The 112375-nt window shown below is 69.3% G+C and carries 101 protein-coding genes and 4 pseudogenes (1 of these 105 cut by a window edge); 54 read left to right on the top strand and 51 right to left on the bottom strand.

Features of this window, described 5'->3' with window-relative positions; all coding sequences use genetic code 11:
* Together K344_RS0112845 and K344_RS0112840 are read right to left on the bottom strand one after the other, a co-directional pair.
* Positions 1–672 carry the 5' portion of a magnesium transporter CorA family protein gene (locus K344_RS0112845; protein ID WP_028081004.1) on the bottom strand. The gene continues 291 nt to the left of window position 1, outside the view, so the window shows 672 of its 963 coding nt (coding positions 1–672); it begins with the start codon at positions 670–672; its stop codon lies off the left edge, out of view.
* 65 nt (positions 673–737) lie between these two features.
* Positions 738–1922: a lipid-transfer protein gene (locus K344_RS0112840; RefSeq protein ID WP_028081003.1), complete on the bottom strand. Its 1185-nt coding sequence runs from the start codon at positions 1920–1922 to the stop codon at positions 738–740.
* Between the two features lie 200 nt (positions 1923–2122).
* Between K344_RS0112840 and K344_RS0112835 the strand changes: the two genes are divergently transcribed.
* Complete coding sequence (locus tag K344_RS0112835) at positions 2123–3553, top strand: NAD-dependent succinate-semialdehyde dehydrogenase (protein WP_028081002.1); 1431 nt, start codon at positions 2123–2125, stop codon at positions 3551–3553.
* 57 nt (positions 3554–3610) lie between these two features.
* Here K344_RS0112835 and K344_RS24095 read toward each other — a convergent pair whose 3' ends face one another.
* Positions 3611–3793, bottom strand: a complete 183-nt coding sequence (locus K344_RS24095) for a hypothetical protein (protein WP_157622923.1) — start codon at positions 3791–3793, stop codon at positions 3611–3613.
* A 246-nt stretch (positions 3794–4039) separates the two neighbouring features.
* On the opposite strand from K344_RS24095, the gene K344_RS0112830 reads away from it, so the two are divergent.
* Positions 4040–4777, top strand: coding sequence for a TetR/AcrR family transcriptional regulator (locus K344_RS0112830; RefSeq protein WP_028081001.1), 738 nt, complete (start codon positions 4040–4042; stop codon positions 4775–4777).
* Positions 4778–4786: 9 nt separating this feature from the next.
* On the opposite strand, the gene K344_RS24090 is transcribed toward K344_RS0112830, so the two are convergent.
* The 7 genes from K344_RS24090 to K344_RS24845 all read right to left on the bottom strand — a co-directional run bounded on the left by K344_RS24090 (position 4787) and on the right by K344_RS24845 (position 9904).
* Positions 4787–5290 carry a hypothetical protein gene (locus tag K344_RS24090; protein WP_157622921.1) on the bottom strand — a complete coding sequence of 168 codons (504 nt, stop codon included), beginning with the start codon at positions 5288–5290 and terminating at the stop codon, positions 4787–4789.
* A gap of 2 nt (positions 5291–5292) precedes the next feature.
* Positions 5293–5613 (bottom strand): 2Fe-2S iron-sulfur cluster-binding protein, encoded by a 321-nt coding sequence (locus K344_RS0112825; RefSeq protein ID WP_028081000.1) that lies wholly within the window; start codon positions 5611–5613, stop codon positions 5293–5295.
* A gap of 568 nt (positions 5614–6181) precedes the next feature.
* A complete protein-coding gene (locus tag K344_RS24085) occupies positions 6182–6829 on the bottom strand; it encodes a hypothetical protein (protein ID WP_157622919.1) in 648 nt (215 codons plus the stop codon).
* A 107-nt stretch (positions 6830–6936) separates the two neighbouring features.
* Positions 6937–8208: an acetyl-CoA hydrolase/transferase family protein gene (locus K344_RS0112815; RefSeq protein ID WP_028080998.1), complete on the bottom strand. Its 1272-nt coding sequence runs from the start codon at positions 8206–8208 to the stop codon at positions 6937–6939.
* The gene (locus K344_RS0112810) at positions 8205–9098 is read right to left on the bottom strand and encodes an HpcH/HpaI aldolase/citrate lyase family protein (protein ID WP_028080997.1); all 894 of its coding nucleotides are present in this window, start codon (positions 9096–9098) and stop codon (positions 8205–8207) included. Before K344_RS0112810 ends, K344_RS0112815 begins: the two co-directional genes overlap by 4 nt.
* A gap of 113 nt (positions 9099–9211) precedes the next feature.
* The gene (locus K344_RS0112805) at positions 9212–9616 is read right to left on the bottom strand and encodes a hypothetical protein (RefSeq protein ID WP_157622917.1); all 405 of its coding nucleotides are present in this window, start codon (positions 9614–9616) and stop codon (positions 9212–9214) included.
* A 21-nt stretch (positions 9617–9637) separates the two neighbouring features.
* Positions 9638–9904, bottom strand: a complete 267-nt coding sequence (locus K344_RS24845; RefSeq protein WP_366508740.1) for a hypothetical protein — start codon at positions 9902–9904, stop codon at positions 9638–9640.
* A gap of 3 nt (positions 9905–9907) precedes the next feature.
* On the opposite strand from K344_RS24845, the pseudogene K344_RS25020 reads away from it, so the two are divergent.
* The 4 genes and pseudogenes from K344_RS25020 to K344_RS25010 all read left to right on the top strand — a co-directional run.
* Positions 9908–9985 (top strand): annotated as a pseudogene (locus tag K344_RS25020) (hypothetical protein); the annotation flags it as partial.
* A 35-nt stretch (positions 9986–10020) separates the two neighbouring features.
* Positions 10021–10218 (top strand): annotated as a pseudogene (locus K344_RS25015) (acyl-CoA dehydrogenase family protein); the annotation flags it as partial.
* A 238-nt stretch (positions 10219–10456) separates the two neighbouring features.
* A complete protein-coding gene (locus K344_RS0112795) occupies positions 10457–11218 on the top strand; it encodes an SDR family NAD(P)-dependent oxidoreductase (RefSeq protein WP_028080994.1) in 762 nt (253 codons plus the stop codon).
* Positions 11215–11381 (top strand): annotated as a pseudogene (locus K344_RS25010) (nitronate monooxygenase); the annotation flags it as partial. The gene K344_RS0112795 and the pseudogene K344_RS25010, both read left to right, overlap by 4 nt.
* Here the strand turns inward: K344_RS25010 and K344_RS24840 are convergent.
* From K344_RS24840 to K344_RS0112770, 4 genes are all read right to left on the bottom strand, one after another.
* Positions 11343–11468 (bottom strand): hypothetical protein, encoded by a 126-nt coding sequence (locus K344_RS24840; RefSeq protein WP_281169457.1) that lies wholly within the window; start codon positions 11466–11468, stop codon positions 11343–11345. The pseudogene K344_RS25010 and the gene K344_RS24840 overlap by 39 nt on opposite strands.
* Before the next feature lie 88 nt (positions 11469–11556).
* Positions 11557–12534, bottom strand: coding sequence for a malate dehydrogenase (locus tag K344_RS0112780; protein ID WP_028080992.1), 978 nt, complete (start codon positions 12532–12534; stop codon positions 11557–11559).
* A gap of 118 nt (positions 12535–12652) precedes the next feature.
* On the bottom strand, positions 12653–15151 hold the full coding sequence (locus K344_RS0112775; RefSeq protein ID WP_028080991.1) for an ABC transporter permease: 2499 nt from the start codon (positions 15149–15151) through the stop codon (positions 12653–12655).
* Positions 15148–15840 (bottom strand): ABC transporter ATP-binding protein, encoded by a 693-nt coding sequence (locus tag K344_RS0112770; RefSeq protein WP_028080990.1) that lies wholly within the window; start codon positions 15838–15840, stop codon positions 15148–15150. Before K344_RS0112770 ends, K344_RS0112775 begins: the two co-directional genes overlap by 4 nt.
* Here K344_RS0112770 and K344_RS0112765 point away from each other — a divergent pair.
* Together K344_RS0112765 and K344_RS0112760 are read left to right on the top strand one after the other, a co-directional pair.
* Positions 15839–16477, top strand: a complete 639-nt coding sequence (locus K344_RS0112765; RefSeq protein WP_436278830.1) for an arylesterase — start codon at positions 15839–15841, stop codon at positions 16475–16477. The two genes, K344_RS0112770 and K344_RS0112765, sit on opposite strands and share 2 nt — an antisense overlap.
* Positions 16474–16977, top strand: a complete 504-nt coding sequence (locus K344_RS0112760; protein ID WP_028080989.1) for a DUF2062 domain-containing protein — start codon at positions 16474–16476, stop codon at positions 16975–16977. The genes K344_RS0112765 and K344_RS0112760 overlap by 4 nt, the downstream gene beginning before the upstream one ends.
* Positions 16978–16998: 21 nt before the next feature.
* On the opposite strand, the gene arsC is transcribed toward K344_RS0112760, so the two are convergent.
* A complete protein-coding gene (gene arsC / locus K344_RS0112755; RefSeq protein WP_028080988.1) occupies positions 16999–17349 on the bottom strand; it encodes an arsenate reductase (glutaredoxin) in 351 nt (116 codons plus the stop codon).
* Between the two features lie 314 nt (positions 17350–17663).
* Between arsC and K344_RS21600 the strand changes: the two genes are divergently transcribed.
* A complete protein-coding gene (locus K344_RS21600) occupies positions 17664–18371 on the top strand; it encodes an EamA family transporter (protein ID WP_245586211.1) in 708 nt (235 codons plus the stop codon).
* Between the two features lie 3 nt (positions 18372–18374).
* On the opposite strand, the gene K344_RS21595 is transcribed toward K344_RS21600, so the two are convergent.
* From K344_RS21595 to K344_RS0112735, 3 genes are all read right to left on the bottom strand, one after another.
* Entirely contained in the window at positions 18375–19112 is a 738-nt protein-coding gene (locus K344_RS21595) for a DUF2238 domain-containing protein (protein WP_043114459.1), read from the bottom strand.
* 22 nt (positions 19113–19134) lie between these two features.
* Positions 19135–20436 carry an MFS transporter gene (locus tag K344_RS0112740; protein WP_028080987.1) on the bottom strand — a complete coding sequence of 434 codons (1302 nt, stop codon included), beginning with the start codon at positions 20434–20436 and terminating at the stop codon, positions 19135–19137.
* 148 nt (positions 20437–20584) lie between these two features.
* Positions 20585–21877, bottom strand: a complete 1293-nt coding sequence (locus tag K344_RS0112735; protein WP_028080986.1) for an MFS transporter — start codon at positions 21875–21877, stop codon at positions 20585–20587.
* A gap of 145 nt (positions 21878–22022) precedes the next feature.
* Between K344_RS0112735 and K344_RS0112730 the strand changes: the two genes are divergently transcribed.
* From K344_RS0112730 to K344_RS21565, 10 genes and pseudogenes are all read left to right on the top strand, one after another.
* Positions 22023–22271, top strand: coding sequence for a hypothetical protein (locus K344_RS0112730; RefSeq protein ID WP_028080985.1), 249 nt, complete (start codon positions 22023–22025; stop codon positions 22269–22271).
* Positions 22272–22554: 283 nt separating this feature from the next.
* Positions 22555–24732, top strand: coding sequence for a TonB-dependent siderophore receptor (locus tag K344_RS21590; protein WP_051362199.1), 2178 nt, complete (start codon positions 22555–22557; stop codon positions 24730–24732).
* Between the two features lie 212 nt (positions 24733–24944).
* On the top strand, positions 24945–25481 hold the full coding sequence (locus K344_RS0112715; RefSeq protein WP_043114458.1) for an RNA polymerase sigma factor: 537 nt from the start codon (positions 24945–24947) through the stop codon (positions 25479–25481).
* On the top strand, positions 25474–26382 hold the full coding sequence (locus K344_RS21585) for a FecR family protein (protein WP_084197394.1): 909 nt from the start codon (positions 25474–25476) through the stop codon (positions 26380–26382). The genes K344_RS0112715 and K344_RS21585 overlap by 8 nt, the downstream gene beginning before the upstream one ends.
* A gap of 63 nt (positions 26383–26445) precedes the next feature.
* Positions 26446–28854 carry a TonB-dependent siderophore receptor gene (locus K344_RS21580; RefSeq protein ID WP_157622915.1) on the top strand — a complete coding sequence of 803 codons (2409 nt, stop codon included), beginning with the start codon at positions 26446–26448 and terminating at the stop codon, positions 28852–28854.
* Between the two features lie 173 nt (positions 28855–29027).
* A pseudogene (locus tag K344_RS25005) lies at positions 29028–30718 on the top strand (PepSY-associated TM helix domain-containing protein).
* 99 nt (positions 30719–30817) lie between these two features.
* Positions 30818–31024, top strand: a complete 207-nt coding sequence (locus K344_RS21570; protein ID WP_211234541.1) for a DUF3325 family protein — start codon at positions 30818–30820, stop codon at positions 31022–31024.
* Positions 31025–31092: 68 nt separating this feature from the next.
* A complete protein-coding gene (locus K344_RS0112690; protein ID WP_028080983.1) occupies positions 31093–31593 on the top strand; it encodes a sigma-70 family RNA polymerase sigma factor in 501 nt (166 codons plus the stop codon).
* Positions 31575–32552: a FecR domain-containing protein gene (locus K344_RS0112685; RefSeq protein ID WP_051362197.1), complete on the top strand. Its 978-nt coding sequence runs from the start codon at positions 31575–31577 to the stop codon at positions 32550–32552. The genes K344_RS0112690 and K344_RS0112685 overlap by 19 nt, the downstream gene beginning before the upstream one ends.
* 76 nt (positions 32553–32628) lie before the next feature.
* Entirely contained in the window at positions 32629–35109 is a 2481-nt protein-coding gene (locus K344_RS21565; RefSeq protein WP_051362196.1) for a TonB-dependent siderophore receptor, read from the top strand.
* Positions 35110–35134: 25 nt separating this feature from the next.
* Here K344_RS21565 and K344_RS0112675 read toward each other — a convergent pair whose 3' ends face one another.
* The 9 genes from K344_RS0112675 to def all read right to left on the bottom strand — a co-directional run bounded on the left by K344_RS0112675 (position 35135) and on the right by def (position 43785).
* Positions 35135–36076 carry a homoserine kinase gene (locus K344_RS0112675; RefSeq protein WP_028080981.1) on the bottom strand — a complete coding sequence of 314 codons (942 nt, stop codon included), beginning with the start codon at positions 36074–36076 and terminating at the stop codon, positions 35135–35137.
* A gap of 85 nt (positions 36077–36161) precedes the next feature.
* Positions 36162–37658, bottom strand: a complete 1497-nt coding sequence (locus tag K344_RS0112670; protein ID WP_051362195.1) for a potassium transporter TrkG — start codon at positions 37656–37658, stop codon at positions 36162–36164.
* 7 nt (positions 37659–37665) lie between these two features.
* Positions 37666–39042 (bottom strand): Trk system potassium transporter TrkA, encoded by a 1377-nt coding sequence (gene trkA / locus K344_RS0112665; protein ID WP_028080979.1) that lies wholly within the window; start codon positions 39040–39042, stop codon positions 37666–37668.
* 345 nt (positions 39043–39387) lie between these two features.
* Positions 39388–40701, bottom strand: a complete 1314-nt coding sequence (rsmB, locus tag K344_RS0112660; protein ID WP_051362194.1) for a 16S rRNA (cytosine(967)-C(5))-methyltransferase RsmB — start codon at positions 40699–40701, stop codon at positions 39388–39390.
* A 67-nt stretch (positions 40702–40768) separates the two neighbouring features.
* The gene (locus K344_RS0112655) at positions 40769–41215 is read right to left on the bottom strand and encodes a hypothetical protein (RefSeq protein WP_028080977.1); all 447 of its coding nucleotides are present in this window, start codon (positions 41213–41215) and stop codon (positions 40769–40771) included.
* A 394-nt stretch (positions 41216–41609) separates the two neighbouring features.
* The gene (locus K344_RS21560) at positions 41610–41804 is read right to left on the bottom strand and encodes an oxidoreductase-like domain-containing protein (RefSeq protein ID WP_043114457.1); all 195 of its coding nucleotides are present in this window, start codon (positions 41802–41804) and stop codon (positions 41610–41612) included.
* The gene (fmt, locus tag K344_RS0112645; protein WP_028080976.1) at positions 41801–42727 is read right to left on the bottom strand and encodes a methionyl-tRNA formyltransferase; all 927 of its coding nucleotides are present in this window, start codon (positions 42725–42727) and stop codon (positions 41801–41803) included. The genes K344_RS21560 and fmt overlap by 4 nt, the downstream gene beginning before the upstream one ends.
* A gap of 19 nt (positions 42728–42746) precedes the next feature.
* Positions 42747–43259 carry a hypothetical protein gene (locus K344_RS0112640; protein WP_157622913.1) on the bottom strand — a complete coding sequence of 171 codons (513 nt, stop codon included), beginning with the start codon at positions 43257–43259 and terminating at the stop codon, positions 42747–42749.
* 22 nt (positions 43260–43281) lie between these two features.
* Complete coding sequence (gene def, locus K344_RS0112635) at positions 43282–43785, bottom strand: peptide deformylase (protein WP_028080974.1); 504 nt, start codon at positions 43783–43785, stop codon at positions 43282–43284.
* A gap of 101 nt (positions 43786–43886) precedes the next feature.
* On the opposite strand from def, the gene K344_RS0112630 reads away from it, so the two are divergent.
* From K344_RS0112630 to K344_RS0112590, 9 genes are all read left to right on the top strand, one after another.
* A complete protein-coding gene (locus K344_RS0112630) occupies positions 43887–45044 on the top strand; it encodes a LysM peptidoglycan-binding domain-containing protein (protein ID WP_028080973.1) in 1158 nt (385 codons plus the stop codon).
* A 34-nt stretch (positions 45045–45078) separates the two neighbouring features.
* Positions 45079–46200 (top strand): DNA-processing protein DprA, encoded by a 1122-nt coding sequence (dprA, locus tag K344_RS0112625; RefSeq protein ID WP_028080972.1) that lies wholly within the window; start codon positions 45079–45081, stop codon positions 46198–46200.
* A 108-nt stretch (positions 46201–46308) separates the two neighbouring features.
* Positions 46309–46776 (top strand): Smg family protein, encoded by a 468-nt coding sequence (locus tag K344_RS0112620; protein WP_028080971.1) that lies wholly within the window; start codon positions 46309–46311, stop codon positions 46774–46776.
* Between the two features lie 357 nt (positions 46777–47133).
* Positions 47134–49611, top strand: a complete 2478-nt coding sequence (locus tag K344_RS21555) for a DNA topoisomerase I (protein ID WP_043114455.1) — start codon at positions 47134–47136, stop codon at positions 49609–49611.
* Positions 49611–50171 (top strand): L-threonylcarbamoyladenylate synthase type 1 TsaC, encoded by a 561-nt coding sequence (gene tsaC, locus K344_RS0112610; protein WP_028080970.1) that lies wholly within the window; start codon positions 49611–49613, stop codon positions 50169–50171. The genes K344_RS21555 and tsaC overlap by 1 nt, the downstream gene beginning before the upstream one ends.
* Positions 50168–51148, top strand: a complete 981-nt coding sequence (gene hemF, locus K344_RS0112605; protein ID WP_028080969.1) for an oxygen-dependent coproporphyrinogen oxidase — start codon at positions 50168–50170, stop codon at positions 51146–51148. Before tsaC ends, hemF begins: the two co-directional genes overlap by 4 nt.
* A gap of 377 nt (positions 51149–51525) precedes the next feature.
* A complete protein-coding gene (locus tag K344_RS0112600; protein WP_028080968.1) occupies positions 51526–52464 on the top strand; it encodes a hydrogen peroxide-inducible genes activator in 939 nt (312 codons plus the stop codon).
* A 72-nt stretch (positions 52465–52536) separates the two neighbouring features.
* The gene (locus K344_RS0112595; protein ID WP_084197390.1) at positions 52537–54471 is read left to right on the top strand and encodes a lytic transglycosylase domain-containing protein; all 1935 of its coding nucleotides are present in this window, start codon (positions 52537–52539) and stop codon (positions 54469–54471) included.
* 7 nt (positions 54472–54478) lie between these two features.
* Positions 54479–55738: a multifunctional CCA addition/repair protein gene (locus K344_RS0112590; RefSeq protein WP_028080966.1), complete on the top strand. Its 1260-nt coding sequence runs from the start codon at positions 54479–54481 to the stop codon at positions 55736–55738.
* On the opposite strand, the gene K344_RS21550 is transcribed toward K344_RS0112590, so the two are convergent.
* Positions 55695–55949: a hypothetical protein gene (locus K344_RS21550; protein ID WP_028080965.1), complete on the bottom strand. Its 255-nt coding sequence runs from the start codon at positions 55947–55949 to the stop codon at positions 55695–55697. The two genes, K344_RS0112590 and K344_RS21550, sit on opposite strands and share 44 nt — an antisense overlap.
* A 133-nt stretch (positions 55950–56082) precedes the next feature.
* On the opposite strand from K344_RS21550, the gene K344_RS0112580 reads away from it, so the two are divergent.
* From K344_RS0112580 to K344_RS0112565, 4 genes are read left to right on the top strand one after another with little or no spacing between them, the layout of a single operon-like run.
* Positions 56083–56559 (top strand): MarR family winged helix-turn-helix transcriptional regulator, encoded by a 477-nt coding sequence (locus K344_RS0112580; protein ID WP_245586228.1) that lies wholly within the window; start codon positions 56083–56085, stop codon positions 56557–56559.
* Complete coding sequence (locus tag K344_RS0112575; RefSeq protein WP_084197388.1) at positions 56556–58034, top strand: efflux transporter outer membrane subunit; 1479 nt, start codon at positions 56556–56558, stop codon at positions 58032–58034. Before K344_RS0112580 ends, K344_RS0112575 begins: the two co-directional genes overlap by 4 nt.
* A 2-nt stretch (positions 58035–58036) precedes the next feature.
* A complete protein-coding gene (locus K344_RS0112570; RefSeq protein ID WP_028080962.1) occupies positions 58037–59233 on the top strand; it encodes an HlyD family secretion protein in 1197 nt (398 codons plus the stop codon).
* Positions 59230–60771, top strand: coding sequence for a DHA2 family efflux MFS transporter permease subunit (locus tag K344_RS0112565; RefSeq protein WP_028080961.1), 1542 nt, complete (start codon positions 59230–59232; stop codon positions 60769–60771). The genes K344_RS0112570 and K344_RS0112565 overlap by 4 nt, the downstream gene beginning before the upstream one ends.
* Before the next feature lie 2 nt (positions 60772–60773).
* Here the strand turns inward: K344_RS0112565 and K344_RS0112560 are convergent, their stop codons facing one another.
* A complete protein-coding gene (locus tag K344_RS0112560) occupies positions 60774–61562 on the bottom strand; it encodes an undecaprenyl-diphosphate phosphatase (protein WP_028080960.1) in 789 nt (262 codons plus the stop codon).
* Between the two features lie 53 nt (positions 61563–61615).
* Between K344_RS0112560 and K344_RS0112555 the strand changes: the two genes are divergently transcribed.
* Positions 61616–62371 (top strand): SDR family oxidoreductase, encoded by a 756-nt coding sequence (locus K344_RS0112555; protein ID WP_028080959.1) that lies wholly within the window; start codon positions 61616–61618, stop codon positions 62369–62371.
* 66 nt (positions 62372–62437) lie between these two features.
* Here K344_RS0112555 and K344_RS0112550 read toward each other — a convergent pair whose 3' ends face one another.
* A complete protein-coding gene (locus tag K344_RS0112550) occupies positions 62438–63205 on the bottom strand; it encodes an NRDE family protein (protein ID WP_028080958.1) in 768 nt (255 codons plus the stop codon).
* A gap of 83 nt (positions 63206–63288) precedes the next feature.
* Here K344_RS0112550 and K344_RS23080 point away from each other — a divergent pair, with 83 nt between their 5' ends.
* Both K344_RS23080 and ppk1 read left to right on the top strand, forming a co-directional pair.
* Positions 63289–64140, top strand: coding sequence for an EcsC family protein (locus K344_RS23080; RefSeq protein WP_028080957.1), 852 nt, complete (start codon positions 63289–63291; stop codon positions 64138–64140).
* Positions 64141–64416: 276 nt separating this feature from the next.
* Entirely contained in the window at positions 64417–66492 is a 2076-nt protein-coding gene (ppk1, locus tag K344_RS0112540; RefSeq protein WP_028080956.1) for a polyphosphate kinase 1, read from the top strand.
* Positions 66493–66549: 57 nt separating this feature from the next.
* On the opposite strand, the gene K344_RS0112535 is transcribed toward ppk1, so the two are convergent.
* Positions 66550–68079, bottom strand: coding sequence for a Ppx/GppA phosphatase family protein (locus K344_RS0112535; RefSeq protein WP_051362193.1), 1530 nt, complete (start codon positions 68077–68079; stop codon positions 66550–66552).
* 272 nt (positions 68080–68351) lie between these two features.
* Between K344_RS0112535 and K344_RS0112530 the strand changes: the two genes are divergently transcribed.
* The 3 genes from K344_RS0112530 (at position 68352) to K344_RS0112520 (ending at position 69749) form a co-directional block, all read left to right on the top strand.
* A complete protein-coding gene (locus tag K344_RS0112530; RefSeq protein WP_028080954.1) occupies positions 68352–68693 on the top strand; it encodes a c-type cytochrome in 342 nt (113 codons plus the stop codon).
* Positions 68694–68703: 10 nt separating this feature from the next.
* Positions 68704–69048 (top strand): c-type cytochrome, encoded by a 345-nt coding sequence (locus K344_RS0112525; protein WP_028080953.1) that lies wholly within the window; start codon positions 68704–68706, stop codon positions 69046–69048.
* Between the two features lie 116 nt (positions 69049–69164).
* Positions 69165–69749: an outer membrane beta-barrel protein gene (locus K344_RS0112520; RefSeq protein ID WP_028080952.1), complete on the top strand. Its 585-nt coding sequence runs from the start codon at positions 69165–69167 to the stop codon at positions 69747–69749.
* A gap of 40 nt (positions 69750–69789) precedes the next feature.
* On the opposite strand, the gene K344_RS23075 is transcribed toward K344_RS0112520, so the two are convergent.
* From K344_RS23075 to rpsU, 5 genes are all read right to left on the bottom strand, one after another.
* Complete coding sequence (locus K344_RS23075; protein ID WP_051362192.1) at positions 69790–73473, bottom strand: EAL domain-containing protein; 3684 nt, start codon at positions 73471–73473, stop codon at positions 69790–69792.
* A 144-nt stretch (positions 73474–73617) separates the two neighbouring features.
* A complete protein-coding gene (gene rpoD / locus K344_RS0112510) occupies positions 73618–75510 on the bottom strand; it encodes an RNA polymerase sigma factor RpoD (protein WP_051362191.1) in 1893 nt (630 codons plus the stop codon).
* 102 nt (positions 75511–75612) lie between these two features.
* Positions 75613–77358: a DNA primase gene (gene dnaG, locus K344_RS0112505; RefSeq protein ID WP_028080950.1), complete on the bottom strand. Its 1746-nt coding sequence runs from the start codon at positions 77356–77358 to the stop codon at positions 75613–75615.
* Between the two features lie 134 nt (positions 77359–77492).
* Positions 77493–77939 (bottom strand): GatB/YqeY domain-containing protein, encoded by a 447-nt coding sequence (locus K344_RS0112500; protein ID WP_028080949.1) that lies wholly within the window; start codon positions 77937–77939, stop codon positions 77493–77495.
* A gap of 134 nt (positions 77940–78073) precedes the next feature.
* On the bottom strand, positions 78074–78289 hold the full coding sequence (rpsU, locus tag K344_RS0112495; RefSeq protein ID WP_028080948.1) for a 30S ribosomal protein S21: 216 nt from the start codon (positions 78287–78289) through the stop codon (positions 78074–78076).
* Positions 78290–78429: 140 nt separating this feature from the next.
* Here rpsU and tsaD point away from each other — a divergent pair, with 140 nt between their 5' ends.
* Both tsaD and folB read left to right on the top strand, forming a co-directional pair.
* Complete coding sequence (gene tsaD, locus K344_RS0112490; RefSeq protein ID WP_051362190.1) at positions 78430–79563, top strand: tRNA (adenosine(37)-N6)-threonylcarbamoyltransferase complex transferase subunit TsaD; 1134 nt, start codon at positions 78430–78432, stop codon at positions 79561–79563.
* Positions 79564–79658: 95 nt separating this feature from the next.
* Entirely contained in the window at positions 79659–80033 is a 375-nt protein-coding gene (gene folB, locus K344_RS0112485) for a dihydroneopterin aldolase (RefSeq protein ID WP_028080946.1), read from the top strand.
* Here folB and gmhB read toward each other — a convergent pair.
* The gene (gene gmhB / locus K344_RS21530) at positions 80012–80587 is read right to left on the bottom strand and encodes a D-glycero-beta-D-manno-heptose 1,7-bisphosphate 7-phosphatase (RefSeq protein ID WP_211234540.1); all 576 of its coding nucleotides are present in this window, start codon (positions 80585–80587) and stop codon (positions 80012–80014) included. The two genes, folB and gmhB, sit on opposite strands and share 22 nt — an antisense overlap.
* A gap of 163 nt (positions 80588–80750) precedes the next feature.
* Positions 80751–82817, bottom strand: coding sequence for a glycine--tRNA ligase subunit beta (gene glyS, locus K344_RS0112475; protein ID WP_028080945.1), 2067 nt, complete (start codon positions 82815–82817; stop codon positions 80751–80753).
* Positions 82818–83000: 183 nt separating this feature from the next.
* Between glyS and K344_RS24075 the strand changes: the two genes are divergently transcribed.
* The 3 genes from K344_RS24075 to K344_RS0112460 all read left to right on the top strand — a co-directional run bounded on the left by K344_RS24075 (position 83001) and on the right by K344_RS0112460 (position 86512).
* Complete coding sequence (locus K344_RS24075) at positions 83001–83165, top strand: hypothetical protein (protein ID WP_157622911.1); 165 nt, start codon at positions 83001–83003, stop codon at positions 83163–83165.
* A gap of 103 nt (positions 83166–83268) precedes the next feature.
* Positions 83269–85446, top strand: coding sequence for a catalase/peroxidase HPI (katG, locus tag K344_RS0112465; protein ID WP_028080944.1), 2178 nt, complete (start codon positions 83269–83271; stop codon positions 85444–85446).
* Positions 85447–85624: 178 nt separating this feature from the next.
* Positions 85625–86512, top strand: a complete 888-nt coding sequence (locus K344_RS0112460) for an aspartyl/asparaginyl beta-hydroxylase domain-containing protein (RefSeq protein ID WP_084197474.1) — start codon at positions 85625–85627, stop codon at positions 86510–86512.
* A 96-nt stretch (positions 86513–86608) separates the two neighbouring features.
* Here K344_RS0112460 and K344_RS21525 read toward each other — a convergent pair whose 3' ends face one another.
* The 4 genes from K344_RS21525 to K344_RS0112440 all read right to left on the bottom strand — a co-directional run bounded on the left by K344_RS21525 (position 86609) and on the right by K344_RS0112440 (position 91171).
* Positions 86609–87664 (bottom strand): NHL repeat-containing protein, encoded by a 1056-nt coding sequence (locus K344_RS21525; protein WP_028080942.1) that lies wholly within the window; start codon positions 87662–87664, stop codon positions 86609–86611.
* A 171-nt stretch (positions 87665–87835) separates the two neighbouring features.
* Positions 87836–88882 carry an NAD(P)H-dependent flavin oxidoreductase gene (locus K344_RS0112450; RefSeq protein ID WP_028080941.1) on the bottom strand — a complete coding sequence of 349 codons (1047 nt, stop codon included), beginning with the start codon at positions 88880–88882 and terminating at the stop codon, positions 87836–87838.
* Positions 88883–88930: 48 nt separating this feature from the next.
* Positions 88931–90361, bottom strand: coding sequence for a DNA recombination protein RmuC (locus K344_RS0112445; protein ID WP_028080940.1), 1431 nt, complete (start codon positions 90359–90361; stop codon positions 88931–88933).
* A gap of 45 nt (positions 90362–90406) precedes the next feature.
* Complete coding sequence (locus tag K344_RS0112440) at positions 90407–91171, bottom strand: M48 family metallopeptidase (RefSeq protein ID WP_028080939.1); 765 nt, start codon at positions 91169–91171, stop codon at positions 90407–90409.
* Between the two features lie 262 nt (positions 91172–91433).
* On the opposite strand from K344_RS0112440, the gene K344_RS0112435 reads away from it, so the two are divergent.
* Positions 91434–91646: a cold-shock protein gene (locus tag K344_RS0112435; RefSeq protein ID WP_028080938.1), complete on the top strand. Its 213-nt coding sequence runs from the start codon at positions 91434–91436 to the stop codon at positions 91644–91646.
* A gap of 144 nt (positions 91647–91790) precedes the next feature.
* Positions 91791–92225 carry a copper chaperone PCu(A)C gene (locus K344_RS0112430; protein ID WP_028080937.1) on the top strand — a complete coding sequence of 145 codons (435 nt, stop codon included), beginning with the start codon at positions 91791–91793 and terminating at the stop codon, positions 92223–92225.
* Between the two features lie 21 nt (positions 92226–92246).
* Here K344_RS0112430 and K344_RS0112425 read toward each other — a convergent pair whose 3' ends face one another.
* Entirely contained in the window at positions 92247–93062 is an 816-nt protein-coding gene (locus K344_RS0112425) for an SDR family oxidoreductase (protein WP_028080936.1), read from the bottom strand.
* Positions 93063–93132: 70 nt separating this feature from the next.
* Positions 93133–93765, bottom strand: a complete 633-nt coding sequence (gene pdxH, locus K344_RS0112420; protein WP_028080935.1) for a pyridoxamine 5'-phosphate oxidase — start codon at positions 93763–93765, stop codon at positions 93133–93135.
* Positions 93766–93876: 111 nt separating this feature from the next.
* Between pdxH and K344_RS0112415 the strand changes: the two genes are divergently transcribed.
* From K344_RS0112415 to K344_RS21515, 3 genes are all read left to right on the top strand, one after another.
* A complete protein-coding gene (locus tag K344_RS0112415) occupies positions 93877–94881 on the top strand; it encodes a YhdH/YhfP family quinone oxidoreductase (RefSeq protein WP_028080934.1) in 1005 nt (334 codons plus the stop codon).
* 203 nt (positions 94882–95084) lie between these two features.
* A complete protein-coding gene (locus K344_RS0112410; RefSeq protein WP_028080933.1) occupies positions 95085–95888 on the top strand; it encodes a glycosyltransferase family 25 protein in 804 nt (267 codons plus the stop codon).
* Positions 95889–95977: 89 nt separating this feature from the next.
* Positions 95978–98203, top strand: coding sequence for a TonB-dependent siderophore receptor (locus K344_RS21515; RefSeq protein WP_051362189.1), 2226 nt, complete (start codon positions 95978–95980; stop codon positions 98201–98203).
* Between the two features lie 22 nt (positions 98204–98225).
* Here the strand turns inward: K344_RS21515 and K344_RS0112400 are convergent, their stop codons facing one another.
* From K344_RS0112400 to K344_RS0112380, 5 genes are all read right to left on the bottom strand, one after another.
* On the bottom strand, positions 98226–99206 hold the full coding sequence (locus tag K344_RS0112400) for a bile acid:sodium symporter family protein (RefSeq protein ID WP_028080932.1): 981 nt from the start codon (positions 99204–99206) through the stop codon (positions 98226–98228).
* A 224-nt stretch (positions 99207–99430) separates the two neighbouring features.
* Entirely contained in the window at positions 99431–100897 is a 1467-nt protein-coding gene (locus tag K344_RS0112395; protein ID WP_084197381.1) for a phospholipase D-like domain-containing protein, read from the bottom strand.
* Positions 100898–100946: 49 nt separating this feature from the next.
* Entirely contained in the window at positions 100947–101738 is a 792-nt protein-coding gene (locus K344_RS0112390) for an endonuclease/exonuclease/phosphatase family protein (protein ID WP_028080930.1), read from the bottom strand.
* A gap of 93 nt (positions 101739–101831) precedes the next feature.
* Positions 101832–104216 carry a penicillin acylase family protein gene (locus K344_RS0112385; protein WP_028080929.1) on the bottom strand — a complete coding sequence of 795 codons (2385 nt, stop codon included), beginning with the start codon at positions 104214–104216 and terminating at the stop codon, positions 101832–101834.
* 106 nt (positions 104217–104322) lie between these two features.
* A complete protein-coding gene (locus tag K344_RS0112380) occupies positions 104323–105771 on the bottom strand; it encodes an aldehyde dehydrogenase family protein (protein WP_051362188.1) in 1449 nt (482 codons plus the stop codon).
* 239 nt (positions 105772–106010) lie between these two features.
* Between K344_RS0112380 and K344_RS21510 the strand changes: the two genes are divergently transcribed.
* Entirely contained in the window at positions 106011–107411 is a 1401-nt protein-coding gene (locus K344_RS21510; RefSeq protein WP_043114446.1) for a WS/DGAT/MGAT family O-acyltransferase, read from the top strand.
* 260 nt (positions 107412–107671) lie between these two features.
* On the opposite strand, the gene K344_RS0112370 is transcribed toward K344_RS21510, so the two are convergent.
* Together K344_RS0112370 and K344_RS0112365 are read right to left on the bottom strand one after the other, a co-directional pair.
* Positions 107672–108685 carry a ParM/StbA family protein gene (locus K344_RS0112370; protein ID WP_028080927.1) on the bottom strand — a complete coding sequence of 338 codons (1014 nt, stop codon included), beginning with the start codon at positions 108683–108685 and terminating at the stop codon, positions 107672–107674.
* Between the two features lie 82 nt (positions 108686–108767).
* Positions 108768–109160, bottom strand: coding sequence for a VOC family protein (locus K344_RS0112365; protein ID WP_028080926.1), 393 nt, complete (start codon positions 109158–109160; stop codon positions 108768–108770).
* Positions 109161–109281: 121 nt separating this feature from the next.
* On the opposite strand from K344_RS0112365, the gene dapF reads away from it, so the two are divergent.
* From dapF to K344_RS0112345, 5 genes are read left to right on the top strand one after another with little or no spacing between them, the layout of a single operon-like run.
* Entirely contained in the window at positions 109282–110136 is an 855-nt protein-coding gene (gene dapF / locus K344_RS0112360; RefSeq protein ID WP_028080925.1) for a diaminopimelate epimerase, read from the top strand.
* Entirely contained in the window at positions 110124–110825 is a 702-nt protein-coding gene (locus tag K344_RS0112355) for a DUF484 family protein (protein WP_028080924.1), read from the top strand. Before dapF ends, K344_RS0112355 begins: the two co-directional genes overlap by 13 nt.
* Positions 110822–111769 (top strand): tyrosine recombinase XerC, encoded by a 948-nt coding sequence (locus K344_RS0112350; RefSeq protein WP_028080923.1) that lies wholly within the window; start codon positions 110822–110824, stop codon positions 111767–111769. Before K344_RS0112355 ends, K344_RS0112350 begins: the two co-directional genes overlap by 4 nt.
* 18 nt (positions 111770–111787) lie before the next feature.
* Positions 111788–111979: a hypothetical protein gene (locus K344_RS24070; RefSeq protein WP_157622907.1), complete on the top strand. Its 192-nt coding sequence runs from the start codon at positions 111788–111790 to the stop codon at positions 111977–111979.
* Positions 111976–112317, top strand: a complete 342-nt coding sequence (locus K344_RS0112345) for a hypothetical protein (protein ID WP_028080922.1) — start codon at positions 111976–111978, stop codon at positions 112315–112317. The genes K344_RS24070 and K344_RS0112345 overlap by 4 nt, the downstream gene beginning before the upstream one ends.
* Positions 112318–112375 lie beyond the last annotated feature (58 nt).

Genomic DNA, 112375 nt, shown 5'->3' with positions numbered 1-112375 from the left:
GACGAGGTCGTGCACGCGCACTTCGAGCGCCTTGCTCCAGTCGAACTGGCTGCCGCGCCGCCAGGCGTCGAGCGCCTCGATCTGGCTTTCCGCCAGCGCCTCGAGCCGGCGCACTTCCTTGCGCGCCTCGAGCAGCCGGCGCCAGTCGGTCATCGGCGTCGACGGATCGAGCAGATCGTCCTGCATCTCGGTCAGGACGTTCGCCATCGGTTCCTTGATCGCCAGGAAGCGGTCGATCATCGCGTCGAGAATCTGGTGCGCGAGCAGCAGCGGCGACGGCGGCGGTTTGAGACGGCTGTCGAGCAGGCGCGAGCAGGTGTTGACCACGCTGACGCTGTCCGGCGCGCGGATCGTCACCAGCACGCGCTTGAAGATGAAGAACGCCGTGCTGCGCGATTCCAGCGGAAAGGGCTGCTGGCGCGGGCCGAGGCCCTGGAAGATCAGCATGTCGTAGTCCGGCGTGCCATCGAAGAACGACGGATGCGCGGCATTGAGGCTGTCGTCGACGTGCTGCTGGTCGATCGCCGTGCGCACGATCGGCTCGGCCCAGCAGGGCCAGGCCTGCGCGTCCTCGCGGACGAGATCGGCCCACAGGAAGCCGCCGGCCGGCGGCGCCTCGCCCTCGGCGAGCTTGCGCGGCGCGTGCCCGTTCTCGAAGTAATAGAGATTCATGGAGCGAAAATAACAGGCCGCCGCCGGCGCGCAAGCCGGCGGCGATCGGCCGCACGCGGCGTCTTCTACTGGTTGCGGTAGACCGTGACCACGCAGGCGCCGCCGAGGCCCAGGTTGTGCTGCAGGCCGACGCGCGCGCCTTCGACCTGGCGGCCGCCGGCCGTGCCGCGCAGCTGATGGACCAGCTCCGTGCACTGCGCGAGGCCGGTCGCGCCGAGCGGATGACCCTTCGACAGCAGGCCGCCGGACGGATTGGTGATGTAGCGGCCGCCGTAGGTGTTGTCGCCGTCGTTGACGAACTTCTCGGCGCCGCCGACCGGGCACAGGCCGAGCGCCTCGTACGAGATCAGTTCGTTGTGCGCGAAGCAGTCGTGCAACTCGACGACGTTGACGTCCTCCGGCCCGATGCCCGCCGCCTCGTAGGCCTGGCGCGCGGCTTCCTGCGCCATGCTGAAGCCGACCACCTCGCGCATGTCGCGCGCTTCGAACGACTTGTTGGTATCCGTGGTCATCGCCTGCGCGGCGATCCACACGTCCGTGCGCAGGCCGTGCTTCTTCGCGAAGTCCTCGCTGCACAGTACCGCGGCGGCCGCGCCGCAGGTCGGCGGGCAGGCCATCAGGCGCGTCATCACGCCCTCCCACATGACCGGCGCGGCCATCACGTCCTCGGTCGTGACCACCTTGCGGAACAGCGCCAGCGGATTGTTGGCGGCGTGGCGGCTGGCCTTGGCGCGGATGCTGGCGAAGGTCTCCAGCCGGGTGCCGTACTGCTGCATGTGCGCGAGGCCGGCGCCGCCGAAGTAGCGCAGCGCGAGCGGGATCTCGCTGTTGCCGACCAGTTCGTCGGCGGCGGTGTCGAACTTCTCGAACGGGCTCGGCCGGTCGGTGAACACGGTCTTGATCGCGCCCGGCGGCATCTGCTCGAAACCGAGCGCGAGCACGCACTCGGCCATGCCGGAAGCGATCGCCTGGCGCGCGAGGTACAGCGCCGTCGAACCGGTCGAACAGTTGTTGTTGACGTTGACGACCGGAATGCCGGTCATGCCGACCTCGTAGAGCGCGCGCTGGCCGGCGGTGGAGTCGCCGTACACGTAGCCGACGTAGGCCTGCTGGATCTTCGCGTAATCGACGCCGGCGTCGCTCAGCGCGGCGCACGTGGCGTTCGCCGCCATGAGCGGATAGGGATCGCTGGCACCCGGCTTGGTGAACGGAATCATGCCGACGCCTGTGACGAAGACTTTCCGGCTCATGACGATGCTCCTTCGCGGTGATGACGCCGCGAAGCCCGTGCTTCGCCGGCGGGGGAATGGACAGCCGCCTATTCTAGGCCGGCGGCCGCGAAAACAGAAATTGCGCAAATGAACGCCAGCGTTGACTAGACGCGCAGGGGAGCGCCTTGAATTCGGGCCGCGCGTCGCCTAGCGTAGCAGCCCCGGCGAGGAGAACGACGATGAGCGAGTTGATGCGCGAAGCGGCCCTGATCGACGGTCAGTGGCTGACGGCCGAGAAATGGATCGACGTCGACAACCCGGCCACGGGCGAACGCATCGGCCGCGTGCCACGCTGCAGCGGCGCGCAGACGCAGCAGGCGATCGACGCCGCCGAGCGCGCGATGGGCCCCTGGGCCAGGCGACCGGCCAAGGAGCGCGCCGCAGTCCTGCGCCGCTACTTCGATCTGATCATGGCGAACCAGGACGCGCTGGCCGCGCTCCTGACGCGCGAACAGGGCAAGCCGCTGGCCGAGGCGCGCGGCGAGATCGCTTACGCGGCCGGCTTCATCGAGTGGTTCGCCGAGGAGGCCAAGCGCACTTACGGCGACGTGCTGCCGAGCCACGCGGCCGACAAGCGCATCGTCGTGCTCAAGCAGCCGATCGGCGTCGTCGCGGCGATCACGCCGTGGAATTTCCCGGCGGCGATGATCACGCGCAAGATCGGCCCCGCGCTCGCCGCCGGCTGCGGCGTGGTGCTCAAGCCTGCCTCGCAGACGCCGTTCACCGCGCTCGCGCTCGGCGTGCTGGCGCAGCAGGCCGGTCTGCCGGACGGCCTGCTCAACATCGTCACCGGCAGCGCCGGCGAGATCGGCGAGGTGCTGACGCGCAGCGCGACCGTGCGCAAGCTGTCGTTCACCGGCTCGACCGCGGTCGGCGCCAAGCTCTACGAACAGTGCGCGCCGACCATCAAGAAGCTGAGCCTCGAGCTCGGCGGCAACGCGCCGTTCATCGTCTTCGACGATGCCGACCTCGACGCCGCCGTGATCGGCGCCATCCAGTCCAAGTTCCGCAACGCCGGGCAAACCTGCGTGTGCGCCAACCGCATTTACGCGCAGGCCGGCATCTACGAGGCCTTCGTCGACAAGCTGGCGGCGGCGACGGCGAAGCTGCGCGTCGCGCCCGGCGACGAGGCGGGCGCCGAGATCGGTCCGCTGATCGACGAGAAGGCGGTCGCCAAGGTGCGCGAACACATCGACGATGCGCTCGCGCACGGCGCGCGCGTCGTCACCGGCGGCAAGCCGCATGGGCGCGGCGGGCGTTTCTTCACGCCGACGGTGCTCGCCAATGTCACGCAGGCGGCGGCGATCGCGCGCGAGGAAACCTTCGGACCCGTGGCGCCGGTGTTCAGGTTCGGCACCGAGGACGAGGTCATCGCCATGGCCAACGACACGCCGTTCGGCCTGGCCTCGTACTTCTATGCCCGCGACCTCGGCCGCGTCTGGCGCGTCGCCGAGCGCATCGAGGCCGGCATGGTCGGCGTCAACACCGGCCTGATCTCGACGGAGCTGGCACCGTTCGGCGGCGTGAAGCTGTCCGGCCTCGGCCGCGAAGGCTCGAAGTACGGCATCGACGATTATCTGGAAATCAAGTACGTCTGCCTGAGCATTTGAGTGCTGCAGCGTCGCGGCGGCGGCCGGCGCGCCCCCTCGATGCGGTTCTCCGGCGCCTCAGGCGTTGACGTCGACCACCACCGACGCCGGGAAGTCCAGGCCGTCCTCGTAGTTGACCGTCGAGTACTCGACCGTCGCGGTCGCCGCGGCTTCCGGCAGCTGCGACTCGTCGATATCGTGAGAGCGACGACTGCGCGGTCTCGTTCTTCGTGATGAGCAGGGCCTTGAACATGCGGTCACTGTCGGGCGCTGTGCGATGGGCGGAAAACGCGGCGATCATGCCGCATCGCGCCAGGCGGCTGATCAACATCGGTGTCTGATGCCGCGCCGGGCATGCCGAACTGCGTCACCCGTCGTATGTGGCGGCACGGCGACCCCGATCCAGCGGATCGCGGCCGCGCGGACCTTGCAGGCCTGTCGGGATGTCGGGCGGATGTCAGTGTTGCGAATATCCGCTACGATCGCGCCCATTTATCGGGGTCGGGGATGGCATTAAAAAAGGCCAAATCAGCTGGCGCGAAGCCGCGGCGCCGCCGCGATCCGGATGGTACGCGCACGGCCATTCTGCAGGCCGCCGGCACGCTGCTCGCGAAGGACGGGCCGCAAGGACTCAGCGTCTCGCAGGTCGCTCAGCTGGCCGGCGTCAACCGCGGCACCGCCTATCAGCACTTCCAGACGCGCGAGCAGCTCGTCGAGGCGACCACCGGCTGGGTCAGCGAGCAGCTGTGCCAGGCCGCCTTCGGCAAGACCACGGGCGGCAAGAGCAGCCGCAAGCCGTCGCCGGAAGAGCAGGCCAGGCTCGTCGATCCGCGCAGCGGCGTGATCGAGCACATCGTCGAGTTCGCGATGGAGAATCCTGAGCTGGCGCGCGCCTGGCTCTTCCACGTGCTCGCCTCTCCGCAGCCGGCCCATGATCCGTTCTGGAAGATGTACCGCCAGCGCTTCGAGGAGTACGTGAAGACCGATTCGGCGCAGCCGGGGATCGACGTCGAGGTGCACACCGTGCTGATGCTGGTCGGTACCTTCCTATGGCCGGTATGGGCGCGCGCCCACGCCCGCACCGCCAAGGAGCGTCAGCAGCTGGCGCTGCGCTTCACGGAAGAAATCGCGCGCCTGAGCCTGTACGGCACCATGCGGCCGGAGAAGTATCCGAAGCTGGTTGCGCGTCTCTCCAAGAGGACGCAGCCGAAGCCGGTCGCCGCCAAGAGCGGTCGCGCCAAGTAAGCGCTTCGTTCACGCCGGACGTCGATCGTGGCGCCCGGCGCCGTCGCGGCAGCGCCGCGTGGCATTGCGGTTCTTGCCTGTCGTCGCAGCGGCTCCTGTTCGGCGCCGCATGCGCGTCGTCTCCTTCCGCTCCATTCCGCGTTTGCGCCGGCCATGCCGGCGCGGCATGTCGCGCCCGTCCTCGCCCAGCGTCATCGGCGCCATCGCGCCATCTCCGCGGGCGGTGTCGTCCGAAGGCTTTTTGCACACCGCCGTTGATGACCACCTGAGTTCCGACCCCGGACGACCTTGATCTCGCGCCGGTTGTAGATGTCGCGGCTGCTCACCGGCCAGGGCATCTTCAGCGCCGCGATGCGCGCCGTGCCATGCATCTCGTGGAGGCTCCAGCCCGGCACCTCGCGTGACCCGATGCGGATGCCGTCGGCTTCTTCTCCAGCTTCCAGCCGCCGTCGGCGCGGCCGGCAGCGCCAGGCCGAACAGCAGCAGGGCCGCGAAAGCGCGCACGCTGCGCATGATCAGATCTGGCTGGCCGGCAGGCGCACGACGAGGCCGTCGAGCGCGTCGGTGAGGATGATCTGGCAGGTCAGGCGGCTGTTGCTTTCCACGTTCAGCGCGCCGTCGAGCATCATCTCCTCGGCTTCACTCTTCGGATCGACCTTGTCGAGCCAGGCCGGGTCGACGTAGCCGTGGCAGGTGGCGCAGGAACACGCGCCGCCGCAGTCGCCGAGGATGCCCGGCACCATGTTTTCGGTGGCAATCTGCATCACGTTCTTGCCGGCTTCGGCTTGCACGCGATATTCCTTGCCGGTGTGATCGATGAAAAGAATGTTCGGCATGTGGCACTCGTAACGGGGGATGTGCAGCGATGTGTGGCGGCGCCCATCGCGAGACTCTCGCGCCGGCGTTCCGCCTTGGTGGATTTTGACATGGCGGGGCAGGATCGGGATGGCCCTGCCCCGCAGGCGGTCGTAACCAGGCCGCCCCAGAGCACCTGGCTGTGCGGCAGCCGCAGCACCAGGCCGTCGCTGGCTTCGAGCTGGCAGCTCAGCCGGCTGTCGGCTTCGGTGTGCAGTGTGCCTTCCAGCATCTGCCAATCTGGGGACGGCCGGGGGCCTTCAAGAACGAGGCGCTAGGGTCACCTCTGGCACCCTTGAGCGGCCAACGAGGTTTACTTGCACTCGTTCCGGTGCCGGGTGGTTGTTTCTTGCCGCAGGCGTCGCTTCGTCTCTTTGGTCTTCTAAGAGGCGGCAAGGATGCGGAGTTCGGAGGCCGGCAAGTCAACGCGACGTTCCTGCCGCCGCTTCGCGCCGTCAGGGCCGCGGGTTATGCTCGTTAGGCATCGCAAATGCAGTCCGGGCATTCCGTCACGCGCCAATGGATGGAGTTCAGACCATGGCAACCGAATCAAAGCAAAACCCCAAAGATGGCGACCGTTGCTTGGTCGTCGCCGGTACGCATTCGGGGAAGTCCGGCGTCGTTCGTGACATCAACACTAGCAAGACCGGCCATGTCACCCTCACCGTGGTGCAGGCCAATGGGGAGAGGTTCAAGACCCTCGCCAAAAACGTCACCGTTCAATCGCTCTCTGGCAAGTAGTCGCTCGGCCGAGTGAGTTACCCTTTTCTCCAGAATCTGAAGCAAATGCCAGGTGTCACTTGTCGCATCGGCGGCTTGCCGTTCTTGAGCTGCAACTTGAGGCCTTGCTTGGCCCAGGCGCAGCCTGATCCCTTCTACAGGGAATTCCTGCCCCCAAGCCCCGCAGGTGAAGTGAAACGCTGATCGCTGGCCCGCGAAGGTGGTTGCCGTCGTGCATTCGGCTTTGTCGAGGGCCTGCGTTGCAGGCCGAGCCTTCATGGAAATCCGCGCCGGCAAAGCCATACGTTCAAAACGAGCTTTTCGCTCATCCTGGTTATCGGCTTTTTCCCGGATGGTTCGACCGTCTACGCCATGATCCGCTGTCTTCTCGTGCGCAACCGTTGAAAAGGGCTTTGTTCTGCCCGCCGCATCCGCCTCGGCCACCTCGAAGGGGACGGCATCAGTGGCGGTGGTCATGGCTCTTGTCCCTGTGCGACAGCCCGATCAAATTTCATGCCCGCGGGAGGCGTCCAGAGCGGGAGAAGCCGGAGCGGGTTTCATCACGGGAATGACGACACAGAAAATCAAAACCCGCGCTGACGGATGGTGTGCGCGGCGCGGCCGAGTTCCTCGCGGAAGTCCGGATGCGCGATCGCGATCAGGCGGCGCGTGCGTTCGGCCAGCGTCTGGCCTTTCAGCTCGGCGGCGCCGAACTCGGTGACGATGACGTCGACGTCGCTGCGCGCGGTGGTCACCGGGCCGGCGAGCTTGACGACGATCTTGCTGATCGTGCCGCCCCTGGCCGTGGCCGGCAGGGCGATGATCGAACGGCCGCCGTGGCTGCGGCTGCCTGCGCGCACGAAGTCGACCTGGCCGCCGGTGCCGCCGAGATAGGCGCTGCCGCTCTGCTCGGCGTTGACCTGGCCGCCGAGATCGACTTCGAGCGCCGAGTTGACCGTCACCAGCCGGTCGAGCTGCGCGAGCACGGCGGCATCGTGCGTGTACGAGGTCGCGCACATGCGCATGGCCTTGTTGCGGTGCGCCCACTGGTAGAGCTTGCGCGTGCCGACCAGCGCGCCGTTGATCGACACGCCGGTGTCGATCTTCTTGCGCGCGTTGGTGATGACGCCGGCTTCCACGAGTTCGACGAGGCCGTCGCCGAGCATGCCGGAGTGCACGCCGAGATCCTTGCGGTCGCGCACGAGGCGCAGGATCGCGTCCGGCACGGCGCCGACGCCGGTTTGCAGCACGCTGCCGTCCTCGATGTACTGCGCGGCGAATTTCGCGATCGCCTCGTCGGTTTCGCCGATCTTCGCGGCGCCGACTTCCACCGGCATGCGCGACACCGGCACGGCGACGTCGATTTCCGAGGCGTGAATCGTCTCGCCGCAGGTGAATGGCACCTGCTCGTTGACCTCGGCGATGACGACGCGCGCCTTCTGCACGGCGGCGCGCACGTAGTCGCTGATCAGGCCGCAGCTGTGGTCGCCGTTCTCGTCGGCGGGCGAAACCTGCACGAAGGCGACGTCGCAACCGATGATGCCTTGCTCGATGTACGGACCGACCTGGCTGACGTGGCAGGGAATGACCTGCAGCTTGCCGGCGGCGGCGAGCGTGCGCAGCGTGCCGATCGCGCCCATGCTCGACAGCGTGAAGCCGGCGACGGCTTCCGGCGTCAGCAGCTTCGAGAAGCTGGTCGCGGTGAACGCCGACAGATCGCCGATGGCCGCGGCCTGCGCGATCAGCGCCTCGATCAGCGTCTGCGGTTCGCCGCAGGCCTGGCCCCAGACGATGCGGTCGCCGCGCTTGAGATACTTCGCCAGATCGAGCCGGACGGGTTCGACGCTGACGCTCATGACGCGCTGCGGCCCGCGAATTGCAACAGCTGCCGGGCGCGCGCCAGATGCGGCCGATCGAGCATGCGGCCCTTGTAGCCGATCGCGCCGACGCCCGGATTCGCCGCGAACAGATCGACGATCTCCTGCGCCTGCGCGATTTCATCGGCGCTCGGCATGAAGGCCTCGTTGATGACCTCGACCTGCGCCGGGTGGATCGCCAGCATGCCGCGGAAGCCGGCGCGACGGCAGGCGATGGCGCGCTTGCGCAGGCTGTCGAGATCCTTGTAGTCGCCCTGGATGGTGTCGATCGCCGCGACGCCGGCGGCGCCGGCGCCGCACAGGCACAGCGAACGCGCGAGTTCGTAGGTGAAGCCGTAGCTGCCGTCCGGGTTCCGGGTCTCGCTGGCGCCGAGCGCGGCGGCGAGATCCTCGGCGCCCCAGGTCATCGCGACCAGGCGCGGCGCGCCCTTGTAGGTGCCGGTCGTGAACATGCCCTCGGCGGTTTCAGTGATCAGCGGCAACACCTTGGTACTGCGGAGCGCGATGCCGTTCGCCGCCTCCAGTGCCGAGAGGTAGTGATCGAGCAGCACGAGATCGTGGCCGCCCCGCGTCTTCGGCACCATGATGCCGCCCGGCTTGCCGGGCATCACCGCGGCGAGGTCGTGCAGCGCGTGCTCGCTGGCTAGCGGGTTGATACGCACCCACAGGCGCGAGGTGTCGGCCTGCGCTTTCAGGAACGCCGCGGTCAGCGTGCGCGCCTTGGCCTTCTCGCCGGGCGCGACCGCGTCTTCGAGATCGATCAGCGCGATGTCCGCCTTGCTCGCGGCGGCCTTCGCCATCTTCTTCTCGCTGTCGCCGGGCGCGAACAGCCAGGAGCGGGCGCTGAACATCTCGGTTGCCTTGGTCATCGGGGGCTCGTCAGTTCTGAAAACAGCATTTTGAACCACAGATGACGCAGATGCCGATATGAAGCGACGCCGGCTGAGGCGATCCCGTCTCGCGGGCTGGCGCCCGCTCGGCTTCAGTGCTGCGCCGCCGCGGCGGCGGCGAGCGCGCGTTGCGCGCGCAGCTTGAAGGCGCGCGCGATCAGCGTCTGCTGATCCGCTTCGGAGACGTCGGCGGCGAGGAACAGCACCTCGCCGTCCGGGCGTACTTCGCTCTTGCCGTCGCGCGTCATGAAGACGATTTCGAGCGTGTCCGGACGCGCGTCGGAGCGATAGGTGTCGGGCTCGCCCGGATAATCCATCACGGTGTTTACCGTCGTCGTGCGCAGCTGCTGCTCGATCTCCTTCTGCAGGCGCGCGTCGTCCTGCGCCTTGGCCGGTTTCGCGGCCTTGGCCGGCGTCCTGGCTTGCGCCGGCCACACGGCGAGCAGCCCGATCAGGAGCAGGCATTGCAGCAAGGGCGTGGGGCGAAACAGGGACATGGGCGCCTCGGAGATTCGTCGTCAGACCGCTACGCGGACCGGCTTACGGTAACCGAGCGTGGCCGAGATCGCGACCGCTTCCTCGCGCACCAGCCTGGCGAGTTCCTCGCGCGGTCGCGGTCTTCCGCCGACAGGCGCTGCGGCCTGAGCGCGCGCAGACGGCGGCGCAGCCGCGTCCGGCAGGGCGGCGATCCGCACGCGCGCGGTGAAGGTCGACGCGGCTAGCGCCGCAGCGGCGCCAAGCGGTTCATTGCCTCGGCGAAGATCGCCGGCATCGCCGTCGTCCACGCGGTGAGCGACCCGGCCGCCGGCAAGAAGCGCATCAGCGGCTTCATCGTGCCGACCGACAGCCCGGGCTCCGGCATCGACGAGGTCGAGCACAAGCTCGGCCAGAACGCCTCCGACACCTGCGCGATCCGCTTCGACGACATCTTCGTGCCGGACGGGCGGCGCCTCGGCAAGGCGGGCGCCGGGAAGCGTCGAAGGCCAGGCACGTCGCCTCGGAAACCGCCGAGGCCGTCGTCTCCGGCGCGATCCAGACGCTCGGCGGCTGCGGCTGTCTCGAGGAGTTCGGCGTCGCCGGGATCGATCGCGACGTGCGCAACTGCCGGATCTGCGAGGGCACCCCGGACATCCGGCGCATGGTGATCGCGCGCGCTTTGAGAGAAGATTTCTCAACCACAGATTCGCGCAGATTCGCGCAGATTCAAGCGAGAGAGAAAGTGCCGCTTCAATCTGTGTTATCTGTGGAATCCGTGGTTCATGAAGCGTTTTACGAAAAGCTGTTTTTCAGTCAGCCAAGCAGAACACAGCCGGGTAGTGACCCGCGAAGGACAAGCAATGGAGATCAAGGGAGTTGCCGCGGTGGTCACCGGCGGCGCATCGGGACTGGGCGGCGCAACCGCGGCACGCCTCGCAAAGGCCGGTGCCAGGGTCACGCTGTTCGACCTCAACGCCGAGCTCGGCAAGAAAACGGCGGCGGAGGTCGGCGGCCACTTCGTCGCCGTCAACGTCTGCGACGAGGCGGCGGTCGAAGCCGGTCTCGCCGAAGCGGAGAGCCGGCACGGCGTCGCGCGCATCCTCGTCAACTGCGCCGGCATCGCGCCGCCGGGCAAGGTCGTCGGCCGCGACGGCAAGGCGCTACCGCTCGGCGATTTCAGCAAGATCGTCAACATCAACCTGATCGGCACCTTCAACGTGCTGTCGAAGTTCGCCGCGCGCCTGCACACCGCCGATCCCGTCGGTGAAGAGCGCGGCGTCATCATCAACACCGCCAGCGTCGCCGCGTTCGAAGGCCAGATCGGCCAGCCGGCCTACGCGGCCTCGAAGGCCGGCGTGGTCGGCATGACGCTGCCGATCGCCCGCGAGCTGGCGCGCTACGGCATCCGCGTCGTGACCATCGCGCCGGGCATCTTCTACACGCCGATGATGGAATCGCTGCCGAAGGAAGCGCAGGAATCGCTCGGCAAGCAGGTGCCGTTCCCGAGCCGCCTCGGCCAGCCGGCGGAATACGCGCAGCTGGTCGAGAGCATCGTCGCCAACCCGATGCTCAACGGCGAAACGATCCGTCTCGACGGCGCGATCCGCATGGGTGCCAAATGACGATCCGCAGGCGCTTCACCGGACTGCTCGGCATCGAGCACCCGATCGTGCAGGGCGGCATGATGCGGGTCGGCCGCGAACTCGCGGCGGCGGTCTCGGCATTCTCTCCGCGCTGATGCAGCCGTCACCGGATGCGCGGCGCGCCGAGATCGAGTGCTGCCGCGCGCCGCGCAGCAGAAGCGGCGAAGCCGACAACATCGGCATGCACGAAAAAGGCCGCCCGGAGGCGGCCTTTTCCCTTCTTCGTCATGCCCGCGAGGCGGCCATCCGGGGCGCGGTCCCGGTATCACGGGATCCCCGCTTCGCCGCGATGAGCTGCGGCGCCGTGGCGCCGCCGCTCACTTGAGCAGCTCTTCGATCGCCGCGCGCTCTTCACGCAGCTCGGCTTCGGTGGCGTCCATGCGCGCACGCGAGAAGGCGTCGATCGGCAGGCCCTGCACGATCTCGTACTTGCCGTTGGCGCAGGTCACCGGATAGCCGTACACCACGCCCGGCTTGATGCCGTAGGAGCCGTCGGACGGGATGCCCATGCTGACCCACTTGCCGTTGGTGCCGAGCGCCCAGTCGCGCATGTGATCGACGGCGGCCGAGGCGGCCGAGGCGGCCGACGACAGGCCGCGCGCCTTGATGATGGCGGCGCCGCGCTGCTGCACGACCGGGATGAAGTCCTTCTCGATCCAGTTCTGGTCGACGAGGCTCTTGGCCGGCTTGCCGGCGACCGTCGTGTTGCTGATGTCCGGATACTGGGTCGCCGAGTGGTTGCCCCAGATGATCATCTTCTCGATGTCGGTGGTTTTGGCGCCGGTCTTGGCGGCGAGCTGGCTCAGCGCGCGGTTGTGGTCGAGGCGGACCATCGCCGTGAACTGCTTCGGATCGAGCGACTTGGCGTTGCTCTGCGCGATCAGCGCGTTGGTGTTGGCCGGGTTGCCGACCACCAGCACCTTGACGTCGCGGCTGGCCTTGGCGTCGATCGCCTTGCCCTGCACCGAGAAGATCTTGGCGTTGGCTTCGAGCAGGTCCTTGCGCTCCATGCCCGGGCCGCGCGGACGCGCGCCGACGAGCAGCGCGTAGTCGGTGCCGTCGAAGGCTTCCATCGGGTCCGCCGTCGCCACCGTGCCCGCGACCAGCGGGAAGGCGCAGTCGTCGATTTCCATCACCGTGCCCTTGAGCTTCTCCAGCGCGTCCGGGATGTCCAGCAGCTGCAGGATGACCGGCTGGTCCGGGCCCAGCATCGAGCCGCTGGCGACGCGAAAAATGAGCGAGTAGGCGATCTGGCCGGCGGCGCCGGTGATGGCGACCTTGACGGGCTTCTTCATGTGGACAACTCCGGAAAAAGAACGGGCGGGTACCGCAATGGGGCCGCAATTCTAAACAATCGTGGCGTCTGGCGGAAAAACGCCCAGCGGGCGGCGCCGCGCCGCGCCCGGCGCCGGCTCAGCCCTGCCGCAGCACGACGCTCGGCGGCGTGCGCAGGGTCGAGCGCAGCGACAGCCAGCCGAGCGCGCAGACGATGGCCGCGCCGCCGGCCATGCCGATCAGCCACAGCAGCGGGCGCGGCCCGTAGGCAATGTGGAAGACCTGCGCCGCCAGCGTCCAGGCCAGGGTCTGCGCGGCGATCGCCGCGACCAGGCCGGCGAGTGCGCCGAGCACCAGATACTCGGCGGCGAGGCCGCGCGCGATCAGTGCGGTGCGCGCGCCGAGCGTGCGCAACAGCGCCGTCTCGCGCACGCGCTCGGCGCGCGTGCCCTCGATCGCCGCGAGCAGCACGGCGAGGCCGGCGGCGAGCGTGAACAGGAAGATGAACTCCACCGCGCGCACGATGCGGTCGATGATGCCGCGCACCTGCGACATCAGCGCGTCGACGTCGAGCACGCTGACGTTGGGGAAGGCGCCGACCAGTTCGCGCAGCAGCGCGCGCCGGTCGCGCGGCAGGTAGAAGCTGGTCAGGTACTGGCGCGGCACCTCGTCGGCGACGGTGCCGTCCGGCGCCATCAGGAAGAAGTTCGGCCTGAAGCTGTCCCAGTCGACGGTGCGGAAGTTCTTCACCGTGAAGGTCTGCTGCGTGCCGGCGAAGTCCAGCGTCATGGTGTCGCCGATCTTCAGCTGCAGGCGCTCGATCGCGTACTGGTCGGCCGACAGCCAGGGCTGGCCGCGGCCGGCTTCGCCCCACCACTCGCCCTGCGTGATGCGGTTGTCGGGGTTCAGCGTATTGCTCCACGACAGATTGAAGTCGCGGTTGATCCAGCGCTGCGTCTCCGGGTCGGGGAAGGACTCCGGCGTCACTTCGCGGCCGTTCAGCGCCACGAGGCGGCCGCGCGCCATCGGCCACAGCACGAGATCGGCATAGCCGTGCTTGGCGAAGAAGGCTTTCAGCGGCTCGCGCTGCTCGGTCTGGATGTTGATGAGGAACTGGTTCGGCGTGTCGTCCGGCAGCTTCTTGCGCCAAGTCGAGAGCAGATCCTCGCGCACCACCGACACCAGCAGCAGGGCCAGCAGCGACAGGCCGAGCGCGGTGACCTGGGCGATCGTCGCGCCGCGCCGCCGCGCGATATTGCCGAGCCCGAAGCGCCAGGCGAAGCCGCCGCCGCCGGCGCGCCGGCGCAGCGGCGTCAGGCCGCGCACCAGCAGCCAGGCCGCCAGGGCGAGCGCGGCGAGCGTCGCCGCGCTGCCGGCGAGCACCCAGGCCGCGAGCTGCACGTCGCCGGTCGCGAACCACAGCAGCGCCGCCGACGTCGCCAGCGCGAACAGGGTGACGACGCGCGTCGCCGGCATGCCGCCCTCGGCGCGCTGGAACACGCGCAGCGGCGGCGTGTTGCGCGCGGCGAGCAGCGGCGGCGCGGCGAAGCCGAGCAGCAGCAGGAGTCCCAGCGCCGCCGCCGCGACGAGCGGCAGCAGCGGCGCCGGCGGCAGCGCGAGCTGCATCAGTCCGCCGAGCACGCGCGCCAGCACCTGCTGCGCCAGATACGCCAGCAGCGCGCCGGCGGCGCCGGCGACGAGGCCGAGCAGCAGCAGTTGCAGCAGCAGCGCGCGCGTCAGGAATGCCCGGCGCGCGCCGAGGCACTTGAGCAGCGCGATCTCGTCGCGCAGCTTCTCGCCGTACTGGCGCGCGGCGAGGGCGACGGCGGCGCAGGCGAGCAGCGTCGCGGCGAGCACGGCGATATCGAGGAACTGGCCGGCGCGCGCGATCGAATTGCGCAGCTCGGGACGCGCGTCCTGCGGCGTCGTGCGCTTCACGCCGCGCGGCAGTTCGAGTTCGCGCAAGGGTGCGAGCGCGGCGCGCTCGCCGGCCACGTAGAGGCTGTACTGCGCGCGGCTGCCGGGCACCAGAAGACCGCTCGCCGGAAGATCAGCGGCATTGAGGATGAGGCGCGGCGCCAGATCGGCGAAGCCGTTGCCGCGGTCCGGCTCGTTGTCGAGCACGGCGGCGACGCGCAGCTGCAGGCGTCCGGCCTGCAGCACGGCGTCCGGCGCGAGCTGGAGATCCTGCCACAGCCGCGCGTCGACCCAGGCCGCGCCGCGCGGCGGCGCGCCGTGCGCAACATGCGTTTCGCCGAAGGGCTGCGCCGCCAGGCGCAGCTCGCCGCGCAGCGGATAACCGTCGGCGACCGCCTTGATCGACACCAGCGCCGACGCGTCGCCCGCGAACACGACGCTGGAGAACTGCGTGACGTCGAGCGTGCGCAGGCCCGGCGCCGCGGTCTGCGCGCGCAGCGCCGCCGGCAGCGGATCGCGGCCGCTGAAGACGAGGTCGGCGCCGAGCGTGTCGCCGCTCTGCTCGCCGATCGCCAGGCGCACGCGCTCCGTGAAAAGATGCACCGAGCCGCTCGCGGCCACGGCGATGCCGAGCGCGAGCAGCACGATCAGCAGCTCGCCCGAGCGCCAGCCGCGGCGCAGGCGGCGCAGGGCGAACGCCAGTGACGAACCGCCGCTCATGGCGCCTGCAGCCGTCCGCCGCTGAGCGTGACGCGCCGCGCGCAGCGTTCGGCGAGGCTGGCGTCGTGCGTGACCAGGATCAGCGTCGTGCCGCGCGCGCGGTTCATCTCGAAGAGCAGGTCGATGATGCGTGCGCCGGTCGCGGTGTCGAGATTGCCGGTCGGTTCGTCGGCGAACAGGATGGCCGGCTCGCCGCAGAAGGCGCGCGCCAGCGCGACGCGCTGCTGTTCGCCGCCGGACAGCTGCGCGGGATAGTGCTCGAGCCGCGCGCCGAGGCCGACGCGCTCGAGCGCCGCGCTGGCGCGCGTGCGCGCGTCGGCGAGGCCGGCGAGTTCGGCCGGCAGCATGACGTTCTCCAGCGCGGTGAAGCCGGCCAGCAGTTGGAACGACTGGAACACGAAGCCGACGCGGCCGGCGCGCAGCGCGGCGCGCGCGTCCTCGTCGAGCGCGGTCAGCGACGCGCCGGCGAGGCTGATCTCGCCACGCGTCGGCAGGTCGAGCCCGGCCAGCAGCGACAGCAGCGTGGTCTTGCCCGAGCCGCTGCTGCCGACGATGGCCAGCGATTCGCCGGCGGCGATGTCGAGATCGACGGCGTCGAGGATCGTCAGCGGCGTGCCGCCGCTGCTAACCTGTTTGCTCACCCCTCTTGCGCGAACGGCGAAGTCCGAAACCGCAATGTCCGAAGCCATGCTCAAACGTTTCCTGATCTCTTGTGCGCTGCTCGCGTCGGCGGGTCTGGTTCAGGCGCAGGACGCGGCCGCCGCGACCGGCGCCGTGCCGACCTGGCTGGTGCTCGGCGACAGTCTCAGCGCGGCCTACGGCATTCCGCAGTCGCGCGGCTGGGTCGCCTTGCTGCAGCAGCGGCTGAGCGAACGAGGCTATCGCGCGCGCGTCGTCAACGCCAGCGTCAGCGGCGAAACCACGGCCGGCGGACTCGCGCGCCTGCCGGCCCTGCTCGCGCAGCACAAGCCGGCGCTGGTGCTCGTCGAGCTTGGCGGCAACGACGGCCTGCGCGCCCTGCCGGTGGCGAAACTGCGCGACAACCTCGACCGCATCGCCATGCTCGCCAGCAAGGCCGGCGCGCGGCCGGTGATCTTCGAGATGCTGCTGCCGCCGAACTACGGCGCCGACTACGCGCAGCAGTTCGCGGCGAGCTTCGCGCTCGTCGCGCGCCACCACGGCGCGCCGCTGGTGCCGTTCCTGCTCGCGCCGATCGCCACCGATCCGGCGGCGTTCCAGGACGACGGCATCCATCCGCTGGCCACGTCGGAGCCGAAGATCCTCGATGCGGTGTGGCCGCATCTCGAACCGCTGGCCAGGCCTTGAGCGCCGGCGGCCCGCAGGATTTCTGGCGGCGACGCGTCGTCGAGCCGATCGTCGCCCAGCTGCGCCAGGGCATTTCGGCGGACAGCATCGCGCTGACACTGGCGCTGGCCGCCGTGCTCGGCGTGTTCCCGGTGTTCGGCGCGACGACCTTTCTCTGCGTGATCGCCGCGATCTGGCTGCGCCTCAACCAGCCGCTGATGCAGCTGGCGAACTATCTGCTGACGCCGCTGCATCTGGCGCTGCTGCTGCCGTTCTACCGCGCCGGCGAGACGCTGTTCCGCCAGGAGCACGTGCCGATTCTCTCGGTCGGCGATCTGGCCGCGCGCTTCGAGGCCGGCCCGCGCCAGTTCCTCGTCGACTACGGCTGCGTGGTGCTGTACGGGATCGGTGTCTGGACGCTGCTGGCGGCGCCGGTCGCCGCGCTGCTGTTTCTCGTGCTGCGGCCGGTGCTGCGCCGTCTCGCGCTGCGCATCGGCGCACCGCGCGCCGCGGCGGGCTAGTGTCGACGCGATGGGCGTCGGCTACAGCAGATCGAGAACCTTCTCCGGCGGACGACCCACGGCCGCGCGGCCGCGGTAGACGACGATCGGCCGCTCCAGCAGCTTCGGATGGCTGGCCAGCACGTCGAGCCATTGCGCGTCGCTGTAGCCATTGTCCTTCGCCAGGCCCAGCTCGCCGAACAGTTCCTCCTTGGTGCGCACGAGTTCGAGCGGCTTCACGCCGAGCAGCGCGCACAGTTCGCGCAGCTCATGCTTCGACAGGGGCTGCTGCAGGTATTCGAGCACCGGCAGCTCGATGCCGCGCTCGCGCAGCAGCTTGAGGGCCTCGCGGCTCTTCGAGCAGCGCGGGTTGTGCAGGATGGCGTCTTTCATCGGCGATCGATCAGCAAGCGGGACGGCGTGGATCGGTCCGCATTCTACGTGCCTCGGCGCGCGGCGACGTGACGCGCGCCGACACGCCTAGAATGCCGGCCGTGGCCGCCCTGGCCGCCGCACGATCCTGGAGAGCGCATGCAGGAGCCGGCTCATCCCGCCTCGAAGCGGGCCCCCGCGGCGAGTCTCGCCGGGCTCGCCTTCGTGGCGCTGTGGAGCAGCGGCTACATCGCCGCCGCCTTCGCCCTGCGCGGCAGCGGGCCGTTCACGCTGGCGGTGCTGCGCTTCGCCGGCTCGGCGGCGCTGATCGGCCTGTGGCTGCTGTGGCGCCGCGCGCCGGCGCGACGACGCTCGCGCATGCGGCGATCGCCGGCCTGCTGCTGCAGGCCGGCTTTTTCGGCTTCACCTATGCGGCGCTGCGCGTCGGCGTGCCGGCGGCGGCGGCCGGACTGATCACCGGGCTCATGCCGCTGACCACGGCGCTCGGCGCGGCCCTGCTGCTCGGCGAGCGCCTGCGACGCGAAGCGGCGCTCGGTCTCGCGCTCGGCCTCGCCGGCGTGCTGCTCGTGGTGCTGCCCGATCTGCGCGCGCCGGGCTCCGTACTCGGCTACGGCTGCATGCTGCTCGCCCTGCTGTCGCTGAGCGGCGGCACGCTCTACCAGAAACGCCACGCGACGGCGCTCGATCCGCGCCTCGCGCTGCTCGTCCAGCTGCTCGCCTCGCTGGTCGTGCTGCTGCCTTTCGCCGTCACGCTGGAAGGTCTGCGACTGCGTCCGGGCGCCGCGCTCTATGCCGGCGTCGCCTGGGTGATTCTCGTCAACTCCTGCGCCGGCCTGCTGCTCTATCTCTGGCTGCTGCGGCACGGCGGCGCGGCGCGCACCGCCGGCCTGTTCTATCTGGTGCCGCCGGCGACCGCTCTGCTCGCCGCGCTCGCGCTCGGCGCGCGCTTCGGCTGGCACGATGCGCTCGGCTTCGCGCTGGCGGCGGCCGGTGTCTGGCTCGGCCAGCGCGGGGCGGCGTAAGGCTCAGCGGCGCTCGCCGCGGCTCTCGTCGAGCATGCGCGCGATCTCGTTCTCGCCGTAAGGGCGGTGATCCTTGATCTTCAGGCTCTCGCTCCACTCGCGCGCGAAGTCGCGCTGCAGCCAGGCGTTCAGCGCAGCGGTGATCAGCATCGCCAGCAGCGCGCCGAGGCCGGCGCAGGCCATGTCCTTCTGCGCGTCCCAGATGTCGCCCTGCGTGCCGAGATAGGCGACGCCGAGATCGCCGCCGAAGCACTCGGCCGCCGCCCACTCGATCAGCTCGTACAGCGCCGAGGTCGACAGCGTGAAATCGAGCGGCAGGAAGTAGCCCCAGAAGCCGCGCGCGTCGGCGACGCGCAGGAACACCTCGCGCAGCGGATAGGCGAGCAGGAAGCCGTAGCTGAAGTGCACGAGGCGATCGAAGTTGTTGCGGTCCCAGCCGAGCATGGCGTTGAAGCTGTGGCCGCTCAGCGCGCGCCAGGCGGCTTCGTATGGAACCTCGGCGTAGGTGTAGTGCGCGCCGATCGCGTGCAGGCAGAGGTAGACGAAGATCAGCGTGTACGAAACGCGCGAGAACACGAAGTGCCGGTGCGAGGCCCACAGGCCGAGGCCGAAGGCGAGCACCAGCGCGTTCTCCAGCAGCCAGTCGTGGCGATCGTAGGGCCTGATCGCCAGCGCCGCCCACAGCACGGCATAGACGGCGACGAGCACGACGACGTAGCGGCGGTAATCGGGCGCATGCATGGTTCTCCCCTTGGCAGTTCGTTCAGTCCGCCAGCGCGCGACCCTTGGTTTCGATCACCCAGGGAATCAGCAGCACGCCGATCAGCGGCACGGCGCCGATCCAGAACAGCACGCCGATCGCGCCGCCCGCCACCTTGGCGCTGTACAGGCCGACGAGGAAGGGCCCGCCGGCGGCGATGAAGCGGCCGGCGTTGTAGCAGAAGCCGGCCCCGGTCGCGCGCAGGCGCGTCGGGAACAGTTCGGGCAGGTAGTAGGTGAAGCTGCCGAAGACACCGAACACCGACAGGCCGATCAGGAAGTAACCGTACAGGCGCGTGTGCGCCTCGAGCGGCGCGCCGAAGGTGAAGAAGATCGCCGCCGCCGAGGCCGCGAAGTAGATCGCGAACATCGGCCGGCGGCCGAGGATTTTCGCGGCCGGAATCGTCAGCAGGGTGCCGATCAGGCCGCCGGTGTTGAAGGCCATGGTCGCCGTGAACTTCCAGTGCTCGACCAGCTTGAGCGTGGCGCCGCGATCGAAGCCGCGCGTCGCCGCCTCGACCTGCGCGAGGCCGGTCGCGAAGGTCGGCAGGAAGGCGTTGCAGCTCCACCAGGTGACCAGCGCGACGACCGCCATGAACAGGCCACTGAAGGTGAAGCGGCGCAGCTGCGGCGAGAAGATCTCGCCGAGCGTCGGCGGCACCGCATGCCGCGCCGCGTGCAGCCAGCGCTCCGGCTCGCGCACGAACAGGCGGACGCCGAAGGCGACGACGGCCGGGATCAGGCCGCAGAGGAACACGTAGCGCCACGACACTTCCGGCTGGTCGGCGAACCAGTGGCCGGCGATCTGCAGGTTGACCAGGGTCGCCAGCGTCGTGCCGAAGGCCGCCGAGGTGTAGAGCAGCGCGCCGCCTTCGACGCGGCGATGCTCCGGCATCACCTCGGCGACCATCGAGGCGCCCGCCGCCCACTCGCCGCCGAGCCCGAGCGAGACGACGATGCGACAGGCGAGCAGCACCCAGATGTTCGGCGCGAACGCGCAGGCCGCGGTGCCGAGCGCGTACATGAGGATGGTCAGCAGCATCGTGCGCGTGCGGCCGATGCGGTCGCCGATGTAGCCGAACAGGATGCCGCCGGCGGCCCAGCCGACGAGCAGCACCGAGGTCAGGATGCCGGTCCAGTACAGCGTCGCCTGCTTGGCCTCCGGCGAGCCGATCGGCAGGTGCAGCAAGGTCGGCACGCAGTTCGGTGCGACGAAGTTGAAGAGGATGCTGTCGAACAGATCGAAGCCCCAGCCGAGCCAGGCGGCGAACAGCACGATCCATTGGTAACGGGTCAGGCCCAGCATCCACGTCTCCTCGTCATTTTTGCTCCCTCTCCCCACGGACGTGGGGAGAGGGTTGGGGTGAGGGGCTCTTGCTCGCCGCGCCGCTCGATCGAATGCCCCTCACCCTCGCCCTCGCCCCTTCGCAGGGGAGAGGGAATGATTTCCTCCGCTACCCGATCTGCGCGTCCTTCGTCTCGTGCGTGAACCACAGCGCCGCAAAAGTCAGCAGCGCGGCGGCGCTGAGGTAGTAGCCGACGAACTGCAGGCCGTAGGTCTTCGCCAGATAGGTGGCGATGTAGGGCGCCAGCGAGGCGCCGACGATGCCGGCCAGGTTGAAGGTCAGCGAGGCGCCGGTGTAGCGCACGGCGGTCGGGAACAGCTCGGAAAGGATGGTGCCGAGCGGGCCATAGGTGAGGCCCATCAGCGACAGGCCGAGCGCCAGCGTGACGAGCACGCCGGCCAGACCGGCGCCGAACAGCGGCGCCAGCACGAAGCCGAAGGCGGCGATGCCGGCGGTGACCCAGAGCAGCGTGCGGCGGCGGCCGTGACGATCGGCGAACTTCGCCGAGAACGGGATCGTCAGCGCGAAGAACAGGATGCCGAACAGCTGGATCATCAGGAACTGCTGGCGCGGATAGCCGAGCGCCGTCGTGCCCCAGGCCAGCGCGAACACCGTCATCAGGTAGAACAGCACGAAAGTGGCAACGGCGATCAGGGTGCCGAGCAGCAGCGCCTTCGGATGCGCGCGGAACACGGTGAGCATCGGCACGCGCACGCGTTCTTCGCGATCGAGCGCTTTCTGGAAGGCCGGCGTCTCGCTGATCTTGAGACGCACGTAGAGGCCCATCAGCACCAGCAGCGAGCTGGCGATGAAGGGAATGCGCCAGCCCCAGGCGAAGAACTGCGTGTCGCTGAGCAGCTCGGAGAGGAGCAGGAAGATGCCGCCGGAGCAGATGAAGCCGAGCGGCGCGCCGAGCTGCGGGAACATGCCGTACCAGGCGCGCTGGCCGGGCGGGGCGTTCTCGGTGGCGAGCAGGATGGCGCCGCCCCATTCGCCGCCGAGGCCGAGGCCCTGGCCGAAACGGCACAGCGCCAGGCCGAGCGGCGCCAGCACGCCGATCGTCGCGTAGGTCGGCAGCAGGCCGATGATCACCGTCGACAGGCCCATGGTCAGCAGGGCGGCGACCAGCGTCGCCTTGCGGCCGATGCGGTCGCCGAAATGGCCGAACAGCGCCGAGCCGACCGGCCGGGCGAAGAAGGCGATCGCGAAGGTGGCGAGCGACTGCAGCGTCGCCGACGCCGGATCGGAGGCCGGGAAGAACAGCTTCGGAAAGACGAGAACGGCGGCGGTCGCGTAGATGTAGAAGTCGAAGAACTCGATCGTCGTGCCGATCAGGCTCGCGAACAACACGCGGCGCGGGGAATTGATCGCGGCGGCTTGTGCCGCGCCGGTGTCGTTCATCGCTGCTCCCAGGGCTTCCGTGAGGCCGCCCGCGCGATCGCGGCGGCCGTGGCGTCGCGGCGGGCCTGCGCCGCGAGCGCCCGCGATTGTGCGGCACGAGGCGCGCGCCGCGCTAGACTCGCGGCTACGACGCAGGAGGTGCGCAATGAATCGTTCCATCGTTATCAGTCTGGCCGCCGCGGCCGTGCTGCTCGGCGCCTGCCATCCGAAGGACAAGCCGCAGCACGTCGACGCGGCCGCGCCGCAGGGCCGCGACGAGACGCGCGGCATCCGCAACACCGAGGCGATCGGCTACGCCGGCAACGCGATCGCCGACAAGGTCGATGCCGCGCTCGACGCCAACGAGCAGGCCAGGCGGAAGCTCGACGACGCCGAGGCCGAGCAGGCGCGATGACCGTTGCCCTTGTCGGGCGCCCTCGTGGGGCGCCGTTGTTGAGAGTCACTCTCATTCTGCAGTAGAGTCCGCGTCCTGCCGGGCGCGGCCATTCGCCGCCGATCCGGCATTTCCGCGGCAGCCGAGGTCGCCACCGCACATTTCGAATCCGCCACGCGCGGATCATCCGGGGCGGCCATGCATCACGACGCACACGTTCACCGGCCTGACGGCCGGCTCGCGCGGCGCACGGCGTGCGGCGGCGCCCCATGCTGTTTTTCAGGCGCATCGGGGAGCTGGGCACATGAGGTGTTTTCCTGGACACGGCGCGCGCCGCGCCGCGTGCGGATGCGCGCTGGCGCTGATCGTCGGCGCCGCAGGCGCGCAGACGGCACCGGACACGGCCGCCGCGGCTGCGGCCGGACCGCCCGCATCGGGCCGTGACGTCACGCAGCTCGAAGCGGTGCACGTGACGGCGGACGTCGAGACGCCGGCCGAGGGCTACGTCGCGCGCCGCAGCGTATCGGGCACCAAGACCGACACGCCGGTGCTGGAAATTCCGCAATCGATCTCGACGGTGACGCGCGAGCAGATCGAGACGCAGAAGATCCGCAGCCTCGAACAGGCGTTCGCGTACACGGCCGGCCTCGTCACCAACGAAGGCAATGCCGACCTGACCGGCGACAGCCTGACGATCCGCGGCTTCGAGGCGTTCAACAGCTACGGCGCGTATTTCCGCGACGGCATGCGCATCGGCGTCAACGTCTTCGACGGCAAGCAGGAGCCCTACGGGCTCGAGTGCATCGACTTCCTCAAGGGCGCGTCGGCGGTGCTGTACGGCGACGCCGAGCCGGGCGGCGTCATCAACATGGTCAGCAAGAAGGCCGGCGGCGCGCCGTTCGGCGAAGTCAACGTCGAATACGGCAGCTATGCGCGCAGGCAGATTTCCGTCGACGCCGGCGACGCGCTCGACGAGGCCGGCCGCTGGTCGTACCGTCTGACGGCGCTGGCGCGCGACAGCGACACGTTCATCCACTACGTGCCGGACGACCGCGTGTATTTCGGCCCGGCGCTGCACTGGCAGCCGGACGAGCGGACCAGCTGGGACCTGCAGGGCTACTATCAGCGCAGCAAGACGATGTACGTCTATGCGCTGCCGCCGGAAGTCGTCGGCCTCGGCCAGGATCCGAATCCGAACGGCGAGGTGTCGCGGCATCTGTTCACCGGCGAGCCGGACTACGACAACGTCGTGAACGAGCAGAAGGACATCAGCTCGCTGTTCGAGCACGCCTTCTCCGACGATCTGAAGCTGCGCAACAGCCTCAGCTTCTCGCGCGCCGACAACGTCTTCGACCTGATCTTCATCGACGGCCTCGAAGACGACCTGCGCACGATCAAGCGTTCCGGCAACGATCGCGACGAGCATTCGTGGACGGCGGCCGCCGATACCCATCTCGAATATCGCCCCGCGCGCGGCCGCGTCGAGCAGACGCTGCTCGCCGGCGTCGATTACTCGCGGCAGAAATGGACGACGGCGCGCTACGACCGCACGCTCGGCCCGCTCGACCTCTACGACCCGGTCTACGGCGCCGAAGAACCGGGCCCGCGTGCGCCGAGTCCGTACAGCGGCGTGGCCGACTACGAGCGCGCCGGCGTCTATCTGCAGGATCAGATCAAGCTCGACGAACACTGGGTCGTGCTGCTCGGCGGCCGCGAGTCGTGGATCGAGAGCAAGAACACGTATCCGGCGGCGCCGTCATTCAGCACCGACGAAAGCGACCACGCGTTCAGCGGCCGTGCCGGCTTCGTCTATCTGGCCGATCACGGCATCGCCCCGTACCTCAGCTTCAGCCAGTCGTTCGAGCTGCAGTCCGGGCTCAGCCGCAGCGGCCAGCGTTTCGAACCGACGGTCGGCGAGCAGTACGAGGCCGGCATCCGCTGGCAGCCGCCGAGCGGCAAGACCTCGCTGTCGCTGGCCGTCTACAACCTGACGAAAACCAATGTGCTGACGCCCGATCCGGTCGACAGCGAATACTCGGTGCAGACCGGCGAGATCCGCTCGCGCGGCGTCGAGATCGAGGCGCGCGGCGAGATCGCGCGCGACCTCAACGTGATCGGTTCTTACGCGTACACCGATGCGCGCATCACCAGGAGCAACACGCCCGAAGAAATCGGCCGGCGCAGCGGCGGCGTGCCGTACAACACGCTGTCGCTGTGGCTGGACTGGCGGCCGCTCTGGATGCGCGCGCTGCAGCTCGGCGTCGGCTGGCGCTACGTCGACGACACCGTCGCGCGCTATCTGCCGCTGACGACGCCGTCGTACACCGTGCTCGACGCGATGATCGGCTACGACCTCGAGCACTGGCGCTTCGCCGTCAACGCCACGAATCTGACCGACAAGACCTACATCGCCAATTGCACGTATGGCTGTTTCTACGGCGACGCGGCGAAGGTGATCGGCACGGTCAGCTACCGCTGGTAGGCGCGCGCACGTCGTGGCGACCGCGCCGGTGCATTCATGCCATCGTGGCGGCGTTCGCCGCCGCGCCGCCGCTCGCGCCGCGCCGGCGTGCGGATGCCCGTCGTGCGCGCCGCCTTCGCGGGACGGGCGCGCTGCACGCCGCGGGCAGGCGATGCGTGACCTGATGGCGATTCGCGTCGGCGGGGCGGGGTCATGACGCGCGTGGTCCGCCGATGACGATCCGCCGCGGCACCGCGACGGCGCCGCCGACGCTGCTGTCCTCGCTGCTATCGCATTACGACGAGCTGGTCGACGAGCTGCGCCGGCGCTTCGGCGATCGCGCGTTCGCGCGCGAGGTCGTGCACGACGTCTGCGTGCAGATCCTCGAAAAGCCGCAGCGCGAGGCGCACACGCCGCTGGCGCTGCTGCGCCGCATTTCGCACGACGCGGCGGTCGATCGCTGCCGCGCCGACGACCGGCGGCGGCGCTGGATCGACAGCGTCGCCGAGCTGCCGGACGTCGCCTGCGCGGCCGCGACGCAGGAACAGGCCGTCGACGCCGAACAGGAACTGCAGCGCCTCGAACGGGCCATCGCCGCGCTGCCGCCGCGGCGTCGCGACGTCTTCGTCATGCACAAGATTCATGAACTGCCGCAGGCCGAAGTCGCGGCGCGACTCGGCATTTCGCTGAAGATGGTCGAGAAGCAGATGCGTCTCGGCATGCTGGCCTGCCGCGCCGCGCTGGCGCGCCCGGACGATCGCCATGACTGAGCCGCGCCCGCCGGATGAGACCGATGCCGCGGCCCGCGAACGCGCCGCCGCCGACGAAGCGCTGGCACGGCACCGCCAGGCGCTGCGCGAGCGTTTCCCGATGCCGCAGGCCAGCGCGCGCCGCACGCCGGCGCGCATAAAGCAGGCGGCCGGCACCAGCGCAATGCTGCTGGTCCTGACGGCAGGCCTGTTGTGGCTGGACCCGGCCTACCGGCGCGAGCATTACGCGACGGCGATCGGCGAGCATCGCCGCATGGCGCTGCGCGACGGCAGCACGGTCACGCTCGACACCGGCAGCGGTCTCGACGTCAGCTGGCACCTGCGCTCGCGCCGCGCGACGCTGACGCGCGGCCAGGCGTTCTTCGATGTCGCGCACACCGCGTGGCGGCCGTTCCGCGTCGAGGCCGGCGACGCGCGCATTCGCGTCGTCGGCACGGCGTTCAATGTTCGCGAGGACACGCCGGCGGCAACCGCCGTCACCGTGCTGCGCGGCCATGTCGCCGTGCGCGGAGCGGCCGACGGCAGGGCAGGCCTGCTGCTCGGCGCCGGCGAACGCGCGGTGGTCCGCGGCGGCCGCGTCGCTGCGGACGGGCGCGTCGATGCGCAGCGCGGCATGCCGTGGACCGACGGCCGCCTGGTGTTCGACCGCACGCCGCTGCGCGAGGCGCTGGCCGAGATCGCGCGTTACCGGCGCGCGCCGCTGACGCTCGCCGCGCCGCAGCTGGGCGAGCTGCGCCTGTCCGGCGTGTTCTCGGTCGAACGCAGCGACGATCTGCTCGATCTGTTGCCGCGCATCCTGCCGGTCCGCGTCGAGCGCGCCGCCGATGGCGGCGCGCGCATCGTCTCCGCGCCGGCGGCCGCGCCGGCACGGCCGCCGCGGCTGATGTCGACCGCGGGGTAGGGTTGCGGGCGGGCTGCAACGGCAACTCTTCTGGAAGCCGAAAAACATCCAGGGAGTTCTCGCGTGAGTCATAAGGTCCGCCGCATTTCGAAGATGCGGCCTTTGCTGTTCGCCGCCGGCCTGCTCGGCGCCGCCGTGTCGCACGCGCAGAGCGGCGCGGTCGCCGTCGACATCGACATCCCGGCCGAGGCGCTCGACAAGGCGCTCGCCAATCTGGCGCGGCAGTCCGGCGCGCAGATCGTGTTCGCCAGCGACGTCGCCGCCGGCAAGCGCGCCGCGGCATTGAAAGGGCAGTACGGCGTGCGCGAGGCGCTCGATCGCCTGCTCGCCGGCAGCGGCCTCGTCACGCAGGCGCAGGGCGATCTGTACACGGTCGTCGCCGAACCGGACGTGCAGGGCGCGACGCAGCTGCGCGCGGTCACGGTGACGGCGCAGATCGACGACACGACGACGGAAGGCAGCGGCTCGTACACGTCGCCGAAGCTGACGATCGGCAAGAGCGCGCAGACTATGCGCGAGACGCCGAACTCGGTCAGCGTCGTCACCCGCCAGCGCATCGAGGACCAGAACTTCGCGACGATCGAAGACGCCATGCAGTACACGACGGCGATGAAGGTGATGAACTACGGCACGACGTCGTCGGCGATCGAATCGCGCGGTTACACGATAGACCGCTACCAGATCGACGGCGTGGCGTCGTCGCTGCGCGTCTACGAGAACAACTTCGCGCTGGCGATGTACGACCGCATCGAAGTCTGGCGCGGTCCGGCCGGCATGCTGCAGGGCGCCAGCGATCCGGGCGGCAGCATCAACCTCGTGCGCAAGCGCGCCGAGCAGGATTTCAACTACAGCGGGCACGCCTACGCCGGCTCCTGGGACAACGATGCCGGCGACGTCGACGTGACCGGCCCCCTGCTCGCCGACGGCAGCCTGCGCGGCCGCGTCGTCGCGTCGTATCAGGACAGCGACAATTTCGTCGACGACGTCTACCAGCGCATCCCGATGGTCTACGCGACGCTCGAATACGACCTGACGCCGGACACCACGCTGTCAATCGGCAACAGCTGGCAGAAGCGCACGAGCCGGCCGTTCTACGGTCTGTCCGCCTACGCCGACGGCACGTACCCGCAGCTGCCGCGCTCGACCTACATCGGCGCCGACTGGAACCACGCCGCGCAGCGCAGCGACCGCAGCTTCGTCGAGCTGGAGCGGAAGTTCGACAACGGCGGCAACGCAAGGCTCTCCGCCAACTACACCGACCGCCGCAACGCCAGCCAGATCGCCTGGGGCAACAGCATGATCGGCGATGCCGACAACGACGGCGTGTTCGATCCGGCGCATCCGCGCGATGTGCTGATGCTGCCGTACTTCTCGTGGTCGGCCGAGCGCGAGACCAACGTCGACGCGCAATGGACGCAGCCGTTCGAGCTGTGGGGCCTCGCGCAGCAGGTCCTGCTCGGCGCCAACTACCAGCGCTTCCGCACGCACGATGCGTACAACGCGAGCACTTACGGCGACGACACCTTCGTGCTCGATACCTTCGAGCCGGACGTGCACGTGACCAAGCCGGACATCGCCATCGACGAGCCGGCTTCGCGCACCGGCCTGACGCAGAGCGGCGTCTACGCGCAGGCGCGCATCAAGCCGTGGGCGCCGCTGACGCTGATCGGCGGCGGGCGCCTCGGCTGGTATCGCAGCGACGACTTCAGCCCGGGCGGCGAGGACCAGAGCGAGCCTGCGAAGTTCGTGCCGTACGCGGCGGCGATCTACGACTTCATGCCGCAGTTCTCGCTGTACGGCAGCTACAGCAGCGTCTTCAATCCGCAGAGCGACAAGGACGTGAACCTGAAGTTCCTGCCGCCGCGCCGCGGCGACCAGTGGGAGGCCGGCATCAAGGGCGAGCACCTCGACGGCCGCGTCAACAGCAGCCTGTCGTTCTACCGCATCGAGGACGTCAACCGCGCGCTGTACGGACGCGACGACGATCATCCGGACGCCGCCGTCGCCGCCGGCAAGGTGCGCAGCCAGGGCTTCGAGGCCGAAGTCGGCGGCCAGCTGCTGCCGAACTGGAACCTCAACGCCGGCTACGGCTACAACGAGAACAAGCAGATCACCGCGCCGCCGGGTCAGGAAGACACGCCGCTCAACAGCTTCTTCCCGCGCCACACGTTCTCGCTGTGGAGCGACTACCGAATCGCGCAGGGCGTCGCCAGCGGCCTCGGCGTCGGTGCCGGCGTGAAGTTCCGCAGCCATATCTATTCGACCGACGGCGTCGCGACCTGGCACGAGGGCAGTTATGCCGTCTACGCCGCGCAGCTCAATTACACGGTGGCGCAACACTGGAGGACATCGCTGACCGTCAACAACCTCTTCGACAAGAACTACATCGACCGTCCCGATACCGGCTGGCGGCAGACGTATTACGGCGAGCCGCGCAACGTGATGTTCATGGTCGGCTACAACTCGCGCTGACACCGGCGTCGGACGCGGGTTCGCGCGGCGCCGCCATGCGCTGCGCGGGTCACGCCGCGCATGGCGGCGGCGCTACGCCGGTGGTCGTCCGCCCCGGCCGGCTCGGCCACGGCATCCGGCACGGCCGGCATGGTGGCTGGCGCGCGCTGGCCTGAGATCACGGAGATCGAACGATGCTGTCGTCCTTCCGCCTGTCGATGACCTGGCTGCACACCTGGTTTGGCCTCGTGCTGGGTTACGTGCTCATCGTCTGTTTCTTCTTCGGCACGCTGTCGGTGTTCGATCGCGAGATCGACCGCTGGGCGATTCCCGAGACGCGCTACGCGCCGCAGCCGATGCCGTCGTTCGACCGCATGCTGCTGCCGATCTTCCGCGGCATCGAGCCGGACGAGGAAAGCTATGATCGCGCGCAGACCGAGGTCGAAGGGCCGCTGCCGCCGCGCGGGAAATTGGTCGCGAGCGACTTCGGCGCGTACACCACGCATCGCGATCCGGTGCTCGGCATGTACGTCGCGTTCGACGTGCCGAACAAGCCTAAGAGCGCGTTCGTCGACCACGTGCACGTCTACGGCACCGCGACTATCGATCCGCGCACCGGCGCGAAGATTTCCGACGATAAGCTTGAGATCGGAAGCGGCTTTTTCTATCCGCTGCACTACAGCTTGCACCTGCTCTGGAGGAATCTCGGATACTGGATCGTCGGCCTCGCCGCGCTGACGATGCTTGCCGCGCTCGTCACCGGCATGATCATGCACCGCACGATCTTCCGCGAGTTCTTCACCTTCCGTCCGCACAAGCAGACGCAGCGCAGCGTACTCGACCTGCATAACCTTACCGGCGTCGTCGCCCTGCCGTTCCACTTCTTCTTCGCGTTCTCCGGCCTTGTGATCTTCGCGAGCAGCTATCTGCCCGTGTCCGGCTCCATGTTCAAGGCGCAGCACGATGCGCACGAACAGCTCAAGGCCCAGCAGACCGGCCTTCCGCACGATCCGGCCGGCGTGCCGGCGCCGACGGCCTCGGTCGACGCCATGGTCGAGGAGGCGCGGCGCCGCTGGGCGGCGCGTGGCATGTCGGGTGAAGTCGGCTTCCTCGAAGTCACGCACGCCGGCGACGCCAACGGCTACGTCAGCGTCTATCGCGCCGGCACCGACCGCGTGACGCAAACCGGGCGGGGTATCCATTTCCGCGCCAAAAACGGCGAGGTGATCCGCGAGGCTCCGCAACGTCCGCCGTCGACGGCCTCCACGACTGGCTTACGGGCCTGCATCTGCAGCACTTCCGCCACTGGCTGCTACGCTGGTTCTACATGCTCGGCGGCCTCGCCGGCTGCGTCTGCATCGCCACCGGCTTGGTGTTCTTCGTCGAGAAGCGCAAGCGCCAGCACGCCAGGACCGGCAGCGGCGGCATCCGCTGGGTCGACGCGCTGGCGACGACCGCGATCACCGGCACGCTCATCGCGACCGCCGCGATCCTCGTCGCCAACCGTGTGTTGCCCGAGGACCTGCCGCGGCGCGGCGACTGGGAGGAGCGCGTGTTCTGGTTCGCGTGGCTCGCAGCGCTGCTGCACGCGGCCTGGCGCGGCGCGCCTGTCGCGCAGGCACGACTCTCGCCGGCCTGGCGCGAGCAGTGCTGGGCGCTCGCCGCGCTGTGCGTCGCCGCGCCGCTGCTGAACTGGCTGACGACGGGCGATCACCTGCTCAAGACCGTCGCCGAGCGCTACTGGCCGGTCGCAGGCCTCGATCTCGCGCTGCTGTCGGTCGCCGCGCTCGCCGTCCATGCCGCGCGGCGCCTGCGTCGCGCCGAGCGCGGCAGCGTCGCGGCAGCGCGTGCACAGGACGACACGCTGGAGGCCGCACATGCCTGAGGTGCTGCTGCTCGCGGCCGCGCTGCTCAGCAGCTTCTGCGGCATGGCCTGGCTCGCGCTGGCGATGAAGGTGCACCGGCAGCAGGCACGGTACGCGCAATGCGCGCGCTCGGTGGCGCCGGCCTCGTCGCCTCGCTGCTGCTGTGCAGGGCGGCCGATCATCCGTCGATGGCGGTGCTCGTCTGGCTGATGCCGCTCGCCGCCGCGGCGCTCATCGTCACCTTCACGTTGAGCTGGCGGCCGCGCTGGCTGGGCTGGCTCGCACCGTGGGGGCGCGCCCTATCGACGGCCGATTCTTCGCAGTAATACACTGCGGCATCCCGCCTCAGCCAGCACGTGCAGCCAGGGCCACAGTTCCCGTCCGGCCGCCGCGCATGTCCGAATCCCTCGCTTCCCCGCCATCGCTGCAACTGCTCTACCGTGAGCATCACGGCTGGTTGCTCGGCTGGCTGCGGCGCCGTCTCGGGTGCGCCGAGCATGCCGCGGAGCTCGCGCAGGACACGTTCCTGCGCCTGCTGCTCGCGCCGGACGCGCTGCCGCTGCGCGAGCCACGCCCGTATCTGTCGACGATCGCCAGGCGCCTGCTGATCGATCACGGCCGGCGCCGCGCGCTCGAGCAGGCGTATCTCGACGCGCTCGCGGCGCTGCCGCCGCCCGAGCTGCCGTCGGCCGAGGACCGTTGCGTCATCCTTGAAACGCTGCAGCGCATCGACGCGATGCTCGACGGCCTGCCGCCGGCCGTGCGCACGGCCTTCCTGCTCGCGCAGCTCGAAGGCCTGCCCTACGCGCAGATCGCCGCGCGGCTCGGCGTCTCCGAGCGCACGGTGAAGCGCTACGTGGCGCGGGGCTACGAAGAATGCATCCTGCTGCTGTGAACGGCGACGCCGCGCCGCTGCCGCGCCGCGCTGCGCGCGAGGCGGCCGCCTGGTTGCTACGCTTGCAGGCCGGCGCCGACGCGGCGACGCTCGCGGCCTGCGCGCGCTGGCGCGCGGCGCACGCCGACCACGAGCGCGCCTGGCAGCGTGCGCTGGAACTGCAGGCGAGTCTCGGCCGCATCCCGGCCGCGCTCGGCATGCGCGCGCTCGATCGCGGCGTGCGTCACGAACGGCGCCGGATCGTGAAGACGCTCGCGCTGCTGATCGTCGTGGGACCCGCGGGCTGGGCCGCCTCGCGTGCCCTGCCATGGCGCGCGTGGACCGCGGATTATCGCAGTGCCGTCGGCGAGATTCGCGAGCTGCGCCTCGCCGACGGCAGCCGGCTTACGCTCAACACTGCGAGCGCCGCGACGGCCGCGTTCGACGACGCGCTGCGCCTGCTGCGGCTCGTCGAGGGCGAGATCCTCGTCGAGACCGCAGGCGCGGCCGGCGAGACGCGGCCGTTCGTGGTGGCGACACCGCAGGGGCATCTGCGCGCGCTCGGCACGCGCTTCACGGTGCGTAGGCTCGGCGACGCGACGCGGCTCGCGGTCTTCGACGGTGCGGTCGAAATCCGTTCCGTCGCTGCGCGGGTGCGGCGGCGCGTCGAGGCGCACGAGGCCGTGAGCTTCACCGAGGACGAGATCGGCGCCGTCGTCGCCGCCGACGAGCGCAGTGCCGGCTGGCGCGCAGGCGTGCTGTACGCGGACCGTATGCGCCTCGCCGATTTCGCCGCCGAGCTCGATCGCTACCGTCACGGCGTTCTGCGCTGCGATTCCGCGATCGCCGAGCTGCGCATCTCCGGCGCCTTCCAGCTGCGCGATCCCGAACGCGTACTCGCCGTGCTCGGCGCGACACTGCCGGTGCGCGTGGTCTATCGCAGCCGCTGGTGGGCGACGCTGGAGCCGGCCGCGGCCTGAGCCTGTCCCTTTCGCGCCGCTCGTTCGTGCTACCCGGTGAGCGCGGATCGTCGCGCGATCAAGACCGGGGAGTCCGATGCAGCAGCAGCGCCACGGCCGCAGGCCGACCGTATCCGTCCGTCCACCGCGCGCCGGCGCCTGGCTGCGCTTCGCGCCGCTGCTGCCCGGTTTGCTCGCCGCGGGCATCGCCGCCGCGCAGCCCGATGTCGGCAGCGCAGCGTCCGTGCAGGGCTATGAGATTCCCGCCGGCTCGCTCGCCGACGCGCTGTCGCGCTTCGCGGGCGACGCCGGCGTCAGCGTCGCGATCGATCCGGCGCTCGTCGAGGGCCTGCGCTCGCCGGGCCTGAGCGGGCGCTACTCGGTGCGCGACGGTTTCGCGCGCCTGCTCGCCGGTACGGAGCTGCAGGCGAGCGAGCAGGCGTCCGGCATCTACGTGCTGCGCAGGTCGCCGCCCGTGGGCACCGCGCCTGAGCCCGTCGTAACGCCGGCCGCGGCGGTGCCGGAGCCGGCCCCGGTTTCTGAAGTGGTCGTGCTGGGCACGAGCAATGCCACGGGCTTATATCTCTCGTCGCGCGAGACACCGCAGTCGCTCACGGTGGTCGGGGAGGAGCGCATGCGCGAGCAGAATCTCAACGAAATTGCGGAGGTGCTCGAACAGGTCGTCGGCGTCGAGAGCAACCGCAGCGGCGCGCTGGGCACCGACAGCACCGGCTACGTCGCGCGCGGATTCTTCGTGCAGAACTACCAGGTGGACGGCATTGCACGGCCGACCAATATCTACGGCTTCGCCGAGGAGACGGCGGACATGGTGGCCTACGACCGCGTCGAGATCATCCGCGGCTCCACGGGCCTGATGACCGGCATTGGCCAGCCGTCGGCGACGATCAATCTGGTCCGCAAGCGGCCGACCGAGACCTTCACGGCACACGCTGCGGCTGGCGCGGGCTCATGGGACTTGAACCGTTTCGAGGCCGATGCCGGTGGACCGTTGAGCGAGGGCGGGCGCGTGCGCGGGCGCGTCGCCGGCGCCTGGCAGGAGAACGGCAGCTTCGTCGAGCGCGAGCGGCCCGAGCGCCGCTCGCTGTATGGCGTGGTCGAGGCGGACGCGACCGACAGCACGACGCTGACCGGCGGCCTCGAATGGCAGGACTTCGAGAACACCGGCGGCTCGCGCGGTGGCGTGCCGCTCTACTTTACAGACGGCACGCGGACCAATTTTCCGCGCTCGGCCAATGCCGGCGCGAGATGGTCGGACTTCCACCGCGAGAGCGTCAACGGCTTCGTCTCGCTCGTGCAGCGCTTCGGCCGTAACTGGCGTCTGCAGGTGGATGCCGAGCACAAGGACGGCCAGTACGACGAGACGATCGGTTACCTGTACGCGCCCGCGCTCGACCACGCGACCGGCGATGGCGGCGACCTGCTCTCAGGACGCTGGGCTTCGGACCTGCGGCTCGACGCGATCTACGCGAACCTGCAGGGCGGCCTCGAGGTGCTCGGCCTGCCGCAGCGGCTCGCGCTGACGCTGAGCCATGCACGCTACAGGACCGACGGCCCCGGCTATCCGCTCTGGTGGGCGGGCGACGACTACTGGCGTCCGGTCAATGTCTATCAGCTGTTCGCGACCGGGGACGTCGCCGAGCCCGACCTCGGCGCCACGGGCGATCGCTACGGACACGACGCGAGAACGAGCGCCGTCGCCGGCGTGCTGCGCCTCAAGCCCGCCGAGCGCGTCGCCGTGATCCTCGGCAGCCGCTTCTCGGACTGGAAGGAATCGAGCTGGGACGAGGACAGCGAAGGCCACCGCACGATCACGCCGGGCATCAAGGAAAACGGCGTATGGACGCCTTACGCGGGTCTGGTCGTCGATCTCACGCGCTCGCTGTCGGCATATGCAAGCTACGCGAGCATCTTCGAGCCGCACAGCGAGCAAGACGTGAGCGGCAAGAAGCTGCAACCGCTCGAAGGCAACACCTACGAGCTCGGCCTCAAGGCTGAGCTGTTCAGCGGCCGGCTCAACGCAAGCGCGGCGCTGTTCCGCATGGAGCAGGATAACTACGCCGAAGCCGACGGTGGCGGCATCTACGCGCCCGACGGCAGCGTCGCCTACCATGCGGTCTCGGGCCTCAAGGCGCAGGGCTTCGAGCTCGAAGCCGGCGGCGAGATCATGCCGGGCTGGAAGATCGCCGGTGGCTTCGCGAACGCCAAGGCCGAGGATCGCGACGGCCAGCGCCTGCTCGCCGAGATCCCGAAGAACAGCTTCAAGCTGTTCAGCAGCTACGCGCTGCGCGGCGCGTTCGACGGACTGACGGTCGGCGGCAACCTGCGCTGGCGCGACAAGACCACCACCAGCGACGGCACGCCCGACGGCCAGACCTACAAGCAGGACGCCCTCGTGCTCGTCGACCTGCTCGTGCGCTACCGGCTCGCGCAGCACTACACGCTCTCGCTCAACATCGACAACCTTCTCGACGAGAACTACTACAGCGCGCTCTACATCAGCAGCTCGCGGCCCGGCGAGCCGCGCAACATCGTCGCGACGCTGCGCTACGACTTCTGAACCGGGCTCGAGGCCGCCGCCGGCACTACAGCGCCGGCGGCGCGTGCTCGCGATGGAACGCGAGGATGCGGCGGTACTGGTCCGGGTCCTTGATGTGCACGACATCGCCTTCGCGCGGGAAGGTCCAGTCGTACAGGCGCGACAGCCAGAAGCGCAGCGCGGCGGCGCGCAGCACCAGCGGCCACGCGGCGCGCTCGGCCTCCGAGAACTCGCGGCGCGAGCGGTAGGCCGAGACCATCGCTTCCCAGCGCGCCGGGTTCAGCGTGCCGTCCGGCTCGAAGCACCAGTCGTTGACGGTCACGGCGAGGTCATAGAGCAGGGCGTCGTTGCAGGCGTAATAGAAGTCGATGACGCCGGTCAGGCGGTCGTCGACGAACAGCACGTTGTCGCGGAACAGGTCGGCATGGATCACGCCCTGCGGCAGCGCCGCGAGATCGATCGACATCTGCTGCGCCAGCTCGTCGTCGATCAGCTTGCGGATGCTCGCCTCGCGCGTCTTGCGTGCCAGCAGGCGGCCGGTCTGCTCTCGCCACAGCGCGCCGCGCGAATTGTCGCAGTGGCCGGCGTAGGACTGCGCGGCGACGTGCAGCTCGCCGAGCGCGCGGCCGACCTGGCGGCACTGTTCGAGGTTCGGGAACAGCACGCTCTGGCCGACCAGGCGGCGCACCAGCGCGGCCGGCTTGCCGTTGAGCGTGACCAGATTCTTGCCGTCGTGCGTGCGCGCCGGCATCGCGCTGGCGAAACCGCGCGAGGCGAGGTGATCCATCAGGCCGAGGAAGAACGGCAGGTCGGCGTAGTTGAGGCGCTCGAATAGGGTCAGCACCCAGCGGCCGTCTTCGGTGTCGACGAAGTAATTGGTGTTCTCGACGCCTTCGCCGATACCCTGGAATCCGATCAGCGGCCCCACCGGGTACTGCTTGAGGAACTTGCGCAGCTGCGTGTGGCTGACTTTGGTGAAGACCGACATGGCGGGGCGGGGAAGATGCGGCGTAGCGTCGCAAGCCCGAATTAGACCAGAGCGTCCGCCATGGCGCCACGCGCGAAGCGGCCGTTCAGCGTCGCCAGAAGGCCGGCGTGAAGATCACCAGCAGGGTGAACACTTCGAGGCGGCCGATCAGCATGCCGGCGATCAGCACCCACTTGCCGAAGGTGGTCACCGAGGACACGTTCGACACCACCTCGTTGAGGCCCGGCCCGCCGTTGTTGATCGACGAGGCGACCGCCGACAGGGCCGTCGCCGGGTCGAGGCCGGTCATGATCATCGCGAAGCTGAGCAGGATCGTGAAGCCGATGTAGATCGAGAAGAAGCCGCCGATGGCGTAGACGACGGTATCCGGCACGATCTTGTGTTCGAGCTTGATCGGGACTTCGGCGTTCGGATGGATCAGCCGCGTGATCTCGCGGCCGGCCTGCTTGACGAACAGCACCAGGCGGATGACCTTCACGCCGCCGCCGGTGCCGCCCGCACAGCAGCCGATGAAGGTCGCCAGCACCAGCAGCAGCGGCACGAAGCTCGGCCACAGGCTCGGATCGGCGGTCGCGAAGCCGGCGTCGGTGCCGTAGGCGACGACCTGGAACAGGCCGCGGCGGATCGACGTGCCGAGGCCGTAGACGCCGTGCACGTAGAGCATCGTGCAGACGATGACGCCGAGCACGGCGTAGATCGTCAGGAAGGCGCGGAATTCGGTGTTGCGGAAGTAGCCGGCCAGCGAGCGGTTGTCCCAGGCCAGGTAGTGCAGGGCGAAGTTCGAGGCGCCGGCCAGCATGAAGAACATCGCCGCGATCTCGATGCCGAGGCTGTTGAAGTAGCCGAGGCTGGCGTCGTGCGTCGAGAAACCGCCGGTCGAGACCGTCGACATGGCGTGGCAGACGGCGTCGAACAGGCTCATGCCGAGCAGCCAGTAGACCGTGGTGCAGGCCAGCGTCAGCACCAGGTAGACGACCCACAGTGCGCGCGCGCTGCTCATGATGCGCGGCGTCAGCTTGGCGTCCTTCATCGGCCCCGGCGTTTCGGCCTTGTACAGCTGCATGCCGCCGACGCCGAGCATCGGCAGCACGGCGACGGCGAGCACGATGATGCCCATGCCGCCGAACCAGTGCAGCTGCGAGCGGTAGTAGAGGACCGCTTTCGGCATCGCGTCGAGGCCGGCGGCGATCGTCGTCGAGCCGGTCGCGGTCAGGCCGGACACCGACTCGAACAGCGCCTCGGTGAACGAGTGCCAGCCGACGTGCGCTTCGATGAACGGCACCGCGCCGGCCGTCGACAGCACCGCCCAGAACAGCACGACGATGAGAAAGCCGTCGCGCACCTTCAGCTCGCTGCGGTAGTTGCGCACCGGCCACCAGATCAGCGCGCCGATGACGAGCGCGACCTCGGCGCCTTCGAGAAAGGCGCGCCAGGCGCCTTCGCCGTACCAGAGATCGACGGCGAGCGGCGGCAGCATGGTCGTCGAGAAGGCCATCAGCAGCAGGCCCATGATGCGCTGCACGGCGGCGAAGCGGCGGCGCGGATGCGCGGCGGGCGAAGAGCTGGGCAGAGCCGCGCGCATCGCGTTGTCAGAGCAGTGAGAAGCCGACCTGGAACAGCTTCTCGACTTCGGCGACGCGCTTCTTGTCGACGATGAACAGGATCACGTGGTCCTCGGCTTCGATCACGGTGTCATGGTGGGCGATGATGACCTCGTCACCGCGCACGATGGCGCCGATCGTCGAGCCGGCCGGCAGCTTGATCTCCTCGAGACGGCGGCCGACCACCTTCGAGTTGTGGCGGTCGCCGTGCGCGACGGCTTCGATCGCCTCGGCGGCGCCGCGGCGCAGCGAATGCACGCGCACGACGTCGCCGCGGCGCACGCGCGACAGCAGCGCCGACACCGTCGACTGCTGCGGCGAGATCGCCACGTCGATGCTGCCGCCTTCGACCAGTTCCACATACGACAGGCGGTTGATCAGGCACAGCGCCTTGCGCGCGCCGAGCCGCTTGGCGAGCATCGCCGAGAGGATGTTGGCCTCGTCGTCGTTGGTGATCGCGCAGAAGACGTCGATGTCTTCGATGTTCTCTTCGCGCAGCAGCGCCTCGTTGGCGCCGTCGCCGGACAGCACGACGGTGTTGCGCAGGTTCTCGGACAGATAGCGCGCGCGTTCGCGCGAACGCTCGATGATCTTGACCTGGATGCGGCTGTCCTCGAGCGCGCGCGCGAGGCGAAAGCCGATGTTGCCGCCGCCGGCCAGCATGACGCGGCGCACGGGTTTGTCGAGGCGGCGCAGCTCGGCAATGATTTTCGGCGCGTGATGCGCGGCGGAGACGAAAAACACCTCGTCCTCGGCCTCGATGACGGTGTCGCCTTCGGGAATGATCGGCCGGCCGCGGCGGTAGATCGCCGCAACGCGCGCGTCGACGCCGGGCAGGTGCTGCGGCAGTTCCTTGAGCTGGCGCGAGACCAGCGGGCCGCCGTAATAGGCCTTGACGCCGACCAGACGCACCTTGCCGTCGGCGAAGTCGACGACCTGCAGCGCGCCCGGATATTCGATCAGGCGCTTGATCTGGTCGGTGACCAGCTGTTCCGGCGAGATGTGCATGTCGACCGGGATCGCGTCTGCGCCGAACAGCTTCTCCTCGCGCAGGTAGTGCGTGGCGCGGATGCGGGCGATCTTGGTCGGCGTCTTGAACAGCGTGTCGGCGATCTTGCAGGCCAACATGTTGGTCTCGTCGCTCTCGGTGACGGCGATGATCATGTCGGCGTCGTCGGCGCCGGCTTCGCGCAGGGTGTCGGGGTATGCGGCGTGGCCGGCGACGGTGCGCAGGTCGAGGCGCTCCTGCAAATCATCGAGCGCGGCCGTGTCGGTGTCGACGACGGTCACGTCATTGCGCTCGTTGGTCAGGTTCTCGGCGAGCGTCGAGCCGACTTGCCCTGCCCCGAGGATGACGATTTTCATGGGCCGCGCACCTTACGCCGCTCCATGCTGCACCGCAAGATGGGCGCCCGTCACCGCCGCCGGACGCGGCGGTCGACGCGGTCGAGCGGCCTTGGGGGATTTGTAGGACGTTCGCCATGGGCACTTTTTACTATGCCGATGTGCGAAAGCCGCTTACTAAGATGCCAGCGACATCGACGCCGGTGTGAGCCGAGTAGTCGGGGGGAACGCCAATAGTTACTGTGGTTGCAGGAAGCCGGGCCGCCGGTCGCTGCTTCGGGGGAGGTGACGATCGGTTCACCGCTGCCTGCTTTCCCAGATGACCCCGCTTCGGCGGGGTCTTTGTTTTCCGGCACGCGGCGGGCCTCAGCGCTTCAGCAGCACCGCGTAATAGAAGCCGTCATGCGCGCCGCCCGGCGCGATGCGCCGCCCGTGCGCCGTCGCCTCGCCCCAGGCGGCGACGATCGGTTCGATGACGACATTGTCGTGCAGCAGGCGGAAGCGGCCGATGATCTCGTCGCCCTCGGCGCGCAGCACCGAGCAGGTCGCATAGACCAGCCGGCCGCCCGGCTTGAGCAGATTCCAGCCGCTCTTGAGCAGGCGCAGCTGCTGGGCCTGCAGGCCGGCGATGTCGGAGTCGCGGCGCAGCCATTTGATGTCGGGATGGCGGCGGATCACGCCGGTGCCCGAGCAGGGCGCGTCGAGCAGCACGCGATCGAAGGGCTTGCCGTCCCACCAGCGCAGCGGCTCGCCGGCGTCGCCGGCGACCAGCTTCGCCGCCAGCCTGAGGCGGCGCAGATTCTCGTCGACGCGGATCAGGCGCTGCGCGTCACGATCGACGGCGGTGACCTCGAGGTCGGCGCATTCCAGCATGTGCGCGGTCTTGCCGCCGGGCGCGGCGCAGGCGTCGAGCACGCGCAGGCCGCCGCTCAGCTGCAGCAGCGTCACGGCCAGCTGCGCCGACGCATCCTGCACCGAAACCTGGCCGCTGTTGAAACCGGGAATCTTGTCGACCGGGCGCGCCTCGGCGAGCGTCACCGCTTCGAGCGCCGCGCTGTCCGCGCTGGCGGCGATGTCCATCTCGGCGAGCCGCCTGAGGTATTCGTCGCGGCTCATGCGGCGGCGGTTGACGCGCAGGGTCAGCGGTCCCTGGCCGTTGTTGGCGGCCAGCACGCTTTCCCAGTGCCGCGGCCAGTCGTTGCGGATCTGCTGCACGAGCCAGTCCGGATGCGAATGGCGCAGGCCGGGATCATTGGGCAGGCCGGCTTCGATCGCCCCCTGTTCGCGCGTGTAGCGGCGCAGCACGGCGTTGACGAAACTCTGCGCCTGCGGCCGCTTGAGGACTTCGGCGGCGGCCACCGTTTCGTTGATCGCCGCGTGCGGCGGCGTGGCGAGACTGCGCAGCTGGTGCAGGCCGACCAGCACGAGCGCGTGGATTTCGTCGTCCTGCGCCAGCGGCTTGTCGACCATCCGCGCGGCGATCGCCTGCAGCAGGCGCAGCTCGCGCAGCACGCCGTAGGCGAGCAGGCGCGTCATCGCCGCGTCGGCCGGCACGCGGAAGCGCTCGGCCGGCAACAGCGCATCGTCGAGACTGCTGCCGCGCAGCACGCGACTGATCGCCCGTGCCGCGCTGGCGCGCACGTTGGCGTGATGGCGGGAGACGGGTGCGGCGGGCTTCATGGCGACGGCTGCGGCAAGGGCCGCACATCATAGACGTCGCTGCCGGCGCGCGCCGCCGGCGGGCGCCTCAGCGCGGACGCGAGAAGCGGCCGCGCGGCAGCTTGCTGCGCGCCGGCGCCACGCCGCCGCGGCGCGGGCCTTCGTCGCGCTGCACCAGCTCCCAGAATTCCTCCTCGTGGCGCTTGACCGTGGCGCGCGCCCAGAGCTGCAGGCTGCGCACGGCGAACCAGATCGCCGCGGCGAGCAGGGCATTGGCGAGCAGCACGTAGACGAATTCGCCGCCGCCGAAGCTCGGCGCGAGGCCGTCGAGGGCGCGCAGCGGATGGTGCAAGAGATCGACACCGAACTGCTGCGCCTGCGCCCACAGCTGCGGCAGCGAGACTTCGCCGACACTGATGCCGAACACGCCGAGCGCCAGCCACTTGCGCACCGCCAGCCAGGCGAGGTTGAAGAACAGCACGCCGGCGATCACCAGCTTCAGCGGTCCCAGGACCGTCACGATTTCTGTCAGCACAGCACGCTCCGAACTTCGTGAAACCGCCGCCGGATGTCTCGCCGACGGCACGACGCCGTGGACGGCACCCCGCCCTTCAGCGACCCTTATCAAGCGTGCGCTGCCGGATGCCCGATCCCCTCCCTGACGCTTTTTCTCTGGATAAAGCGCGGGCGCCGCATTGAAAACGCGCCCAGCATGGACCGGCCGGCGCGCGGCCGGGTAGGCGTGGCGACGCACGGCAGTGTTTTCGCCGCTGAACTGCGCTTGCCAGGCTGAACGCCATGGACCAGAACGGTCCGGCCTTCGCTGCCGCCCTGCGGCTTTGCCGGCCGCTTCGCGGGAATCATCAAGGGCGTGCCCCGCACCTTGCCTGGCGGCTCGCCTGAGGGCATCACGACGACGCCGATCGCGCTTACGGGCCTCGATCCGCCTCGGGCGCCTTGCGCCCGGCGCGGATCGCCGCGACGCGGGCCCGCCACTCGCGCATTTCCTCGGCGTGCGTGTCGAGCACGCATTGCGCGCAGCCGCTGAAGCAGCAGTCGGGCATGTCGGGCGGCGGCGGCAGGTCCTCGTCGCCGTCCGGGGCGGCTTCGTCGGGCGCGATCATGCGAATCGCCGTCCGGCCAGGGCGCGGCCGCTGGCGATCTGCGCCGCCGCCAGCGGCTTGCCGCCCGGCCACTGCAGCTGCAGCAGGCGCACGCGGCCGTCGCCGGCGGCGACCTCGATGCCCTCGGCATCGGCGCGCACGACGGTGCCCGGCGCCGCGCCGCTGCCGGGCGCGGCGGCGCGCGCGTCGAAGCAGCGGATGCGTTCGCCGTCGAGTTCGGTCCAGGCGCCGGGCGCCGGGTTGAAGGCGCGGATGCGGCGCGCGACGACCGCCGCCGACTGCGTCCAGTCGATGCGCGCCTCGTCCTTGTCGAACTTCTTCGCGTAGGTCGCGCCTTCGGCCGGCTGCGGCGTCGCCTGCAGGGTGCCGGCGGCGAGGCCGTCGAGTGCGGCGACGATCAGGCGGGCGCCCATCGCGGCCAGGGCGTCGTGCAGCGTCGCCGCCGTCGTCGTGTCGTCGATCGGCAGGCGGTCGACCAGCAGCATCGGCCCGGTATCGAGGCCGGCGTCCATGCGCATGATGGTCACGCCGCTCTCGGTGTCGCCGGCCTCGATGGCGCGCTGGATCGGCGCCGCGCCGCGCCAGCGCGGCAGCAGCGAGGCGTGAATGTTGAGGCAGCCGTGACGCGGAATGTCGAGCACCGCCTGCGGCAGGATCAGGCCGTAGGCGACGACCACCATGACCTCCGGCGCCAGCGCGCGCAGCGCGGCCTGTTCGGCTTCGCCGCGCAGGCGTTCGGGCTTGAACAGCGGCAGGCCGAGCGCGGCGGCGCGCAGCGCGACCGGCGAGGGTGTCAGCCTGCGGCCGCGGCCGGCCGGACGATCCGGCTGCGTGTAGACGCCGACGATGCGATGGCCGGCGGCATGGATCGCATCGAGGGCGGCGACGGCGAAATCCGGCGTGCCGGCAAAGACCAGTCTCACGTCGCCGCGGCCCTCATCGTCAGTGCGCCTTCAGGGCGTTCTGCAGCCCGGCTTCGGCGCTGGCGCTCCACGAACCCTGCGCGCGCCAGCGCACGGCGCCGTCGGCGCCGAGCAGCACCAGGTAGGCATCGTCGCCCGGCGCCGCGGGCGTCGCCGCCAGCTGCTTCCAGTCTTCCGTGCCCTTCATGGCCAGCAGGTGATGGGCGCGCTCGGGCGGCGGCACCTTGTCGCGCATGCGGCCGATCGCCATGTCCATGACGAAGCTCGGCATGCCCTCGACGACGGCGACGTCGTAGCAGCCCGGCGTGCCGCTCTTGCACAGCGCGGCGAGGTGCGCGTTCCAGTCGTCGGTCTGCTTGCGCGCGGCCTTGGAGAAGGCGATGACCAGCAGCTTCGGGCCGGCGGCGAGGCCGTCGGGCACGGTGGTCGGATCGCCGTCCAGCGTGTCGACCGCCAGGGGTCCGGCGATCGCGGCCGTGCCGCAGACCAGCAGCAGGCCGGCCAGCAACATCCCCGGGCGCATCCTTGTCATTGCCGCTCCTTCGAAGAGGGTTTCAGGCCCGCCGCGCTTTTGCCAGCTTCTTGCCGATGCGCTCGCGCTTCAGGGCCGAGAGGTAGTCGATATACAGCTTGCCATCGAGATGGTCGATTTCATGCTGCACGGCCTGTGCCAACAAGCCCTCGGCCTCGAGTTCGAAGGGCGCGCCGTGGCGATCCAGCGCGCGCAGCTTCAGCCGGTTGTAGCGCTGCACCTTGTCGGCGACGCCGGGCACCGAGAGGCAGCCTTCCTCCATCTCGACGCGCTCGGCCGGATCGACGATCTCGGGATTGATGATGACGATCGGCGCGGGCTTGCTCTTGTCCTCGCTGCAGTCCATCACCGCCAGTCGCATGGCGACGCCGACCTGCGTCGCCGCCAGCCCCACGCCGGGCGCGTCGTACATGGTCTCGAACATGTCGTCGATCAGCCGTTGCAAGGCGTCGTCGAAGACGGTCACCGGCTGCGCCTTCTGGCGCAGGCGCGGGTCGGGATGGTGGAGGATGGTGAGCAGCGACATGGGTGCAACCGGCTTGAGAAACAACCGCTGAAGTTGACGGCAAACAATTGAGCCGTCTAGAGTTTGCGGACATTGGCAGAGCCTCCGGGGGACGCGCCGCCATGCGCAAGTATAACGGCTTGACGATCATCCACGGCGCGCTGGCGGCGGCGCTGCTGACGGCCTGCGCGGGTCGCGCGCCGCTGCACAGCGAGGCGCCGGCCAGCCAGGCGCCGCAGGCCGCGCCGAGTCAGGCCGCGGAACCGGCCGTGATGCCGCCGCCCCGGCAGCAAGGCGCGCCCGTCGCGCTGCGCGAGGATGCGCCGCTGCGCTATGTCGTCAAGAAGGGCGACACGCTGTGGGGCATCGCCAATCACTTCATCAAGCAGCCCTGGCAGTGGCCGGAGATCTGGTACGTCAACGACCAGGTCAAGAATCCGCATCTGATCTATCCCGGCGACGTGCTGACCCTGGTCTGGCGCGACGGCCGGCCGATGATCATGGCCGCCGACGGCCTCAGCGCCGACACCGAATACCTCTCGCCGCGCGTGCGCGAGCTGCCGCTAGCCCAGGCGATCCCGACCATTCCGCTCGAATCGATCCGCGACTTCCTCAGCAATCCGCGCCTGGTCGACGCCGAGCAGCTGCGCGACGCGCCGTACATTCTCAGCTTCGTCGATCCGCACGTCATCGAAGGCGCCGGCAGCCTGATCTACATGCAGAAGCTGCCGAACGGCGGCCGCACGCGCTGGGACGCGATCCGCCTCGGCAGCAAGATGGTCGATCCGGATTCCGGCGAACTGCTCGGCTGGGAAGGCACGCCGGTCGGCGCGGTCGAAGTGCGCGCCTTCGGCACTCCGGCGACCGGACTCATCACGCGCAGCGATCGCGAGGCGCTGGCCGGCGACCGCCTGATTCCGCCGGCCGACGAAACCCTCGACACCAACTTCTATCCGCACGCACCGACGCACAGGATCGGCGGCCGCATCCTGTCGGTCTACGACGGCGTGTCGCAGATCGGCCAGTACCAGGTGGTGACGCTGAACCGCGGCAGGCGCGAAGGCATCGAGCCGGGTCATGTGCTGAGCATCCTGCAGGCGGGGCGGCAGGCGCGCGATCCGTACTCGAATCACCTCGTCGCCCTGCCGGAGCTCTACGCCGGCACGCTGATGGTGTTCAAGGTGGAATCGAAGGTCTCCTACGCGCTGGTGATGAGCGCGGTACGCGAGATCCATACGCTCGACCGCGTCGAGCAGCCGCAGGACGGCGAGCGGTTCTGATGACGACGCGACGGCCCGCCCGTTGCCGCGGAGCGTGGACGGCGCCGCGCTGAAAGCCTGGCTGGCGCTCTGCCGAGCCCCCGGCGTCGGCAGCGTCGCCGTCTCCCGCTTGCTCGAGTCCTTCGGCAGCGCCGAGGCCGCGGTCGGCGCTTCGAGCAGCGCGCTGCGCGCCATCGGCCTGAGCGGCGCGCAGATCGACGCGCTGAAGAAGCCGGACGCGGCCGGCATCGCCGCCGATCTCGCCTGGCTCGACGCCGCCGGCCGCGGCGTGCTGACGATCGCCGACGCCGCTTATCCGGCCGCCCTGCGCCAGATCGCCGCGGCGCCGCCCCTGCTGTTCTGGCAGGGCGATGTCGAACTGCTGGGCATGCCGCAGCTCGCCATCGTCGGCAGCCGCGCGGCGACGCCGCAGGGCCTCGACAACGCGCGCGCCTTCGCCGCCGAGCTGGCGCGACGTGGACTCATCATCACTTCGGGCCTGGCGCTCGGCATCGACGGTGCCGCGCATCGCGGCGCGCTCGAGGGCGGCGGCTACACCGTCGCCGTCTGCGCGACCGGTCTCGATCGCGTCTACCCGGCGCGGCACAAGGCGCTCGCCCACGAAATCGCCGCGCGCGGCGTGCTGGTCTCCGAATTCCCGAGCGGCGTGCAGGCGCTCGCCGAGAATTTTCCGCGGCGCAACCGCATCATCTCGGGTCTTTCGCTGGGCGTGCTGGTGGTCGAGGCGGCGCGCGAGTCCGGCTCGCTGATCACGGCGCGCTACGCGCTCGAGCAGGGCCGCGAGCTGTTCGCCATTCCGGGCTCGATCCACAACCCGCAGGCGCGCGGCTGCCACGCACTGATCCGCCAGGGCGCCAGGCTGGTCGAGACGGTCGACGACCTTCTCGAGGAGCTCGGCCCGCTGCTGCGGCCCTGGCTCGGCACGCGACTTGCGGAGCAAATGCCGACGGCGGCGGAGGCGCCGCTCGCAGGCGATGATCCGGCAGCGGCGGCGATCCTTGCCGCGCTCGGCGACGAGCTGCTCACGCTCGATGCGCTGGTCGAACGCACCGGGCAGACCGTCGCCGACCTGCAAACGGCTTTGACCATACTCGAACTGCAAGGACGCATCGCGCCGGCGGCCGGAGGACGCTATCAGCGCCTGCCCCCACGATAGAGGGAGTCTGAACGGTCCATGCGCCGGCACCGGCGGCCGGTCCGGCGACCGAAAAGGCATTACACTGCGAACACAGTACGGCAGTACTGGCAGCACTGGAGACTCGACATGAAAGAAACGGTCCTGGATGTGCTGATGTATCTGTTCGAAAACTATCAGGAAGGCGAATTTTCCGACGCCGATTACCAGGACACGCTGCGCGAGGAACTGATCGCGGCGGGCTTCCCGGACGATGAAGTCGGCCATGCCTTCACCTGGCTCGACGGCCTCGCTCAGCAACGCCAGCTTCCGCTCGTCTTCGGTCCCGGCCGGGCGATGCGCCTCTACACGCGTGACGAAACCGCGCGCATCTCGACCGAGTGCCGCGGCTTCATCATGTATCTCGAGCAGCTCGGCATCATCACGCCGGAGATGCGCGAGCTGATCGTCGACCGCCTGATGGCGCTGACCGAGGAGATCGACCTCGAGCGCGTCAAATGGGTGTGCCTGCTGGTGCTGATGAACCAGCCGGATGCCGAAGAGGCGTTCGGGCACATCGAGGAGATGGTCTACTACCACGGCGAATTCAAGCACTGAGCCCGCGGCGGCGACCGAGCTGCTGCGCGGGCCGATCTCGCGACTTCCGTGCTCGCTGTGCTTCAGCACAGCTGCGCGCGGGAGCCGCGACCTCGGCCCTGCTCACAACGCTCGCTCGCCGGCGCCTCCAGCTGATTTCCCGCTGCCGGGCTTTCTGTTCCCTCTCCCCGCTGGCGGGGAGAGGGTTAGGGTGAGGGGTGGTCCGGCAGGTCATTATCTTTTCCTTTTGCGCATTTCCTGACCGCCGCCTCGCGCGCGCACGTGCGCGCGCGCGGTTGGCTGGACATGGGCGGAGCCTTCCGCTTATAAGGCGCCCAAACGCGGCCGGTCCGGCCGCTCCCCCCCACATGGGACTGAATGAGCAAGAATCTGGTCATCGTCGAGTCGCCGGCCAAGGCGAAGACGATCAAGAAATACCTCGGCAAGGATTTCGAAGTCCTGGCGAGCTACGGTCACGTGCGCGACCTGGTGCCGAAGGACGGTGCCGTCGATGTCGCGCACGGCTTCGACATGAAGTACCAGATCATCGATCGCAACGAGAAGCACGTGAAGGCGATCGTCTCGGCGCTGAAGGACGCCGACGAGCTGTGGCTGGCGACCGACCCTGACCGCGAGGGCGAGGCGATCTCCTGGCATCTGGCCGAGCTGCTGCGCGAGAAGAACGCGCTGAAGGGCAAGCCGGTCAAGCGCGTGGTCTTCTACGAGATCACCCAGCGCGAGGTGCAGAAGGCGATCCAGAACCCGCGCGACATTTCCACGGATCTGGTCAACGCGCAGCAGGCGCGCCGCGCGCTCGACTATCTCGTCGGGTTCAATCTCTCGCCGCTGCTGTGGCGCAAGGTGCAGCCGGGCCTGTCTGCCGGCCGCGTGCAGTCGCCGGCGCTGCGCCTGATCTGCGAGCGCGAGGAGGAAATCAAGGCCTTCGTGCCGCGCGAGTACTGGACGCTCGAAGCCGAGGCCGAGAAGGACGCGACGGCGTTCAGCGCCAAGCTCGTCGAGTTCGACGGGCGCAAGGTCGAGCAGTTCAGCTTCGTCAACGTGGTCGGGGCGATGGGCGCCAAGGCCGCCGTGCAGAAGGCCGCCGCCGGCACGTTGCTGGTGGCCAGCGTCGACAGGAAGCAGCGCCGCCGCAATCCGGCGCCGCCGTTCACCACCTCGACGCTGCAGCAGGAAGCCAACCGCAAGCTCGGCTTCTCGGCGAGCCGCACGATGCGCGCCGCGCAGCAGCTCTACGAAGGCGTCGACATCGGCGGCGAGACCGTCGGCCTGATCACCTACATGCGTACCGACTCGGTGAATCTCGCGCAGGACGCGCTCGCCGACATCCGCACCGTGATCCCGCAGCAGTTCGGGCCCAAGGCGCTGCCGCCGGAGCCGCGCTTCTACAAGACCAAGAGCAAGAACGCGCAGGAAGCGCACGAAGCCGTGCGCCCGACCGCGGCCGGCCGCCTGCCGAAGGAAGTCGCCAGGTATCTGGCGCCCGACCAGGCCAAGCTCTACGAGCTGATCTGGCGCCGCACGATCGCCAGCCAGATGGAGCAGGCGGTATACGACACCGTCACCGCCGAGCTGCGCGCCGGCGAGGCGCCGGCGGGTTCGCGCGGTGCGCACGCCTTCCGCGCCTCCGGTTCGACGCTGGTCGAGCCCGGCTTCATCGCCGCCTATCTGCAGAACGTCGACACGCCGAGCGGCAAGGAAGACGACGACGACGACAAGCGCCTGCCGGCGCTCGCCGTCGGCGACCGCGTCAGGCTGCTCGAGCTGATCGCCGACCAGCACTTCACCGAGCCGCCGCCGCGTTATACCGAAGCGAGCCTGGTGAAGACGCTCGAGGAATACGACATCGGCCGGCCGTCGACCTATGCGTCCATCATCTCGACGCTGCTGGCGCGCGACTACGTGCGCCTCGACGGCAAGGCCTTCATCCCGACCGACGTCGGCATGATCGTCAACAAGTTCCTCACCGATCACTTCACGCAGTACGTCGACTACGAATTCACCGCGCATCTCGAGGATGAGCTCGACGCGGTGTCGCGCGGCGAGAAGCAGTGGAAGCCCTTGCTCGCCGACTTCTGGAGCGGCTTCAAGCCGCGCGTCGACGAGAAGATGGAACTGTCGCGCGCCGAAGTCTCGGAAGCGCGGCAGATCGGCACCGATCCGGTGTCGGGCAAGCCGGTGTCGGCGCGCCTCGGCCGCTACGGGCCCTTCGTGCAGATCGGCACCAAGGAAGACGCCGACAAGCCGCGCTTCGCCTCGCTGCGCGCCAACCAGCGCATCGACACCATCACGCTCGACGATGCGCTGGCGCTGTTCCAGCTGCCGCGCAAGCTCGGCACGCTGCCGAACGGCGAGGAGGTCGAAGTCAACATCGGCCGCTTCGGGCCCTACGTGCGCCACGGCAAGAGCTTCGTGTCGCTGAAGAAGGATGACGATCCGTACACCGTCGAACTGCCGCGCGCGATCGAGCTGATCGAGCAGAAGGCGGCGGCGCTCGAGGCGGCGACCATCAAGAGCTTCGACGGCACCGGCATCCGCATCATCAAGGGCCGCTTCGGTCCGTACATCAGCGACGGCGCGCGCCGCGCGCCGGTGCCGCGCGGTCGCGAAGCCGAGTCGCTGAGCGTATTCGAGTGCGAGGCCTATCTCGCCGAGGCCGCGAGCGCGCCGAAGAAGGGCGCCAGGAAGACGGCCCGCAAGGTGGCGGCGAAGACCGAGGCGGCGAACGACGCCGTGCCGGCGAAGAAGGCCGCCGCCAAGAAGGCGACGACGAAGAAGACGGCGACGAAGAAGGCAACGAAGAAGGCAACGAAAAAAGCCGCTGCCAAGAAGAAGTGATGGACATCGCACCCTGGCATCTGCGCAGCGCGATCGCGGCGCTGGCGCGCGGCGGTGTCGTCGCCTGTCCGACCGAAGCGGTCTGGGGCCTGTCCTGCGATCCGCTCAGCGAGCGCGCCGTGACGCGCGTCCTGGAGCTCAAGGATCGTCCCTGGGGAAAGGGCCTGATCCTCGTCGCCGCCGACTTCGCGCAGCTCGCGCCCTTCGTCGAAGCGCCGTCGAACAATGCGCTGAAGCGTGCGACGGCGACCTGGCCGGGGCCGGCGACCTGGATCTTCCCGGCGACGGACTATTGCCCGATGTGGATCAGCGGCGATCACGACGGCGTCGCCGTGCGCGTGACCGCGCATCCCGTGGTGCGCGCGCTGTGCAAGCGCTGGGGCGGGCCGCTGGTGTCGACCAGTGCCAACCCGGCCGGCCGCGAGCCGGCGCGCAGCGCCTTCGAGGTGCGCCGCTATTTCCGCGACGAGCTCGACGCGATCGTGCCGGGCGCACTCGGCGGCCTGGCCAAGCCGACCACGATCCGCGACGTTTCGACCGGACATATCCTGCGCCGATGAGCATCGAAGCCATCGACAGCGCCGCCGTCGAAACGTATCTGCGCGATCTGCAGCAGCGCATCTGCGCGGCGCTCGAGACGGTCGAAGGCGAGGGCGGCGCGCGCTTCCTGCGCGATGCCTGGGAGAAGCCGGCCGACAGTCCGCTGCAGGGCCGTGGCGAGACGCGCGTGCTGAGCGAGGGTCGCGTCTTCGAGCGCGCCGGCGTCGCTTTCTCCGACGTGCGCGGCACGCGCTTGCCGCCGTCGGCGACGCAGAACCGCCCGGAGCTTGCCGGCCGCGGCTTCCGCGCCATGGGCGTGTCGCTGGTCTTCCATCCGCGCAATCCTTACGTGCCGACCGTGCACGCCAACGTGCGCTTCTTCGTTGCCGAGGTCCCGGCGCTGGCTCGCGAAGCGGGATCGCGCAGCGATCAAGCGCATGCGCCGCCGGTGTGGTGGTTCGGCGGCGGTTTCGACCTGACGCCGTACTACGGTTTCGACGACGACGTGCAGCACTGGCACGCGACCGCGCGCCGGGCCTGCGAAGGTTTCGTCGATGCCGAAGGCGCGCCGGTCCATCCGAAATTGAAGAAGTGGTGCGACGAGTATTTCTTCCTCAAGCACCGCAACGAGCCGCGCGGCGTCGGCGGCCTGTTCTTCGACGACTGGCACATCGGCGGTTTCGCGCGCAGCTTCGCGCTGCAGCGCAGCGTCGGCGATCATTTTCTCGATGCCTATCTGCCGATCGTCGAGCGCCACAAGGACGCGCCATACGGCGAGCGTGAGCGCCAGTGGCAGCTGTACCGGCGCGGCCGCTACGTCGAGTTCAACCTGGTCTGGGATCGCGGCACGCTTTTCGGCCTGCAGTCCGGCGGCCGCACCGAGTCGATCCTGATGTCGATGCCGCCGCTCGCGGCGTGGCAGTACGACTATCGGCCGGAGCCCGGCTCGCCGGAAGCGGAACTGCTGTCGAAGTATCTGGTGCCGCGGGATTGGTAGAGGCTTCGACCCTTCCCCGCGCATGCGGGAGCGGGAGTTGCTTCGTTGTCTCGTTGTCTCTTTGTCGCGCGTAGCGCGATGCTTTTTGCTGTTGGTTCCCCTTTGCGTTGCGCCGAGGAGCGCAGCGGTGAAGGGATGAAGCGGCCGAGTGTCTGAGCGATGCGCAGCATCGCGAGTTTCGGCCGCGTCCTTCGCGGCGAGCGCCACAGGGAACTCCCGCGTAGCGGGAGCGCAGAGCCAGGGGTGCCTTTCTTTTGCCTACTTTTCTTTGTGCACACAAAGATAAAGCAGGTCGCCTTCTGGGCGAAATGGAAGCGCAGCTCAAACGCAGTGGCCAAGAAGGTCGCGGTACCAAGCGCGATGCCATAATGGTTCGCATGACGCTCACCGAACTCCGCTATCTCGTCAACCTCGACAAGGAACGCCACTTCGGTCGCGCCGCCGAGCGCTCGTTCGTGTCGCAGCCGACGCTGTCGGTGGCACTGAAGAAGCTCGAGGATGAACTGGGGGTCGCGCTGTTCGAGCGCAATCGCGGCGAGGCCAAGCCGACGCCGGTCGGTGAACGCATCATCGCCCAGGCCAGGCGCGTGCTCGCCGAGGCGCGACGCATCGAGGATCTGGCGCGCGAGGGGCACGACGAGCTCGTCGGGCCGCTGCGCTTCGGCGCCATCTACACGGTCGGTCCGTATCTGCTGCCGAACCTCGTGCCGCTGCTGCGCGAGCGCGTGCCGATGATGCCGCTGGTGATCGAGGAAAACTTCACGGCGCGGCTGCTCGAACAGCTGCGCGACAATGAGCTCGACGTCATCTGCGTGGCGCTGCCGGTCGATCTCAGCAGCCTCGCCGCCTGGCCGGTCTACGACGAGGATTTCGTGGTGCTGCTGCCGCCCGAGCATCACTGGGCGAACGAGCAGGCGATTCCCGCCCGGCAGCTCGCCGGCGAAAAGCTGCTGCTGCTCGGCCCCGGTCACTGCTTCCGCGAGCAGGTGATCGAGGCCTGCCCGAAATGCGTCGATCCGGATCGCGACGGGCCGCTGCCGCAGTCGGGCAGTTCGCTGGAGACGATCCGCCACATGGTGGTCGGCGGTCTCGGCATCACCGTGCTGCCGCAGTCCTCGGTCGAGAACCGCCCCGACGAACGTTCACGCCTGCTCGCCAAGCCCTTCGTGCCGCCGGGTCCGCACCGGCGCATCGCCCTGGTCTGGCGCAAGACCTTCCCGCGCCGCCAGGCGATCGTGCAACTGCGCGATGCGATCCTCGCCTGCGGCATGAAGGGCGTGCGCTACCTGCCCGACGCGCCGCAGCAGCAGGACTGACGCGACGCTGACGGATACGTTCACGGCGCGTCCGGGTCGCTGTTCTACAATGGTCCGCCCGTGGCGACCACGATGAATCGAGTACCGACGACCTTCGCGTTATTGCTGCTGCTGGCGGCGCTGGCGGCGCTCGCGCCGCTGGCCGCGCGTGCCGACGAGGCGGCCGTGCGCCGCGAGTTTCGCGAGGCGCTGGCCGACGCGCGCGCCGGGCGCACGCCGACGCACGAGGACAGCGCCGCGCTGCGCGACTACGTGCTGTTTCCGTATCTCGAAGCCTCGCGCATCCAGAGCCTGATCGCGCGCGCGCCGCCGGGCACCGCCGACAACGCCGCCGAGCGTTTCATCGCCGGCCATCCCGATCTTGCCGTCACCCGCGAACTGCGCCGCCAGTGGCTGCTCGATCTCGCCAGGCGCCAGCAGTGGAGCAGCTTCCTCGCGCACTACGAGGCCGACGGCGCCGAGCTGGCCTGCGACCGCTGGCAGGCGCGCATCGCGCTCGACAACACGCCGGCGCTCAAGGACGAGCTGCTGGCGTTCTGGGCCGATGCCGCGCAGATGCCCGCGGCCTGCGTGCCGCCGTTCGCCTGGCTGGAAGCCAGCGGCGCGCTGACGCCGACGGCAATCGAGCAGCGTGCGCGCAAGGCGCTCGGTGCCGGCAACAGCACGCTGGCGAACTGGCTGATCGCCAAGCTGCCGGCGGAACGCGCCGCGCCGCTGCGCGCCTGGGCCGATCTGCTCGACGATCCCGGCGAGGCGCTGGCCGCGCTCGCCGCCGCGCCGCAGCGCGCCTTCGAATGGCCGGCGGTCGACGACGCCTTCACCCGGTACGCGCGGCGCGATCCGGATGCGGCCGCCGCGCTGCTCGCGCGCTTCGATCGCGCGCGCTTCACGACCGCGCAGGAGGCCGAGCTGAGCCGTGCGCTGGCGCTTGGCTACGCCTGGAGCCGCAAGGCCGAGGCGCTGTCGTGGTTTCAGAAGCTGCCGGCCGAGGCGATCGACGCTTCGGTGCGCGAATGGCGGGTTCGCAGCGCGCTGTGGAACCGGCAGTGGCCACTCGCGCTGCAATGGGCGCAGGCGATGCCGCCGGCCGAGCTCGACGATCCGCGCTGGACCTACTGGCGCGCGCGCGCCAGCGAGAAGCTCGGCCGCAAGGACGAGGCGCGCACCCTGTACCGCAAGCTGGCGCAGGACAACGGCTACTACAGCGTGCTCGCCGCCTGGCGGCTCGGCGAACGCTACACGCCGCGCGCGCGCAAGCTCGACGATGTCGCCGAGATGCAGGCGCGCCTGCTGCAGTCGCCGCCGCTGCAGCGCGCCCGCGAGCTGTTCCTCGTCGACGAGATCAACTGGGCCAACGCCGAATGGCGCACGGCGACGCAGGATCTCTCGCCGGCCGATCGCGCGCAGGCGGCGCTGCTCGCGGCGCGCTGGGGCTGGCACTGGCAGGCGGTGCTCGGCCTCACCCAGCTGAGCGCGACCGACGTGCTCGACGTGCTCTATCCGCGCACGATCTACGACGACGAGATCGCCGGCGCCGCCAGGCAGAGCGGCCTGCCGCCGGCCTGGATCTACGGTGTGGTGCGCCAGGAGAGTCTGTTCCTGCCGCAGGCGGTGTCGTCCTCCGATGCGCTGGGCCTCCTGCAGCTCAAGCTCGGTACGGCGCGCGACGTGGCGCGCAAGATCGGCGCGCGCCGGCCGGATCGCGAGGATCTCTTCGACCCGGCTCTCAACCTGACGCTGGGCTCGGCCTATCTGCGCCAGATGACGGACCGCTACGACGGCCAGTTCGTGCTGACGGTGGCGGCGTACAACGCCGGCCCGAACGCCGTCGCGCGCTGGCTGCCCGATCTGCCGATGGACGCCGACGTGTGGATCGAGAACGTGCCGTACAACGAGACGCGCGGCTACGTGCAGCGCATCGCCTGGCACATCGCCGTGCACGACTGGCAGCTCAGCGGCAAGATCCGCGACTTCGACGAGCTGCTGCAGCCGGTGCGGCGGCCGTGAGCGCGCGATGAGTGCCGTGCCGGGCAAGCGCTATCTGGTCGGCGGCGCGGTGCGCGACCGCCTGCTCGGCCTGCCGGTGAAGGAGCGCGACTGGGTCGTGGTCGGCGCGACGCCCGAAGCGATGGTCGCGGCGGGCTTCCGGCCGGTCGGCAAGGACTTTCCGGTATTCCTCGATCCCGACAGCGGCGAGGAGCACGCCCTGGCGCGCACCGAGCGCAAGTCCGGCCGCGGCTATCGCGGCTTCAGCTTCCACACCGGGCCCGAGGTCACGCTCGAGGAGGACCTGCGCCGCCGCGACCTGACCGTCAACGCCATCGCCGAGGGCGAAGACGGCACGCTCGTCGATCCTTATGGCGGCGTGCGCGACCTGAACGCGCGCGTGCTGCGCCACGTCTCCGAGGCCTTCGTCGAAGACCCGGTGCGCGTGCTGCGCCTCGCACGCTTCCATGCGCGCTTCGCGCCGCTCGGCTTCCACGTCGCCGAAGACACGCAGGCGCTGCTGCGCGAGATCGTCGCCTGCGGCGAAGTCGATCAGCTGGTGCCCGAGCGGGTCTGGCAGGAAATGAAGAAAGCGCTCGCCTGCGCCGCGCCGAGCGTGTTCTTCACCACGCTGCGCGGCTGCGGCGCGCTGGCGCGCGTGCTGCCCGAGCTGGACGCCCTGGCCGGCGTGCCGCAGCGCGCCGACTACCACCCGGAAGTCGACAGCTTCGTGCACACGCTGATGTGCGTCGATGTCGGCGCGCGCCTCGGCTTCGGCCTGCCGGTGCGCTACGCGGCGCTGGTGCACGATCTCGGCAAGGCGCGCACGCCGTCCGATGAATGGCCTTCGCATCGCCTGCACGACGTGCGCGGCGTGCCGCTGGTGGAAGCCTTTTCGGCGCGCCTGCGCGTCGCCGCCGAGTTCCGCGATCTGGCGGTGATCCACACGCGCGAGCATCTACTCATCCACCGCGCGCTCGAGCTGCGCCCGAAGACGCTCGTCGAACTGCTCGAACGACTGCAGGCCTTCCGTGCCGGCGAGCGCTTCGAACAGGTCTTGCAGGCGAGTCTCTGCGATGCGCGCGGCCGGCTCGGCTTCGAGGACAGCGAATATCCGCCGGCCGCCTACCTGCGCGAAGCGCGCGCGGTGGCCGCGGCGCTGACCGCGCGCGATGTGCTCGCCGAGGAAAAGCTCGAAGGCGCGGCGATCGCCGAGCGCCTGCGCGAGCGGCGCGCCGCCGCGCTCAAGCGATGGCGCGCGGCGCGCGGCGCGCAGCCGGCGCACTAGGGACTGCCAACGCCGCGGCGCCGAGATAGCCCATCGGCATGTCGACGATGGCCTCGATCGCGGCGGCGTCGAAGCCGGCCGGCGGATCGATCACCGCCGCGTGCACCGGGGCCTGAGAGGGGGTGACGATCATGTAGCGCGCCAGCTTCAGATCGCGCGGCGCGATCTCGTCGCGATGCGCTTCGAGCATCTCGTCGAAGCGCGCGTGCACGCCGAAGTAGTCCTCGGCCGCCGCCGCCGGCGTATCGCTGTCGCCCTTGACAGGCGGATGTTTGCCGGATCAATATTTGCCAAGGCAAATATTGTCATGGCAGAAACCTGACAGGCAGGCCGCAGTGACGACGATGTTCTACGACCCGCTCAGTTTCAATTCGCGCAGCAGCCTCGGCTATCTGCTGAAGATGACGCATGCCCAGATGCACGCCTGCGCCGAGCGCATCTTCGCCGAGCACGACATCAACTTCGTGCAGTGGATCGCCCTGCTGAAGCTGCACGAGGGCGATGCGCTGACCGCCAGCGATCTGTGCCGCGCCATGTGCCACGACAACGGCGCGGTGACCCGCATGCTCGATCACCTCGAACAGCGCGGCTACGTCGAGCGCCAGCGCAGCCAGCAGGACCGCCGCGTGGTCGAGCTGAAGCTCACCGCGAACGGCAAGCGCAAGATGGACGAGCTGCTGCCGCAGGTGGTCGCTGGTCTCAACGAGGTGCTCAACGCGGCGGGTTTCAGCCGCGACGAATTCAACGAACTGGCGCGGCTGCTGAACAAACTGCTGCTCAGCATGCAGGCCCTCAACGGCGCCGCCGGAGAAAACACATGAATCACAACAAGAGTCGGATGGCGCGGAGCGTGACGCTGGCCGCCGCCGCGCTGGGCGGCGCGCTGCTGGCCGGCTGCGTGCTGCCGCCGAAGGCGGAACCGCGGCTGACGCCGCTCGACGAACAGCGGCTCGGTCTTGCCGGTGCCGCCGCGCCGCACGCCGGCGACGGCTGGTGGAAGGCTTTCGGCGACGCGCAGCTCGATCGCCTGATCGACGAATCGCTGGCCAACAATCCCAGCCTCGCCGAAGCGCTGGCGCGCGTGCAGGGCGCACAGGCGCAGGCCGTCGCCGCCGGCGCGCCGCTGCGCCCGGGCGTCACGCTCGACGGCGAGGAGACGCGCCAGCGTCTCTCCGAGAACTACATCTATCCGCCGCCGCAGTACGGCTTCGCCGCCAGCGGCGGCAACATGGCCTGGCTCGGCCAGCTCGGCCTGAACCTGAACTGGGATCTCGACTTCTGGGGCCGGCAGGCGAGCCTGCTGCGCGAGGCCAGGGCGCAGACGCGCGCCGCCGAGCTCGATCGCGTGTCGGCGCGCCTCGCGCTGTCCGGCGCGATCGCCCAGGCCTACGTGCAGCTCTACCAGGCCTACGCGCTCGCCGACATCGCCGCGCAGGCCGAGCGGCAGCGCGAGACCCTGCTCAAGCTGACCCAGGACCGCGTGCGCGCCGGCCTCGACACGCAGGTCGACGTGAAGACCGCCGAAGCGGCGCTGCCGCAGGCGCGCGCCTCGCGCCTGCAGGCGGAAAGCCAGCGCGATCTGGCGATCCACAATCTCGCGGCGCTGTCGGGCCGCGGCGCCGACGCCTATGCGTCGATCGGCCGTCCGCGGCTGACGCTCGACGCCGCTCTGCCGCTGCCGACTGAACTGCCGCTCGATCTGCTCGCGCGCCGTCCGGACGTGCTCGCCGCCAAGGCGCGCGTCGAGGCGGCGACCGCCGGCCGTCAGGCGGCGAAGGCCGCGTTCCTGCCCGATATCAGCCTCAAGGCCTTCGCCGGCTATCAGGCGGTCGGCATCGACGACCTGTTCGATTCCGGCAGCAAGATCTACGGCTTCGGGCCGGCCCTGCATCTGCCGATCTTCGATGCGCAGCGCCTCAAGGCCGGCTATGCCGGCGCGACCGCCGAACTCGACGCCTCGATCGCCGCCTACAACGACACCGTGCTGAAGGCGGTGCGCGACGTCGCCGACCAGATCACGCTCGGCGACTCGCTGGCGCAGCAGCTGGCGCAGGGCCAGCAGCGCCTCGATGCGACCGAGGCGGCCTACGCGCTGGCGCAGCGCCGCTACGCCGCCGGCCTGTCGTCGCAGCTGGTCGTCCTCAATGCCGAAAGCAATGTGCTGTCCGCGCGCCGCGACATGGTGACGCTGACGGCCAGCCACGTCATCGCCCGCGTCACGCTGCTGCTGACGCTCGGCGGCAGTTTCGATCCCAACACGCCCAACGCCGCCGCCGCCGCCGGCGCCGGAGCCTGAACATGAACAATCCGAATCCCGTCGCCCCCGCCAATGGCACGCGCCGCCGGCGCCTGCTGATCCTCGCCGCGCTGGTCGTGCTGGCGCTCGGCGGCTACGCCGCGTACTACCTGCTGCACGGCCGCTACTTCGAGTCGACCGACGACGCCTACGTGGCCACCGATCTGGTGCAGATCACCAGCGAGGTCGCGGGCACCGTCACCGGCGTGCGCGTCGACGACACGCAGCACGTCGACCGCGGCCAGGTGCTCGTCGAGCTCGATCCGGCGGACGCGGAGGTCGCGCTGGCCGGCGCCGAGGCCGATCTCGCGCGCATCGTGCGCTCGGTGCGCGGCCTCTATTCGCAGGGCGAGGCGCTGCGCGCGCAGATCCGCGCGCGCGAGGTCTCGCTGCAGGCGGCGCGCGGCGATCTCAAGCGCCGTCTCGAAGTCGCCGCCGACGGCGGCGTGTCCGGCGAAGAATTGCAGCACGCGCGCGATCAGGTCGCGCAGCTCGAAGCGGCGCTGGCGACGACGCGCCAGGATCTCGCCAGCAACACCGCGCAGACCGAGAACACCACGGTCGCCGATCATCCGCAGGTGCTCGCCGCGGCGGCCAAGGTCCGCGAGGCGGCGCTGGCGCTGAAGCGCACGAAGATCGTTGCGCCGGTCGCCGGCATCATCGCGCGGCGCGGCGTGCAGGTCGGCCAGCGCATCGCGCCGGGCGCGCCGCTGATGGCGGTGGTGCCGCTCGCCAATGCCTGGGTCGACGCCAACTTCAAGGAAGTGCAGCTCGAGCAGATGCGCGTCGGCCAGCCGGTCGAGCTGCACGCCGACCTCTACGGCAAGGACGTGCGCTACCACGGCAAGATCGCCGGCCTCGGCGCCGGCTCGGGCAGCGCCTTCGCGCTGCTGCCGGCGCAGAACGCCTCCGGCAACTGGATCAAGATCGTGCAGCGCGTGCCGGTGCGCATCGCCCTCGACGCCAAGGAGCTCGACGCGCATCCGCTGCGCGTCGGCCTGTCGATGACGGCGACCGTCGACCTGCACGACACCTCGGGCTCGCTGATCGCCCGCGAGGTGCGCGGCGCGCCGCAGCAGATCATCGCCTCGGAGGAGCACGACGCGGCGATCGATCGGCGCATCAGCGACATCATCTCGCGCAACAGTGGCCAGGCGGCCGATCGCGCGCCGGCCGCCGGCGGACGCTCCGCGCCGTGAGCGCCGCCGTCGCCGCTCCGGCACCGATCAACGGCGCGCGTGGCTTCGTCGCCACGGCGCTGGCGCTCGGCACCTTCATGCAGGTGCTCGACACGACGATCGCCAACGTGTCGATCCCGACCATCGCCGGCAATCTCGGCGTGTCGAGCGATCAGGGCACCTGGGTGATCACCTCGTTCGCGGTCGCCAACGGCATCTCGGTGCCGCTGACCGGCTGGCTGATGCAGCGCTACGGCGTGGTGCGCACCTTCGTCGTCTCGGTCCTGCTTTTCACGATCGCCTCGTTCCTCTGCGGCGCCGCCTGGAGCCTGCCGTCGCTGATCGCCTTCCGCGTGCTGCAGGGCGCGGTGTCGGGACCGATGATTCCGGGCTCGCAGGCGCTGCTGATCTCGATCTTTCCGCCCGACAAGAAGGGCGCGGCGCTCGCGGTATGGTCGATGACCACGCTGGTGGCGCCGATCTGCGGGCCGATCCTCGGCGGCTACATATCCGACAACTATTCCTGGCCGTGGATCTTCTACATCAACGTGCCGGTCGGCCTGTTCTGCGCCGCGGTCTGCTGGCAGGGTCTCAGGCATCGCGAGACGCCGACGCGCAGGCTGCCGATCGACGGCATCGGCCTCGGCCTGCTGGTGGTCTGGGTCGGTTCGCTGCAGATCATGCTCGACAAGGGCAAGGACGAGGACTGGTTCTCCTCCGGCTTCATCGTCGTGCTGGCGATCGTCGCGCTGGTCGGCTTCATCGCCTTCCTGATCTGGGAGCTCGGCGAGCAGCACCCGATCATCAATCTCGGCCTGTTCAAGAACCGCAATTTCGCGATCGGCACCGGCGTGCTGTGCCTCGGCTACGCGATCTTCTTCGGCGCCGTCGTGCTGCAGCCGCTGTGGATGCAGACCTGGCTCGGCTACAACGCCACCTGGGCCGGCTTCGTCGCCGCGCCGAGCGGCGTGGTCGCCGTGCTGCTGTCGCCGCTGATCGGCAAGAACATCGGCCGCTTCGACGCGCGCCTGTTCGCCACCGCCTCGTTCGCGGTGTTCGCGGTCTCGTACTTCATGCGCGCCGGCTACACCGCCGACGCCAGCTTCGCCGCCTACGTCACGCCGCTGTTGGTGCAGGGCGTCGGCATGTCGATGTTCTTCGTGTCGATGCTGACGATCTGCCTCGACGGCATTCCGGACGCGCAGGTGCCGGCGGCCTCGGGCCTGTCGAACTTCCTGCGCATCACCGCCGGCAGTTTCTCGACCTCGATCACCACGACCTTCTGGGATCGCCACGCCGCGCTGCACCAGACGCGCCTCGCGGAAAGCTCCAGCATCTACGATCCGAGCTTGACGCAGGCCATGCACACCCTGCAGTCCGGCGGCCTCGACCAGACGCAGTCGGTCGGCGTGCTGACGCGCGTGCTCGGCGGCCAGGCCTACCTGATGTCGGCGCTCGACTTCTTCTGGATCTGCGGCTGGCTGAGCCTCGCGGCGATCATCTTCGTCTGGTTCACGCGGCGCCCGCGCGGCGCGGTGCACGCCGTGGCCGCCGACTGACGCTACGACGGCAGGAGAATCAGCAGCGCCGCGCCGAACACGATGCGATACCAGGCGAAGATCGTGAAGCGGTGCGACTGCACGTAGCGCAGCAGCCACTTTACGGCGACGAAGGCGACGACCGCCGACACCAAGAAGCCGATCCAGAATTCGGTCCAGTTCTCCTCGGCGAAGGCCGGGGTCCTGGCCAGCTTCAGCAGCTCGTAGCCGGTTGCCGCGAACATGGTCGGGATGCCGACCAGGAAGGCGAATTCCGTGGCCGCCGCGCGCGACGACAGGCCGGCGAGCATGGCCGCGAAGATCGTCGCCGCCGAGCGCGAGGTGCCGGGGAACACGGCGGCGAGAATCTGCGCGAGGCCGACCCAGACGGCGATGGTCCAGCTGACGTTCGTGCGCGGCGGCAGGCGCGCGGCGTACTGCTCGATGAGCAGGATGGCGACGCCGCCGATGATCAGCGCCAGCGCGACCGGCGCGACCGTTTCCGGCAGCTGCAGGCCGAGCTTCTTGGCGAGCAGACCGCCGACGCAGGTGATGAGGAAGGCGCCGCCGAGCTTGAGCAGGTAGTCGCGATGATCGGGCTGGGCGATGCCGAGCGTCAGACTCCACAGACGTTGACGATAAATCAGCACGACGGCGAGCATGGCGCCGGCCTGGATGCCGACATTGAAGAGATCGGAGCGATGCCCGAGCCAGTGCTCGGCGATCAGCAGGTGGCCGGTGCTGGAGATCGGCAGGAACTCGGTGATGCCTTCGATGATGCCGAGCCAGATGACGTTGAGCAGGGATTGCACGGAGTCGCGCCAGGATTTGGGATGATGGAGCGCAGAAGAATAAAGGACGGGTCATGAAACCGCTCGTAGAGGCAGCATCGGATGGCGCGCGCGTCGTGCTGGTGACCGGCGCGGCGCGGCGCATCGGCGCGGTGATCGCGCGGACGCAGCACGCCGCCGGCTGGAACGTCGTCGTGCACGCGCATCGTTCCCGCGCCGAAGGCCAGGCCCTGGTCGCCGAACTCGACGCCGCGCGCGCCGGCTCGGCGCGGCTGGCGCTCGCCGATCTCGGCGATCCGGCGGCGCTGGCGCGGCTGGCGAGCGAAGCGCATGCGGCCTGGGGCCGGCTCGACGCGCTGGTCAACAACGCCTCGACCTTCTACCGCACGCCGCTGCCGCAGCTGCAGCCGGCACAGCTCGACGATCTGCTGGCCTCGAACCTGCGCGGGCCGCTGCTGCTGACGCAAGCCTGCGCGCCGCTGTTCGGCGCCGGTGCCGCCGTCGTCAACATCGTCGACACCCAGCTCTCGCATCCGCTGCCCGGCTACAGCGCCTATTACGCGGCGAAGGCGGGCCTGTGGTCGCTGACCGAGACCCTGGCGCTGGAGCTGGCACCGCGCGTGCGCGTCAACGCCGTCGCGCCGGGCCACACGCTGTGGGGCGAGGGCATCGCCAGCGAGATGCAGGCTTGCGAGCTCGCGCGCATTCCGCTCGGCCGTCTCGCCGCGGCCGAGGATGTGGCGCGCGCCGCGCGCTTCCTGCTGTCGGAGGATGCCGCCTACATCACCGGCGCCATCCTGCCGGTCGACGGCGGCCTGCGCCTGGCCTGAGCGGACGGCGCCGGGCCGCGGCGAGGCCCGGCGATATCGCTGGCGGGTTTTAACGGCGTCGCCGGCTCAGCCGAACTGCAGATATTCGATCGTTTCGCCGGCGTAGACGGCGTCCGCGCCGTAGCGCTTCTCGTGAAAGCTGGCGTGGCCGCCGGCGTCGATCGTCAGCACGGTGCTGCAGCGCGTGCCGTATTCGGCGCCGCGGATGAAGGCGGCGGAAAGGAAGCGCTCGCGTTCGAGGCCGACGCCGGTGTCCGGCAGCTCATCGTCCGCCGCCGCGCGCGGATCGGACAGGGCCGCGAACAGCGGCGCGCTGTCGTGATCGTCGTCGGCGCACCATTGCGCGAGGCGCGACTTCAGATGCACGAGTTTAGGCCAGGGCGTATCGAGGCTCGCATTGCTGACGGCGTGCAGGCCCGGCGTCAGTGCCTGCAGCGTGAAGCGCGGCAGGTTGCCGACATAGAACACACCGTCGCGATCGCCGATCAGCAGATTGAAGCCGGCGTAGCGATGCGCGGTCGCCGACAGGGACCGCGCATAGTCCGCCGCGCCGCTGCTGCCGCGCAGGTAGTCGCTGATCAGGGCGCCGCGCGAGGGCGCCGAGGGATCGGGCAGCACCATGCGCCGCACGTTGGTGACCGCGGCCCAGCGTCCGTCGCGCGCCGCAGCGAGCCAGCTGCCATGCTGCTGCAGATCGCGGCCGCCGAAGATGTGCGGCGCATCGTCCCACCAGGAGGCGGGTGCGGCGGGACGGGCGTGGAATTCGTCGCGATTGGCGGCGAGCACGAGCGAGTAGCGCGGATGCGCGTCGAGGGCGAGGGCGATCAGGCACATGGAATGCAGGATCGGGGAGGGCGCGTGCCTCGGTCAACCGCCACGCGCTGGCGATTTCACCGAAAAGTCCTACAGTGCAGGGCATGAGCAAACGCAAGAAGCCGGACGCCTACGAGCAGGCGCAGTGGCAGGCGATCGAACGCTGGCGTAGCGCGCCGCCGGACTGGGGAACGAAGGTGATGGCCGGCCCGAGCCGCGTCGCCGCCTATGCCGCGCAGCATCTGGTGCCGGTCGGCGTGCTGCGCACGGTGCTGCGCGGCGTCGATCACGCCGCCGGCTGGACCTCCGCGCGGCAGGACGTCATGAAGGCGGCCGGCGTCGACGATCTTGCCGAGCTGCGCGAGGTGCCGCTGCAGGAATGCGACCGCCTGTCGCGCCGCGTCGAACTGCGCGCCATGGCGCTCGGCGGCGTCGGCGGCGCGCTGTTCGGCTTCGGCGGCGCGCCCGGCATGGCCGCCGACATCCCGACCCTGCTCGGCGTCGCGTTGCGCACCATCCATCGCACCGCCTACTGCTATGGCGAGGACTGGCGCGCCGGGGCGCACAAGGGCCTGGCGATCGGCGTGTTCGCGCTGGCCTCGGCGAACACGCTGCAGGAGAAGGAGGATGCCTGGCGGGCGCTCGAGGCGCCCGAGGCGCTCTTCGAGGCGGCCTGGCGCGACGGCGTCGAGCGTGTCGCCGAGCGTCATCTCGCCAAGGAGGCGGCGCAGTTCAGCATGAAGACGCTGGCCGGGCGCATCGGCATGAACCTGACGCGACGCCGCGCCTTCGGCTTCGGCCTGATGCCGGTGATCGGCGCGGCGATCGGCTGCGCCGTCAACGCCGGCTACATCCACGACGTCGCCACGGTGGCGCGCTACGTGATGCAGCACCGCTGGCTCGGCGCGCGCTATCCGCGCCTGGCCGTCGCCGCCGTGGATCCGGAATCGCGGTAAGTCCTTCCTCACATGTTCTGCGCGTGTTCGTGCAGTGGACCTGGAGGTATCTCGCGCGCAAGGAAAGCCCGCCTGATCACCGGCAATCCGCCGCAGACCCGCAGGCTGCGCGCCGCGGCGCTCGCGCCCGTCCCGGCTGACGGCGGGCGACAGTGAACCCGATCAAGGGCTTGCGCGCGCCACCGTCACGCCGCGTTCACATCTTTGTCATAGACTGGCGCTCCGCTGTACGGGCGGCATGCTGCCGTCCGCGGCCCCGACTTCGCGGAATGCGCCATGAGCAAGACCCCGCCCGAGCTAGAGTTCCAGCCCGCCGATCTGTTCCTCAACCGCGAGCTGTCGCTGCTCGAGTTCAACCGTCGCGTGCTGGCGCAGGCGCTGGACGAAACGGTGCCGCTGCTCGAGCGCCTCAAGTTCCTCTGCATCTCCAGCGCCAATCTCGACGAGTTCTACGAGATCCGCGTCGCCGGCCTGCAGCAGATGGCCGAGCTGAATCCGGGCAATCGCGGCGCCGACGGCATGACGCCGGCCGAGACGCTGGCGGCGATCAGCACGCGCGCGCACGCACTGGTGGCCGAGCAGTACCGCGTCTTCAACGAGGTGCTGATCCCGGCGCTGGAGCGCGAGAAGATCCGCTTCGTGCGCCGCAGCGAGTGGACAGCCGAGCAGGACGCCTGGCTGCGCACCTATTTCCAGAACGAGCTGGCGCCGGTGCTGTCGCCGCTCGGCCTCGATCCGGCGCACCCGTTCCCGCGCATCCTCAACAAGTCGCTGAACTTCATCGTGCAGCTGTCCGGCAAGGACGCGTTCGGCCGCAACACCGGCTTCGCCGTCGTGCAGGCGCCGCGCGCGCTGCCGCGCCTGATCCAGATTCCGCGCGAGATCGCCGGCAGCGGTCCCTACGACTTCGTGTTCCTGTCGAGCGTGATCCACGCCTATGTCGACGAGCTGTTTCCCGGCATGGCGGCGAGCGGCTGCTATCAGTTCCGCCTGACGCGCAACTCGGACCTGCTGGTCGACGAGGAAGAAGCCAAGGATCTGATGGAAGCACTCGAAGGCGAGCTGTCGCAGCGCCAGTGGGGCGATATCGTGCGCCTCGAGGTCGCGCACAACTGCCCCGAGCAGATGTGGCAGTACCTGACCGACGTCGCGCAGCTGGCGCCGGATGATGTGTTCCAGGTCAACGGTCCGGTGAATCTCAATCGCCTGCTGGCGATTCCCGACATGGTCGACCGGCCCGATCTCAAGTACCCGCCGTTCACGCCGCGCGTGCCGAAGGCGCTGTCCGGCGATCTGTTCGCGGCGATCCGCGAGCGCGACCAGCTGCTGCACCATCCTTACGATTCCTTCGCGCCGGTCGTCGAGTTCCTGCGCCAGGCGGCGCGCGATCCGAAGGTGCTGGCGATCAAGCAGACGCTGTACCGCACCGGCGACCAGTCGGCGATCGTCGACGCGCTGATCGAGGCGGCCAGCAACGGCAAGGAAGTGACGGTGGTCGTCGAGCTGCGCGCGCGCTTCGACGAGGCCAACAACATCGACCTCGCCGAAAAGCTGCAGGAAGTCGGCGCGCACGTCGTCTACGGCGTGGTCGGCTACAAGACGCACGCCAAGATGTGCCTCGTCGTGCGCCGCGAGGACAGCGGCTCCAGCGGCGGCCTGCGCCAGTACGCGCACCTCGGCACCGGCAACTACCATCCGCGCACGGCGCGCATGTACACGGACTACGGCTTCTTCACCGCCGACCCGGCGATCTGCAAGGACGTGCACGCTGTGTTCCTGCAGCTCACCAGCCTCGGCAAGGTGATCAAGCTCAACCGCCTGCTGCAGTCGCCGTTCACGCTGGCCAAGCAGGTGCATGCCAAGATCGAGCGCGAGATCGGCTTTGCCCGCCAGGGCAAGCCGGCGCGCATCATCGCCAAGATGAACGCGCTGGTCGAAGCGGAAATGATCCAGGCCCTGTACAAGGCCTCGCAGGCCGGCGTGAAGATCGACCTCATCGTGCGCGGCATGTGCTCGCTGCGGCCGGGCGTGAAGGGCCTGTCCGAGAACATCGCCGTGCGTTCGGTCGTCGGCCGCTTCCTCGAGCATCATCGCGCGTATTTCTTCGCCAACGGCGAGGAGCCGGAGCTCTACCTGTCGAGCGCCGACTGGATGGAGCGCAATCTGTTCAAGCGCGTCGAGGTCGCCTTCCCGATCGCCGACCGCAAGCTGCGCGAGCGCATCCTGCGCGATCTGCACGGCTATCTCGACGACACCGCGCAGAGCTGGCTGCTGCAGGCCGACGGTTCCTACCAGCGTGCCGAGAAGGTCGAAGGCAAGCCGATCCAGCAGAAGCTGCTGGACGAGGCCTGAGCCGCGCGCTGCGGAAAAACGGACTCGGCCACGGCGACGCCATGAGCGTCGACAGGCCTAGAGGAAGCGCAGGCGCACCGGCAGCGCGGCCAGCAGCTCGAGCTCGCGTTCGAGATCGGCGCGCGTCAGCGGGTGGCGGTCGAGCCAGGTCTTGCGCGTGAAGCGCAGCGTGAGGCTGCGGCGCGTCGCCTCGATGGCGATCGGCGGCCGCAGGTCCGGCACGCGCGAGCGGTGCAGCAGGTAGGCGATGCGCAGGATCAGCGCCAGTTTCCGCATCGTTTCCGCCCACACCGGCGGCAGCGCGACGAGCACGTCCTGCGCGAACTTGCCGCGGTGCAGGCGCACCAGCGCCGCCAGCGCCTGCTGGTCGGTCTGCGAGAAGCCCTGCAGATCGCTGTGGCGGATGATGTAGTCGCCGTGCTTGTGGTAACCGTTGTGCGTGATGACGAGGCCCACCTCGTGCAGCTGCGCGGCCCAGCGCAGGAACTGCGCCGCCGTCGGCCTGTCGAGCTGCCAGGGCTTCGCGACGTGATCGAGGATGCGCAGGGCGGTGCGCTGCAGGTCCTGTGCGTGCGCGGCGTCGACGCCGTAGCGCTGCGCCATCGCCGCCACCGCTTCGTCGCGCACGTCGCGATTGCTGAGGCGGCCGAGCAGGTCGTAGAGCAGGCCTTCGCGCAGCGCGCGGTCGGAGGATTCCATGCGCTCGACCTGCAGGGTGTCGAACACGCCGGCGAGCACGGCGAGGCCGCCGATGAACACCGGCCGGCGATCCTCGCGCAGGGCCGGATAGTCGATCTCGGCGATGCTGCGCTTCTGCAGGCTCAGCGCGATCAGCTTCTCGAGGCCCTCGCGCGTGATCTCCTCGCCGATCCAGCCGCGCTCGCGCAGCACGCGCCAGATGCCGCGGATGGTGCCCGAGGAGCCGATCGCCAGATCCCAGCCGGCGGTGCGGTAGGGCTGGGCGAGGAACTCGAGTTCGACGCCGGCGGCGAGCCGCGCGCGCTCGAAGCGCGCCGGCGTGATGCGGCCGTCGCCGAAAAAGCGCTGCGTGTGCACGACGCAGCCGAGCGACACCGATTCCAGCAGCTTCGGCTCGTCGCCGCGGCCGATGATCAGCTCGGTGCTGCCGCCGCCGATGTCGACCACCAGCCGCCGCGGCCGGGCGCGCCCGCGGCCGTGGATCACGCCGCCATAGACCAGACGCGCCTCCTCGGGGCCGGCGATGACTTCGATGGCGTGCCCGAGCGCGGCTTCCGCGGCGAGCACGAAGTCGCCGCCGCTGCGCAGCTTGCGCATGGTGTTGGTGCCGACCGCGCGCACGTGCGCCGACGGAATGCCGCGCAGGCGTTCGCCGAAGCGCTGCAGGCAGGCCAGCGCGCGCGCCGCGACCTCGGGCTTCAGCTGGCCGCCGGCTTCGAGACCGGCGGCGAGACGCACCGGTTCGCGCAGGCGATCGATGATCTGCAGGCCGCGACCGTCGCCGCGCGCGACCAGCATGTGGAAGCTGTTCGAGCCGAGATCGACCGCGGCGAATTCCTGGGCCCGGCTCGCGGCGGCGGGGCGACGCAGCGGATTCAGGCGCGGCATGCGGGGCGGAGCGGCGGGCGTGAGCGGAATGGCTTCATGCGGGCGAACGTTCTGGAAGATGGTGCGGAACCGGGCCGCTGCGAGTCAGGGTAGCAGTTCGTCGGTGACAGGCTCCAGACATCGGACGACGCGCGCCGCGGCGATGCGCGCGTCGTGCTCGCGGCGCCTGCGCGCGTTGACCGGGGCGCGCAAAACCCGGAACATATCGCGGCTTTGTCCGCGCCTGTTCTTATCCGCCCAATCTGTTCGTTGGTGTTTTGGGGAGCTCTACCATGAAGTTTGCGCGTTGGGGCGCTGTCGCCCTTGCCGCTTCGCTCGCTGCGACCGTACTGGCAGCGCCGGCCCGCGCCGCCGACGGCGATGCCGCCGCCGGCCGCATCAAGGCCAGCACCTGCATGGGATGCCACGGCATTCCGAAGTACAACAACGCTTACCCGACGTATCGCGTGCCGAAGCTCGGCGGCCAGTCGGCGGAGTACATCGCCGCGGCGCTCAACGAGTACAAGAGCGGCAACCGTCCGCACGCAACGATGCACGCGCAGGCCGCCAGCATGTCCGACCAGGACATCGCCGATCTCGCCGCCTTCCTGTCCACCGCGCCGAAGCATCCGTAAAGGTAGACCCATGAAGCGTCTCATTGCCCTAGCCATGCTGAGCCTGGCGCCGGTCGGCGCCGCCTTCGCTGACGCCGCGGCGCCCGAAAAGGCTGCGGTCTGCACGTCCTGCCACGGTGAGCGCGGCGCCAAGCCGATCGCGCCGACCTATCCGGTCATTGCCGGCCAGTACGCGAACTACCTCGAACACGCGCTGCACGAGTACAAGGCCGGCACACGCAAGAATCCGATCATGGCGGCGCAGGCCGCTGCCCTGTCCGACGAGGACATCAAGGCGATCGCCCACTATTTCTCCACGCAGGACAGCCCGCTGTACACGCCGTCCATCGCCGCCGGTCGCGCCGCAGTGCCCTGAGCCGTCGACGGGACAAACAGGACGCGGCGCTTTGTGCGCCGCGTCTTTTTTTGTGCCCGGTCTTCATTCGTATACTCGCGATGCCGCGCAGGGGCGGCTCGCAAGGGGGAAGCGGCATGGACAAGCGGACATGGCTGGCGGCGCTGGCGCTGCTGGCGGCCAGCGGCGCGGCGCAGGCCGGTGGTTCGGTGAGCGGCGCGATCGGCTGGCGACAGCTGCGCGGCGCGCAGTGGGATCGGCTCGGCGCCGACGGCCAGCCGCTGGCCGGCATGCTCGCCGACATCCGCATCGGCCAGACGCCGCTGTACGGCCTGGTCGGCGTGCAGGTGTCGTCGCGCGAGCTCGATGACCGCCCGGAATACGGCTTCTACGACGGCTCGATCGCCGCGGTCGACTTCTCGGCCGGTCTCAAGCTGATGCGGCCGCAGGGCCTGTTCCGTCCGTATCTGGCGGCCGGCGTCACCTCGACCGGGGTGGCGATCGAGTACGAGGACGACTACCACGACGATCACGACGACAGCGACCAGGCCTTCGGCTACTTCGTTGCCGGCGGCGCGCAGTTCCGCGTCGCCCGGCATTTCGTCGCCGGATTCGACCTGCGCTGGATTCTCGGCACCGAGCAGGTCGATCTGGACGGCCTGCGCGACGATGCCGATTCCTTCGTCGCCGCCGCGACCTTCGGCTACGCCTGGGGCGAATAGCGATCCGCGCCGCGGCCGGCCGGCCGCGGGCGGCCGCGCCTCAGTCGGCGCTGAAACCGCGCCGCTGCACGCGCTCCAGGGTCGCCACGAATGCATCGCAGGGCACGCCCTCGCTGATCAGGAAACCCTGCACTTCGTCGCAGCCGCGATCGCGCAGATAGGCGAGCTGCGCGGGCGTCTCCACGCCCTCCGCGACCACGCCCATCTGCAGGCTGCGCGCGATGGCGATGATCGCGGTGACCACGGCGGCATCGCGGGAATCCTCGGCGAGGTCGCGGATGAAGGAGCCGTCGATCTTCAGCTTGTTGACCGGAAAGCGCGTCAGGTAGGACAGGCTCGAATAGCCGGTGCCGAAATCGTCGATGGCGATCGACACGCCGAGTGCGCGCAGCTGCTGCAGCGTGGCGACGGTTTCCTCGCGGCTGACCAGCAGCAGGTTCTCGGTGATCTCCAGCGTCAGGCAGTGCGCCGGCAGGCCGCTGGCGGACAGGGCGGCGGCGACCCGCGCCACCAGAGTCTGCTCGCGGAACTGGCGCGGCGAGACGTTGACCGCCAGGCTCAGCGGCTCGCCGCTGCGTTCCTGCAGCAGGCGTGCCTCGCGGCAGGCGGTGTGCAGGACCCAGTCGCCGATCGGCACGATGAGCCCCGACTCCTCGGCGATGCCGACGAAGCTGCTCGGCGGTACCGGCCCGCGTTCGGGATGGTTCCAGCGCAGCAAGGCCTCCATGCCGACCACGCGCCCGCTGTCGGTCGCCAGCACCGGCTGGTAGTGCAGCGAGAACTCGTTGCGCTCGACGGCGCGATGCAGGGCATTGTCCAGCGACAGCTGTTCCTCGTTGGCGCGCTGCAGGTCGTGGTGGTACCACTGCCAGTTGCCGCGGCCGCGGGCCTTGGCGTGGTACATGGCCATGTCGGCGCACTTGATCAGGCCGACCGCATCGCGGGCGTCGTCGGGATAGACGCTGATGCCGATGCTCGGCGTCACGCTGAGTTCCTGTGCGCCGAGGCGGATCGGCAGCGACAGTTCGCGCACGATCTGGTTGGCGACGTGGGCGATGCCGTCGCGATGGTGGATATCGGTCAGCAGCACCACGAATTCGTCGCCGCCGAGGCGGGCCACGGTGTCGCTCTTGCGCGTCGCTTCGCGCAGGCGGCCGGCGACGGTGAGCAGCAGCTCGTCGCCTTTCTCATGGCCGAGCGAATCGTTGATGCGCTTGAAGTGGTCGATGTCGAGCACCATCACGCCCAGCATCTGCGCGGCCTGCGCGGCGGCCTTGATCGCCGTCTCGAGGCGGTCGGACAGCAGCGCGCGGTTCGGCAGGTTGGTGAGCGCGTCGTGCTGCGCGAGATGGCGGATGCGCGCCTCGGTCGAACGGCGCTGCGTGATGTCGCGGAAGCTCCACACGCGGCCGACGATCTGGCCGCCGACTTCCTGCGGCCGCGAGTAGCTTTCGAACACCCGGCCGTCCTTGAGCTCGATCAGCTCGAAGCTCTCGGCGTCGGCCTGCGCGTGCAGCTCGGCGACGCGGTCGACGAAAGCCTGCGCATGGCGCAGCTGCGGCAGCACGGCGTCGAGCGCGCGGCGCGCCTCGGTGTTGCCGGCGGCATCCTCCGCCAGGCCCCACATCTCGATGAAGTTGCGATTGGTGTGCCGCATCTTGCCGGCGCGGTCGACGACGACGATGCCGTCGGTCGTCGATTCCAGCGTCGCCGCCAGCACCGAATGCGCGCGGTTGAGGCGCTCCTCGGCCTGCCGCCGCGCGGTGACGTCGCGGATCGCGGCGGTGACCACGCGCTCGCTGCCGATGTGCAGCGGCGACAGCGAGACGTCGACGAAGAACTCGCTGCCGTCGCGGCGCCGGCCCTGGAAGGCGTGGGTTCCGGCCGTCTGCGGCAAGGACGATGCGGCAGTCTCGTCGCGCTCTTGCGCGTCGTGGGCGTACTGCGGCAGCAGAAGCTGCGCCGGCTGGCCCAGCAGCTCGTCGCGCGCGTAGCCGAACAGCCGCTCGGCCTGCGAGTTCACCAGCACGATGCGGCCGTTGCTGCCGATGATCACCATGGCGTCGGGAGCCGATTCAAGCAGGCTGCGGAAGCGCTCCTCGCTGGCGCGCAGTTCGGCCGTGCTCTCCTGCACGGTGCGTTCGACACGCGCGTTGCGGCCGATCAGCACCAGCATCAGCACGCCGAGCAGGGCCGTGAGCAGCATGCCGCCGGCCAGCACCAGCCAGGTCTGCCAGGCGCTGTGGCCGACCCAGTAGGTGGCGGGCTGCGAATACTGCAGCTCCCAGTCGCGGTCGGCGAAGTGCAGCACCGTGCTGTGGCGCAGCGCGCGCCGGTCCGTGTCTGCCACGGCGCCTGCCTCGAACATCGGTCGCGGCGTCGAGGCCGAACGGTCCACGACGCGCAGGCCGATGCCGGCCGCCGACAGTTCGTCGAGCATCGCGCCGAACAGGTCGGCGGAGCGCAGCACCAGCGTCGCGTAGCCGAGCACGCGGCCCTGGCCGCGCACGGCCAGCATCATCAGCAGGCCGTCGACCGTGTGCTGGTCGCCGATGAGCTGGAGCTGGCGCGTCGCCACCGGCGTGTCGAGTTCGGCGGCGCGCAGCAGGGCCTCGCGCCGGTCCGGATCGAAGCCGATGTCGAGCCCCTGCGCGCCGGGCGCCGGCACCGAATATCGGACGTAGGTCACGACGATGTGCTGGTCGCGCGGCACTGCGGGAATGGCCTGGCCCTTGCCGTCGAGCTGGTAGATGCGGAAACCGCTGAAGCCCTGGCGACGCATGTCGCGCTCGAATGCGGCGCGTTCGCTCTCGGGCACCACGGCGTTCCAGCTGATCGCGAACAGCTCCGGCGTCTGCTCGAAGAGCAAGGCCGCGAAGCGGTCGAACTCGGCGGCGGTCAGCGACTGCGAGCTGCCGAACAGGCCGGCGACGGCGGTCAGCGACATCGTGTAGCGGTCGAGCCTGGCGTGCAGCTGCTGCTCGGCGTGATTGGCCTCGTTGTCGAAGCTGGCACGCAGACGTTCCGCTTCGCGCACGCTGGTCAGCACGAACACGACGACGACGAGCGTGAACAGCGTCAGCAGCGGCAGCGTGACCGCCAGCTGCCGCCGCAGCCACAGCCGGTAGGGCCGCGCCGTCCACACCAGGACGACCGGCGTGAAGATCAGCACGCCGATGACGTCGCCGCTCCACCACGTGCACCAGCTGAGCAGCACGGCGCTGCGCTCGATCTGCCCGCTCAGCCACAGGCCGCCGGTTCCGACGGTCGCGCCGATCAGGCAGGCCAGCGGCCCGCCGAGCACGAGCAGGCGGATGACCTCGAGCTCCTGTTCGAGAATGTTGCGATGACGGACGAAGCGGCGGATCAGGGCGGCGCCGGCGAGGGCCTGCGCCGAGGCGCCGCAGGCGATGACGGCCGGCAGCAGCAGCGAGCGCAGCAGTGCCGTCGGCGCGGAAGGGTCGAGCGAGGTCCAGACGTTGATCAGGAAGGAGCCGAGCCAGACGCCGGGCCAGACGCGGCGGCCGAAGACGAGTACGCAGGCCAGGGCGATGCCGGAGGCCGGCCACACCGCGGTCGCATAGCCCGGCGGAATCGCCAGCCGCAGGCCCAGGCGGCCGCTGGCGAAATAGGCGGCGGCCACCAGCAGGAGCGCGGCGCCGGCGTGCAGCGCGGCGGGTCGCGGCGTCGACGAGTTTGCAACCGCTGCCGGATTCCGCCGCAAGAAAATCCATCCATGCCGATGTTGCGCACAGTATGAGCCGGCGCGCGCGCGCGGCAATACCTCTTGCGCCGGGGTTCCGCGCCGTCGGTTCGGCGGCGAACGAAAAAGGGCGCCGCAAGGGCGCCCTCGGCAAGCGTGCGGGGCTTACTCGTCGAGGAAGCTGCGCAGATAGTTGGCGCGCGACGGGTGGCGCAGCTTGCGCAGCGCCTTGGCCTCGATCTGGCGGATACGCTCGCGCGTGACGTCGAACTGCTTGCCGACCTCTTCCAGCGTGTGGTCGGTGTTCATGTCGATGCCGAAGCGCATGCGCAGCACCTTGGCTTCCCTCGGCGTCAGCGAGGCGAGAATCTGGTGCGTGGCTTCCGACAGCGATTGCGAGGTCGCCGCTTCCTGCGGCGAGACCGCGGCGGTGTCCTCGATGAAATCGCCGAGGTGCGAATCCTCGTCGTCGCCGATCGGCGTTTCCATGGAGATCGGTTCCTTGGCGATCTTCAGCACCTTGCGGATCTTGTCCTCGGGCATCTCCATCTTCTTCGCCAGTTCTTCCGGCGTCGGCTCGCGACCCATCTCCTGCAGCATCTGCCGCGAGATGCGGTTGAGCTTGTTGATCGTCTCGATCATGTGCACCGGGATGCGGATGGTGCGCGCCTGATCGGCGATCGAACGGGTGATGGCCTGGCGGATCCACCAGGTCGCGTAGGTCGAGAACTTGTAGCCGCGGCGGTATTCGAACTTGTCGACCGCCTTCATCAGGCCGATGTTGCCTTCCTGGATCAGGTCGAGGAACTGCAGGCCGCGGTTGGTGTACTTCTTGGCGATCGAGATGACGAGACGCAGGTTGGCCTCGACCATTTCCTTCTTCGCGCGGCGGGCCTTGGCCTCGCCGACGTTCATGCGGCGGTTGATGTCCTTGATCTCGTCGAGCGAGATCAGGTTGTCGCCTTCCATCTTGCGCAGCTTTTCCTGCAGCGCGTAGATCTCTTCCTGGCGCGCATTCAGCTCCGAGGAATACTTGCGCTTGGCGCGGATCAGCTTCTGGATCCAGTCCGGGTTGGTCGCACCGTTCGATTCGCGATAGATCTTGAGGAACTCCTCGCGCGTCATGCCGGCGTCGACCACGCAGATGCGCATGATCGACTTCTCGGTATCGCGGATCGTCTCGATCTTGCCGCGCAGGTTCTGCGTGATCTCGTCGACGATCTTCGGCGACAGCTTGAAGCCCATGATGTGCGTCGCCACGGCCTCGCGCTTGGCCTGCGTCTTCGGATGGCCGGCGCCCTGCTTCATCAGCGAGTCCCAGGCCTTGTCGTAAAGCGCCTGCAGCTCGGCGAACTTCTCGGCGGTGAGCACCGGATCCGGGCCGGTGTCGACGGCTTCTTCCTCGTCGCCGCTCTCGTCGCTCTCGTCCTCGTCCTCTTCCTCGACGTCCTCTTCCGGCAGTTCTTCCGGCGCCGCGGCTTCCTCGGCGTTCGGATCGAAGAAGCCGGTGACGATGTCGGCGAGGCGCTTCTTGCCCTGCTTGGAATTCTCGTAAGACTCGAGCAGGATGGCGACCGTCTCCGGGTACTGCGCCATCGCGAACATGGCCTCGTTGAGGCCTTCCTCGATGCGCTTGGCGATGCGGATTTCGCCCTCGCGGTCGAGCAGTTCGACCGAGCCCATCTCGCGCATGTACATGCGCACCGGGTCGGTGGTGCGGCCGAACTGGTCGTCGAGCGCGGCGATCGCGGCGGCGGCCTCTTCGGCGGCGTCCTCTTCTTCCTCGTTGGTCGCGACGACGGCGGGTTCGGAGAACAGCTGCTCTTCTTCCTGCGGGGCATCCTCGTGGACCGGGATGCCCATCGCCTGGATCATGCTGATGATGTCTTCGATCTGCTCGGTATCGACGATTTCCGGCAGATGGTCCGCGACCTCGGCGTAGGTCAGGTAGCCCTTCTCCTTGCCGAGCGCGATCAGGACCTTGATCTGCGATTGCTTCTGCGCCTGCTTGTCGAAGGCAGACTTGTCGGCTTTGTCGGAATTGCTGTTGGTGGCCATGCGGTACTCTTCACATAGCGCCGGCGCGCGGCGGATGAGGCTGAACTGGCTATTATACGGCCAGCGGGGACGGTTGGCGACGATTTTCCGGGACGGCCGGCATCATCGTCGGGATCGGGGCGGGCGGCTGCGATGCAGCGATTCGATCACGCCCAGTTCGGCGCGCGTCAGTTCGCGATGCCGGGATTCCTCGAGCAGGCGGTTCGCCTCGCTCTCCAGCGCCCTGAACGTTAGTAGCCTGATGGTGTCGCGGAACTCGCTTTCAAGCGTTTCATCGACGAGCGGCGTTTCCATCGACAGCAGTTTCTGTACGCCGCGGCCTTTCGGCGTGTCCTTCCAGGCCTCGACCAGCTGCGCGGCACGCGCCTCGGGATGCGCGTGGAAAAAGTCGATCGCCTCGACCAGCACTTCGACGCCGGGCGCGTCGGCCTGCGCGAGCAGGTCGAGATTGTCGACGCGCTCGGCCATCTCCGGGCGTTCGAGCAGGAGCTGCATCGCCCGCCGCACCGGACGCGCCGCGCCGGGCGCCGGGCGCTCGGGCTCGGCGATCACCGGCACCGCGGCCGTCGCCGCCGTGGGCGCGCCGAGCATGGCTTCGACGTCGTCGCGGCCGAGTCGCGCACGGCGCGCCAACTCGTCGATCAGCAGCATGCGCAGCGCGCCGGCCGGCAGCTTCTCGACATGTGGCCGGGCCAGTGCGATCAGCCGCGCGCGGCCCTCCAGCGAGCCGAGATTGACCTGCTTGAGCAAGGTGTCGAGCAGGAACTGCGTCAGCGGCGCGGCCTCGTCGATCGCCGCCCTGAATGCTTCGCTGCCGACTTTCTGTACCCAGGTGTCCGGGTCCTCGCCCTCCGGCATGAACATGAACACGGCCTCGCGGCCTTCGTGCATTTCCGGCAGCACCTGCTCCAGCGCGCGCCATGCCGCCGAGCGGCCGGCGCGGTCGCCGTCGAAGCAGAAGACGATCTTCGGCGCCGACTTGAACAGCAGCTGCACGTGCTCGCGCGTGGTCGCCGTGCCCAGCGTGCCGACCGCCTGGGTGATGCCGTGCTGCGCGAGCATCACCACGTCCATGTAGCCCTCGACGACGACGAGATAGGGCAGGGCGCCGGTCGTCGCGGTGCGCGCTTCGTAGAGGCCGTACAGATTGCGGCCCTTGTGGAACAGCGGCGTCTCCGGCGAGTTCAGATACTTGGCCGGATCGTTGGCCAGCGTGCGGCCGCCGAAGGCGATGACGCGGCCGCGCGTGTCGCGGATCGGGAACATCACGCGGTTGCGGAAGCGGTCGTAGGCGCCGTCGCGCCCTTCGCGCTCGATCAGCAGGCCAGCGGTCAGCGCGTGCTGCGTCTCGTGCAGGAACCTGGTCAACGCATCCCAGTTGTCCGGCGCGAAGCCGATGCCGTAGCGCTTGGCGGTGTCGCCGCTGACGCCGCGCTTCTTCAGGTACTCGATCGCCGGCGGCGCCTGGCGCAGGCGCTCGGTGAAGAAGCGCTGCGCGGCGGCGAGCGCATCGAGCGGGCCGTCCATGACCACGCGCGGATCAAAGCCGCCTTCGCGCGGCACTTCGACGCCGGCGCGCTTGGCCAGTTCCTCGACCGCCTCGACGAAGCTGAGACGGTCGTACTCCATGAGGAAGGAGATCGCCGTGCCGTTCTTGCCCGAGGAGAAGTCGAAGAACATCTGCTTCTGCGGCGAGACGAAGAATGACGGCGATTTCTCGCTGGTGAACGGCGAGAGACCCTTGAACTCCTTGCCCGCGCGCTTGAGATCGACGCGCGCGCCGATCAGCTCGACGATGTCGGTGCGCGCGAGCAGATCGTGGATGAAGGAATCGGGAATCCGGGCCATGGGATTTCAATTTACCCGCGGTGGTGCCATCCGTGGCGCGACTGCAATTCTTGAATTGCCCCCGGCCTGGCCATCCTTGGCCAGGCGTTCGCCGGGCCGAAGTGCCATTCAAGGCACTTCGGCACAGCTCCGGCTCACCCCAGTTTGGCCTTGATCAAGCCCGACAGCTTGCCCATGTCGGTCTTGCCCTGGACCTTCGGCTTGATCCAGCCCATGACCTTGCCGATGTCCTTGCCGCCGGCGGCGCCGGTCTCGGCGATCGCCTGGCCGATCAGCGCATCGACCTCGGCCTCGCTGAGCTGCTGCGGCAGATAGCCCATCAGCACGGCGATCTCGGCGGCCTCCTTGTCGGCGAGGTCGGCGCGATTGGCGGCACGGAACTGGCTCTCCGAGTCCCGGCGCTGCTTGATCATCTTCTCGACCGCCGACTGCACCTCGGCGTCGGTCAGCGTCTTGCTTTCGACGACCTCGCGCTGCTTGAGCTCGGCCTGCAGCATGCGCAGCACCGACAGGCGTTCCTTCTCGCCGGCCTTCATCGCGGTCTTCACGTCTTCGGTGACGCGGGTCTTCAGGTCGGTCATGGAGCCTCCTCGGCAAAACGGTAGAAACAACGAAACCCCGGTTTGCGGCCGGGGTCTTGAGTGTCCTGCTTTTCTTTGAAAAGCGCCGCCAGGATGGCGGCGCAGCTTGTCAGGACGACAAGCCGGGATGCGGCCTAGTAAAGCCGAACCCGGCGATTCGATTCGCGCTGAACCTTCTTGGCCTGGCGCTTCACGGCGGCGGCGTGCATGCGCTTGCGTTCCTGGCTCGGCTTTTCGAAGTACTCGTGCTTGCGCAGGTCGGTCAGCACACCGGCCTTTTCGCAGGTGCGCTTGAAGCGGCGCAGCGCCACTTCGAAAGGCTCGTTATCGCGAACGCGGACGGAAGGCATTCAGATCACTCTCTAAAAATTCGTTGCGGGTCAACGCCGGACTGGGCAAAAAACGGCCGAGCCCCGGCAAGGGGCGGCGATTCTAGCTTGCGCGGAAAAAGACTGCAACGCAGGGCAGCGCCGCGTTTTACAATGTGCGGATGCCTCATTCCGCCGCCCCGCTGCCGGATCGTCCGATTCTCGGCATCGAGACTTCCTGCGATGAAACCGCCTGCGCCGTCTACGACGGCGAGCGCCTGCTGGCGCACGTGCTGCACAGCCAGGTCCGCCTGCACGCCGAATACGGCGGCGTGGTGCCGGAGCTGGCCTCGCGCGATCACGTCGCGCGCATCCACGATCTGGTCAGCGCGACATTGCGCGATGCGCGGCTCGCGCCTGACGATCTGGGCGGCATCGCCTACACCGCCGGGCCCGGACTGATCGGCGCGCTGATGGTCGGCGGCGCGGTGGCCGCCGGCCTCGCCGCCGCGCTCGACCTGCCGCTGATTCCGGTGCATCACATGGAGGCGCATCTGCTGGCGCCGATGCTGGAGGCCCGCCAGCCGGCGTTTCCGTTCGTCGCGCTGCTCGTTTCGGGCGGGCACACGCTGCTGGTCGCGGTGCGCGGCATCGGCGACTACGAACTGCTCGGCGAGAGTCTCGACGATGCGGTCGGCGAGGCCTTCGACAAGACCGCCAAGCTGCTCGGCCTGCCGTATCCCGGCGGCCCCGAACTGGCGCGCCTCGCCGAACGCGGCGACGGCGCGCGCTTCCGCTTCCCGCGGCCGATGACCGATCGGCCCGGCCTCGACTTCAGCTTCAGCGGCCTGAAGACCGCCGTGCTGACGACCCTAAAGGCTGCAGGCGGCGGCGCGGAGCGCGGCATCCCTGCCGACTCGCCGCACCTGGGCATCCTGCCCGGCGCCGACAAGGCCGATCTCGCGGCGTCGTTCCAGGAGGCCGTCACCGACACCCTGGCGATCAAGTGCGCGCGCGCCCTCGCGCAGACGGGCTACGCGCAGCTGGTCGTCGCCGGCGGCGTCGGCGCCAATCTGCGCCTGCGCGAAAAGCTCGCGGCGCTCGCGCAGCGCGAGCGCTTCGAACTGTTCTTCCCGCGGCAGGCGTTCTGCACCGACAATGGCGCGATGATCGCCTACACCGGCTGGGCGCGGCGCGCCGAGGGCCGGCCGGCCGGTGCCGGCCTGTTCACGACGCCGCGCTGGCCGCTCGCGCAGCTGCGGCCGCCGGGCATGGATGCCCAAGCCCGGCGCGGCGACAGGGATGTCGCGCTTTAATACGCCGCCGGGCATGGATGCCCAAGTGCGGCGCAGCGACAGGGATGTCGCGCTTTAAGCCGCCGCCGGTTCCCCTCTGAACGACGAAGGTACGCATGGACAAGGTCTTCATCCGCGGGCTCGAGCTCGAAGTCATCATCGGCGTCTACGACTGGGAGCGGCACCGCAAGCGTCCGCTGGTCGTCAACGTGGAGATGGGCGTCGATACCCGCGACGCCGCGGCCAGCGACCACGTGCGCGATGCCGTCGACTACGCGGCCGTATCCGACGACATCCGCGCCGTCGCCGACGCGATGCGGCCGGCGCTGCTCGAAACGCTCGCCGAGAAGATGTCGCGCACGCTGTTCGACAAATACCCGATCAGCACGCTGCGCCTGGAGATCGACAAGCCCGGCGCGGTCGGCGGCGTGAAGAGCGTCGGCATCGAGATCGACCGCCGCCGCGAGGACTACGCCGTCTGCGGCCGCTGAGCCGCGGCCGCGTCGCGACCGCCGAGCAGCGCCACCACGAAGTCGGCGAGGCTGTCGTAGACGGCGATGCCGTCGAGCTTGCCGGCATTGCGCCGTTCCGTTTCGCGGCCGTTGCCGGTGCGCACCAACACCGGCCGTGCGCCGACCGCGCGCGCCGCCTCGATGTCGCGCCAGGAATCGCCGACCGCCGGCACCTGATTGAGCGTGATGCCGAGCCGCTTGGCTAGATCCTGGTACATGCCGGGGCCCGGCTTGCGGTTCGGCGTCGCGCGCTGCGGATGGTCCGGCGCGAAGAAGATGCCGTCGATGCGGCCGCCGAGCTCGGCGAGCAGCTGCTGCAGGCGATCGTTCATGGCGCTGAAGGCGTCGTAGTCGAACAGGCCCTGCCCGAGTCCGGACTGATTGGTCGCGACGAACACGCGGTAGCCGGACTGACAGAGCTTGGCGATCGCCTCGAGGCTGCCCGGAATCGGCTGCCACTCGGCGACCGACTTCACGTAGGCCTCGGAGTCTTCGTTGATGACGCCGTCGCGGTCGAGGATGACGATTTTCATCAGGGCTCCAGGCGCAGCGAACAATAGATGATTCCCTCTCCCTCATCGCAGAGCGATGGGGAGAGGGTTAGGGTGAGGGGTGTCAGCGCGTCGCGTCGCCCGATCCAGTGAACCCCTCGCCCCAACCCTCTCCCCTCCGCGAGGGAAGAGGGAGTTTTATATCTCACCCAGGCAGTTGTGACAGATCGGCGACCGAACGGCAGGCCGCGTCGAGCTTGCGCAGCAGCGCCAGACGGTTGGCGCGCACCGCCGCATCCCCGGCATTGACCATCACGCCGTCGAAGAAGGCGTCGACCGGCTCGCGCAGCGAGGCGAGGTTGACGAGCTGCTGGGTGTAGTCGGCGGTTTTCGCGTTCAGCGCTTCGACTTCTTCCAGCTTCGTGTAAAGCGCTTTCTCGGCCGCGTGCTCGAAGCGCGCGCTGTCGATCGCGCTGCCGGCGTCGCCGGCCTGCCTGAGAATGTTGCGCACGCGCTTGTTGGCGGCCGCCAGATTCGGCGCTGCCGGATGCGCGACGAAGGTATGCACCGCGCGCAGCCGGCGCAGGAAATCGAGCGGCTGCGTGACGCCGAGCGCGCGCACCGATTCGAACATCTCGATCGTCACCGTGCGACCGTCGAGCGTCTGGCCGACGAGATAGGCGCGCAGGCGCTCCTGCACGAAGTCGACGAGCTCGGCGAGCGTCGCGGCATCGCGCTTGCCGGCGGGCTGCGTATCGAGCGCGCACTTCAGCATCGCCCTCAGATCGAGCGGCAATTCGGCTTCGAGGCAGATGCGCAGCACGCCGAGCGCGGCGCGACGCAGGGCGTAGGGGTCCTTGCTCGCCGTCGGCTTCTGGCCGATCGCGAAGATGCCGGCCAGGGCGTCGAGCTTGTCGGCGAGCGCGACGATCTGGCCTTCGCGCGTCGAGGGAATCGGCGTGCCCTGCTGCGTCGGCAGATAGTGCTCGCGGATTGCCTGCGCAACTGCTGCGGATTCGCCGGATTTGGCGGCGTAGTAGCCGCCCATCAGGCCCTGCAGTTCCGGAAACTCGTAGACCATCTTGGTGACGAGATCGTTCTTGCACAGCGCGGCGGCTTTCTCGACAGTCGAGAAATCGGCCTGTATCGAAGTCGCCAGATATTTGGCAAGCGACGTAACGCGCTCGACTTTGCGGCCGATCGAGCCCAGGTCTTTCTGGTATGTCACCGTCGACAGGCCGGGACGATAGTCCGTAAACGGAATCTTGAGATCCTGCTTGTAGAAAAACAGCGCATCGCTCAGCCGCGGCCGCACCACGCGCTCGTTGCCGGCGATCACCTGCGTGAGGTCGCGCGATTCGATGTTCGAGATGGTGATGAAGGCGTTCGTCAGCCGCGTGTGCGCAGCGTCCTCGAACACCGTGAAGTAGCGCTGGTTGGTCTCGACGGTGGCGACGATCACTTCCGGCGGCAGTTCGAGGAAGCGTTCCTCGAAGTGGCCGGTGATGGCGACCGGCCACTCGACGAGCGCGGTGACTTCATCGAGCAGATCGTCGGTGATGCGCGCGTGGCCGCACGCATTCGCGGCCTCGGCAAGGATCTGCCGCTTGATCTCGCAGCGCCGCGAGGCGACGTCGGCCCAGACGTGCGCGTGCTTCAGGCGCGGCGCGTAGTCGGCCGGCGTGCCGAGTTCGATGGCGCCCGGCGCATGGAAACGGTGGCCGTAGCTGAGGCGGCCGCTCGTCAGGCCGAAGCGCTGCAGCGGCACCACGTCGCTGCCGTACAGGCAGGCGATCCACTGCACCGGCCGCACGAAGGTGTCGTCGCGGCTGCCCCAGCGCATGCGCTTGGGCACCAGCTCGTCCATCTGCTTGAGCGCTTCCTCGAAGATTTCCGGAATCAGCGCCGGCGTCGGCTTGCCGGGCTCCGTCTTCGCGTAATGCAGCTTGCCGTCCTTCTCGCCGATCGCGCTGAACTCGACGCCGCAGGAGCGCGCGAAGCCGAGCGCGGCCGGCGTCGGCGCGCCGTCCTTGAAGGCGGCGGCGACGGCGGGCCCCAGGCGTTCGATGGTCTGTTCGGGCTGGCGCTCGGCGAGATCGTCGAGCAGCACGGCGATACGCCGCGGTGTCGCGAAGAGGTGCTGGGCGCGAAACGCCACCTTGCGTCGCGCCAGGCCTTCGCCGATGCCGCGCGCGAGGGCCTCGGCCAGCGGCACGACGTAGCGGGCCGGCAGATCTTCAGTTCCGAGTTCCAGCAGGAAGGCGCTTGACATGGAGGGCGACGGCGGGAAAAGAGCGCGCAATTGTCGGGGATCGTTGCGGATTCGCCAACTTGGCGGTTTCGCGCCGCTGCCGCGAAGCAATGTAAATTGCTATCGACTCGCAATAAACAATCAATTTCAATAATCAAAGAGGTGCGCGTAAGGTGGCGGCATCTTCACCACGAGACCACGATCATGAGCCTGCAATCGATCACCGCCAGCGTTGCGGCCAGCCGCCCGCACGGCGTGCGGCGCTTCACGGCGCCGCTCGTCGTCGCCTTGGCGGCCGTCGCGCTTTGTGACATCGCCGCCGCGCCGGGCCTGCGCGCCGCCGCCGCGGCCTACGGCGCCGCGCACTGAGCGCGCCGTCGGCGACGGCCGGGCCGGGCACTTCAACCGGCCGTGATTCGAGCGGTGGCGCGAATCACGGCTTCGAACACCACGAGTCAAAGGGAGCATCTCAATGTCTACAGAAACGAAATGTCCGTTCGGTCACGCGCGCGCCGGCGGCACGTCCAACCAGGACTGGTGGCCGAAGCAGCTGCGCGTCGATCTGCTCAACCAGCACTCCAGCCGCTCGAATCCGCTCGGTGAGCGCTTCGACTACGCCGCGGCGTTCAAGGGCCTCGACTATGCGGCGCTGAAGGCCGACCTGCGCGCGCTGATGACCGACTCGCAGGACTGGTGGCCGGCCGATTTCGGCCACTACGGCCCGCAGTTCATCCGCATGGCCTGGCACAGCGCCGGCACCTACCGCACCGCCGACGGACGGGGCGGCGGCGGTCGCGGCCAGCAGCGCTTCGCGCCGCTCAACAGCTGGCCGGACAATGTCAACATCGACAAGTCGCGCCGCCTGCTGTGGCCGATCAAGCAGAAGTACGGCCAGCAGATTTCCTGGGCGGACCTGCTGATCCTCGCCGGCAACGTCGCGCTGGAATCGATGGGTTTCGAGACCCTCGGCTTCGGCGCCGGCCGCGAAGACAGCTGGGAGCCGGACCTGGACGTCTACTGGGGCAAGGAAGCCGCGTGGCTGGGCGACCAGCGCTACAGCGGTGACCGCGAGCTGGAGACGCCGCTCGCCGCCGTGCAGATGGGCCTGATCTACGTGAACCCGGAAGGCCCGAACGGCAACCCCGATCCGCTCGCCGCGGCCAAGGACATCCGCGAGACCTTCGCGCGCATGGCCATGAACGACGAGGAAACCGTGGCGCTGATCGCCGGCGGCCACACCTTCGGCAAGACGCACGGTGCCGCCGGCGCCGAGCACGTCGGTGCCGAGCCGGAAGCGGCGGGCCTCGAAGCGCAGGGCCTCGGCTGGGCGAGCCGCTTCGGCAGCGGCAGCGCCGGCGATACGATCACCAGCGGTCTCGAGGTGACCTGGACGACGACGCCGACCAAGTGGGGCAACAACTTCTTCGAGAACCTGTTCGGCTTCGAGTGGGAGCTGAGCAAGAGCCCGGCCGGCGCGCACCAGTGGGTCGCCAAGGGCGCGCCCGCGATCATCCCCGACGCGCACGATCCGTCGAGGAAGCGCGTGCCGACGATGCTGACCACCGACCTCTCGCTGCGCTTCGATCCGGCCTACGAGCAGATCTCGCGCCGCTTCCTCGCGCATCCCGAGCAGTTCGCCGACGCCTTCGCCAAGGCCTGGTTCAAGCTGACGCACCGCGATATGGGGCCGCGCGCCCGCTATCTCGGCCCGGAAGTGCCGGCGCAAGCCTTCATCTGGCAGGACCCCGTGCCGGCGGTCGACCACGCGCTGGTCGATGCGCAGGACATTGCCGCCCTCAAGGCGAAGGTGCTCGCCGCGGACCTGACGATCGCCGAGCTGGTGTCGACGGCCTGGGCCTCGGCCTCGACCTTCCGTGGCGGCGACAAGCGCGGCGGCGCCAACGGCGCGCGCGTCCGCCTCGCGCCGCAGAAGGACTGGGCCGTCAACCAGCCGGCGCGGCTGGCCCGGGTGCTGAAGACGCTCGAAGGCGTCCAGGCCGAATTCAACCGGACGGCGGGCGGCGGCAAGCGCATTTCGCTCGCCGATCTCATCGTGCTCGCCGGCGGCGCCGGCATCGAGCGGGCGGCGAAGAACGCCGGCATCGAGGTCGACGTGCCATTCGCGCCGGGCCGCACGGACGCGACGCCGGAGCAGACCGACGCCGAATCCTTCGCCGTGCTCGAACCCGTCTACGACGGCTTCCGCAATTACCTGAAGGCCCCGTTCGCGATCGCGGCCGAGACGCTGCTCATCGACAAGGCGCAGCTGCTCACGCTGAGCGCGCCGCAGATGACGGTGCTGGTCGGCGGCCTGCGCGTGCTGGGCGCCAACGCCGGCGGCTCGCCGCACGGCGTCTTCACCCGCCGCAAGGACACGCTGAGCAACGACTTCTTCGTCAACCTGCTCGACATGGGCACGGCCTGGCAGCCGGTGTCGCCGGCCGCCGAGCTGTTCGAGGGCCGCGACCGCAAGACCGGAGAGCTGAAATGGACCGGCACGCGGGTCGATCTGGTGTTCGGCTCGAACTCGGTGCTGCGGGCGCTCGCCGAGGTGTACGGCAGCGCCGACGCGCAGGGCAGGTTCGTCGCCGACTTCGTGGCCGCCTGGACCAAGGTCATGAACCTGGACCGTTTCGACCTGCGCGCCTGAGCCGGTTCGCCGCGCGGCTTGCGCAGCCGCCGGAGCGATCCGGCGGCGGCCGCGGACGGCGCATGCCGGCCGGCGTCCGTTCGTCACGGCGGCACGCTTTCGCCGGGCCGTCCCGGTATGATGTTTTGTTCGTGGGCGTAGCCGGGCGGGGTTTGCAGCTGTGACGATTCTGATCGTGTTGTTCCTGACGTACGTCGGTTCGCTGGCCTTCGTGCGCCTGCGCAACAAGGTGCATCTGTCCTGGAGCCGGCAGCTGACCGACTTCTCGACCTTCATGGTGCCGTTCAATCTGCCGGCGTACTTCCTGTCGCGCGTGTCGACGCAGCCGCGCGTCGCCATCGACGAATTCCCGCAGCTGAAAGTGCTGCAGGACAACTGGCAGACGATCCGCGACGAGGCCCTGGCGCTGTACGGCAGCGGCAATCTCGCCGTGCGCGGCGACCTGCCCGGCAGCAACTTCTACAAGGACAATCGCTGGAAGAGCTTCTACCTGAAGATCTACGACAACGAGATTCCGTCGGCGCGTCAGCTGGCGCCGAAGACCTCGGCGCTGATCGAGCAGGTGCCCGGCATGAACCTCGCGCTGTTCGCCGTGCTGATGCCGGGCAAGAAGCTGACGCAGCATCACGATCCGTTCGCCTTCAGCGTGCGCTACTCGCTGGGCCTGTCGACGCCGAACGACGCGCGCTGCGGCCTGCTCGTCAACGGCGAGCCGTACACCTGGCGCGACGGCGACAGCATCATCTTCGACGAAACCTATATCCACGCCGCCTACAACGACACCGAAGTGCCGCGCATCATCCTGATGACCGACATCGACCGGCCGCTGCGCAGCCGGTTCATCCAGAAGCTGTATTTCTATTTCGCGCGCTTCTTCAACAGCCTGTTCTACATCGACAACCTCGACAGCAAGCTGTCGGGCGTCGGCAACAAGATGAGCGGCGTCGTGGTCGGCTACAAGAAGACCATGAAGGAGCTGAAGAAGAAGCGGCCGCGCGCGTACAAGGTCGGCAAGTGGGCCCTGCATCTCGGCCTCGTCGGCCTGATCGTCTACTGGGCGCTTTGAGCCCGCCGCGATCGCGGTGCGCAAAGGCCGGCGAGCGCAGTGCCGGCCTTTTTCGTGGTGCCGCCTTCGTTCTCGCCGCGCCGGCGCAGGCCTGCCTCAGTGCACGGCGATGCGGCGCACGCGATTGAAGCCGTCGTCCTCGCCGCCGCTGCCGTCGGCGATCCACAAGGTCCTGCCGTCGGCGGTCAGCGACGCGCCTTCGAGGCCGGCGAACGCGGCGTCGGTGCCCTGGCCCGGCGCGTAGCCGCGCTCGCCGTTGCCGGCGATCGTCGTCATCGCGCCGTCGGCGATGCGTCGCACCAGGAAATTCTGCGTGTCGGCGACGTAGACGATGCCGCCGTGCGCGGCGACGTCCTGCGGGTTGTGCAGGGTGGCGCTCGCCAGCGCGCCGTCGGCATGGCCCTCGGCACCCGTTCCGGCGAAGGTGGTGACCACGCCGGCCAGGGTGACCTTGCGAATGCGGTTGTTGTCGCGGTCGGCGACCAGCAGCGCGCCGTCGTCGGCGAGCGCCATGCCATACGGCCGGTTGAAGCGCGCCGCCGCGCCGCTGCCGTCGACGTCGCCGGGCATGTCCGCGCTGCCGGCGAGGGCCGTGACCGCGCCGCTGTGCGGATCGAGCAGGGCGATGACGTGATGCGCCATGTCGCTGATGGCGATGCGACTGGCGTCGATCACCAGCAGGCCGCGCGGCCGCCCGATGTTGCGCGCGACGACGCTCGCCGCGCCGCTCGCCGGATCGACGCGCCACACGGTGCCGGTGGTGATGTCACGCATGCCGCTGTCGTTGCCGTCGGTTTCCACGTAGAGCACGCCGTTGCCGTAGGCGAGGCCGAAGGGCCGCTGGAAATCGTCGCGCGCCACCAGGGTGCGCACGCCGCCGTCGGTGGCGATCGCGCGCACGGCATTGTTGTTGTAGTCGGCGACGTAGACCGTGCCGTCCGGGCCGACCTCGACGTTGGCCGGATTGTCGAAGCGCGCCGTCGCGGCGGGGCCGTCGACCAGGCCGGCGTCGCTGCCGCCGATCTCGGCCGGTGCCAGCCGCGCACCGTCGTCATCGTCGCAGGCCGCCAGACCGCATAAGGCACCGAGCAGCAGCGCCGCCGCACCCGTGCCGCGCCGCCAGCAACGAATCGTGTCGAAGCGCATCGCCATGGCCTTCCCCCTTCTCGATGGCCGCGCGTACATCCCGCGGATGCCGCGCAGAGACTATAGGCGCGCCGCAGGTCCGGCGTAGCGACCCGGGCAGGGGGTGAAGACACCGTTTGCGAAGCGCGACACGGTTGCCGGACGCAAGGGCCGCCGGCGCCGCTCCGCGCCGTCGGTTCAGCCGCGCATTTCCGCGATCAGGGCGGCGACCAGATCGGCGGCCGGCAAGGCGCGCGCGAGGGCGACGCCCTGGCCGGCCCATTGCGCGCCGAAGGCGCCGCTGCCGCGCGCCTTGGCCGCCGCGTGCAGCGCCTTGCCGGCGTCGTAGGCGATCGGGTAGTCGGGAATCGCCGGTGCGTTCGCGCCGTCGATCTCGGCGACGAAGCGGTTGACCAGTCCGCGCGCCGGGCGGCCCGAGATGGCGGCGGTGACGGCGGTGCGCGCGTCCGGCGCCAGCAGCGCGGCCCGATAGGCGGCGTCGGCGGCCGATTCCGGACAGGCGACGAAGGCGGTGCCGAGCTGCGCGGCACCGGCGCCGAGTGCGAGCGCCGCGCGGATGCCGGCGCCGTCCATGATGCCGCCGGCGGCGATGACCGGCCGTTCGATGCGCCGTGCCAGCGTGCGCGTCAGCGCCAGCGTGCCGATGCGCGCGTCGTGCGCCGGATCGAACACGCCGCGATGGCCGCCGGCCTCGTAGCCCTGCGCGACCACGGCGTCGACACCGGCCGCCACGCACTGCCGCGCTTCGTCGAGCGTGGTCGCCGTCGCCAGCAGCACGATGCCGGCGTGCTTCAGCGCGCGCACGAACGCGTCCGGCGGCAGGCCGAAATGGAAGCTGACGATCGCCGGCTTCTCCGCGACGAGCATTGCCAGCATCGCGTCGTCGACCGCGAAGCTCGTGTAGATCTCGCGCAGCGCCGGCGGCGGCGTGGCGCCGGACTCGGCGAACCACGGCGCGAGGTAGCGCGTCCAGGCGGCTTCGCGCGCCGCGTCGGCCCGCGCCGGCCGGTGGCAGAAGACGTTGACGTTGAACGGCCGCGCGGTGAGGGCGCGCGTCGCGCGGATCGCCTCGCGCGCCTGCGGCACGCTGCCGGCGCCGACGGCGATCGAGCCGAGCGCGCCGGCGTTGCAGACCGCGGCGGCGAGCGCGGGCGTCGAGGTGCCGGCCATCGGCGCCTGGATGAGGGGATGCGCGATACCGAGCGCGGCGAGAAAGTGCGACATGCTGGCGTGCTCCTCGCGGTGACGACGTGCTCGTCGACGCGGCGGCGACTACGCGGATTCCTCGTCGCCGACCGGACTGCCGCCGAGCAGCGGTTCGGCCTCGTTGCCCGGCAGCACCTCGACCTCGCGCAGCTGGCGGCTGATCGCGCGCGAACGCACGCCGGTCTGCGCGAGCTGCTTCTGCGCCTGCTCGAGCTTCTCGTGCACCTTGTCGAGCACGTCGCCGAACTTGCCGAACTCGGCCTTCACCGCGCCGAGCACGCGCCAGACCTCGCTCGAACGCTGCTCGATCGCCAGCGTGCGGAAGCCCATCTGCAGGCTGTTGAGCAGCGCCGTCAGCGTCGTCGGCCCGGCCAGCACGACGCGATGCTCGCGCTGCAGCGCATCGACGATGCCGGGGCGGCGGATCACTTCCGCGTAGAGGCCCTCGGTCGGCAGGAACATCACCGCGAAGTCGGTGGTGTGCGGCGGCGCGATGTATTTCTCGCCGATCGACTTCGCCTGCAGGCGCACGGCGCGCTCGAGCTGCGCGCCGCTGATCCTGATCGCGTCGAGATCGGCGCGCTCCTGGGCGTCGACCAGGCGCTCGTAATCCTCGCTCGGGAACTTGGCGTCGATCGGCAGCCACACCGGCGCCTCGTGCTCGCCGCGGCCGGGCAGGCGGATCGCGCAGTCGACGACTTCGCGGCTGCCGGGCTTGGTCGTCACCTGCCGCGCGAACTGCTCGTTGGTGAAGATCTGTTCGAGGATGCTCTCGAGCTGCACCTCGCCCCAGCCGCCGCGCGTCTTGACGTTGGTCAGCACGCGCTTCAGGTCGCCGACGCCGCTGGCCAGCGTCTGCATCTCGCCGAGACCCTTGTGCACCTGTTCGAGACGGTCGCTGACCTGCTTAAACGATTCGCCGAGGCGCTTCTCCAGCGTCTCGTGCAGCTTCTCGTCGACCGTGCGCCGCATCTGCTCGAGCTTGTCCTCGTTGTCCTTGCGCAGGGTCTTGAGGTTGTCGTCGACACTGGCGCGCAGGGCGGTGGCCTGCTGCGCCTGGGTGTCGGTCAGCTGCTTGAGCGCGAGCGCCTGCTGCTCGGCGAAGCGCGCCAGCTGCTGCGCCTGCTCGGCGCGCGTCTTGTGCGCGTCCTCGGCGAGCTGGCGCTGCGTGTCGGCGAGCTTGAGGTTCTGCGCGCGCAGTTCCGCGGCGAAGCCATCGAGCCTCTCGGCCGAGGTGATGCGCAGCTGCTCGTGCTGCTGGGTCAGCAGCGCGCCGAAGCGGGTCAGCGTGTCGGCAAGTTCGGCGCGCTGGCCGCGCGTCTGCTCGGCGGCGTCGCGGCGCGTCTGCGCGGCCTCTTCGCGCAGGGCGCGTTCGAGGCGCTCGAGTTCGGCTTTGACGGCGGCCGCGCCGTCCGGCGCGCGGCGCAGCAGCGTGGCGGCCAGCGCGCCGGCGAAGGCGCCGATCAGTGCGGCGACGAGCGGCAGGGCAAGGTTCATGGTGCCGGCATTCTATGCCGGCACCCGGATGTCGGCGCGCGGCCGTCAGGCCGCGCCGCAATTCGGTTTCCTGCCGGCGGCGCGCGCCTGCTGGTAGAGCGGCTGCGCCTTCGGCAGATTGCGCTGCAGATCGCTGATGCGCGTTGCGTTCGACGGGTGCGTCGACATGAATTCGGGCGGCGCCTGGCCGGCCTGCTTCGACATGTTCTGCCATAGCGCGATGGCCTGCGCCGGATCGAAACCGGCGCGCGCCATCAGCTGCATGCCGAGGATGTCCGCCTCCGATTCGTCGCCGCGCGAGAACGGCAGCAGCAGCAGGTATTGCGCGCCGGCGCCGACCAGATCGGGTGACAGCCCGGTGCCGGCGGAGACCAGCACGGCACCGAACTGCGCCGCCATCTGGTTCGATACGCGCGATGCCGAATGGCCGGCGAGCACGTGGCTGACCTCGTGGCCGAGCACGGCGGCGAGCTGGTCCTGGGTCTTGGCGACCTCGAGCAGGCCGGTGTAGACGCCGATCTTGCCGCCGGGCAGCGCGAAGGCGTTGACCTCCTTCGAATCGAAGGTCTGGATTTCCCAGCTGCCGCCGATCTCGTTGGTGATGGCGCGCGCCACGCACTGCACATAGGCCGATTCCCTGGCGTCCTTGGTGACCGGCGTTTTCTGCTTCATCTCCTGGAAGGCGGCGACGCCCATCTGGGACATCTCCGCATCGGACACCAGGCGCAGCTGGCGGCGGCCGGTCGGCGAGGTGGCGCAGGCGACGGCGACGATGGCGGCGATGACGGCGATGAAGGTCCGGCGAGACACGGGTCGCTCCCTGAAAGCGGCGGGGCTCCGATGATAGCGGGCACCTGCCGCCGGCGCAGTCTGGCCGGCGACCGTCTTCGCTTGTGGCGCGCGACGATTGCGGTACATTAGGAACGGGCGCAGGTCGTTCCTTTGTGGCGACGTCGTGCGAACGCCGAGCATCTTGCAGAGGCCATCCTGCCCGCGGCAGGCGAAGCTCACCCTTCGTCGATCATCGGTGCGACCGCGAGGTCGCAGAGTGAAACAAGGAAAGGTTGAACAGATGGCTACTCGCGAAACAGGGACGGTCAAGTGGTTCGATAGCGCCAAGGGCTTCGGCTTCATCTCGCGTCCCGGCAAGGAAGATGTCTTCGTGCATTTCCGGCAGATCCAGGCGGAAGGCTACAAGTCGCTGACCGAGGGACAGAAGGTCGAATTCGAGGTGACGCAGGGTCAGAAAGGCCTGCAGGCCGAGAAGGTCACGATCGTCTCCTGAGGGGCGCGCTCAGGCATCCCGAAAGCCCCGCCATGCGCGGGGTTTTTTCTGCGCGGGCGGTCGTGCCGAGCGCGGCGCGGACTGGCAGAATGCCGCTTCGCTTCCTACGTCGATGCCGCGCGCCGCGCATCAGGAGAGCCGCTCATGCGCAAGTCCCTTCTCCTCACCGCCCTGCTGGCCGGTGTCGCCGTCGCCGGCCAGAGTCTCGCCGCCGTCACCGTGCAGGGCGCCTGGCTGCGCGCCACGCCGCCCGGCGTCGATGTCGGCGCCGGCTACGGCACCTTGCGCAACGACGGCGACCAGCCGCGGCAGATCGTGCGCGTCGAAACCGGCGCCGCCGACAGCGCCATGATCCACTCGATGAGCCAAGACAAGGGCATGATGCAGATGCGCGAAGCCGGTGCGCTGGCGGTGCCGGCGCACGGCAGCGTCGCGCTGACGCCGGGGCAGGGCTATCACCTCATGCTGATGGGCCTCAGGCAGCCGCTCGCCGCGGGCCAGTCCGTGCCGGTGACCTTCGTGCTCGACGACGGCAGCCGGCTGCAAGTCGACTTCCCGGTGCGCGCGGCCGCGCCCTGAAGCGCGGCGGCGCCCGCGGCCTCAGGGCGCGCCGGACGCCAGCAGCTTGCGCATGTTGCTGCCCATCGAGATCGCGCCGCCCAGCGACCAGCCGCCGTCGACCGGAATCACCGCGCCGTTGACGTAGCTCGCCGCCTCGCTGGCCAGCCACAGGCAGGCGTTGGCGATGTCCTGCTTCGTGCCGTAGCGCTGCATCGGCACCGACTCCAGCGTCGCCTGGCGCAGCGCCGGCGTCGGCGCCAGGCGCGCCATGCCCTCGGTGTCGTCGATCGGGCCCGGCACCACGGAGTTCACGCGCACGCCCTGCGCCGCCCATTCGAGCGCGCCGACGCGCGTCACCATGTCGACGCCGGCCTTCGCCGCGCAGACGTGCATCTGCATTTCCATGGCGAGGAAGGCCTGCGGCGCGGAGATGTTGATGATGCTGGCGCCCGGCTTGGTCAACAGCGGATGCGCCGCGCGCAGCACGTGGAAGGTGCCGAGCAGGTCGATCTCGACCACGGCGCGGAAGCCGTTCGAGGAGATGCCGAGCGCCGGCGCCGGGAAGTTGCCGGCGGCGCCGGAGATCAGCACATCGATGTTGCCGAACCTGGCCTGCGCGCCCTTCAGCGCCGCCTCGGTGCCGGCGTAGTCGCGCACGTCGGCGGCGAAGCCGATCGCGTCGCCGCCGTGCTGCTTCAGCGCGTCGACCGCCGCATCGACCTTGTCCTGCGAACGCGACAGCACCGACACGCGCGCGCCGCAGCGCGCGAAGGCATGCGCGACGCCGAGATTGATGCCGCTGGTGCCGCCGGCGACGAAGACGTGCCGGCCGCGAAAGTCGAACGTGACGGACATGGAGCTGCTCCTGCAATGAGAAAAAGACGCCCGCTTGCCGACGACGGCAAGCGGGTCGGGATGAGGAATCTCAGGGCTCGAGCCGTTCGACGAGCCAGCCGTCGCCCTCGCGCCGGTAGCGCAGGCGATCGTGCAGGCGGCCGTGCCGGCCCTGCCAGAATTCGACCGCCTCGGGCGCCACCCGGTAACCGCCCCAGAACTCCGGCAGCGGCACGCCGCGGCCCTCGTAGTGCGCGAGCTGCTCGGCGTAACGCTGGTCGAGCGCCTCGCGCGAGCGCACCACGGCGCTTTGCCGCGAGGTCACGGCGCCGACCTGCGAATCGTGTGGACGGCTGTGGAAATAGCGTTCCGAAACCTCGCGCGGCAGCTTCGCCGCGCGGCCTTCGATGCGCACCGAGCGCTCGACCTTGTCCCACCAGAACACCAGCGCGACATGGGGATTGGCGGCCAGGTCGCGCCCCTTGCGGCTGTCGTAGTTGGTGAAGAAGGTCAGGCCGCGCTCGAACCCTTCGCCATGAAAGCCCTTGAACAGCACGATGCGCGCCGAAGGCCGGCCCTGCGCATCGACGGTGGCCACGGTCATCGCCGTCGGCTCGATCATGCCGGCCGCGCCGGCGTCGTCGAGCCAGCGTTGCAGCTGCGCGAGCGGATCGGCGTCGAGGTCGGCGATATCGAGCGGCGGGTTCTGCGTGTACTGGGGCATGGCGGTGACGGTCAGTGGCCTTGACGGATGTCGGCATTGTCCCGCTTTCGGCATCTGCCGAAAATGTCGCGGATCAATGCCCCGCCAGACCCCAGAATCAGGAGAGTTCCGATGTCCGCTTTCACCGCGCTGCGCGTCCATTCGCCCGAGAAGAACCGCACGGAGGCGCGCTTCGACTCGCTGCAGGTCGATGAACTGTCGGCCGGCGAGGTGGTGATCCGCGTCGCCTGGAGCGGCATCAACTACAAGGATGCGCTCGCCGTCACCGGCAAGGGCCGCATCCTCAAGAAGTTTCCGCTGGTGCCGGGCATCGATCTGGCCGGCCACGTCGAGTCGAGCAGCGATGCGCGCTACCAGCCCGGCGACGCCGTGCTCGTCACCGGCTGCAACATCGGCGAGGTCCATGACGGCGGTTACGCCGAGCTGGCGCGCGTGAAGGCCGATTCGATCATCCGCAAGCCGGCCGGCCTCACCCTGCGCGAGACCATGGCGCTCGGTACCGCCGGCTTCACCGCCGCCTTCGCGCTGCGGCGCATGCTGGAAAATCACCAGGCCCCCGCGATGGGGCCGATCGCCGTGACCGGCCCGACCGGCGGCGTCGGCTCGGTGGCGATCGATCTGTTCAAGCGCGCCGGCTTCACCGTGCACGCCATCACCGGCAAGGCCGGCAAGGCCGACGACTACCTCAGGCGGCTCGGCGCCGACGAGGTGATCTCGCGGCAGGCACTGGACATCGGCAGCAAGCCGCTCGAATCGGCGCGCTGGGCCGGCGCCGTCGACAATCTCGGCGGCGAGACGCTGGCCATGCTGACGCGCACCGTGAAGCCCTGGGGCAACATCGCCAGCATCGGCCTCGCGCAGTCGCACGAACTGGCGACCACGGTGATGCCCTTCATCCTGCGCGGCGTGTCGATTCTCGGCATTCATTCCGTCGAGTGTCCGCGCGCGTGGCGCGAGGACATCTGGGACAAGCTGTCCGGCGAATGGCGGCCACGCACGCTCGACCGGCTGGTCACCCGCGAGGTCGCGCTCCGGGACGTTCCGGCCGCCTGCGAGGACCTGATCGCCGGCACCGTGACCGGCCGCACGCTGGTGCGCGTGTCGGGCGCCGATTAAGGCCTCTTGTTGATCCGGCGACCATGAACGCTGAGCCGGCCGCGGCCGGGTGGCCGGATCAATCACAAGCCCTGGCGTGCGCTGTCGAGCATCCGTCAGGTCGCGGCGGCGCGGCGGCGCGACGATATGCGGCAGCGCGATCGTGGCGGCATGCGGGAGCAGGCACGGCGATCGCGCCGCCCTCCACAGCCCCGTGAACGATCATGCCGGTCTTCGTCATTTCGGTGCGTCCCGCCGAGACCCTCGCGGCGCATCTGCATGCCTTGCTTGGCGAGGCGCCCGCCATCGTCGGCGTCGACGGCAAGCAGATGGCGGCCACGCAGTACTTCGCCCACAACCTCGAAGCGCTGCGGCATCGCCGCCGGCCGCTGGCACCGGGCGAGACCGGCTGCGCGCTCGCGCACGTCGAAGCGTACCGGCGCCTGGCGGAGAGCGGCGCGCCCGGCGCACTGATCTTCGAGGACGACGTCATCCTCTCGCCGGCGCTTGCGCGGCTCGACACGCGCGCGTTCGCCGGTCGCTTCGACGTCGTGCTGCTCGGCTGCATGCAGGGCCTGCCGGGCCGGATGCGCGTGCGCGGCAAGCGGGCCGGCGAGACGCACGCCGGCCTGCCGCCGCTGTACGCGGTGCCGCGGCGCTACTCGCGATACCTGCTGCGCAGCGCCGCCTACTGGATCAGCCGCGCGGCGGCGGCACGCCTGCGCGAGCGCCAGTTGGCTTGCCTGCGCAAGGCCGACGACTGGCGCGACTGGGCGCGCCAGCTCGATCTGCGCATGGGCTTCATGGATCTTTGCGCGCATCCGCTCGATCTGTCCGGCAGCCTGCTCGAAGACGAGCGCCAGGCGCTGAGCCGGCGCCGCTCGCCGCCGCGCCAGAAGCAATGGCGGTTGCGCTTCGTCGGCGACTGGCTGGTCGAACGCTGGCACGGACTGGAGCCCTGCGGCATCGCCACGGGCGACAAGCCTGCCATGTCCGCCGCGCCCAGCCATCGCGCGACGGTTTGGTAGATGCCCCGGCCTCGCCTAAAATGACGCCGTAGACCGCCAGCCACCGCCTTTGCGCGTTCCCAGCGAGCGTCATCATCCTGGGGAGTCACATGCGCATTCATCATGGCGGCTGGCATGCCGCTTTTCTTTTCACGTGGTTCGTCTCGGTATCGGCCGTCGCCCAGCAGGGCGTCGCCGTCGCCGCGACAGACGCCGCGGACCGTGCGTCGACGGGCGGCGGCGACATCGACACCGTCGTCGTCACCGGCAGGGACGAGCGCTCGTACACCGTCGACAGCAGCGCCGCCGCGACCCGCCTGCCGCTGAGCCTGCGCGACACGCCGCAGTCGCTGACGGTCGTCACGCGCGAACGCCTCGACGACCAGAACCTGCACACCGTGCGCGACGTGCTCGATCACACGCCGGGCGTCTATTCCTACCAGTACGACACCGAGCGCGTGCTGTTCACGGCGCGCGGCTTCACCATCGACAACCTGATGTACGACGGCGTGCCGGCGACGACGAACTCCAACACGGGTTCGGTCGAGGACGCGCTGGACCTCGCCTTCTACGAGCGCATCGAGATTGTGCGCGGCGCCACCGGCCTGACCACCGGCGCCGGCAGCCCGGCGGCTTCCGTCAATCTGGTGCGCAAGCATGCCGACAGCCGGCATGCCGCTGTGGATTTCGCGTTCACGCAGGCTTCGTGGAACGACAGCCGTCTCGACGCCGATGTCGCCGTGCCGCTGACCAACGATGGCCGTATCCGCGCGCGCGTCGTCGGTGCATACCAGAACCGCGAGTCGTATCAGGACGTCTACAGCAACGAGAAGAAAGTGTTCTATGGCGTCGTCGACGCCGATCTGACGGAGCGTGCGCGCCTCTCTGTCGGCTATGACTACCAGAACAGCATGCCGCAGGGAAACACCTGGGGCTCGTTCCCGCTGTACTTCTCCGATGGCACGCCAACGAACTGGCCGACCTCGGTGACGACGGCAGCCGACTGGTCGTTCTGGAATCGCCGCTATGAAACGGCGTTCGCCGATCTGAACTACAAGTTCGACGGCGATTGGGTGTTGCGCTCGACGCTGAGCTGGAACCGTTACACGCAAAGCAGTCAGCTGTTCTACGTCTATGGCTTTCCCGACGCGGACAGCGGCGTGGTCGCCGTCGATCCGGACAACGGCTACGGCGGTTATGCGTATGCCGATCGCGCCAAGGTTATCCAGCGTTCGCTCGATGTCTACGCCAGCGGCCCGTTCAGTCTGTTCGGCCGCGAGCACGAGCTGGTGGTCGGCTACAACGGCTCTCGCGTCGCCAACAACAGTGTCAAGGCGAGCCCGCTCGAAGCGATCGACGGTGGTGTGCTGCCGTGGCCAGTCGACATGTTTCACTGGAACGGTACGTATCCCGAGCCGACGTTCGGCGAATACACGACCTCCAACGATTTGACGACCACGCAGAACGGTCTGTATCTCGCCACGCGCATCAGCATTCTCGATCCGCTGAAGCTGGTTGCCGGTGCGCGGTACGCGACGTGGAAGATCGATTCGTTTTCTGTTTATGACACGCTGAACGACAGTCGCTACGACTACGAGCAGACGATCCCGTACGCCGGTCTTGTTTACGACGTCATGCAGCAGTTCTCGCTGTTCACCAGCTATACCGAGATCTTCAAGCCGCAGAACGCGCGCGACATCAACGGCCATTACCTCGATCCGATCGACGGCAAGAGCTACGAGGTCGGCATCAAGGGCGAGCACTTCGGCGGCAAGCTCAACACCGCGCTGACGCTGTTCCGCACCCTGCAGGACAATGTCGCGGCGCCGATCTACAACGACGACGGCTCGCCGGCTGAATTCCCGGATGGTTCCGCAAAGAACCGCGCGATCGACGGCACCGTGTCGCGCGGCTTCGAGCTGGAACTGGCCGGCGAGCTGACGCAAGGCTGGAACGCGTCGCTGGGCTGGACGCACTATCTGATCGACGATGCCGATGGTCACGCAGTGCGCACTTTCGTGCCGCGCACGCTGGTACGGCTTTACACGACCTGGAATCCGCGCGGTGCGCTGAAGCGCCTGACGCTGGGCGGCGGGGTCGACTGGCAATCGGACAGCAGCACGCAGGTCGGTTCTCCCGACGGCGGCGCGACGCTGCATCAAGGCGACGTGACGTTGCTCGGCCTGATGGTGCGCTGGCAGTTCACGCCGCAGTGGTCGCTGCAGCTCAACGGCGAGAACCTGCTCGACAAGAAGTACTACGTGCTCGACGAATACGACAACACGTACTACGGCGCGCCGATCAGCGGGTCGGCGTCGCTGCGCTTCAGATTCTGAATCGCAGCTGTGCCGGACGGCGTTACAAGGCGCCGTCCGGCCTGTTGGCGTAGCGCCGCGCGATCACCGAGCAGACGATCAGCTGCAGCTGGTGGTAGATCATGATCGGCAGCATGATCAGGCCGAGCGCGCCGCCCGAGGAGCCGAAGATCAGCGTCGCCATCGGCGCGCCGGCGGCGAGGCTCTTCTTCGAACCGCAGAACACGGCGGCGATCTCGTCCTCGGTGTTGAACGCGAAGCGCTTGGCGACGATGTGCGTCAGCCACAGCACGAAGGCGAGCAGGCCGCCGGTCAGCGCCGCGGTCGCCAGCAGCGGCGTCGCGCCGTAGCGCGTCCACACGCCGGCGGCGGTCGCGTCGCAGAACGAGTTGAAGACGATCAGCACGATCACGCCGCGGTCGACCTTGCCGGTGACGGGCTTGTGGCGCGCGATCCAGTCGCCGAGCCACGGCCGCAGCAGCTGGCCGACGATGAACGGCAGCAGCAGCTGCTCGCCGATCTTGATCAGCTGATCGACGAGCGGCGCGCCCTGACTCGCGGCCTGCAGCCAGAGGCTGATGTAGAGCGGCGTCAGCACCATGCCGATCAGGCTCGACAGCGTGGCGTTGAACACCGCGCCGGCGATGTTGCCGCGCGCCATCGCCGTCATCGCGATCGACGAGGACACCGTCGACGGCAGCGCGCACAGGTAGAAGAAGCCGAGTGCCAGCTCGCGCGGCAGCCAGCGGCCGACGAGCGCGAGGACGGCGAGGCCGACCAGCGGAAACACCGCGAAGGTGAACAGCTGCACGAACAGGTGCAGGCGCCAGTTGGCGGCGCCGGCTTTCAGCTTGTCCGGCGCCAGCCCGGCGCCGCTGAGCAGGAAGACGAGCGCGACGCCGACCATCGTTACCCGGTCGAGATGCAGCAGGCCGCCGCTCGCGCCGAGCTGCGGCGCGAACAGGGCGATGACGATGGCGGTCAGCATCGACGCGAGGAAGCCGTCGAGGAAGGGAATGCGCATGGCAGGCAGGCAGCCGGAAATTTTGCGTGCGTATTGTAGGCGGCGCGCCGGCCGCACAACGGCGGTACCACGCCGTGCCGCGCAATCATCCGCCTCAGCCAAGCCGCGCCGCCCAGGGGCGGAGAAGGCTCACGGCAAGGCCGCAGCGGATGCGGTCCCTTCCGCCCGCTCGCGGGCGAGGGCTCAGGGGAGCTGGTGACGGCGCGCGGCGCCGCGGCCTGTTCTCAGAGGTACGGCGAGAACAGCCAGCACAGCGCGTTACGCAGGCGCCGCCCGAACGGCGGATGCGCGGCGTCGCGCAGCAGCAGCTCGTCGGCCTGCTGCCAGAGTTCGGCGAAATGCTCGGCCATGCGCTGCGCGACGCCGCCGTCGTAGATTTCGACGTTGAGCTCGAAGTTCAGCAGCAGGCTGCGCGGATCCCAGTTGGCGCTGCCGATCATGGTGTACGCGCCGTCGACGACGAACAGCTTGCTGTGGCTGAACGGGCCCGGCTGGAAGCGCACGCGCACGCCGCGCTCGAGCAGCTGGTGCAGCTGATGGCGCGCCGCCCAGTCGACGTAGGGCAGATTGTTGCGCCGCGGCAGCAGCACCACGGTACGCACGCCGCGCAGCGCCGCGCCCTGCAGGGCGGCGATCAGCTCGGCCGAGGGCAGGAAGTACGGCGTCATGATCAGGATCTCGCGCCGCGCCGCGCCGATCGCCGACTGCAGGACGAAATTGAGCTGATCGAGATCTTCGTTGGGGCCGTCGGTGATGACGCGGCAGACCGGCGCACCAAGGCCGTCGTCCTCGCCCGGCGGCACGACGAGGCGCTCCTGCGTCGTGAAAGCCCAGTCCTCGGCGAACACCTCGGCCATCTGCCGCACGACGGGGCCGCGCAGCGCGAAGTGCAGATCGACAGTCGGATGGCGGTTGCGCGGCGCGGCGATGCAATGCCGCGCGCTGATGTTCATGCCGCCGGTGTAGGCGAGCGCGTGATCGACGATCAGCAGCTTGCGGTGATTGCGCAGATTGATGTGCAGCGAGGGCGGCACCAGCTTCAGCGGATTGAAGCGCGCGAACGGCACGCCGCCGCGCTTGAGGTGACGGCCGATGCGCGGCAGCGAGTAGCGCTCGCCGACATCGTCGAGCAGCACGCGCACTTCGACGCCGCGCCGCCGCGCCGCGATCAGCGCGTCGGCGAAACGGCGGCCGACGGTGTCGTTGTCGAACAGGTAGCTCGACAGCCAGACCGAGCTGCGCGCGGCGTCGATCGCTTCCAGCATGCGCGGAAACGCCTGCTCGCCGTTATGCAGCGGCTCGATCGCGTTGCCGCCGAGCAGCGGCCGGCGCGTCAGCACGTCGGCGGTGCGCGCGACCTCCTCGAGCCAGGACGGCAGCGGCGGATGCTCGGGCGGACGATTGCGCACATCGTGGGCGTGCGCGGCGCCGACCTCGCGGCCGCGATGCACCGCGTAGCGCCGCGCGTGCGTACGGATGCGGTTGATGCCGAAGAAGAAGTACAGCGCCGGTCCGGCGAACGGAAACAGCCAGCAGACCGCGATCCAGCCCCAGGCGGCGCGCGCGTCGCGCTTGGTCAGCAGCGCGTGCGTGGCGGCGAAGATCGCGACCAGCAGCCAGAAGCCGAGCAGCAACTCGGTCCAGTCGACGGCGTCGAGCCAGTGCCACAGCGCGGCGAGATCGGCGTTCATGGCGCGCGGGCAAGCCGGGCCGCCGCGGCATTCCGGGCTCGCGGCGGATTCATGCGGGCGGCAGCAACAGCTCGGCGGCGACGGCGAGATGATCGGACAGCGGCGTCGGCACGACGTGGCTGTGCGCGACGCGAAGGCCCGGCGTGGCCAGCACGTGATCGAGCCGGCGCTGCGGTTTCCAGCTCGGAAAGGTCGGCGCGCCGCTGACCGGCTGCAGGCCGATCGCCGCCAGCGGCGGATGCGTGAGCAGCTCGGCGAGCTCGCAGTTGAGATCGCCGAGCAGGATCAGATCGCGGTCGCGCGGCACGAGATCGGCCAGGTAGTCGAGCTGGCGCTTGCGCGAGCTGCGGCTGAGCGCGAGATGGGCGACCACCACGCGCACCGCGCCATGGCCGGGCGGCGTCACCGTCGCCGCCAGCGCGCCGCGGCCCGGCACGCGGCCCGGCAGCGCGTGATGTTCCACCTCGTGCAGCGGCAGGCGCGAGAGAAAGCCGAGGCAGTGCTGCGCGAACGGCCGCAGATTGCGATTGACCGCGACCTGCCAGTGCGCGAGGCCGGCCTTGCGCGCCAGGTATTCGACCTGGTTGAGCTGCGCCGTGCGCAGGCTGCCGGCATCGGCTTCCTGCAGCGCGACCACGTCGAAGTGCGAGGCCAGCTCGGCGATGCGGTCGAGATTGCCGAGCACCTTGCGCGACGGCAGCACGTGACGCCAGGCGCCGGTGACGTAGTGACCGTAGTGCGCGGTCTGCATGCCGACCTGGATGTTCAGCGTCAGCACGCGCAGGCGCGCCTCGCGCTTCGTCTCGCCGTCGCCGGCGGGCTGGGAGTCCGGGTTCGTCATGTCGAGTTCCGGCGCCCATTATGCGGACGCCGCGCGCGCCGCCAAGAGCGGGCGCTTGCGCGGCGTCAATGCGCCGCGCAAGCGGAGCCGTGCCTACTCGCTCAGGTCCACGCTGCTCTGCCGGTCGGCGGCGATCTCGTCGCTGCTGAACGGCAGGCGCAGCCACTGCTTCTGCGTGTAGCGCTGCGTGAAATCGCTGAAGTGCGGATTAGCCGGATCGGTGGACTCCGAGTAGGTCACGAAGCCTTCCGCATGCACCTTGCCGCCCTCCCAGGTGACGGCCTGGATGTAGCTGTTGCCGTAGTTGACCTGGTAGCCGCTGCTGGTCAGCCCGTCGCTGTCGGCGACGGTGAAGGCGCCGATGCTGCCCTCGCTGCCGAACACGGAAGGCGCCGGCGTGCCGTGCACGGCCGAGTGCTGCACGTCGCCCCAGGCGGCATCGAAGGCGAGGCCGGCGTCGCCGATGGCGGTCTGCGCGTCGCTGAGCGCCTTGCCGACGGCGAGCTTGCCGGTGTCGAGCGTGTTCGGCGTGTTGACCGGATCGTCGATCGAGAACGGCACCTTCCAGGGATTGTCGATGCCGTTGACGTTCTTCCAGAACTCCAGCCAGACGTGCATGCCCTTCGAGTCGAGATTGGCCTTGCCGTCCCAGGTCTTCAGCGCCGCGCAGGCGCTCGGCGCGCGCGCGCAGAGGTCGCGGGTCACGCTGTCGCGTGCCAGCTCGCCGCTGTAGATGCGGCTGCCGAGCACGATCTGCTTGAGGTCGTCGTAGCTGAACTTGGTGCCCGCGCGGCCGTCGCTGCCGGCCAGGCGCTGCTGGATCTGCAGGATGCCGAGACGCGTGCGCAGCGTGCGCGCCGTGCCCTCGTCACCGATGATGCGCGCGAAGCCGGTGATCGGCGCCGCCGGATTGGTCAGCCAGTAGCTGTCGTTCATGTTGGCGACCCAGTCGGCGCGCTCGAGCTTCGGCAGATGCTCGCGGCCGAAGATGCCGGGCGGCGCGTCGGCGTCGTTCTGCCAGGCGCAGTCGGCGCGGTTGCCGTAGAGCAGCGGCAGGCCCGGCGCGGCGCTGGCGAGCAGCGTGCCGACGATCGGCGGCGTGCAGTCGGCGACCAGCGCGTCTGGCGTGTTCGGCACCACGGTCAGATCGCCGTAGTAGACGTTCTGGCCGGGGCCGGCGGCGACGGTGTTGACCCAGGGCGTGCCGAGGATCGTCGCGTGATCCTCCTTGAATTCGCCGAGGCTGCCGGCGGTGTTCCAGGCGAAGAACTGGTTCATCAGGCGGTCGTTCTCGCCGTTGGCGTCGCGCAGCGTGTAGGCGCGGCCGCGGTCCCAGCCGAGCACCGGAATGCCGGACACGCTGAGCTTGACGATGGGGCCGTACTGCGTGCGGTACAGGGTGCGCGTCTCGGTCGTCGTCGTGCCGTCGCTTTCCTTGACCTGCACGCTGAGCGGCACCGGCGTCATGTCGGTGGCGGCGCCCTCGTAGTAGTACTGCTTCGGATTGAGCGGATTGAGTGGCAGGTAGTAGAGCGTGAAATGGTAGGCCGTCGAAACCGTGTGGCTCCAGGCCAGCTGGTTGTTGAAACCGATCAGCACCAGCGGCACGCCGTACAGCGAGGCGCCCATGATGTCCATCTTGCCGGGCACCGTGAGATGCGCGAGATAGAGGCGCTCGGTGCCGGTCCACGGAAAGTGCGGATTGCCGAACAGCATCGCCTCGCCGGTCTGCGTCGCCTGCGGGCCGAGGCCGTACATATTGCTGCCGAGATGCTTGTTGCGGCCGAAGGCGGCGAACGGACCGGGGTTCGCCGCCAGCGCGGCCTTCACCGTCGCCGCGTCCGGCGCGGCGGCGTCGGGGCCCGACAGCGGCGGCGGCTGCGCGGTGGCGATCTCGTTGGCGAACACCGTCGACGAGGCGATGATCGACAGCCGGTAGTAGCGGCGGTACATGTCCGACTCGCTGATCGGCGCGAGGTAGGCGGTGGTCGCGCAGGCCGCGTGGCGGCCCGGATGCTGGCCGGCCTTGAGCTCGGCGATGTAGCGATTGAAGCCGGCGACGTAGCCGCGCGTGATGTCCTGCACCTCGCTGCGCGCCGCCGTCTTCAGTTCGGCAACCACCGCGTCGGTCGCCATCAGCTTCCAGAAGAAATCGCTGTCGACGTTGCCGACGGTGACGTCGGCGGCCGGGATCGAATAGCTGCCGGCGCGGCCGAAGTACTGGGCGCGCTCGCCGCGAATCGTCACGTAGTCCTCGAGCATCGTGCAGAGGTTGTCTTCGGCGAAGGCGTAGCCGTAACCGTAGCCGAGGCTGGCGTAGTCCTTGGCCTGGATGTGCGGCACGCCCATCGAGGTGCGGGTGACGGTGGCCTGGTACTGTTTGCCGCCGTTGTCGTCGTCGTTGCCACCACCACCGCCACCGCCGCACGCGGCGAGCAGCAACAGGCTGGTGGCGAGGGCATAGCGCGCCTTGCTCATGGTCTTCTCCTCCGGCTTCTTATTGAAATCGATCGCTGCGCGCGACTATAGCGCGGCCCACGAAAAAGGCCGGCACGAGGCCGGCCCGGAATCACGTGGCGCGGGACTACTGCGTCTTCATCATCAGCTTGAGAATGGTCCGCGTGGTGCTGCTGTACGGCGGGTACAGCAGCGTGGCGATGTTGATGCGCGTGCGCACGACGGCGCGTTCGTGCGAGAAGGCCTTGAAGCCGAAGACGCCGTGCGCCGAGCCGATGCCGGAGTTGTTGACGCCGCCGAACGGCAGGTTGCCCTGCGCGTATTGCATGACGACGTGGTTGATGCAGGTGCCGCCGGCCGTTGTGCGCTTGAGCACGCGCTCGATGTTCGCCTCGTTCCTGCTCCAGATGTACAGGGCCAGCGGCTTGGGTGCGGCGTTGATCTCGGCGATGACGGCGTCGAGATCGCGATAGGCGATGACCGGCAGCAGCGGTCCGAAGATTTCCTCGCTCTGGATCCTGGCGTCGGCCGGGATGTTGTCGATCAGCGTCGGCGCGACGAAGCATTCGCTCTCGACCACGTCGCCGCCGAACAGCACGCGCGCGCCGCGCTGCCTGGCATCGGCGAGCAGGCCATTGAGGCGCTGCGTATGGCGCTGGTTGACGACGCGCGCGAGGTTCGGGCTCTGCTGCTGCGCCGTCGCCGTCTCGCCGTAACTGGCCTTGAGCACGGCGATGCACTCGGCGACGAAGGCGTCCTTCACCGATTCGTGCACGTAGATGTGGTCCGGCGCGATGCAGGTCTGGCCGTTGTTGGTGTACTTGCCCCACATGATCGTGCGCGCCGCGGCTTTCACGTCGGCGCTGGCGTCGACCACGGTCGGCGACTTGCCGCCGAGTTCCAGCGTCACCGAGGTCAGATGCCTGGCGGCGGCGGCCATCACCACCTTGCCGATCGCCGGCGAGCCGGTGAAGAAGATATGATCGAAGGGGAGGGCGAGCAACGCGGTCGAGACCGCGGCGTCGCCCTCGAAGATGGCGATCTCGTCGGCCGGGAACAGGTCGCGGACGATCTTCGTCATCAGCGCCGAGAGGTTCGGCGTCATCTCGGACGGCTTGAGGATCGCCGTGTTGCCGGCGGCGATCGCCGACACCAGCGGACCGAAGGTGAGATTCACCGGGTAGTTCCACGGCGAGATGATCAGGCAGCGGCCCTTGGGCTCGTACTGCATCCAGCTCTTGGTGCCGAAGGTCATGCGCGAGGGCCACACGCGCGCCGGCTTCATCCAGCGCTTCACGCTGCGCATGGCGTGCTTGGCCTCGGCGACCACCGGCAGGATCTCGGTCAGATCGACCTCGGCGGGCGGTTTCTTGAAGTCGGCATGGCCGGCCGCGTAGAAATCCTCGCGATGCGCGAGCACGGCGTCGAGCAGGCGCTGGATCTTGGCGATGCGCTCCTTGGCCGTGGACGTGCGCAGCCGCAGCGCGGTCGGCAGCTGGGCTTCGAAGGCGCGCGTGATGTCGGCGTTGGCAGCGGCGCCCGCCGCGCCGGGCAGATAGGAAACGACGGTATTCATGGCTGCGCTCTCCTGCGCTCGCGAACGAGAAAACGAGATAATCATGGGGCGAATTGAACGCCCGTTTGGTTGGCGAGTATAGGCCGGCCCCGCGAGCCCGGCGACTGGCTGCGGCGGCCGCGGCGCTTGGCCGCGGCGCCATGCGGCGGCGAGCGCCGAACACTGTCGGGCCGCTGTCGACGCCCCTACACTGCGCCGCATAAGCACAAGCCCATCCGGGCACCGCTGGCGGGGGAACGATGAAGCTGCTCAAACCACTCGACGCCGCGTGGCTGTACGTCGACACGCGCGAAACGCCGATGCAGGTCGGCTGCCTGGCGATCTTCTCGCTGCCGCCGAAGGCCGGTCCGCAGTTCCTCAAGAAACAGGTCGAGAAGTTCCGCGCGACGCGCGATTTCGCCTATCCGTTCAACCTGCGCCTCGCCGCGTCGCGCCTGCGCTTCGCGCTGCCGGCCTGGGAAGAGGATCGGCAGATCGATCTCGAATATCACTTCCGTCATTCGGCGCTGCCGGCGCCGGGCGGCGAGCGCGAGCTCGGCGTGCTGATCTCGCGCCTGCATTCGAACGCGATGGACTTCAGCCGGCCGCTGTGGGAATGCCATCTGATCGAGGGCCTCGAGAACCGTCGCTTCGCGCTGTACGTGAAGATGCATCACTCGCTGGTCGACGGCATCGGCGGCATGCGCATGCTGGCGCGCATGCTGTCGCCGGACCCCCACGCGCGCGATCTGCAGCCGCCCTGGGCGGTCGGCGCCGGCAGCGGCGGCCGCGCGAAGAAGCGCGACATGCCGGTGGCGACGCCGCTGCAGGGCGTGGTGCGGGGCGTGCGCACGCAGCTCCGGACCGTGCCGGGCGTGAGCCGCGCCTTCGGTGAACTGGTGCGCGAGGCCGTGCGGCACGAGGACAAGGACTGGGCGCTGCCTTTCAGCGGCCCGCGTTCGGCGCTCAACGGCAAGGTCTCCGGGCAGCGCCGCTTCGCCACGCAGCACTATTCGCTGGAGCGCGTGCGGCGCATCGCCAAGGCCGCCGAGGTCACCGTCAACGACGTGTTCCTGGAGCTTTGCGCCGGCGCCATCCGCCGCTACCTGCTGGAGATCCACGCGCTGCCGGACAAGCCGCTGACCGCCGGCGTGCCGGTCTCCGTGCGCCCGGCCGACGACGAGCACGCCGGCAATGCCATCAGCTTCATCATCGCCAAGCTCAACACCCATATCGCCGATCCGCTCGAACGCGTCCGCGCCATCCACGACTCGGCGCAGCACGCCAAGCAGCATCTGCAGCAGCTGCACAAGGCCGACATCGACAACTACACCGCGCTGTTCATGGCGCCGTTCATGGCGCAGCTGCTGTCCGGTCTCGGCGGGCACATCCGGCCGATGTTCAATCTCACCGTATCCAACGTGCCCGGCCCGGACCGTCCGCTGTATCTCAACGGCGCGAAGATGGAGCAGATGTACCCGGTCTCGCTGCTCGCGCACGGCCAGGCCCTGAACATCACCGCGGTCAGCTACGCCGGCCAGTTCAATGTCGGCTTCACCGGCTGCCGCGACACGCTGCCGAGCATGCAGCGCCTGTCGGTGTACGCCGGCGAGGCGCTGGATGAGCTGGAGGCGGCGCTGGGGCTGGAGAACGGCGGGTAGGGCAGGCTCGTGAAAGCGGCGCCGTGATTCGAGAGAAGTGCGGCCGTCCGTGGCGAGGCGGCGTCACATGATGGGGCCCCGGTCCGGCCATTCTTGGCCGGGCGGCGGAAACCGCGCGTGAAGTCCACCGGACTTCACGCGGGCGTTTCCTGATGAGAGTGTGGAATGCCGTCCTTGGCGCGACGGCATCGATTGATTGAACTCCGGGGCGGCCATCCCTGGCCGCCCGGCTTGAGCGAAAACGCCTTTGGCGTTTTCGCTCAAGCCCCCCACAGATGCATGCCGTACTTCCAGTAGCCCTGCACATTGTTGAGCCGAGCGTCCTGCTCGGCCGGCATCGGCAGCACTTCGCCTTCGAGCAGCGGCTGCAGGTAGGGCGCCAGCGTCGCGCCGCCGCCGCCGGTAATGACGATGGCATCGATGTCCCAGTCGTCGGCCCACAGGCGGTTCACTTCCTGGGCGATGCGGCCGGCGAGCTGGGTGAACGCAGCTTTGACGATGGCCGACAGGTCGTAGCTCTTGCCCTTGATCTTGATCGAGCCCTTGCTGACGCCGTCGTAGAGGCGGTACAGCTCGATGCTGACGCCGCTTTTCTCGTGCAGGACGTTGGCGATCGCCTGGTAGGCCGACGAGATGCCGGCGTCCGAACTCTGCGAGCCGCGTTCCGAATAGCGCGTCTTGTCGCTGATGGTGTAGTCGGCGGTGCGGAAGCCGATGTCGATGATGCCGATCTTCTCGGACACGAAGCGCTGGCTCGCCGCCTTGCCGATGTCGTTGAGCATCAGGTTGAACATCGAGCCGAAGGGCTGCGGCACGACGCGCACGCGCTCGATGTAGATCATCTTCTCCTCGCGCTCGCTGCTGCCCGGCTTGACCACGGTGATGCTGTGGCGGCTCTGCAGCAGGGCGGTCAGCGCCTCGCGGTGCTTGCGGAAGAAGCTGATCGGCAGGCCGGTGACGAGCCGCACCGGATCGCCGCTGTCGACGAAGGGCGCCAGCGCGGCGAGCGCCAGGGTCTTGGCGTACTGCGCGAGGAACTGGCTCTGGTCGAGCGTGAAGCCGCGGCCACGCGACTGCGTCTCGGCGAGTTCGCCGACGAAGAAGCCCTGGCCGCCGAGCAGGATGTGGCGCGGGAAGGCCGGCTGGCCCGGCAGCAGGCTCTCGCCGAACTGCACCTCCGCGGCCTCGCCGACCACCGACTTGAAGATCTGGAACTGGCGGCCGTCGGTCGCCTTGGTGTAGCCGAAGCCGATATCCGCGCCGAGAACCTTCACGAGCCGCTCCCTGTATGCTTTTCACGTCATGATCCGCGAGTTTCTAGCATGCGGATTTTCAAAAGACAAAGCGCCGGCGCGGTCAATCCCCTGAGGTCCGGGCGGCGCCCGGCCGGTGCTCGACGAAGTTGAGCACGGTGCCGGCCGGATCGATCAGGGCGAACGACTGCTCGCCGTTGGCGAATTCGCGCATCGGGCCGAGCGGCGTCAGGCCGCGCGCGATGAGCGTGTCGTAGTCGCGCCGCACGTCCTCGGTTTCGACGACGATGCACAGGCCGCGCGTCGTCGAGGTGTGCTGGAAAACCGGCAGGCGCGATTCCTGGTGCGGCTTGAGAAAGCCGATCTCCCAGCCGCGAAAGCTGATGTGCGCGTACCAGTCGGCGCGAAACACGATGCGCGCGTCGAAGGCCTGGCGGTAGAACTCGCAGCAGGCGCGGATCTCCGGCGTGGTGACGACGGCGTAGACGTTTCTCATGCCGCGCCCGCGCCGTGCCGCGTGTGACGCCCGCCGGCGCCGCGCCGATCGTTCCCGCCCATCCCCGCCCCTTTTCGCTCGCTCCGGTCCCGCGCGTCGCGCGGGCCGATACAATACACGGATGAAGCTTCCGTTCACCAAGATGCATGGCGCCGGCAACGACTTCGTCGTCATCGACGCGACGCGCGTGCCGTTCCGCGCCGAGCCGGCGCTGCTGCGGCGCCTCACCGATCGCCGCTTCGGCGTCGGCTGCGACCAGGTGCTGGTCATCGAGTCGCCGTCGACCAGCGACGTCGACTTCGACTACCGCATCTTCAATGCCGACGGCAGCGAAGTCGGGCAGTGCGGCAACGGCTCGCGGGCGCTGGCGCGCTTCGTGCGCGAGCACGGCCTGTCGCCGAAGAGCGCGATCCGCGTGCGCACGCAGACCAGCGTGCTCGAGCTGCGCCACGTCGAGGGCAACCACTACCGCGTCGACATGGGCGTGCCGCGCTTCGCGCCGCGCGACATTCCGCTCGCCGCCGCGGCGCGCGCCGATCGCTACACCTTGTATCTTGACGGGCTGACGCTCGACGGCGGCGAAAGCGTCGAGATCGGCGCCGTCAACATAGGCAATCCGCATGCGGTGCTGAGGGTCGCCGACGTCGACCACGCGCCGGTCGGCGAGCTGGGGCCGCGCATCCAGCGCCACGGCGCCTTTCCGCAAGGCGTCAACGTCGGCTTCCTGCAGGTCGTCGACCGCGGCTATGTGCGCCTGCGCGTCTACGAGCGCGGTGCCGGCGAGACCCTGGCCTGCGGCAGCGGCGCCTGCGCCGCCGTCGTCATCGGCCGCGTCTGGGGCCTGCTCGACGCGTCCGTCGAGGTGCAGGTGCGCGGCGGCCGGCTTACGATCGAGTGGCAGGGAGAAGGGCAGCCGGTGCTGATGACCGGCCCCGCCGAAACCGTTTTCGAGGGGGAACTCGAATGGCCGAGCTGAACGCGCAGGGCAAGGACGCTGCGGTGCCGAAGCTCAACGAACGCGAGATCGTCGCCTATCTGAAGGCGAACCCGGACCTCCTCGCCCGCCATCCGGATCTGCTCGAAAGCATCGAACTGCGCCACAGCAGCGGATCGGCGGTGTCGCTGATCGAGCGCCAGGTCGAACTGCTGCGCGCCAAGAACCAGCGCCTCGAGGATCGCCTGGAACGGCTGCTCGAAGCGGCGCGCGACAACGAGCGCCGCCAGGAGAACGTGCATCGCCTGGCGCGCACGCTGATCCGCGCGCCGTCGCTGGCCGCGGTCGCCGCCGGCCTCGGCAAGTGCATGCGCGAGGATTTCGACATCGACGCCGCGCTGATCGGCATCGGCGCCTCGCACTACAAGCGCCACGACATCGAGGGCATCGTGCCGATCGAGGCCGACGGGCGCCTGACGCGCGAGCTCGAGAACTTTTTCCGCACGCGGCTGATCGAGTGCGGCCCGGTCGGGGCCGAGCGTGCGCGGCTGCTGTTCCCCAAGGCCGACGACATCCGCTCGGCGGCGATCGTGCCGCTCGAGAAGGAGAAGAGCCTCGGCTTCGTCGCGCTCGGATCGCGCGACCCCGAGCGTTTCACGCCGCGCCAGGGCAAGCTGTTCCTCGAACTGACGGCCGAGCTGGTCGCGGCCGCGGTGCGCGCCCGCACGTGAAGGCGGACGCCACGGCTGCGCAGGCGGCGCCGGCTCCGGCCTTCTTCGCGACGCTCGCCGCCGGCTATCTGCGCTACCTGCGCAACGAGAAGCGCTACTCGCCGCACACGGTCGCGGCCGCCGGGCGCGATCTGCGGAACTTCGCCGCCTACTGCGGCAGCGCGCGCGTCGCGCGCATCGAGCAGATCGACGTGCACCTCGTGCGCGCCTGGCTCGGCGCCCAGCGCCGCGCCGGCCGCGAGCCGGCGACGCTGCACCGCTACCTGTCGAGCCTGCGCGGCTGGTTCCGCTATCTGATCCGCGAGCGGCACGTCGATGCCAATCCGGCGCAGCTGGTGCGTGCGCCGAAGCGGCAACGCAAGCTGCCGGCGACGCTCGACGCGGAAACGCTGGCCGGCGCGCTCGATCGCGACGCCGGCGACGCGCCCTTCGAAATCCAGGATCGCGCCATCATCGAGCTGTTCTATTCCGCCGGACTGCGCCTCGCCGAACTGCACGCGCTCGACGTCGCCGACCTCGCCCACGGCCAGCGTGAGTTGACCGTGCTCGGCAAGGGCAACAAGCAGCGCATGGCCCTGCTCGGCGGCAAGGCGCGCGCTGCGCTCGATGCCTGGCTGCGTCATCGCGACGCCCACGCGGCGCCCGGCGAAGGCGCGCTGTTCGTGTCGACGCGCGGCCTGCGCATGTCGCGCGCGACGATCGCCGGCCGCCTGCGCCGCTGGGCGCAGCGCAACGCGCTCGGCGTGCATCTGCATCCGCACCGCCTGCGGCATTCCTTCGCCACCCACATGCTGGAGAACAGCGGCGATCTGCGTGCCGTGCAGGAGATGCTGGGCCACGCGCATCTGTCGACGACGCAGATCTACACGCATCTCGACTGGAAGCACCTCGCCAAGGTCTACGACGATGCCCACCCGCGGGCACGTCGCAAGAAAGGTTCGTGACGCCCTGGCGGATGCTTCATGACGGCGCGCTGCCGCGGCCCTGAATCGGCCCTGAATGAGGCCGTCACTGCGTCTGAACGGGCTCTGAACGCGCTTGTTCGAGCGGAAAAAGCCGGTATCATGCCGATCCTTGTCGGAGCGTATGCAGAAGACTTCGCCAAGCAGAATCCACTCAAAGACTTGTTCATTACCCGGGAGTTGAAATCATGACGCGCAATGTTCTCATCGCGATGGGCCTCGCCGCCGCCCTCGCTCTCGCTGCCTGTGGCAAGAAGGAAGAGGCCCCGGCTGAAGCGCCGGCCGCCGCCGCGCCGGCTCCGGAAGCCGGCGCCCCGGCCGCCGAGCAGCAGGCCGCCGATGCCGCCGCTGCCGCCCAGTCGTGCACGCAGGACTGCGGCAACGGTGTGACCGCGACGATCCAGTGCGCCGCCGGCGAAACCGCCACCTGCGATTGCGCCGCCGAGCCGAAGGCCAAGTGCACGCCGGCCGCCGCCGACGCCACCGCGCCGGCCGCTGCCAGCTCGACCGCTCCGGCCGAGTCGCACTGAGCCAGCCGCACGCTTCAAGGTCGTACAAAAGGGCGCCGCGAGGCGCCCTTTCTTTTTG

It is taken from the genome of Solimonas soli DSM 21787 (genome assembly GCF_000474945.1).
In the GTDB taxonomy this organism is placed as follows: Bacteria; Pseudomonadota; Gammaproteobacteria; order Nevskiales; family Nevskiaceae; genus Solimonas; species Solimonas soli.
This window is presented reverse-complemented; position numbering and strand designations above follow the sequence as displayed.

Excerpts from the sequence above, each read along its gene's own strand:
- K344_RS0112640 (WP_157622913.1), bottom strand. The coding sequence starts at position 43,259 with ATGACAAGGATGCGCCCGGGGATGTTGCTGGCCGGCCTGCTGCTGGTC.
- K344_RS0112830 (WP_028081001.1), top strand. The coding sequence starts at position 4,040 with ATGGCATTAAAAAAGGCCAAATCAGCTGGCGCGAAGCCGCGGCGCCGC.
- K344_RS0112600 (WP_028080968.1), top strand. The coding sequence starts at position 51,526 with ATGACGCTCACCGAACTCCGCTATCTCGTCAACCTCGACAAGGAACGC.
- K344_RS0112555 (WP_028080959.1), top strand. The coding sequence starts at position 61,616 with ATGAAACCGCTCGTAGAGGCAGCATCGGATGGCGCGCGCGTCGTGCTG.
- K344_RS23080 (WP_028080957.1), top strand. The coding sequence starts at position 63,289 with ATGAGCAAACGCAAGAAGCCGGACGCCTACGAGCAGGCGCAGTGGCAG.
- K344_RS21565 (WP_051362196.1), top strand. The coding sequence starts at position 32,629 with ATGCAGCAGCAGCGCCACGGCCGCAGGCCGACCGTATCCGTCCGTCCA.
- tsaD (WP_051362190.1), top strand. The coding sequence starts at position 78,430 with ATGCCTCATTCCGCCGCCCCGCTGCCGGATCGTCCGATTCTCGGCATC.
- trkA (WP_028080979.1), bottom strand. The coding sequence starts at position 39,042 with ATGAAAATCGTCATCCTCGGGGCAGGGCAAGTCGGCTCGACGCTCGCC.
- pdxH (WP_028080935.1), bottom strand. The coding sequence starts at position 93,765 with ATGCCCCAGTACACGCAGAACCCGCCGCTCGATATCGCCGACCTCGAC.
- K344_RS0112770 (WP_028080990.1), bottom strand. The coding sequence starts at position 15,840 with ATGGCTTCGGACATTGCGGTTTCGGACTTCGCCGTTCGCGCAAGAGGG.
- K344_RS0112570 (WP_028080962.1), top strand. The coding sequence starts at position 58,037 with ATGAACAATCCGAATCCCGTCGCCCCCGCCAATGGCACGCGCCGCCGG.
- K344_RS0112500 (WP_028080949.1), bottom strand. The coding sequence starts at position 77,939 with ATGACCGACCTGAAGACCCGCGTCACCGAAGACGTGAAGACCGCGATG.
- K344_RS0112435 (WP_028080938.1), top strand. The coding sequence starts at position 91,434 with ATGGCTACTCGCGAAACAGGGACGGTCAAGTGGTTCGATAGCGCCAAG.
- K344_RS0112390 (WP_028080930.1), bottom strand. The coding sequence starts at position 101,738 with ATGACGAACCCGGACTCCCAGCCCGCCGGCGACGGCGAGACGAAGCGC.
- K344_RS0112795 (WP_028080994.1), top strand. The coding sequence starts at position 10,457 with ATGGAGATCAAGGGAGTTGCCGCGGTGGTCACCGGCGGCGCATCGGGA.
- K344_RS24085 (WP_157622919.1), bottom strand. The coding sequence starts at position 6,829 with ATGACCACCGCCACTGATGCCGTCCCCTTCGAGGTGGCCGAGGCGGAT.
- K344_RS21510 (WP_043114446.1), top strand. The coding sequence starts at position 106,011 with ATGAAGCTGCTCAAACCACTCGACGCCGCGTGGCTGTACGTCGACACG.
- K344_RS0112400 (WP_028080932.1), bottom strand. The coding sequence starts at position 99,206 with ATGCGCATTCCCTTCCTCGACGGCTTCCTCGCGTCGATGCTGACCGCC.
- K344_RS0112425 (WP_028080936.1), bottom strand. The coding sequence starts at position 93,062 with ATGTCCGTCACGTTCGACTTTCGCGGCCGGCACGTCTTCGTCGCCGGC.
- K344_RS0112730 (WP_028080985.1), top strand. The coding sequence starts at position 22,023 with ATGAATCGTTCCATCGTTATCAGTCTGGCCGCCGCGGCCGTGCTGCTC.
- rpsU (WP_028080948.1), bottom strand. The coding sequence starts at position 78,289 with ATGCCTTCCGTCCGCGTTCGCGATAACGAGCCTTTCGAAGTGGCGCTG.
- K344_RS21515 (WP_051362189.1), top strand. The coding sequence starts at position 95,978 with ATGCGCATTCATCATGGCGGCTGGCATGCCGCTTTTCTTTTCACGTGG.
- K344_RS24075 (WP_157622911.1), top strand. The coding sequence starts at position 83,001 with ATGAGCCTGCAATCGATCACCGCCAGCGTTGCGGCCAGCCGCCCGCAC.
- arsC (WP_028080988.1), bottom strand. The coding sequence starts at position 17,349 with ATGAAAGACGCCATCCTGCACAACCCGCGCTGCTCGAAGAGCCGCGAG.
- K344_RS0112530 (WP_028080954.1), top strand. The coding sequence starts at position 68,352 with ATGAAGTTTGCGCGTTGGGGCGCTGTCGCCCTTGCCGCTTCGCTCGCT.
- K344_RS0112550 (WP_028080958.1), bottom strand. The coding sequence starts at position 63,205 with ATGTGCCTGATCGCCCTCGCCCTCGACGCGCATCCGCGCTACTCGCTC.
- hemF (WP_028080969.1), top strand. The coding sequence starts at position 50,168 with ATGAGCATCGAAGCCATCGACAGCGCCGCCGTCGAAACGTATCTGCGC.
- K344_RS0112815 (WP_028080998.1), bottom strand. The coding sequence starts at position 8,208 with ATGAGCGTCAGCGTCGAACCCGTCCGGCTCGATCTGGCGAAGTATCTC.
- K344_RS0112430 (WP_028080937.1), top strand. The coding sequence starts at position 91,791 with ATGCGCAAGTCCCTTCTCCTCACCGCCCTGCTGGCCGGTGTCGCCGTC.
- K344_RS0112595 (WP_084197390.1), top strand. The coding sequence starts at position 52,537 with ATGAATCGAGTACCGACGACCTTCGCGTTATTGCTGCTGCTGGCGGCG.
- K344_RS21560 (WP_043114457.1), bottom strand. The coding sequence starts at position 41,804 with ATGATCGCGCCCGACGAAGCCGCCCCGGACGGCGACGAGGACCTGCCG.
- K344_RS21590 (WP_051362199.1), top strand. The coding sequence starts at position 22,555 with ATGAGGTGTTTTCCTGGACACGGCGCGCGCCGCGCCGCGTGCGGATGC.
- K344_RS0112525 (WP_028080953.1), top strand. The coding sequence starts at position 68,704 with ATGAAGCGTCTCATTGCCCTAGCCATGCTGAGCCTGGCGCCGGTCGGC.
- K344_RS0112355 (WP_028080924.1), top strand. The coding sequence starts at position 110,124 with ATGGCCGAGCTGAACGCGCAGGGCAAGGACGCTGCGGTGCCGAAGCTC.
- K344_RS0112690 (WP_028080983.1), top strand. The coding sequence starts at position 31,093 with ATGTCCGAATCCCTCGCTTCCCCGCCATCGCTGCAACTGCTCTACCGT.
- tsaC (WP_028080970.1), top strand. The coding sequence starts at position 49,611 with ATGGACATCGCACCCTGGCATCTGCGCAGCGCGATCGCGGCGCTGGCG.
- K344_RS0112740 (WP_028080987.1), bottom strand. The coding sequence starts at position 20,436 with ATGCTGGGCCTGACCCGTTACCAATGGATCGTGCTGTTCGCCGCCTGG.
- katG (WP_028080944.1), top strand. The coding sequence starts at position 83,269 with ATGTCTACAGAAACGAAATGTCCGTTCGGTCACGCGCGCGCCGGCGGC.
- K344_RS0112685 (WP_051362197.1), top strand. The coding sequence starts at position 31,575 with ATGCATCCTGCTGCTGTGAACGGCGACGCCGCGCCGCTGCCGCGCCGC.
- K344_RS21595 (WP_043114459.1), bottom strand. The coding sequence starts at position 19,112 with ATGCATGCGCCCGATTACCGCCGCTACGTCGTCGTGCTCGTCGCCGTC.
- K344_RS0112380 (WP_051362188.1), bottom strand. The coding sequence starts at position 105,771 with ATGAATACCGTCGTTTCCTATCTGCCCGGCGCGGCGGGCGCCGCTGCC.
- K344_RS0112675 (WP_028080981.1), bottom strand. The coding sequence starts at position 36,076 with ATGTCGGTCTTCACCAAAGTCAGCCACACGCAGCTGCGCAAGTTCCTC.
- K344_RS24070 (WP_157622907.1), top strand. The coding sequence starts at position 111,788 with ATGACGGCGCGCTGCCGCGGCCCTGAATCGGCCCTGAATGAGGCCGTC.
- K344_RS0112535 (WP_051362193.1), bottom strand. The coding sequence starts at position 68,079 with ATGCCGCGCCTGAATCCGCTGCGTCGCCCCGCCGCCGCGAGCCGGGCC.
- rpoD (WP_051362191.1), bottom strand. The coding sequence starts at position 75,510 with ATGGCCACCAACAGCAATTCCGACAAAGCCGACAAGTCTGCCTTCGAC.
- K344_RS0112810 (WP_028080997.1), bottom strand. The coding sequence starts at position 9,098 with ATGACCAAGGCAACCGAGATGTTCAGCGCCCGCTCCTGGCTGTTCGCG.
- K344_RS0112805 (WP_157622917.1), bottom strand. The coding sequence starts at position 9,616 with ATGTCCCTGTTTCGCCCCACGCCCTTGCTGCAATGCCTGCTCCTGATC.
- K344_RS0112450 (WP_028080941.1), bottom strand. The coding sequence starts at position 88,882 with ATGTCGCACTTTCTCGCCGCGCTCGGTATCGCGCATCCCCTCATCCAG.
- dapF (WP_028080925.1), top strand. The coding sequence starts at position 109,282 with ATGAAGCTTCCGTTCACCAAGATGCATGGCGCCGGCAACGACTTCGTC.
- K344_RS0112620 (WP_028080971.1), top strand. The coding sequence starts at position 46,309 with ATGAAAGAAACGGTCCTGGATGTGCTGATGTATCTGTTCGAAAACTAT.
- K344_RS0112840 (WP_028081003.1), bottom strand. The coding sequence starts at position 1,922 with ATGAGCCGGAAAGTCTTCGTCACAGGCGTCGGCATGATTCCGTTCACC.
- ppk1 (WP_028080956.1), top strand. The coding sequence starts at position 64,417 with ATGAGCAAGACCCCGCCCGAGCTAGAGTTCCAGCCCGCCGATCTGTTC.
- K344_RS24090 (WP_157622921.1), bottom strand. The coding sequence starts at position 5,290 with ATGCGCAGCGTGCGCGCTTTCGCGGCCCTGCTGCTGTTCGGCCTGGCG.
- K344_RS0112780 (WP_028080992.1), bottom strand. The coding sequence starts at position 12,534 with ATGAAGAAGCCCGTCAAGGTCGCCATCACCGGCGCCGCCGGCCAGATC.
- K344_RS0112385 (WP_028080929.1), bottom strand. The coding sequence starts at position 104,216 with ATGAGCAAGGCGCGCTATGCCCTCGCCACCAGCCTGTTGCTGCTCGCC.
- K344_RS21555 (WP_043114455.1), top strand. The coding sequence starts at position 47,134 with ATGAGCAAGAATCTGGTCATCGTCGAGTCGCCGGCCAAGGCGAAGACG.
- K344_RS0112630 (WP_028080973.1), top strand. The coding sequence starts at position 43,887 with ATGCGCAAGTATAACGGCTTGACGATCATCCACGGCGCGCTGGCGGCG.
- K344_RS21525 (WP_028080942.1), bottom strand. The coding sequence starts at position 87,664 with ATGGCGATGCGCTTCGACACGATTCGTTGCTGGCGGCGCGGCACGGGT.
- K344_RS0112415 (WP_028080934.1), top strand. The coding sequence starts at position 93,877 with ATGTCCGCTTTCACCGCGCTGCGCGTCCATTCGCCCGAGAAGAACCGC.
- K344_RS0112825 (WP_028081000.1), bottom strand. The coding sequence starts at position 5,613 with ATGCCGAACATTCTTTTCATCGATCACACCGGCAAGGAATATCGCGTG.
- K344_RS0112395 (WP_084197381.1), bottom strand. The coding sequence starts at position 100,897 with ATGAACGCCGATCTCGCCGCGCTGTGGCACTGGCTCGACGCCGTCGAC.
- K344_RS0112775 (WP_028080991.1), bottom strand. The coding sequence starts at position 15,151 with ATGAGCGGCGGTTCGTCACTGGCGTTCGCCCTGCGCCGCCTGCGCCGC.
- K344_RS0112575 (WP_084197388.1), top strand. The coding sequence starts at position 56,556 with ATGAATCACAACAAGAGTCGGATGGCGCGGAGCGTGACGCTGGCCGCC.
- folB (WP_028080946.1), top strand. The coding sequence starts at position 79,659 with ATGGACAAGGTCTTCATCCGCGGGCTCGAGCTCGAAGTCATCATCGGC.
- gmhB (WP_211234540.1), bottom strand. The coding sequence starts at position 80,587 with ATGAAAATCGTCATCCTCGACCGCGACGGCGTCATCAACGAAGACTCC.
- K344_RS0112835 (WP_028081002.1), top strand. The coding sequence starts at position 2,123 with ATGAGCGAGTTGATGCGCGAAGCGGCCCTGATCGACGGTCAGTGGCTG.
- K344_RS24840 (WP_281169457.1), bottom strand. The coding sequence starts at position 11,468 with ATGACGAAGAAGGGAAAAGGCCGCCTCCGGGCGGCCTTTTTCGTGCAT.
- glyS (WP_028080945.1), bottom strand. The coding sequence starts at position 82,817 with ATGTCAAGCGCCTTCCTGCTGGAACTCGGAACTGAAGATCTGCCGGCC.
- K344_RS0112765 (WP_436278830.1), top strand. The coding sequence starts at position 15,839 with ATGCTCAAACGTTTCCTGATCTCTTGTGCGCTGCTCGCGTCGGCGGGT.
- K344_RS0112520 (WP_028080952.1), top strand. The coding sequence starts at position 69,165 with ATGGACAAGCGGACATGGCTGGCGGCGCTGGCGCTGCTGGCGGCCAGC.
- K344_RS21570 (WP_211234541.1), top strand. The coding sequence starts at position 30,818 with ATGCGCGCGCTCGGTGGCGCCGGCCTCGTCGCCTCGCTGCTGCTGTGC.
- dnaG (WP_028080950.1), bottom strand. The coding sequence starts at position 77,358 with ATGGCCCGGATTCCCGATTCCTTCATCCACGATCTGCTCGCGCGCACC.
- K344_RS0112445 (WP_028080940.1), bottom strand. The coding sequence starts at position 90,361 with ATGAACCTTGCCCTGCCGCTCGTCGCCGCACTGATCGGCGCCTTCGCC.
- K344_RS0112670 (WP_051362195.1), bottom strand. The coding sequence starts at position 37,658 with ATGCGCGCGGCTCTGCCCAGCTCTTCGCCCGCCGCGCATCCGCGCCGC.
- K344_RS0112410 (WP_028080933.1), top strand. The coding sequence starts at position 95,085 with ATGCCGGTCTTCGTCATTTCGGTGCGTCCCGCCGAGACCCTCGCGGCG.
- K344_RS0112590 (WP_028080966.1), top strand. The coding sequence starts at position 54,479 with ATGAGTGCCGTGCCGGGCAAGCGCTATCTGGTCGGCGGCGCGGTGCGC.
- K344_RS0112365 (WP_028080926.1), bottom strand. The coding sequence starts at position 109,160 with ATGAGAAACGTCTACGCCGTCGTCACCACGCCGGAGATCCGCGCCTGC.
- K344_RS0112715 (WP_043114458.1), top strand. The coding sequence starts at position 24,945 with ATGACGATCCGCCGCGGCACCGCGACGGCGCCGCCGACGCTGCTGTCC.
- K344_RS0112580 (WP_245586228.1), top strand. The coding sequence starts at position 56,083 with ATGTTCTACGACCCGCTCAGTTTCAATTCGCGCAGCAGCCTCGGCTAT.
- K344_RS21585 (WP_084197394.1), top strand. The coding sequence starts at position 25,474 with ATGACTGAGCCGCGCCCGCCGGATGAGACCGATGCCGCGGCCCGCGAA.
- K344_RS0112735 (WP_028080986.1), bottom strand. The coding sequence starts at position 21,877 with ATGAACGACACCGGCGCGGCACAAGCCGCCGCGATCAATTCCCCGCGC.
- rsmB (WP_051362194.1), bottom strand. The coding sequence starts at position 40,701 with ATGAAGCCCGCCGCACCCGTCTCCCGCCATCACGCCAACGTGCGCGCC.
- K344_RS0112345 (WP_028080922.1), top strand. The coding sequence starts at position 111,976 with ATGACGCGCAATGTTCTCATCGCGATGGGCCTCGCCGCCGCCCTCGCT.
- def (WP_028080974.1), bottom strand. The coding sequence starts at position 43,785 with ATGTCGCTGCTCACCATCCTCCACCATCCCGACCCGCGCCTGCGCCAG.